This window comes from Actinoplanes sp. NPDC049668, from assembly GCF_044465445.1.
Taxonomy (GTDB): Bacteria; Actinomycetota; Actinomycetes; order Mycobacteriales; family Micromonosporaceae; genus Actinoplanes.
The window spans coordinates 485455-600797 of the sequence record NZ_JBITLR010000002.1 but is presented as its reverse complement, the minus strand read 5'-3'; the positions used below and the strand labels follow the sequence as shown (position 1 = coordinate 600797).

Genomic DNA, 115343 nt, shown 5'->3' with positions numbered 1-115343 from the left:
GATGAAGTCGACGGCGACCTCCAGGCTCTGCACCACCGAGGCCTCGTCGGAGCCGAGGTCGTCCTCGACGCCCTGGATGCCCTCGATCTCGCCCTCGACGTGCGCGCCGGCCGCGCGGGCCTCGGCCACCACCTCGGTGGTCTGCCGCAGGTTCTCCGCGACGTCGAGCTCGTGCGCGTCGAACAGCACCGAGTTCCAGCCGCCGCGCAGGCAGTCGGTGATGACCGAGCGCTTCGGGCAGTGGTCCAGGTGCAGGGTCACCGGGACCGACGCGTCGCGCGCCAGCGCCTGGAAGATGTCGTGCAGCCGGCGCCGGCCGTACATGTCGACGGTCTTCACCGACGTCTGCAGGATGACCGGTGCCCGCTCCTGCTCGGCGGCGGCGAGCACGGCCTCGATGGTGAGGTCGTTGACGATGTTGATGGCGGCGACGCCGTACCGCTCGGCCAGCGCGCGGTCGAGGATCTCCTTCATGGCGACGACGGGCATGCCGCCAGTCAAGACCTCCGAACGCGGTCGCCGGTATGGGGAAGGTTCCCCATCACAGCCAGTCGTTGCCCAGGGCGGTGACGACCGCGGCCGTACGGTTGGAGGCTCCGGTCTTGCGCATGATCGCGCCGACGTGCTTCTCCACGGTCTTCGTGGACAGCAGCAGCCGGCTCGCCATCTCGCGGTAGGTCAGCCCCTGCCGCAGCAGCTCCAGCACCTCGGCCTCCCGCGGGGTGAACGGCGGCGGCCCGGACCGGCCGTGCGGCGCACCCACCGAGTACGGCAGGTCGGCGCGCACCAGCACGCCCCAGCCGTGCACCTGCTCGACGGTGACGCCGCCGCCGGCCAGGCGCACCAGCTCGTCCCAGGTGCCGGTGCCCATGCCCAGCGGGTCCGCGCCGGAGGCCGCCACCGAGCCGGTCGTCTCGTCCTGCACCAGCACCCGCAGCCCGTGCGGGCGGTAGACGATCGCGACGTGCAGGCGCGGGTACGGCCGCCGCCGCGCCGCCGCCCGGCCCGCGCCGGCCACCAGGTCCGCGGCGACCCGGGCCACCTCCGGCGAGACCGGCCGGACCACGCCGGCCTCGGTGACCACCGCGTGCGCGGCCGGGCCGCCGGCCGCGGGGGCGAAGCGCCGCCGGATCAGCGCGGCCAGCGACGGGTCGCGCCGGCCGGACTCGACGATCGCCGCCGCCGCGGACTGGGTCAGCGCCTCCAGCTCGTCGACGCCGCGCGGCGAGAGCGTGCCGGCCGACGGCGCGAACGCGACGCTGACCGCGATCACCTCGCCGCGCCACCAGATCGGCACCGCGGCCGCCGGGCCGTTGCGCGCCGGGTGCGCCGCGGCCAGGTGGCCGGCCCGCAGCTGCCCGTAGTCCGGGATCACCACCGGGCGGCGGCTGCCGAACGCGCGCCCGGTCGCCCCCTCGTCCAGCGGGAACGAGTGGCCGAGCCGGCAGGAGACGCCGTACTCGGCGACCTTGACGTAGCAGCCCCGGTCGGCGTCGATGAGGGAGACGCTGCCCGCCGCCGAGCCGGTCAGCCGTCCGGTGTGCCGCAGCAGGCGCCGCAGCACGGGTGCCAGCCGCAGGTCGCCGTAGACGTCGGCCACCGCCTCGTCGAGGCGGAAGACCGGACGGGCCGCGTGCGGCGGCACGTCAACGGCTGTCGAAGAGTCGCAGCGGGATCGCGTCGGCCATCGCGGCCATGCCCGCGTCGTTGGGGTGCAGGTGGTCGCCGCTGTCGTAGCGCGCGAGCATGCGCGCCGGCTGCGCCGGATCCCGCACGGCCCGGTCGAAGTCGATGACGCCGTCGTACTCGCCGCTCGTGCGGATCCACCGGTTGGCCGCGACCCGCTTGGCCTCGCCGGCCTCGCTGTAGTAGCCGGGGATGGTGGTGTCCTGGAACGGCGTCATGGTGGCGCCGAAGATCAGCAGGCCGCGCTCGTGCGCGCGGGCGATCAGCTGCCGGTACCCGAAGATCAGGTCGTCGACGGTCACCGCCTCCGACGGCGGCGCGATCGAGCTCGGCTGCCCGATGTCGTTGATGCCGAGCAGCACGATCACGTAGCGGGCCCCGGGCTGGGCGAGCACGTCGCGGTCGAAGCGGCTGAGCGCGCTGTCACCGAAGATCGGCCCGAGGCCGGCGAACGGGCCGTCGGCGAGCGTGTTGCCGTCGTACAGCAGGCGGTTGCCGCCGATGCCCTTGTTGAGCACCCCGAGGCCCCGGCCGCCGAGACGGCCGGCCAGCAGGTCCGGCCAGCGGCGGTTGGCGTCGATCGTGGTGATCGCGCCGTCGGTGATGGAGTCGCCGAACGCGACGACGGAGGCCGCTCCGCGCGATGCGGCGACGCTGACGCCGGAGATGAAGTACCAGGACGTCGAGGTCGTGGCGCCGGTCAGGGTGCGCGCGCGGGTGACGTTGCCGGCGGCGAGGTAGTTGGTCTGGAAGGCGGACCCGTGCTGGGTCGCGGCGGCGGTCCGCCCCGGCAGGTAGACGCTCACCACCAGATCGGATCCGGCGGGTACGGCCAGCGTCACGGCATCGCTGAGCGCGGGCGCGCCGGGCGGGACGCGCACCGAGGAGCGCCCGCCGAAGGTGAGCGCGCGGTCCGTGCCGGCGACGGTCTCCGCACCGGCGGCGCGCCGGGCGACGCGCGCCTCGCCGATGACGAGCGGCTCGGTGCCGTACTCGTTGGAAAGGCGCACCCGCAGCGACCGGCCCGCGACGCTGACATGCACGATCTGGCGCAGGGTCTGGTCCTCGAACGTGACCGCCGGCACCGGCGGGGTCGCCGCGCCGGTCACCCCCGTGCTCCACGTGCCGGTCCAGGAGGCCGGCCGCTCGCCGGACGCGACGGCCGGGCCGGTGAGCGCGAGCAGCGCGGCGCCGAAGGCGGCGACGGCGGCGCTGAACAGCCGCCTCGATCTGGTGGTGGTGGTTGATGCAGCCATCGACGACCTCCGCGATCCGCTGGCGATTCCACCAGCCCAGCGCAGACCCGGCCGCCTGTCAAGAAATCGACGCGGGTCCTCCGGCTAGGGTCGGTCGGTGATCACCGAACCCGACCTGACCCACCGCGCCGAGGGCGGCCACGACATTCCGCTGCTGGTCTGGCGCCTGCCCGAGCCGGTGATCGCGATCTCGTCGGCGGTGCTCGGCGGCGGGATCGGGCCCTGCGGCTGGCTGGTCAACGCGAGCGTGCCGATGTCGTACGACCGGGGCGACCCGGCCGCGCACCTGCGCGAGATCGCCGCCGGGCTCGGGCTCTCCGGTCCCGGCGTCGGCCTGCTCACCGGCGTCGACGTCGCCGACGTGGTGGCGACCGGCGACGGCGAGGTGCGGCTCTGGGCCACTGTCGGCCTCGGCGCGCCGATCCAGGCCGCGGCCGCCGACGGCCCGCGCGCGCCGCACGCCGGCACGGTCAACATCGTGGCCTGGGTGCCGCGGCGGCTGAGCGACGGCGCCCTGGTGAACGCGGTCGCCACCCTCACCGAGGCCAAGACGCAGGCGATCCGCGAGCTGGGCCTGGCCGCCACCGGCACCGCCACCGACGCGGTCGCCGTGCTCTGCCCGCGCACCGGCCCGGCGGCGGACTACGCCGGCCCGCGCTCGCTGTGGGGAGAGCGGCTGGCCCGCGCCGCCCACCGGGCCGTCCTCGACGGCGGCGCGGTCAACCTGTCGGGCGTGCAGTCCTGGTCCGAGCGGCAGGCCACCGGCTGACGCCGGGATCGCGCAACTCGCCGCGCCGGACGCCGGCCCGGGATTAATCTTGGCCGGTGACTCTCTCCAGGCGTCTGGGCGCCGAGTTCATCGGCACCTTCTGGCTGGTGCTGGGTGGATGCGGCGCCGCGGTGCTGGCCGCGACGGTCCCCGGTGGCGGCATCGGGATGCTCGGCGTCGCGCTGGCCTTCGGCCTCACCGTGCTGACCATGGCGTACGCCTTCGGGCACATCTCCGGCGGGCACTTCAACCCGGCGGTCACGGTCGGGCTGTGGCTCGGCCGGCGCACGCCCGGGCGCGACGTGGTGCCGTACATCGTCACCCAGGTGGCGGCGGCGATCGTCGCGTCGGCCGTGCTGTGGGTGATCGCCTCCGGCCAGGCGGGCTTCAGCGCCTCGGAGAGCGGATTCGCCACCAACGGGTACGGCGAGCACTCGCCCGGCGGGTACACCCTGGCCTCCGCGGCCGTCGCCGAGCTGGTGATGACCGCGCTGTTCCTGATGGTCATCCTCGGCGCGACCGACCGGCGCGCGCCCAAGGGCATGGGCCCGCTCGCGATCGGCCTGTGCCTGACCCTCATCCACCTGGTCATCATTCCGGTCACCAACACCTCGGTGAACCCGGCGCGCTCGACCGGCCCGGCGTTGTTCGTCGGCGGCTGGGCGCTCGCCCAGCTCTGGCTGTTCTGGCTGGCCCCGATGGTGGGCGGCGTGGTCGCCGGGCTCGGCTACCGCTACGTGGCGGGCGAGGAGGGCGCCGAGGGGATCGCCGAGGAGGCGCAGGACACGGCGGCGGCCGAGACGTCCGTGGGAGACCTGCCCGGGCGGCACCCGGCCGCCGAGGAGCTCCGGCGGCGCAGGCAGGTCACTCGACGCGGATGAGGCGGGCTCCGGGCCCCTGCCGCGACGATGCAACGATGCAGGCAACTGAGACTTCGGCCCGAGGCGTCCTCATCGCCACCTGCCTGTCCACCCTGGTGGTCAACGCGAACACGTCCGCGGTCAGCATCCTGCTCCCGGCGATCAGCACCGACACCGGCATGTCGGTGACCACCCTGCAGTGGGCCGTGACCGGCTACTCGCTGGTCGGCGCCGCGACCATCGTGACCTCCGGCTCGCTCGGCGACGTCTTCGGCCGCCGGCGCATCTTCCAGTACGGCCTGCTGCTCTTCATCGCGTCCTGCGTGCTGATCGCGCTCTCCGACTCGGGCGGCATGGTCATCCTCGGCCGCGCGATACAGGGCGCCTCGGGCGCGACGATCCTGGCCTGCGGGCTCAGCCTGCTCTCGGTGGCCACCCGCGGCGCCGCGCAGCTGCGGGCCGTCTCGTACTGGGGCGCGGCCGCGGCGGTCGGCGCCGCCGCCGGCCCGCTGCTCGGCGGCGTCCTGGTCGAGCTGGCCAGCTGGCAGGCGCTGTTCTGGGTGGACGCCGGCGTCGCCGGGGTGTGCATGGCGCTGACGGCCGCCACCGTCGCCGAGTCGCGCGACCCCGGCCGGTCCCGCTCGATCGACATCGCCGGGAGCCTGCTGGTCGCGCTCACCCTCATGCCGTTCGTGCTCGCGCTGAGCAAGGGCGGCGACTGGGGCTGGACGTCGGTGGCCACCCTGGGCAGCCTGGCCCTGGCCGTCGCCGCAGGCTTCGCCTTCGTGGCCGTGGAGAGCCGGGTCGCCGTACCCATGCTCGACCTGTCGCTGCTGCGCAACCGGATCCTGGTCGCCTCCACCATCGCCATCCTCATCGGAGCCGGCACCATCAACGGCCTGATGTACCTGGTCAGCCTCTACTTCCAGGACCCGCAGACGCTCGGGTTCAGCCCGCTGCAGGCCGGCCTGGCAACCCTGCCGGCCACCGCCGGCCTCGTCGCGGTCGCCGCCTTCGTGCCGCGCCTCGCGGCCCGCTTCGGCGGCCGCCAGGTCGTCGCCGCCGGCTTCGCGATCACCGCCGCCGGCTTCGCGGCGATCGGCCTGGTCGAGTCCTCCTGGAAGTACGCGGCCTTCGTCCTGCCCCTGGTCGCCGTCGCCCTCGGCATGGGCCTCTCGAACGGCCCCGCCTCGTCCGCCGCGACGGCCTCGGTCGAGCCGGCCCAGGTCGGCGCTGCCTCGGGCGTCTCCAACATGGCCCGCTACGTCGGCGCGGCCGTGGCGACGGCACTCGCCGCGACGATCTACGGCACCGTGATCGCGGACCGCACCGCCCAGGGCGAACCGGGCGCCGACGCGCTCGCCGCGGGCCTGTCGGCCGCCGCCTGGACGATGGCGGCGATCAGCCTCCTCGGCGTCGCGATGGCCGTGGCCATGGGCCGGCACCGCGCCGCCCACGGCACCCTGGCCGACTCGGCGGCGGCCGCCGGCGCCCACGTACACACCCTCCCGACCTCGGCGACGCCCACCGGGCCGGCGCCCGCCACCCCGTGACCGGCTGCCGACCTGGCGCGGGGCCCGACGGGCCGCTGCTCGGCGGCGGCGGTTCCGGATTCCGGAGACCGGACGGCACGGTCATCGTGCAGGCCGGTGCCGCCCCGGGTGAGCTGGTCGTCGCGGACCTGCCAGGGTGAGGATGGCGCTCTGTCAGAGGTAGTTGACGCCGGTCAGTTCTCCGGCCGTTGTCCAGAGCCGTTCGCCGACGGCTGGATCGGCCGCCTCCCGGCTGATCCGGGCCTCGGCGACCTGGCCCCGGGTTTCCCAGAGCCGGGACGGGCCGAAGAACTGGCCGCCCCGCACACCGGGCTCGGTAGCGGCGCGCAACTGCGGTAGCGCGCCCTGCTCCACCGGCTGGGTGGCCAGCAGGCCGGCCAACCCGATCCACCGCCCGAGCCGGCCACGGTGCTCCCAGGCACGTGGAGTCAGGTTGGTGCGGGTGAGACCGGGGTGGGCCAGCGCGCTGACGATCGGCGAGCCGGCGGCGCGCAGGCGTCGGTCCAGTTCGATGCCGAAGATCGTGGTGGCGAGCTTGGACCGGCCGTAGGCGCGCGCCGCCCGGTAGTCACGCTCGAACATGACGTCGTCGAAATCGAGATGCGCGTTCCTGTGGGTGATCGAACTGAGACTGACCACCCGGGATTCCCGCGCCGCGGCCAGGTTGGCGAGCAGCAGGCCGGTCAGCGCGAAATGGCCCAGCATGTTGGTGGCGAGTTGCAGCTCGAAACCGTCGGTGGAGACGCGGCGCGGGCCGAGCAGCACCACGCCGGCGTTGTTGATCAGTACGTCGATCGCCGGGTGGTCGACGGCCAGCTTCGCCGCGAACGCGCGTACCGAGGCGAGCGAGGCCAGGTCCAGCTCGCGCACCTCGACGTCGCCGCCGATCCGGCGGGCGGCGTCCTCGCCGGCCGCGGTGTTGCGGACGGCGAGCACGACGCGGGCGCCGTGGCGGGCCAGTTCGGTGGCGGTGACCAGGCCGAGGCCCGAGTTCGCGCCGGTCACGACGGCGACCCGGCCCCGCTGGTCGGGGATGCGGTCGGCGGTCCATCCGGTCATCAGCTACTCCTGGCAGTGTCGGGGCGGTAAGACCGACGACGCTAGGAGCAACGCGAGCCGGTTCGGTCGTACCCGGTTGCCTAGGAATGTGGGACCTACCTCGGGTGCCCGGCGAGGCGGCACACTTGCGGAATGACCCATCCGTACGCCCGCGAGCTCGGTGACTTCCTGCGCGCCCGGCGCGGCCGGCTGCAGCCGCACGACGTCGGCCTGGAGCCGGGCGGCCGGCGCAAGGTCACCGGCCTGCGACGCGAGGAGCTGGCCCTGCTCGCCGGGCTGAGCACCGACTACTACCAGCGGATGGAGCAGGGCCGGGAGGTACGCCCGTCCGACGACGTCCTGGACGCGCTCGCCGCCGCGCTCGGCCTCGACGACGAGGAACGCCGGCACCTTTTCACCCTGGCTCACGCCGCCCGCCGGCCGATGCCCGCCCGGATGGGCCACGAGCCGGAACAGGTCCCCGACAGCACGCGGAGACTGCTGCGGGTGATGGACACCCCGGCGGTCGTGCTCGGCCGGCACCTCGACCTGCTCGACTGGAACCCGATGGCGCGGGCTCTGCTCGGCGACCCGGACGCCTACTCGCCCGACCGGCTCAACATGCTCCTGCTGATGTTCGATGACACGCGGACCGGTGAGCGAGGCTGCCCGGACTGGGAGCGCCAAGCCCTGGACTACATCGGCATGATGCGCACCGCCGTCGCCACCGACCCGACCCATCCTCGCGCCACCGCGATCGTCGGTGAGCTGAGCATCCGCAGCGCCGAGTTCCGTCGGCTGTGGTCCCGGCACGACGTACGCGTGTCGGTCAGCGGCACCAAGACCTTCCGGGTGCCCGAGATCGGCGACGTCGTCCTGGACTGGGACACCTATCCGTTGCCCGGCAACCCCGGCCCGGTAATGCTGGTCTTCACCGCCGAGCCGGGCAGCGCCGACGCGGACCGGCTGCAGCTCCTGGCGTCGTTGCACGCGACCCGCTTGATCAGCTGAAGACCTCTGCCGCTGTCATCGCGCGCCGTGGCCCACGCGGGGGAAGAACGAAGTGAATCGGGAGGAGCACGTCCACCGTCAGCCGGACTGGCAGATCCACCACACCGCGTTGCTCGACGCGGCAGAGGCAGACGCACTGGGAGACCGGTGAGCGGGCGGGCCCGCCCGGGCCCGCCCGCTGCTCGTCACCGGCAGCGCCACACGACCGCCTGGATCGTGCCCGTCGCGTCGTCCGACTGTCCGCCGATCGTGCGCCCGTCGTCGCTCACCGAGCTCGCGATGTTGCCCAGCCCGTTCGGCTCGTGTGCGGCCAGATCCGGCAGCACCACGGTCCGGTCGGCGACCAGCACCGCGCGACCCTGCCGGTCCGTGCCGACCTGCCAGCCGTGCGCGTTCACCGCGGTGGCGCCCATCGTCAGGTCGGCGAACACCCGCGCTTCGCCGGTGCGGACATTCCAGCGCACCGCGGCCGACACGGAGGCCTCGCCGGCCGCCTTGCTCCTGGCGTCACCCTTGGCACCGGCGCCGCCGGCGGCCACCCCGGTCGCCCAGCCGTTGCGGATGGCGAAGACGTGGCCGGTCGTGGCCGGCTTGCCGTCCAGGACCGGCATCGGCAGCTCGCGGTGGGTGCCGTCCGGGAACCAGACGTACGGCCGCCGGCCCACGCTGCCGGCCACCGTCCCGTCCTCGTCGATGTCGGCGGCGGTCGCCTCCGACGCGCCGGCGGGCACCGGCAGCCGCCTCGGCTCCGCCGTCGCCGACGGCCAGAGCAGCGCGGCCCGGTCGTCGTCGCCGACGATCACCCCGGCGTCGTTGATCGCGTACGCCGATCCGTGCGCCACCCCCGGCAGCTTCGACACCTCGCCGTCGCGGTAGACGAACGGGACCGGCCCGCCGGACGTGTAGCTCCAGCCGACGGCCGTGCCCGCCGAGTTGACGTCCGGCAGCGACTCCTCGAGGTCGCCGGGGAGCATCACCTTGCGGACCTTGCCGTCGTGCCAGATCACCGCCTGGTAGCCGCCGGCCTTCGGATACGTGCGCCCGACCAGGTACCGGCCGGTGTTGTCGCCGCCGGTGACCAGCGCCATCGGCTCCTTGTCCGGCACGGGCAGCCGGCCGAGGGTGCAGCCGGTCGGTGCGGCGGGCGCGACGCTGGGCGCCGCGCCGGTCGCCGGGTGTTCGGGGGCGTCGCGGCCGACCACCCCCGCCGCGAACGACGTGCCGGCGACGGCGATCGCGGTCACCGCCGCGGCGCCACCGTAGCCGGCGGCGCGTCGGGCGCGCAGCCTGCGCCGCCCGTCGGCGACGGCGCGCCGGACGTCCACCGTGGACGGCGTACGCGGCTCGTCGTCGAGCTGTCGCAGCAATTCGAATTCGGACGGCATCATCGGCTCCTCGATCCCTGATTGGTGAATCCCGCGAGCTCCGTCTCGCCCAGCAGGCGTCGCAGCGTGGCCAGCCCGCGGGAGGTCTGGCTCTTGACCGTGCCCGCGGAACAGCCGAGCGTCGCGGCCACCTCGTCGACCGGCAGGTCGTAGTAGAACCGCAGCACCAGCACGGCCTGCTGCCGGCGGGGCACCCGGGCCAGCGCCGCCCGCAGGACGTGACGGTCCTCGACGCCGGTGTCCCCGGCCCGCGCCGGCCGCTCGGGTGTCTCGCGCAGCAGCCGGACCCGGGCCCACGCCAGCCGCCGCTCGTCGAGATACGTGCGGACCAGCATGGTCCGCACGTATCCGTCGAGGTGGGTGGCGGTGCGCGCGCGCCGCCACTTCACGAACAGCGTGGTGATCGTCTGCTGCACCAGGTCGTCGGCGCGGTGCTCGTCCCCGGCCAGGAGGTATGCCAGCCGCCGCAGCGCGGGGATCCGCGCCGTGACGTACTCGACGTACTCCTCTTGCGAACCGTCCCGCATCCCGCCGCCGCCCTCCGTTGGGTCATCACCCCTCAGACGGGCCCGGCCGGCCGTCCGGTTGTCAACACCGGCGGATGTGACACGCCCGCGGTCTGTCTGCCGCGGCGTGGATCTGTCAGCCTGGACGGAGCGTGTGACTCCGGGGGTTGTGGTGTACCAGTACTCCGCTCGGCAGACCAGGCACGAGACCGCGTCCGAAGTGGAGGCGCGGCAGGAGAGCGACGTCCCGCCCGACCTCAGGGCCGAGCGGCCCGTTCCGCGGTCCGGCCTCGCCCGTTACCTGCTGTCCCGCGCCGAGGCGAAACGCCCGGCGGCGCCGGAGCGCACCCGAGCCCGCAGAGCCGGGGGGCCGGCAGCGTCCGCGGCCGAGGACCCGCGGATCTTCCTGCTGGAGCGGATGCTGCCGCCGGAGGTGTGGGCCGAGGCGGGCGCGAAGGGTGAGACCCGGCCCCGGCGGACCTACCCGATCCGCTGGCCCGGATCGTCGAGACCCGCCCGGGTACGGCCGGAGTTCCACGGCGTCGGCGTCCTGCAGGCCGCCACCCACGCGCACGGCCGGATCGACAGCCGGGGCCTCGGCCTGATGTTCCCGCCGCACACCGTGCACGCCCGCGACTCGACGTCGGTGGTGGTCGGCGACAACTGCGAGCTCACCCAGGTCGACCACGTGCACGTCCGGCAGGCGGTCGTGGCGCAGGACGACGCGCTGCGGTCCACCCGGGTCCGCGACATCGTCGCCCGGGCCGAACCCGGCCAGGACAACGCCCGGGTCGTGCGCGACCTGCGCGCGGCGCTGAACGACCTGGTGGAGCGCCCCGAGGAGGCCGGGCCGACGACGATGTCCCGGCGGATCCGCGCGGACTGCGTGGCGTCCATCCACCGGGCGGCGACGGTACAGCTCGGCGACGACGCCCTGACCCGCCTCGACTCCCGCTACGTGGTGGAGCGCACGGTCGTACCGGCGGGCGCGCTGCTCGCCGACAGCGAGGACCTGGCGCGCCGCTACGTCGACCTCTCGGCCGGCGCCCGCGACGATCCCGGCGTGATGGCCGCGTTCCTCGGCGACCTGGTCGGCGCCGCCGGCAACGCCACGGACGAGAACGTGCTCGGCTACGCCGACGGGCTGCCGGAGCAGCGCGCCTCCGTGCTCGGGCTGTTCGGGCTGGTCACGGTGGACCAGGCCACCAGCGTCATGATCGGCGTCGGCAACCGGCTGCACACCGAGCTGGACCTGCATCCCGCCGCGTTCAAGCCCGAGGAGGACATCAGGCGCGGCGTCGAGCGGCACCGCGCGCGCCGGCCGCCGCGGCCGGACCGCACCGACGGGGCGGAACCCGACCCGGCCTGGTGGTCCCGATGAGGTTCTGGCTGACCGCCGCCGGATGCGCCCTCGGATTCGTGCTCGCCGGCGTCTTCTTCGCCACGCGCGGTTCGCTCGGCGAGGCCGACCAGTACGCCAGCGTCGGCAGCTTCCTGCTGGCGCTGGCCACGCTCGCCGGGACCGCGCTGATCGCCGCGCGCCGGCGCGCGCCCGAGCGGTCCGAGGACGACCCGGGCGGCGGTGCCACCGGCAGCCGGATCCGGATCGGAAAGATCGAGAACGTGGGCCACCTCGCGGTCGGCGACCACAACACGACCCACGTCCACCAGGACGGCACCGGCGAAGTACCGCGCCGCAGGAGGTGAGCGCCTACAGCGCGCCGACGAACTCCTCCTGGTGGTGCCAGCTCGTCCGCAGCAGGTCGGCGGCCTCGGCGAGCGGGACGAACCGGCAGTGGATCCGCAGGCCGGTGTCCCAGGCGCCGTCGTCGCCGACCATCGTGTGTGTCCAGGCGTCGCGCGGCTCGTCGGTGGCCAGGTGGAAGTAGATGCTGATGCGCGGGTCGCCGGTGTTGTAGGTGCCCTGCTGCACGCCGACGACGCCGCGCAGCTCGAGGCCGCCCCGGATGCCGGTCTCCTCGACGGCCTCCCGCAGGGCGGCGGCGTCGGGCCGTTCGCCGGGCTCGACCCCGCCGCCGGGCAGGTGCGTGCCGGCGTCCGGCGCGGAGGGATAGTCGAACACCAGGAGTTCCCGCCCCCTCGGGCCGCTCCTGGTGATGTACGAGGCGGCTCGCACGCGCGCAACGGCAGTCATGCCGCACGATATCCCTCCGCGCCCGGCCGTCAGGGGCCGACGGTCGCCGCCGCGCGGGTGACGGCGGAGCGGGCGGCCGGCAGGGCGCGGTCCCGATCGGCCGGGACGAGGCCGATCCGGGTGCGCCGGTCGAGCAGGTCGTCCTCGTCGAGCGCGCCCTCCCGGAGCAGGCCCCACAGCAGCTCGGCCCCGGTCACCGCGACGCCGGCGGCGACGGGCTCGGCCAGCGCGGGGTCGTCGGCCGCCAGGGCCGCGACGTCCGGCGCCTCGGTGCCGTAGCGGGCGACCAGCCGGGCCGGCGCCGGAATCCGGGCCAGCCGCTCCGGCGGCGCGGCGCCGACCAGGGGCAGCCGGGCCGTGCGGCAGCGACCCACCGGCAGGCCGTTGGCGCTCAGCGCGGCGTCGACCGCGTCGCGGGCCATCCGCCGGTACGTGGTCAGCTTCCCGCCGACGATCGTGGTGACCCCGCCGGGCGAGGTGCGTACGGCGTGCCGGCGGGACAGGTCGGCGGTGCTGTCGGCCGCGCCGGCCAGCAGGGGGCGCAGCCCCGCGAACGCGCCGACCACGTCCGCCTCGGACGGTGCCGGGTCGACGGCGGTGGCGAGCACGTCGAGCAGGAAGCCGCGCTCGGCCGGGCTGGGCTCGGGCACGTCGGGCACCGGGCCGTCGACGGGCTCGTCGGTCAGCCCGAGGTAGACGCGGCCGTCGCTCTGGGGGAGCGCGAAGACGAACCGGCTGGTCTCGTCGGGTACCGGGATGGTGAGCGCGGCGGTCTGCGCGCCGAGGGCGCCCGGGCGCAGGACGAGGTGGGTGCCGCGGGACGGGCGCAGCCGTACGCCGGGATCGAGCTGGTCCGCCCACACGCCGGTGGCGTTGACGACGGCGCGGGCGCGGAGCCGGTGTTCCTGGCCGGTGCGGGTGTCGACGACGGTGGCGCCGCCGCCGTGCAGCTCGGTGACGCGGCACCGGGTGATGACGCGGGCGCCGTGCCCGGCGGCGGTGCGGGCGAGCGCGATCACGAGCCGCGCGTCGTCGATCAGCTGGCCGTCCCAGCCGATCAGGCCGCCGCGGAGCCCGGCGCGGCGCACGGCGGGCACCAGCCGGTGCACCTCGGTCGGGGTGATCCGGCGCGAGCGCGGCAGCCGGCGGGCGGGCGTGCCGGCGGCGGCGCGCAGCGCGTCGCCGGCCAGGAAGCCGGCGCGGGTCACGGCGGCCCGGGCGCCGGAGATCAGCGGGGTCAGCGGCAGAACCGAGGGCAGCGGGTTGACCAGGTGCGGTGCGACCCGGCGCAGCAGGATGTCGCGCTCGACCGCGCTCTCATACGCCAGCCCGACGTGCCCGCCGGCCAGGTAGCGCAGGCCGCCGTGCACCAGTTTGGAGCTCCACCGGGAGGTGCCGAAGGCGAGGTCGTGCGCGTCGACGGCGGCGACGGTGAGCCCGCGAGACGCGGCGTCGAGGGCGACGCCGGCCCCGGTGACGCCGAGCCCGACGACGAGCAGGTCGACGACGTCACCGGCGGCCATCGCGGCCAGCTCCCGGTCGCGGCGCGCGGCGTTGAGCGCGGTGCCGCTCATGCCATCACCTCCGCTGGCGCTCCGGCGATGACAAGAGCTCGGGACTGAGTTGATGATTCGCTCGCAAGCTCGCTCATGGCGCGAGGTAACGGTCGAGGAGCAGGCGCAGCTCGGCGTCGAGGTCGGCCTCGGTGATCCCGTCGGTCATCGTGGCGGCCGAGATGACGAAGCCGTGCAGGGCGAGCAGCACGGCGCGGCCGAGCAGTTCGGCGGGCCCGGCGCGCACCGAGCCGTCGGCGTGGCCCTCGCCGATGAGCTCCTCCAGCCCGGCGAGCATCCGGTCCTGGCTGGTGCCGCGCCGGTCCACCAGGTACGGCAGCAGCACCTCGGGGTCCAGCTCGACGATGCGGCGGAACACCGGGTGCTCGCGCAGCTGCCGGGCGCCGGTGGCCAGGCCGTCGACGAGCCGGTGCCGCGCGTGCTCGCCGTCGGCGTCGGCCTGGGCGCGCAGCGCGAGCTCGCTCCACTCGCGGGTCATCAGGTCGCCGACCAGCGACGCCATGTCGGGCCAGCGGCGGTACATGGTCATCCGGGAGACGCCGGCGCGGCGGGCGACGTCGGTGAGCGTGGTGCGCCGCAGCCCGACGGCGAGAACGCAGTCCCGGGCGGCGTCGAGCAGCGCATCTTCGGTCGTACGCCGCTCAGGGGTGTTACGACTGGACGTCATGTGTCACAGTGTAACCCATGAATGACCTGCATGACGTGGCCCGATGGGGCGACCCCGCCGACGCCCTGACGCTGCCGCCCGGCGTCGCCGCCCTGCTCGGCAACGCGCTGGGCGTCAAGGAGCCCCGGCCGGCCGCGCACGCCGCCGTGCTGCCCCGCGCCGCCCTCGACGCCGCGGTGCTGGACGACCTGCGCGCCGCCTGCCCGCGGGTGGACACCGACGACGCCGCCCGGCTGGCGCACGCCGCCGGCAAGTCCACCGAGGACCTGCTGCGGCTGCGCGCGGGCGACGCGCCCGGCGCGCCGGACGCGGTGGCCCGGCCCGGCGGCCACGACGAGGTCGCGGCGCTGCTCGCGGCCTGCGCGCGGCACCGCGTCGCGGTCGTGCCGTTCGGCGGCGGCACCTCGGTGGTCGGCGGCCTCGCCGCCGACCGCGCGGGCTACGCCGGCGTGCTCGCCCTCGACCTCGCCGGCCTCGGCCGGCTGCTGCGGCTCGACCCGGTCTCGCGCACCGCGACGTTCGAGGCCGGGGTGCGCGCGCCGGCCGCCGAGCGGCTGCTGGCCGCCGAGGGCCTCACGCTCGGCCACTTCCCGCAGTCCTTCGAGTACGCGAGCCTCGGCGGCTTCGCCGCCACCCGCTCCAGCGGCCAGGCCTCCGCCGGCTACGGCCGCTTCGACCGGATGGTGGTCGGGCTGCGCGCGGCCACTGCTATCGGCACCCTCGACGTCGGCCGGGCGCCGGAGTCCGCCGCCGGCCCCGACCTGCGGCAGCTGCTGCTCGGCTCCGAGGGCGTCTTCGGCGTCGTCACCGAGCTGACGCTGCGGGTGCGCCCGGCGCCGGCCGCGCGCCGCTACGCCGGCTGGACGTTCCCGTCCTTCGCCGACGGCGCCCGCGCGCTGCGGGCGCTGGCACAGGACGGCCCGCTGCCGACCGTCCTGCGGCTCTCCGACGAGACCGAGACCGCGATCAACGCGGCCACCGGAAGCGGCCCGGACGCCGACGGCGGCTGCCTGGCCGTCGTCGGATTCGAGGGTACGCAGGCAGACGTGTCCGACCGCGCCGACGCCGCGTACCGGCGGCTGACCGAGCTCGGCGGCACGTCGCTCGGCGAGGCGCCGGGCGAGCAGTGGCGCGCCGGGCGGTTCCGGGCGCCGTACCTGCGCGACGCGCTGCTCGACGCCGGCGCGCTCGCCGAGACGCTGGAGACCGCGACGTTCTGGGACCGGCTGCCCGAGACCTACGCCGCGGTGCGCGACGCGCTCGTCGAGACGCTCGCCGCCGCGGGGACGCCGCCGCTCGTGCTCTGCCACATCTCGCACGTCTACGAGACCGGCGCGTCGCTCTACTTCACCGTGGTCGCGGCGCAGGCGCCGGACCCGGTCGCGCAATGGCGCGCGGCGAAGGCGGCGGCGAGCGACGCGATCGCCGCCACCGGCGCGACGATCACCCACCATCACGGCGTCGGCCGCGACCACCGGCCCTGGTACGGCCGCGAGATCGGCCCGGTCGGCGCCGCCGCCCTGCGCGGGGTCAAGGCCGCGCTCGACCCGCAGGGGATCCTCAATCCCGGGATCCTGCTGCCGTGAGCCGCGAAGCCTTCACCGCGGTGGTGAACCCCGCGGCCGGGTCGGGTGCCGCGGCCGGCCGGATCACCCGCCTGGCCCGGGAGCTGCGCGAGGGCGGCGCCGCGGTGACGGTCCGGTACAGCCGCGGCCTGGCACACGCCACCGACCTGGCCGCCGAGGCCGCCGCCCTGGGCCACGCCGTGCTGGCCGCCGGCGGCGACGGACTGGCCGGTGCGGTCGCCGCCGGGCTGGCCGGCACCGGGGCCGAGCTGGCGGTCATCCCGGCCGGGCGCGGCAACGACCTGTCCCGCGCCGTGCCGCTGCCGAGCGACCCGGCCGAGGCCGCCGCCGCGCTGCGCACGCTGCCCAGCGCCCCGGTCGACGTGGCGGAGGCCGGCGGCCGGGTCGTCGTCGGCAGCGTCTACGCGGGCATCGACGCCGCCGCCAACGATCTCGCGAACCGCCGCCGGCTGCCCCGGCGCCCGGTCGCCTACCAGCTCGCCGCGCTCGCCGTCGCGGTCCGGTGGCGGCCGGTCGGCTACACGCTGACCGTCGACGGCGAGACCGTGCGGCTGTCCGGGCACACCGTCGTCGTCGCCAACGCGCCCTGGTACGGCGGCGGCCTGCGGGTCGCGCCGAACGCCCGCCTCGACGACGGCCTGCTCGACCTGGTCATCGTGGGTGCGCTGCCGCGGTACCGGATGGTGAGCGTGCTCGCCGCGCTGCGCCGCGGCGCACACGTCGGCCTGCCCGGCATCGAGACCCGGCGGGTCCGGCAGGTCACCGTCGCGGCCGACCGGCCGCTGCCCGTGTACGCCGACGGCGAGCCGCTCGGCCGCGCACCCGTCACCGTCCGGGTGCGACCGTCCGCCCTGCGGCTGATCGGCGTACCCCGGGCCGCCGCGTCGCCCTGACGGCGGGGGCAAGGAAACGGCCCGGCCGCCGGCACGGTAGGTGCCGGTGCCGGGCCGTCCTCAGGCCACGGGCGCGGTTACTGGGGAATCCACTGCTGCCAGGTGGTGCGGTGCGAGTCCAGCCAGCGCTTCGCGGCGGCGTCACGGGACAGCTTCTTGACCGTGATGTCGCGGGCGACCGCGTTCTGGTCGTCGTTGGTCCAGCGGAAGTTCTTGATCAGGTCGGCGGCCGGGCTGCCGGAGTCGACGAAGGCCTTCCGAGCGATCTTGTCGAGGTCGTACGGCTGGTAGTCGCAGGCCACCGTCTCCGGATCGGAGTCGCAGCCCGGCTTGTACAGCGGCAGCGGGATGTGCACCAGCTTGATCTCCGACAGCAGCCACTGCGGCGTGTAGAAGTAGCCGATCAACGGCTTCCGCTCGGCCTCGGCCTTCTTGAACTCGGCGATCAGCGCGTCCTCGCTGCCCGCGTAGACCACGGAGAAGTCGAGGTCCAGGTTCTTGATCAGGGAGGCGTCGTTGGTCACGAACGACGGGTCGCCGCCGAGCAGCTGGCCCTTGCCCTCGGACTTGTCCGTCTTGAACATGTCGGCGAAGTCGTTGAGGTTCTTCCACTTCGTGATGTTCGGGTACTCCTTGGCCATCCACGGCGGAACGTACCAGCCGATGACGCCCTTGTTGCCGGTCAGGCCCTGCTCGACGGCGACCTTCTTGTCGTCGATGTAGGTCTTCTTCAGGTCGTCGTGGCCCCAGTTCTCCAGGATGACGTCGATCTTGCCGCTGGCCAGGCCCTCCCACGACTCGTCCTCGGTCAGGTCCGTCTCCACCACCTTGCAGCCCAGCTCCTGCTTGAGCAGGTAGCTGACCACCGCGACGTTCGCCGCGTAGCCCACCCAGGGGTTGACGGCGATCTGGACGGTGCCGCAGGGCGCGCGCTCCACGCCGGGCGGCGCGGTGATGGCGGCCGACGAGTCACCGCAGGCGGCCAGCGCCACCACGCTCAGCAGCGCCGCCAGCCGGCGCGTTCCGTTCAGCATCGAAGTCCGTTTCTGCTTGGTTGCGCCTACCACGTGGGCACCGGCCGCTCGCGGCTCAGGCGCTTGGCCAGGACCTCCTCGGTCAGGGCGACCAGGATCTCCTTCACCGACTCGCGCTGTCGCGCGTCGCACTCCAGGATCGGCACGTCCGGTCCGATGCCCAGCGCGTCGCGGACCTCCTCGAGGTCGAAGCGCTGGCTGCGGTCGAACGTGTTGACCCCGATGAGGAATGGGATCTCATGTTCTTCGAAATAGTCGACAGCGGCGAAGCAGTCCTCGATCCGACGGGTGTCGAGCAGCACGATGGCGCCGAGCGCGCCGTCGACCAGGTCGTCCCAGAGGAAGGCGAAGCGGTCCTGGCCGGGCGTGCCGAACAGGTACAGCAGCAGCGCGTCGTCGAGGGTGATGCGGCCGAAGTCGAGCGCGACGGTCGTGGTGGTCTTGGAGGCCACCGCGGAGGTGTCGTCGATGCCGATCGACCGCTCGGTCATCTCGGCCTCGGTCACCAGCGGCTCGATCTCGGAGATCGCGCCGACGAAGGTGGTCTTGCCGACGCCGAAGCCGCCACTGATGACGATTTTGACCGCCACCGGCGGCAGGGGCGCCGGCACCGGTTCACTAGAGCGCCCGTACACGATCCCTGATCCTTTCGATCAATGCGATGGGAAGTTCACCGAGCTGCTCCTCGACCCGGACGTAGCCGTCGGTCACCAGGTCGGCGACGATCACCCTGATCACGCCGAGCGGCACGCCGATGGCGACGGCCAGGTCGGCGATCGACATCGGCGCCTGGCAGAGCTCGACGATCCGGCGCGACTCGAAGCGCAGCGGAGCCGACAGCGCCGCGGGGGAGGCGTGCAGCAGCGTCTCGATGCGCAGCCCGTCGTGCAGCGGGCGGGTCCGACCGCCGGTGAGCATGAACGGGCGAACCACGAGCTCGTCGCCGGGTTCCGCGTCGCGTGGCCGCCCCGGCGCCGGCGGCGTCCAGGCGGGCGGCGGCTGCGAACCGGTGTAGGGGCTCATGCGGGGGTCCGGGCCCCACTCCCGCCGGTGGCTCATCGGGGTAGGTACTGCCGGGACTCGGATATCAGCGCCGGGGTGAGCAGGGCGCCGAACCGGTCGGCCAACAGGGAGATCTCGTAGCCGACCAGGCCGACGTCGCTGTCACCGCCGGCCACCACCCCGAGGCAGCTGCCGCCCGCGATGACCGAGACCAGCAGGAAGCCGCGCCGCATCTCGATCATGATGAGCTTGAGGCCGTCGAAGTCGTAGCGACGCGACGCGCTGCGCGCGACGCTGGCCAGGCTGGAGACGATCGCCGCGAGGTGGTCGGCCTCGGCCCGGCTCAACCCGTCCGAACTGGCGATCAGCAGGCCGTCCGAGGACACCGCGACCGCGTCGCGGACCCCGTCTGTCTGGTGGACGAAGTTGCCCAGCAACCAATTGAACTGGTGCCGGTCGGCAGACGTGTCGACGCTCATGAGGCTTCTTTCGACCTAGGGGCGGGGTGGGGGGTCACGGTCGATCGGCGGGTTCGTTGCTGCCGCGCTGCACGCCACTGCGGAACGCGGTCAGCCGGGCACGAACCTCCTCGGGGGAGTCGCCGACGGGTGCCGGGCGCTCCGCGGTGCGGGTGGGTGCCGCCCCGCGGTCGGCGCCGGGCTTGCCGGCCTTGCGCGTACCGGGGGTGCGGCGGCGCAGGCCGTTGGGGGTTCGATCGGCGTCGTCGGGCGGCGGTGCGAAGGTGTACATGTCCATGTCCATGGCGAGGTTCGACGAGGCCATCGCCGCCTCGTACCGGGCGGACGAGGAGTTGCCGGCCGACTCGGCCGGCTGCGTCCGCACGGCGGGGCTGCCGGCGGCGGTGACGTACTCGATGGTCGTCGGCCGGATGCGGCCGTCGGAGGACGGCGCCGGCGGCTCGATGGGCGGCATCGTCAGCACCTGGGTGATCGCCGGGTCGGACGACTCGAGGGCACGCGGGCGCTCGGCGGCCTGCACCTGCTCCGGCGCCGGGGGAGACTGCCGGCTCGGCGCGGCCACCTGCTGCGGGTGGGCGAGCATCGACGGCGGCAGCACGATGCGTGCCGTCACGCCGGTCACCGGCGACGGCGCGAGCTGCACGTCGATGCCCATCTCGATGGCCAGCCGGCCGACCACGTAGTGGCCGAGGAAGCGGGTCGGCGCGGTGATGAAGTCGCCCTCGCCGCGCAGGCGCTGGTTGGCCAGCTCGAGATCGGCGTGGCTCATGCCGATGCCCTGGTCGGTGATGGCGATCAGGTAGTTCTCGCCGATGCGGCGGCCCTGGATCTCGACGTCGACGTCCGGCGGCGAGAAGGACAGGCCGTTCTCCACCAGCTCGGCGAGCATGTGCGCGATGCCGCTGACGACCGCGCCGGCGACCAGGGTCTCGTCGACCCGGCGCAGCTGGACGCGCCGGTACTCCTCGACCTCGGAGACGGCGGCGCGGATGACGTCGGCGATCGGCAGCGGCTCCGACCACTGCCGCGGGCTGGCCGCGCCGACCAGGACCAGCAGGCTCTCCGCGTTCCGGCGCATGCGGGTGGCGAGGTGGTCGAGCTCGAACAGGTTCGCCAGGCCCGTCGGGTCCGACTCCTCACGCTCGAGGCTGGTGATGAAGCCCAGCTGGCGGCGCAGCAGGTTCTGGTTGCGCCGGCCCAGGTTGGCCAGCGACTCGGTGGTGCTGCGCCGCAGCATCGCCTGCTCGGTCGCCAGTGAGTAGGCGGTGGCCTGCACCCGGTCGAGGGCGTCGGCGACGAGGCGGATCTCGTCGCTGGCGCCGGCCGGGATCCGGATGGGCGGCGGCGCGGCGTCGCCGTCGCCGGCGGTGGCCCGGCGGACCGCCTCCGGCAGCTGCTCGCCGGCCAGCCGGTTGGCCTCGCCGGCGAGGGTCGCCAGCGGCCGGGCGATCGAGCGGGATGCGACGGTGGCCAGGTAGACCGAGCCGGCGAAGCACAGGATCACGGTGGCGATCAGCAGGCCCATCCGGGTGCTGGCCTGGTCCTGCAGGGTCGCGGCGCGGGCCTGGATGACCGAGCCGACGTGCTGCTGCAGCTGTCGCAGGTCGTCCAGCACGGTGGTCTGCGAGGACCACCAGGACTGCGGGTTGACCTGCAGGTTGCGCCCGTCGCCGGAGTTCAGCGCGACCTCTTCGAAGTACGCGGCGGTCTGCGCGGCGCCGGTGTTGAAGACGTAGTCGCGGGCCTTGAGCTGGGTGTCCGTCGCGTAGCGGGCGAACGTGGCCAGGGCCGCGTCCTCGGCCGAGCGCATGGTGACGAACTGGAGGAACTCGTTGCCCTTGAAGCCGCTGGCGGAGAAGACGCCGTTGAGGAACGCGCGCTTCTGCGCGGTGCTCTCCTTGGCGTCCCCCAGCGCCTCGAGCGCCGAGACGCCGCGGCGCAGGTCCGGGTCGGCGGAGCTGTCGAGGCCGTAGTCGACGTTGCTCAGCTCGGCGATGCGGCCGGTGTAGAAGGTGAAGGTCGGCGCGCGGTCGGCGGCGCCCGCGTCGGTGCCGGCCCGGACGCCGGCCAGGCCGTCGAGCTGCCGTACGGCGGTGGCCACGCGATCCTGCGCGACGCCGCCGGAGGAGATCAGGTCCTCCACCTTGGCGCGCTGCTCGTCGACGCGCTTGCGCGCCGGCACGAGCTCGGCCTTGAAGCCGACGTTGCCGCCGAGCAGGCCGGCCGTGAGACCACGCTCGGTCTGCAGCTCCTGTACCAGGTCCTGCACGGCGAGCACGAGGGTGACGGCGCGCGCGGAGGCGGCGGCCGTGCGGTAGTTGTCGACCTCGATGACGGTGATGACACCGAGCAGGACGAGGACGGCGACGACGGGTAGCGTGAGGGTTCGTACGACGCGGCGGCGGATGGTGCCGCCGGTGCCGGCCGAAACGGGGCCGGTCGCGACGTTGCCGGTCGCGACGGCGCCGTCGTGGCCGGGGGTGCGGGGTCGGGGGATTCTCATCGGATTACCGCCGCCTTTGGAGTGGTGCGGCGGCGGTGGCGCCGGGTCCGAACCGGATGCCGATCTCGATCGGGCCTGCGGCCGGACGACTCCCTGCGGACACGCAAACTCTCCTTGGCCTTGGGGGCGGCTTGGCCTTGCCGTGGCTTTCCGGACCATATCGATGAGCGGACCGGTAGTCCACGATGTACTAGGAACCAAAGCAAAAACTACTCAGTTCGCGTAGCGACGCGGGGCGAACTGTCAGGTTTGTCGATGGCTGAGGCTTCATTTGATCATCGCCCGGGGGGATCATGCTGCCGCCGGAAGATTTCGATCAGATGTCGATTCCGGGGCGGATCCGAGATCGGCGTCCGGCCGGGAATTGTCAGGAAGGTGTGAAGTGGACGTCGACCATCGCACGACGCCCGAACGGGCGCCGCGCGATGATCTACGAAGGGTCTGTCAGGCGGCCGCGGGGATCCAGGGCTTCCAGGTGGCCTCGTGTTCCTTGACCCACTTCTCGCCGGCTGCTTCGGCGGTCATGCCCTGGTTGGTGATGTAGTCGGAGACCAGGTTCTGGTCCTCGTTGGTCCACTGGAAGTTCTTGACCAGCTGGTACGCCGTGCTGTTCGTGTCGGCGAACTTCTTGCTGGCGATCTTGTCGAGGGTGTAGTCGGGGTAGTCGCAGGCGACCTTCTTGGGGTCGGCGTCGCAGCCCGCGGTGTACGGCGGCAGCTTGACCCGCACGTACTTCTCCTTGGCGAACAGCCACTGCGGCTCGTAGAAGTAGAACAGCAGCGGCTTCTTCTGCGCGGTGGCCTGCTGTGCGGCCTTGATGATCGCGGCCTCGCTGCCGGAGAAGACCACCTCGTAGTTGAGCTTGAGGTTGCTCACCAGGGCGGCGTCGTTGGTGACGAACGAGGGGTCGCCGTCGAGGAGCTGGCCCTTGCCCTTGGACTCGGAGGTCTTGAACAGGTCCGCGTACTTGTTCAGGTTCTTGTAGTCGGTGATGTCCGGGTACTTGTCGACCATCCACTGGGGCACGTACCAGCCGATGACGCCCTTGTTGCCGGTCGGCCCGACCTCGACCGCGGTCTTCTTCTCCTGGACGTAGGTCTTCTTCAGGTCGTCGTGTCCCCAGTTCTCGAGGATGACGTCGACCTCACCGGTTTCGAAGCCCTGCCAGGAGATTTCCTCTTTGAGGTTCTTCTTGTCGACGGTGTAGCCGAGTTCGTGTTCGAGCAGGTATCCGACGACGGCCGCGTTGGCCTCGTAGCCGACCCAGGGGTTGACGGCGATTTTCACGGTGCCTTTGGAGCCGGCGGCGGGTTTGTCGTCGGTGCCGGCGTCTGAGGTGGCGCCGCTGCAACCGGCGATACTCAACGTCAGGGCGGCGACGGCCGCGGTAAGCCGATATTTCATGGGGTGGATCCCTCGCAGAGTGAAGCGGGCAGCGTGAAAGCTAGAGGTGGGGTGGGTCCGATGGCTGAGTACTCACAGCCGCCGAGTTGCCGCCATAGATTGGTTCTTATCGCCACAGTGGTCAATGCCGCGGCGAGAGTTTAACCAGAGTGCAATAAGTGTTAACGCGGCGTAGTCGGCGGCCCGATCGGGCCGGCGCCGGGGTGGAGCTGAGAGTTTCGCCTGCGCAGCGGCTCGGCGGCAACCTACGATTTCGGTGCAATGGGCAGATTGGTATGCCCCTGTCCGGCACGGACCGTTGCGTGTGGTGCGATCCACACGAGAAGGTCAGGGCCACGCCAACGGAGGTGCCTTGTGGATTCGCCCCGGACCCTGGCCGGACTCAGCGCACTGCTGCTCGCCACCGCACTCGTGCCGAACCCGGCGTCGGCCGTGCCCGCCGAACCCGCGCCGGCCGCGCACTCGACGAGAGACTTCGGCAACGGCGCCGAGCGCAACGAGGTCGCCGCGACCACCGCCGAGGCGAGCGCCGCCGCAGCGCGGTCCGCGCCGCTCGGCGCGCCGCCGGACAGCCGCTGGACGCCGCCGCCGCGCCGGGGCTACCCGCGGCAGACCGAGCTGCGCGTCTACCCCGACAACCCCGCCGACAAGTCGATCAAGCTCGGGCTCGTTCCGTACCATGGGATCGCGCCGAGGTTGAACGCGCTGCAGGCGGCCTCCGACCGGGTCTCCGCCGAGGTGATCGGGCACTCCGCCCTCGGCCGCGAGCTGTACCTGGTCACCGTGACCGCGCCGGAGTCCGCCGCCGAGGCCGCCCGGCAGGACCGCTGGCGCGCGCTGATCGAGGACGACCCGGGCGCCGCCCGGCGCGACCGGGCGCTGCGTCGCGGCTACAAGACGCCAGTGTGGATCAACGCGAACATCCACGGCGACGAGTGGGAGGGCACCGACGGCGCCCTGCGCGTCATCGAGCGGCTCGCCGGCGCGACCGACACCGCGACCCGGCGCCTGCTGGAGCGCACCCGGCTGTACGTGACCGTGACCAACAACCCCGACGGGCGGATCGCCGGCACCCGCGCCAACGGCGCCGGCTTCGACATCAACCGCGACCAGGCGACCAACTCGCAGCCGGAGTCGCGGGCCACGCGTGACGTCGTCATCGCGACCCAGCCGTTCGTGATGCTCGACGAGCACGGCTACACCGGCACCACCCTGATCGAGCCGGCGACGCCGCCGCACGGCCAGAACTACGAATACGACCTCTACATCAAGCACGCGCTGGCGAACGCCGAGGGCATGGAGGCCGCGATCCAGCGGCTCGGCCACCCCGAGACGGCGCGGGCCGACATCCCGTTCCGCGACTTCGAGCCGGGCGACTGGGACGACTGGCCGCCGGTCTTCACCCCGATGTACGCGATCTACCAGGGCGCCGTCGGGCACACGGTGGAGATTCCCCTCGCGGTCAACCACGGTGAGTACGACACGCTGCCGGTCGAGGAGCTGCGCCGCCGCGCGGGGGTCAACACCGACGTCGCCGCGGCGACCATCGAGGCCGCGATCGGCTACGCCGACGAGCACCGCGCGGCCCTGCTCGCCGACCAGATCGAGCAGTTCCGCCGGGGCTGGGCCGGTGCGCCGTCGCCGGAGATCCCGGACGGCTTCGTGCCCGGGTTCGGCCCCGAGGACCGCTTCTCGACCCGGTTCCCGCGCGCGTACGTCATCCCGGTCGGCGCCGCGCAGCGTTCCCCGGCCGCCGCGGCCCGGCTCGTCGACCACCTGGTCGCCAACGATGTGCGGGTGACGCGGGCCCGGCACGGCTTCGCCCTCGCCGGCCGGCACTACCGCGCCGGCTCCTACGTGGTCGACATGCACCAGCCCAAGCGCGGCCTGGCCAACGCCCTGCTCGAGGCCGGCCGCGACATCTCGGCGCTGGTGCCGCAGATGTACGACATCTCGGGCTGGAGCAACCGGCTGCTCTGGGGCGCCTCGGTCGACATCAGCGCGACGGCCGCGCCGCGGGTGGCCACCGCCCGCGTCACCGCGGCGTCGCCGACCGGCGCCGTCACCGCCGCGCGGGGCCGCGACCTGGCCCTGACCCTGCGCGACGGCGCCGACGTGCGCGCCGTCAACGCCCTGCTCGGCCTCGGCGTCGAGCTGCGCCGGACCGACGCGGCCACCGTCGTGGTCCCGGCCGGCGCGCGCCGCGAGGCCGAGGTCGTCGCTTTCCGGTACGGGGTACGCCTCACCGCCGCGCCGCGCGGAACCACGGGCACCCCGCTCACGGCCCCGGTGCTCGCCGCCGCGGTCTCGGCCGACGAGCTGTTCGCGCTGCGCGAGATGGGCTTCGAGGTCCGTCCCGTCTCGACGGCCCTGCTCAACGCGGGCGCGGAACTGTCCGACGCCGACACCCTCGTGGTCTCCTCCGGCCTGGTGTACGCCCAGCTCAACGCGGCCGCCAAGGCCGAGGTCGACGAGCTGCTCGCCCGCGGCGGCGTGGTGACCCGGGGCCGCACCGGCGCGGCCTTCAACGCGGCGGCCGGGCTGCTGCCGGCGACCGCGGTGACCGGCCGCACCGACGCCAACGGGGTGGTCGCGGTGCGCAACACCGGACCGGTCGTCGGCGTGGGCTCGCCGCCGCACTCCTTCGCCTTCTCGCCGCTCTGGTTCACCGGCACCGGCTTCACGGTCGAGCAGCGTTACGCCGCCGACCCGCTGGTCGCCGGGCACTGGCTGCCGACGTCGCCGGGCGCCGGCGGCCCGGAGCAGGCGGCGGGCCAGGCCGCGGTGATCTCGGGCGCGACGGCCCGGGGCGGCCGGGCGGTCATGTTCGGCACCGAACCGCTGTTCCGGGCGCATCCCAAGGGCCTCTACGCCGAGTTCGCCCGGGCCCTGTTCTGGACGGCCTCCTAGCCCCCGGTCGGGCACCCTGCGCGGGACGCTATTCTTCGAGCCCGCGCAGGGGGAGGAAACATCACCATGTATGAGCAGCAGCCCTTCGGCCAGCCGCAACAGCCCGGCTATCCGCCGCAGGGCGCCGGGGCCAGCGCGATCGCGCTCACGCTGAAGTATCACCCGATCACGTTCCTGCTCGGGCTCTTCAAGCCGCAGGTGCAGATCAACGGGCACCAGGTCCAGTCCGGCTGGAAGACCCGCACGGTTCTGCCCGTGCAGCCGGGCCAGTACCACCTGCACGTGCACGTGCCGTACCTGATCCCGTCCCGGATCGGCGTCGCGGACCTGGGCGTCAACGTGCTGCCCGGGCAGACCGTCGAGCTCGAGTACCGGGCGCCGATGATCGCCTTCATGAGCGGTGCGCTGGGCGCGCCGCCGCAGAAGTACCCCGGCATGGCCGTCTCGATCGTGTTGCTCGTGATCAGTCTGGTGATCCTGCTCTGCGTCTGCGGTGGCCTGCTCCTCGCGATTGTGAGCACCCCGAGCGACCCGTACGCCCTGCCCGCGCCGGGCGACCTCCCGGCCGTCGTGGCCGGGCTGATGTCGCTGCTGCGCTGACAGAGGCTCATCAGGCCCAGGTACCGTCGGCGAGGTCGCTGGTGCTCTCCAGGTAGGTGAGCAGCGCCAGCCGGTCGTCGAAGTCGAGGTCGGCGAAGGCGGCGTGCGCGGTCGCCCAGGACCGCTCGGTCGCGGCCGCGAGCAGGCCGATGATGGCGGCCCAGGCCAGCGAGACCAGGTGGAACATCCGGTCCTCGCGCAGCGACGGCAGGCGGCTCAGGTCGCCGAGCGCGTCGGTCGCGGCGTCGTCGGTCCGGGCCCGGCCGATCAGTTCGAGCACCGCCCGGCCGCGGTGCGGGTGGTTGCCGCAGGCCAGCGCCGTCAGCTCCGGCACGGACATGTCGTGCACCGGCGGCGCGGGCGTGCGGGCCACGGTGGCCCGGTCGCACCGGCGTGGGTGACGCGAGCCACGCGGGGCGCCGGTGCGTGCGGCGAACGAGCAGGCGGGGGGTCGCACTGTGAAGTTCATCGATCGTGCCTCACTTGGTGGTCGGTGGTTTTCTGGTCCGTGACGGCGCCCCGCACGGGGGTGGATCGCGCGGGGCGCCGTCGGTCCGGGTTCGCCGTCAGGCGAAGCGGGCGGCGATCCAGGCGGCGACCTGGCCGGTCGTCGCGAAGACGGATTGGTCGTGGTTCGCGCCGTCGACGCTCAGGAATTCCACGGGCTGGGTCTGGTACGCGGTGAGCTGCTCCAGCAGCGGTCCCGCGGTGAGGACGTAGGGCACGGCCTCGTCTTCGGTGCCGTGGACCAGCAGCACCGGCGCGGTCGGCGCGCTCTGTGCCGGGTCGTCGTAGGCGGCGAGCTGGTCGACCACCGGCTGCGGCAGCGCGCCGCCGACCAGCAGCTCCTCCGCCGTCAGGCTCTCGTACGCGGCGAGGATCTCGTAGAGGCAGCCGCTCTGCAGCACCGACGTCCGCTGCTTGGCCGGCGCCGCCAGCACGGAGTTCGGGTCGAAGGCCGGGTTGACGGCGTTCAGCCCGTACAGGCCCATCACCAGGTAGCCCTGGCCGCTTGTGCCGGGGACCAGCGGGGCGAAGATCGGCACGTTGGACACCGGCGCGATCGACGAGACGCCCTTGAGCACCAGGGCGCCGTCGTAGGCGGGTGCGATCTGCCCGGCGAACAGGGCGCCCTGCCCGCCCTGCGAGTGGCCGTCGACCGCGTACTGCGTGGTGAGCTTGTTGTCGAGATTGCGCGCCGCCTTGACGCTGTCGATCATCGCGCGGGCCTCGCTGAGCCCGATCAGGTAGGGGTGCGCACCCGGCGTGCCCAGGCCCGGGTAGTCCGGTGCCGTGACCGTCCAGCCCTTGGCCAGCAGGGCGGCGATCGCCGCACGCGCCTCGGGCCAGAACACGGCCTGGCTGGCCGACGGCGCGCACTTGTCGGCCAGCCCGGTCGTGCCGTGACCCCACACCACGGTCTTGTTCTTCCGGTTGCTCTTCGGCGTCATGACCAGGCCGGTCGCGGTGGCCGTCGCGCCGTTCAGGGCGGTGGTGGTGTACGCGATGCGCTTGCCGGTCGCCAGCGACGACAGCTCAGCGGGCAGCGTCGCCGTGCCGGAGACGATGACCGTGCCGGGGGCGATGGCCGCGCCGGCCGGGCCGCCGACGAAAAAGAGAATGGCGGCGCAGACGATCGCGACATTGACGGCGGCCACCCATTTGAGCAGGGCAGAGTTCACTATCGATCCCTTTCAGGGCTGGGTTTCTCGGGCACGGAGCAGCCCGGAATGAATTACGAAATGGTGTGAAAAAACAGCTCAGGCGAAATGATCGGCGATACGCCGCAGGGCGGTGATGGTCTCGAGGTCGCGAAGCTCGTCGTCCTGGGTGGGCCAGGCGCTGCACTTGACGATGACGATGTCGGCGCTCGGGTCGACGAAGAGGTACTGGCCGTGCACGCCGATGCCGGTGAAGGCCTGGAAGGCGCTGTCGCCCAGGGTCCACCACTGGTTGGCGTAGCCGTAGTGCGGGTAGCCGCTCGGGCCGAGCGACCCGACGGCGAGCTGGGGGAGGTCGCTGCCGCGGCTGCGGCGCACCCATTCGCGGGGCACGATCTGGATGCCGTCGGCGACCCCGTCGTTCGCCATGAGCAGGCCGAGGCGGGCGACGTCGCGCGGGGTGGCGTTGAACGAGCCGGCGCCGACGGCGGTGCGCGGGCGCGCCCGGGTGAGCCAGTAGTAGGCGTCGCGGTCGGCGCCGATGAAGCGCCACAGCCGCTTGGCCGCGTATTCGGCGAGGGTGGTCCCGGTCGCGGCCTCGAGCACCCAGCCGAGGATCTGCGCGTCGAACGACGAGTAGTTGAAGCGTTCGCTCGGCGCGGCCGTTCGAGGCGCCGAGCGGATCACTCCGGTGACGTCGCCGCCGCCCATGATGGCCTGCTCGAAGCGCTTGATGCCGCTGTCGGGCACGTCCCACAGCTCGGGCTCGCCGACGCCGCTGGTCATGTCGAGCAGCTCGGCCAGGGTGGTCTGGTCGTAGGCCGTGCCGAGGAAGTCGGGGCGGTAGTCGGTGACCCGGTCCTTGACGCTGCCGATGGCGCCGTCGGCCAGGGCGATGCCGACCAGCATCGACGTCACCGACTTGGAGACGCTGAACAGCTGCATGCGGGTGCGCGGCCCGGCGAAGGCGCCGGGGTAGGTCTCGTGCACGATCGCGCCGTGGTGCAGGACGATGAACGCCGTGGTGAAGGTGCGGCGATGCAGGTCGACCAGGGTGTGGTCGGCGTCGGCGAAGCGGTAGGTGAGGTCGAGCGGGTCGGGGCTCAGCGGCAGCGGGCGGTGCGGCCCGCTGCGGGCCACGCGCTCGGTCGGCATCAGCCAGTTCATGTGGGTGAACGTCCACTCGTTGAACGGCCGCCGCATGATCAGGTCGCCCTGCCGGTCCCACCAGGACGGTTCCCTGGTGGCCCGGATCGTGGCCCGGTCGGTCGTGCTCGTCATGTCGGCCCCCCGCAGTCGTCGTCCGTGCCGTCGTCCGCGCCGTAGGCCGGACGCACCCTGTCCGAGATGTCGCCGAAGGTCTCGCGCAGAGTCGTGCCGCTGGAGGCGCCCGCCGGCTCGAGGTAGCTGTTCAGGATGGCGAGGACGGCCATGCCGGCCAGGTTGTCCGCGGGGTCGTCGCCGACGACGCCGGCGCTGGGATCGCCGAGGTTGCGGATGGCGAAGCCCTCGGTGATCGCGGCGAGCATGTTGGTGAACTGGTCGAGCGTGATGCCCTCGCGCAGCTGGAAGCCGCGGGCGGCGATGGTGGACTCGTAGATCTTCTTCCACGGGTCCAGCGCGCCCTCGTAGTTGCTGGAGATCGCGTCGTGGATGCCGTCGTTGCGGTGTGCGGTGGCGACCATCAGCAGCTGCAGCCGGAACAGCGGCATGCGGCAGATGGTCTGCAGCTCATGGAAGGTGGCCCGGTCGACGACGTCGACGAAGCTGGAGTCGGTGCTCACCCAGCTGCCCCGGGTCTCGATCTCCGCGTTGTACTGCGGGTCGTAGTTCATGTCGTGGAAGATGAACGCCAGCAGGTCGTTGAGGTAGTCGTCGTGGCAGGCCCAGGTGGAGCGGTAGGGCCCGTCGCCCTTCTGGCGCAGGAAGGGCGGCTCGAGGTTCTCCATCTCGCGCGAGAGCGCGCGCTCGCTGAGGAAGCGGATGCCCGACCAGTACGGCTTGCGCCCGCTCTCCGCGTCGGCCGCGGCCGACGCCGGCGTGTCGCCGCCGAAGTGCTGCTCGATCAGGTTGGCGCCCGCCTTGAGGTACGAGGCCACCTTCGGCGAGTTGATGAGCGCGACCCGGGTCGCCTCCCGTACGCCCTTGACCCTCGTGACGATGCCAGAGAAGTCCTGATCGTAAGGGAAAGGCAGATCCTTCTTGCCGTAGGTCATGACTCGATTGTTGTCCGATTCGGCGACCAGACAAGTGCGCACGTGCGTAGTACTCGGAGTCTAGGCCTTTACGTATTCGCCGAGGGCGGAAATTATGACGTCGAGTGAGCAGGCAATGACAGAGAGATAACAATTATTCGAGCGAGGTGCGGGCGATCGCACTCTCGGTGAGGCTGCCGAGCCAGAGCGTGTTGCGGCTGGCGAACGCCGGTCGTCATCACGTACCGGCCGGCCGGGCCGTGCAGCGTGCGCAGCACGGTGCCCTCGCCGTCCACAAGGGCGGCGATGGTGTACGGCAGCGGCTGCGGCTGCAGGCGGGCGGGCAGCACCGCCGCGATCCGCCGCAGGTGCGGATGGGGCAGCAGCTTCTCGGCGATCGCGACCCGCGGGCTGGCCAGCGCGATCCAGTAGGTGCCGTCGCCGACCGACGACATGTTGTCCGGGTACGCGGGCAGGTCGCCCAGGTCCCGCACGGCGCCGTCGGGCAGCGAGATGCGCAGCAGCCGGTGCGACACCGTCTCGCAGACCAGCAGCGCGTCCTGCTCCGGGGTGAGCGCCACGCCGTTGGGGAAGTGGAAGCCCTCGGCGACCACGGCCGTGCGGCCGGTGCCCGGATCGTAGGCGAGGACGCGGCCGTTGGGCCGGTGTTCCAGCAGGTCGCGACGCCAGTGCGAGACCGGGAAGCGGTTGGAGCTGTCGGTGAAGTAGACGACCCCGTCCGCGGCGACGGCGGCGTTGTTGCACAGCAGGATGCGGCTGTCGCCGACCCGGTGCGCCAGGTCGGTGACCGTGCCGTCGCCGGTGATCCGCAGCAGCCCCCGGTAGGCGTCGCAGACGATCAGGCTGCCGTCGCGCGGATCGACCTCGATGCCCAGCGGCCGGCCGCCGGTGTCGGCGAGCGGCTCGGGCTCGGCGCCGGCGCGCGCGTCGGGCTGCCAGCGCCAGATCCGCCCGTCCTCCGTGCCGGAGTAGACGTGGCCCTCCGGGCCGACCGCGACGTCCTCCGGGCCGTGACCGGGCACCGTCAGCAGCTCGACGTCGTCCAGGCGGGTGTCCGCCGGCGCCCACGGCCCGGTCAGCGGCGGCGGGGTGGTGGCCGGCAGCTTCACGGGCCGGATGAGCCACGGCGCGGGCGGGCGCGGAATCGTCATCCGACCATTTTGTCCTCTCCCGCCCCGGCGTCAATGATCACGGCCGCTCCGGGGCAACACCGGGTAAACCCCGACCGCGATGTCGGGGCCGGTGGCCGGAATGTCCGGTGCCCCGCGCCGCCCGTGCCGGGTACGCGCGTTTTGCCGCTTGCCGCTGTCGCCTATCCGTCCGGGGCGCGCCGGCGGGGGATCAGGGGGTCACGCGGGTCCAGCCCGGATGTTCACAGCCCGCGCGCTGCCTACCTTCAGGTTCGACACAGAGACCCCGACCGTAGGAGGCCCGCGATGGGCAGGCGACCGGTGACCGTACGCGTGGCGAGATGGAGCGCCGAGCACCCGTGGCGCGCACTGGCGCTGTGGGTGGTCTTCGTCGCGGTGTGCTTCGTCGGCGGCAACGCCGCCGGCCTGAAGGAGGCCACCGCCGAGGACATGGCGGTCGGCGAGTCCGGCCGCGCCTCCGTGATGATCGAGAACGGCGCGTTCGGCGACGAGCCGGCGGTCGACAATGTACTGATCACCGCCCGCGGCGGCACCCTGGACACCGCGGCCGCGACCGCCGCGGCCAAGGACGCGGCAGCGAAGCTGCGCGGCGTGCCCGGGGTGGCCGAGGTCGGCGACCCGGTGCCGGCGCACGACGGCTCCGCGCTGCTGCTCCCGATCACCATGAGCGGCGACCCCGAGACCGCCTCCGACCGGGTCGAGCCGCTGCGCGCGGCCACCGCGCAGGTGCAGACCGCGCATCCCGCGCTGCGGGTCGAGCAGGTCGGCGGCCCGTCCATCGGCAAGGCCCTCGACGACACCCTCGGCGCCGACTTCGAGCGCGCCGAGCTGCTCAGCCTGCCCGTCACCCTGACCATCCTGATCATCGCGTTCGGCGCGCTGATCGCCGCCGGCGTGCCGCTGCTGCTGGCGCTCTCGTCGGTCGCCGCCGCCATGGGCCTGTCCACCCTGGCCTCGCACCTCGTGCCGGCCAGCGACTCGACCGGCAGCGTCATCCTGCTCATCGGCATGGCCGTCGGCATCGACTACTCGCTCTTCTACGTCCGGCGCGAGCGGGAGGAGCGTGCCAAGGGTCGCGGCCACGTCGACGCGGTGGAGATCGCGGCGGAGACCTCCGGCCACGCGGTCGTCGTCTCCGGCACGGCGGTCGTCATCGCGATGTCGGGCCTGTTCCTCGCCGGCGACGCCATCTTCTCGTCGCTCGCGGTCGGCTCGATCCTCGTCGTCGCCGTCGCGGTGATCGGCTCGCTGACGGTCCTGCCGGCGCTGCTCGCCAAGCTCGGGCGCTGGGTGGACCGGCCGCGCGTCCCGCTGCTGTGGCGCCTGACCGCCCGCCGCTCCGGCGCCGGCTGGTTCTGGCCGTTCGTGCTGCGTCCCGCCCTGCGCCGGCCGCTGCCCACGCTGATCGTGAGCGTCGGGCTGCTGCTCGCCCTCGCCGCGCCGGCCCTGGGCATGCAGCTCAAGTTCCCGGGCACCGAGGACCTGCCCCGGACCACCCCGGCGATGCAGGCCTACGACCGGCTGGCCGCCGCGTACCCGAGCAACGGCACCAGCCACCAGGTGGTCGTGCGGGCGAGCGCGGCGCAGGCCGGCGCCGTCAAGGCGGCGCTGACCTCGCTGGCCACCAGCGCCGGCGGCGACGCCCTGTTCGCACCCGTCGAGGAGTCCGGGCCGAAGATCGAGGTGTCGCCCGACGGGCGGGTGAGCGTGCTGTCGGTCGCCACGCCGTTCTCCTCGCGCAGCGACGAGGCCGGACGCTCCCTGCACCGGCTGCGCGACGACCTGGTCCCGGCCGCGCTGGCCGGCGTGCCGGGCGTCACCTACGCGGTCGGCGGCGACGTCGCCGGCAGCGAGGACTACGCGGCGCACATCTGGCGCAAGCTGCCGGTCGTCGTCCTCTTCGTCCTGGTGCTGACGTTCCTGGTGATGGCCTGGACGTTCCGGTCGGTGGTCGTCGCGCTGACCTCGATCCTGCTCAACCTGCTCTCCGCCGCCGCGGCGTACGGCCTGCTGGTCCTGGTCTTCCAGCACACCTGGGCCGAGGGGCTGCTCGGCTTCACCTCGATGGGCGCGATCGTCACCTGGCTGCCGCTGTTCCTGTTCGTGGTCCTGTTCGGCCTCTCCATGGACTACCACGTCTTCGTGGTGAGCCGGATCCGCGAGGCGGTGCGGCGGGGCGTGCCGAACCGGCAGGCCGTCGCCGAGGGCATCACCGGCTCGGCCGGCGTGGTGAGCAGCGCCGCGATCGTCATGGTGGCGGTCTTCTCGATCTTCGCGACGCTGAGCACCATCGACATGAAGCAGCTCGGCGTCGGCCTGGCCGCGGCGATCCTGCTCGACGCGACGATCATCCGGGCGGTGGTGCTGCCGTCGCTGATGACGCTGCTCGGCCCGGCGAACTGGTGGGCGCCGCGCTTCATGCGGAGCCGCGGCCGGCACGCCCTTTCCGGAACAGGCCAGGACCAGCCGGAGCCGGAGCTGGTCCGGGCCGGCTGAGCGGTGCGACCCCTCCGGCGGCTAGACGCGGCCGCCGGAGGGGTCGCCGGACAGGCGCTGGGCGATGGCGATCGGGATGATCGAGAGGATCACCAGGGCCGTCGCCACCACGTTCACGATCGGGGCCTGGTTCGGGCGGAACAGGTTGTCCATGATCCAGATCGGCAGCGTGGTGGTGGCCTGGCTCGCGGTGAAGCGGGTCACGATGATCTCGTCGAAGCTCAGCGCGAACGCCAGCAGGCCGCCCGCCAGCAGGGCCGTCCGCATCAGCGGGAAGGTGACCCGCCAGAACGTGGTGAAGCCGTCCGCGCCGAGGTCCATCGAGGCCTCCTCGAGGTCGCCGCCGAGGCGGCGCAGCCGGGCGATCACGTTGTTGAAGACCACCACGACGCAGAACGTCGCGTGCGCCACCACCAGGGTCAGCAGCGACAGCGGCACGCCGAGGATGGTCCGGAACGCGTTGTTCAGCGCGATGCCCGTGACGATGCCGGGCAGCGCGATCGGCAGGATCACCAGCAGCGACACCGCCTCGCGGCCGAAGAAGCGGTGCCGCTGCAGCGACATCGCCGCGAGGGTGCCCAGGATCAGGGCGACCGCCGTGGACAGCAGGCCGACCACGACCGAGGTGCGCAGCGCGTCGAGCAGCCCGGCGTTGTGCGCGGCCCGGTACCACCACTGCAGGGTGAAGCCCGCCGGCGGCCAGCCGAACGCGCGGTCGGAGTTGAACGAGTTGATCACCACGACGATCAGCGGCACGAAGCCGAGCGCCAGGATGACCGCCGTGGCGGTGCGCAGCGCGATCCGGGTGGCGCGGGTCAGGTACATCAGAGGTTCTCCAGGGCGCCGGCCCGCCGGGACAGGAACAGATACACGATCATGACGACCACGGGTACCAGGCCGACGGCCGCGGCGAGCGGCTGGTTGTTGGCCGCGCCGATGTTGTCGTAGACCAGGTTGCCCAGGAACTGGCTGGTGCCGCCGACGATCTCGACCGCCACGTAGTCGCCGAGGGAGAGCGAGAACGTGAAGATCGAGCCCGCGACCACCGCCGGGAAGGCGAGCGGCAGCACCACCGTGCGCAGGGTGCGGCCCGGCCGCGCGCCCAGGTCGCCGGACGCCTCCAGCAGGGAGTCCGGCAGGCGTTCCAGGCCGGCGAAGATCGGCAGCACCATGTACGGGAACCACAGGTACGCCAGCGTGCACACCGTCGCCGTCAGCCCGTACCCGGGCGAGCCGAGCCCGAACGGCGACCCGGCCCAGTCGATCAGCCCGCCGCCGCCGAACATGCTGCGCCAGGCGTACGCCTTGACCAGGTAGGACGCCCACAGCGGGAGCAGGATCGCGGCGACCAGCAGCGGCTGCCAGCGCGGCGAGGCGACCTTGGCCATGAAGAACGCCACCGGCGCGGCCAGCACCGCGTCGATCACCGTGACCAGCGCCGCCACCCCGACGGTCCGCAGCGTGACCGACCGGTACACCGAGTCGGTCACGACGATGCGCAGGTTGTCCAGGGTCCAGACGCGTTCGATGTCGCCGGTGAACGTGTTCGTCGTCCACAGGGCGGTGACCAGCAACGCCGCCAGGGCGCCCAGGTAGGCGAGCCCGAGCCAGAGCAGCGGCGCCGTCAGCAGCAGGGCCAGCCGGCTCCGCGGCGAGCGGGTGAGCCGCGCCGAGAGCCGCCTGCGCAGGCCGTCCCGCGGCAGCGCGACGTCGCCGGTCATCCGCGCCTAGCCCTTGATCTCGGTCCAGGCCCGGGTCCAGGCCGCGTAGTCGGTGCACTTCACGTCCGTGCGGCCGTCCAGGCACTGCGGGATCGGGGTGCTCCAGTACCAGACCTTCTCCGCGTACGCGGCGTCGTCGGCGTGGTAGGTCTCGCAGTGCGACTTGTCCGTGGTGAGCTCGCACGCCTTCTTGTTCGCGGGCGCCTCGCCGAAGTACTCGGCGACCTGCGCGTTCGCCGCCGGGCTGATGATCCAGTTGAGCCACTGGTACGCGCAGTTCGGGCGCTTGCTCCCGGCCGCGACCATCCACGTGTCGGACCAGCCGGTCGAGCCCTCGTCGGGCAGCACCGCCTTCACCGGCGTCTTCTCGGCGACGGCCGTGTTGACGATGACCTGCCACGTGGTGCCGATGACGGAGTTGCCGCTCTTGAAGGACTGCACCTCCTTGAGGTAGTCCGACCAGTACTCGCTGACGTGCGCCTTCTGCGCCTTCAGCAGGTCGACGGCGGCCGCGAGCTGCTTGTCGTCCAGCGCGTACGGGTTCTTGATGCCCAGCTCGGGCTTGGTGTTCATCAGGAACAGCGCCGCGTCGGCGATGTAGATCGGCGAGTCGTACGCGGTGACCTTGCCCGGGTACTTGCCCGCGTCGGTGAACACCGCGGACCAGGACGTCGGCGCCGGGTTCACCTTGTCGGTGCGGTACATCAGCAGGTTGGCGCCCCAGCCGTGCGGCACGCCGTACATCTGGCCGCCGACCGAGTTCCAGGCCTTGTCCTTGAGGAAGTCGATGACGTCCGGGTAGTTGGGCACCAGGGCGGTGTTCACCGGCGCGACGTCGCCCGCGGCGATCAGCCGCAGCGAGGCGTCGCCGGACGCCGACACCACGTCGTAGTCGCCGGTCTTCATCAGGGTCACCGCCTCGTCGGAGGTGCCGAACGTCTTCACCGAGGCCTTGCAGCCGGTCTGCTTCTCGAACGGCGTCACCCAGTCGACCTGGGGATCGTTGCTGCCGTTCTCCGCGTACCCGGGCCAGGCCAGGATCGAGACGGCGCCCTCACCGGCGCCGAGCTGCTCGAGCTGGGGGATCTTCGGTGGGGTGAAGCCGGAGGCGCCCGGCGCCGGAGCGCCGTCGCCGTCCCCGGACGACGTGCCGCAGGCCGCGGCGAGCAGGGTGACGGCGACCAGGGCCGTGCACCGGATCAGAAAGCTCTCGTGTCGCATGATCGGGCCCTTCCGACGAGGGTGGAGTCAGCGGGGTTGGTGGGTGCTCTCCAGGGCGACGACGTCGCCGGGTCGGATACTGACGAGGACCTGTTCGCCGCGGCGCGCCGTCGCGGCGTCGCCGGCCCCGGTGTTGGGCTCGCTCGCGGTGACCCGCGGCCCGGACTCGAGGTCGACCAGATATCGGGTGGTCGCGCCGAGGTAGACCACCTCGGCGATGGTGCCGGCCGCCTGCCCCGGCGCCGCCGCCGTTCCGCGGGCCAGCCGGACCCGCTCGGGGCGCACCACGAACGTGCCCGGCCGGCCGATGATGTCGACGGCGGCCTGCCCGGACAGGACGCTCGAGGTGCCGACGAAGCCGGCGACGAACTCGGTGCGCGGCTGCTCGTAGATCTGTGCCGCGGTGCCGACCTGTGCGATCCGGCCGTGGTTGAACACCGCGATCCGGTCGCTCATGGTGAGCGCCTCCTCCTGGTCGTGCGTGACGAAGACGAACGTGATGCCGGCGTCGCGCTGCAGCTGCTTGAGCTCGACCTGCATCTGCTGGCGCAGCTTGAGGTCGAGGGCGCCGAGCGGCTCGTCCAGCAGCAGCACCCGGGGCCGCACCACGAGCGCGCGGGCCAGGGCGACCCGCTGGCGCTGCCCGCCGGAGAGCTGGGCCGGCTTGCGGTCGCCGAGGCCGGCCATCCGCACCCCGGCCAGGGCCTGCTCGGCGCGCTCGCGGCGGTCGGCCCGGCCGACGCCGCGCACGGCCAGTCCGTACTCGACGTTCTGCCGGACGCTGAGGTGCGGGAAGAGGGCGTAGTCCTGGAAGACCGTCGTCACGTCGCGCTGGAAGGGCGCGGCGGCGGTGACGTCGGCGCCGGCCAGCTCGATGGAGCCGGCGGTCGGCCGCTCGAAGCCGGCGATCATCCGCAGCACCGTCGTCTTGCCCGAGCCGGACGGCCCCAGCATGGCGAAGAACTCGCCGTCGGCGATCTCGAGGTCGACGCCGTCGACCGCGACGGTGGGTCCGAAGCTCTTGCGCAGGCCGGTCAGCCTGATCGCCGGGGCAGTGTCCACGCAGGCCCCCGTCCGTACGGGAAATCCGGGTACTGTGGCGAAAACCTATGGCTTCATAGTTCAAAGCACAAGCCTCGAGGAGGGTCGATGCCGGGCCGGGTCGTACCGCACGCGCACCGTGCGGTCTTCGCCCCGCTCACCCAGCCGGGACGCGCCGAGGCGGTCACCCGCCGGCTGCGCGACGCCATCGTGCTGGGTGTGTTCCGCGACGGCGAGCAGCTGCCGTCCGAAGTCGACCTGGCCGAGTCGCTCGGCGTCGCGCCGGTCACCGCGCGGGAGTCCCTGCAGGCGCTGCGCGACCTGGGCCTGGTCACCACCCGGCGGGGCCGCGGCGGCGGCAGCTTCGTGCGCGCGCCCGCCAACCCGGACGCGGTGCTGGTCCGCACCCGGCTGGCCGAGCTGTCGCTGGTGGACATCCGCGACTTCGGCGACTTCTACCGGGCCATCGCCGGCGCGGCCGCGGCGCTCGCCGCCGAGCGCGCGGCCGAGGAGGACCTGGACCGGCTGCGCGAGGTCGGCGTCCGCCGGGCGATGGACCCGGGCGGCTCCCGCCGGGCCGAGGCGCAGTTCCACCTCGAGGTCGCGGCCGCGACCCAGTCCGCCCGGATGACGCAGGAGGAGCTGCGGCTGCAGGCCGAGTTCGGGCCGCTGCTCTGGCTGGCGATGGCCACCGAGGACGGCCGGGAGCGCTCCGAGGCCGACCACGCCGGGATCGTCGACGCGATCGCGTCCGGCGACCGGGCGCGGGCGCGGGACTTGACAGCGGAGCACGTCGGGCGTGCGATCAACGAGGTGGTCCGAGTGCGCCTGGAGTTGGTCGATGACTGAGGTCTACGTGCGTCCGGCCGCGGCACCGGCCGCGGCCGGGATCGCCGCCGAAGTCGAACGGCTCTGCGCGACGGTGTTCGCGCCGCTGCTGAGCCTGGCCGAGGCGGTGGCCGCGGCCATCCCGGCCGGCCGGGCGCCGCTGCTGGCCGACCTGGGCGTGGTGCGGGCGGCGGCGGTCGCGGAGCTGAACCGCGGCGACGCCCTGGTGGCCGGCTCCGGCCTGATCGCCGACCCGGCTCTGATCGCGGACGCGCCGTGGCACCTGGCCTGGTGGACGGTCGGCGCGGACCGGGAGATCACGCCGCTGCGGGTGGTGTCCGATCCGGCGCGCGACGGTTTCCGCGACTACACCGTGCTGGAGTGGTGGGCGGTGCCGCGGCGCACCGGGCTGCGGCACATCACCGGGCCGTACGTGGACTATCTCTGCACCGACGCGTACACGCTGACGTTCACCGTTCCGGTGCGCCGCGCCGACGGGTCGATGGCGGCCGTGGTCGGCTCGGACGTCTACGTGGCCCGGGCCGAGCGGCTGCTGCTGCCGGCGCTGCGGGCCTGCGGGCGCCCGGCCACGGTGGTCAACCGGGCCGGGCGGGTGGTGGTGTCGACGCTGCCCGAGCACGTGACGGGCTCGCTGGTCCGGTCGGTCCCGGCGGGCTGGGCCCGGCACGACTGCGGCGACGTGCCGTTCGCGGTGCTCGTGTCCGGCTGAGCCCTAGCCGGCGTCGAGCTGCACGTAGTCCAGGTCGCCGGCGTAGTAGTCGCAGCCGACCTCGATCTGGTCGCAGTCGGTCTTGCCGCCGATGGTGACCGGCCACGAGTTCGAGATCGCGCCGGTCCAGCCGGGCTTGCGCGCCACGACCCTGCCGTCCACCGTCATGGTCAGCCCGGTCCCGTTGCGGTTGCAGCGGACCGTGTGCCAGCGCCCGTCGTTGAGCCGGGTCGGCGAGCGCACCAGGATCGAGTCGGCCGAGCCGCGGAACAGGCACTCCGCGATGCCGCCGGGAATCTGCATCTTGAAGTTGCCGCCGCGGACCGTCGCCTGGCCTTTCTGGACGACGTTGCCGAACTTGTGCGTAGTGCGGAGCCGGACGGTCATGGTGAAGTCGCGCATGCCCGGGTCCAGGTTCGGCGAGTCGCCGACGATCACCAGGTGCCCGGGGTGCGTCGGCGGGGAGTCCGGCTCCAGCCGGTTGAAGCGGTAGCCGGTCGCGCCGGCCAGGCGCAGGCCCGTGCCGACCTCGGTGCCGATCCGGCCGTTGAGCCCGTTGCCGCTGCTGTCCACCATGGTCCGGGAACCGGACCACTCGTTCATGTTCCACACGGCCACCGGGCGGCTCCACGCCGACACCGGGCGGTTCCGGGCGGCATCAGCCGTCGGCGCCGTACCCACCAGCACGCTTACCGCCGCCATCGCGACGGTCACCGAGCGCCGACTCTTCACGGTTTCCCCATTCTTTGAAGCAGGTTAGATCATGCTAAGCAGCATCTTTCGGGCGAAAGCTCTAATGATTAACGAATCGCCCGGACGGGGCTGACGATTCGCGGCGATTGTTCGACGAATATGGATTGATGGGTGTTGCGGGACGCTCGCGGCCACTACTATCCGTGTCTGTTGTGTTGCTCATAGTCCGGTGGGAGTGTGGCGATGACAGACATCAGGCAGCCCGGCACGGCGCGGTCCTATCCGTTCAGCGCTCCCGACCGGCTCAACCTCGATCCGCTCTACGCCCACCTGCGCCGGCAGGAGCCGGTCACCCGGGTCCGGCTGCCGTTCGGTGAGGAGGCCTGGCTCGCCACTCGCTACGCCGACGTCCGGACGGTGCTCGGCGACCCCCGGTTCAGCCGCGCCGCGAGCATCGGGCGCGACGAGCCCCGCACCACCCCGCAGCAGATCGGCTCCGGCATCCTCGCGATGGACCCGCCCGACCACAGCCGGCTGCGGCGCCTGGTCGCCAAGGCCTTCACCGCGCGCCGGGTGGAGCTGCTGCGCCCGGCCACCGCCGAGATCGCGGACGAGCTGGCCGACGCGATGCTCGCGGCCGGGCCGCCGGCGGACCTGGTCGAGGCCTTCTCCACCCCGCTGCCGGTGCGGGTGATCTGCCGCCTGCTCGGCGTTCCCGTCGCCGACCAGGGCCTGTTCCGCACCTGGTCCGAGGCGGTCGTCTCGACCACGTCGCTGCCGCCCGAGCGGATCATGGAATACCTGGGCAACCTGCACGCCTACATGGCCGGGCTGGTCGCCGAGCGGCGCCGGGCGCCGGCCGACGACCTGATCGGCGCCCTGGTGCAGGCCCGCGACACCGGCGACGACCGGCTCAGCGAGCAGGAGATGGTCGAGCTCGCCGCCGGGCTGCTCGCCGCCGGCCACGAGACGACGGTCACCCAGATCTCCAACTTCGTCTACGTGCTGCTCACCAACCCCGAGCAGCTCGCGCTGCTGCGCTCGCGGCCCGACCTGGTGCCCGCGGCGGTGGAGGAGCTGCTGCGCTACGTGCCGCTCGGCGCGGCGTCCTCATTCGCCCGGTACGCCACCGAGGACCTGACGCTGGGCGGCGTGCGCATCCGCGCCGGCGACCCGGTGATCGGCTCGCTGTCCTCGGCGAACCGCGACGGCGAGGTCTTCGAGGACCCCGACGGGCTCGACATCACCCGCGGCGCCAACCCGCACCTCGGCTTCGGCCACGGCGTGCACCACTGCATCGGCGCGCAGCTCGCCCGGATGGAGCTCCAGGTAGCGCTGGGCACGCTGCTGCGCCGCGTGCCCGCGCTGGCGCTCGCGGTCGACGAGAAGGAGCTGGAGTGGAAGTCCGGCCTGCTGGTCCGGGGCCTGCGCGCCCTGCCGGTGACCTGGTGAGCGCGCCCGGCACCGCCTGGCGGCTGAGCGTCGACGCCGGTACCTGCATCGGCTCGGGCATGTGCGCCGCCCTCGCGCCCGCGCTGTTCACCCTGGTCGACGGGGTGTCGGTGGCGAGCCCGGCGCCGGTAGAGCCGGACCCGGCGGTGGTCGACGCCGCCGAGTCCTGCCCGGTCGAGGCGATCGCCGTACGCGACGCGGCCGACGGCCACCTGGTCGCGCCGGAGCCGTGACCGTCCATTGTGTAGGGACCTCGAAGGCGTGGCGTAAAGTCGGTGTCCCCCGATGCACCAGGTGACGAGGAGCCGGCACCCATGAACAGCACAGACGACTTCGACCAGGCCACGGCGGCGAAGATCGACCAGATGGTGCCGCACTCCGCCCGGGTGTGGAACTACTGGCTCGGGGGCAAGGACAACTTCCAGTCGGACCGCCAGGTCGGCGACCAGTTCGCCGGGCTGTACCCCGACATCACCGTGGTGGCCCGCAGCTCGCGCGGCTTCCTGACCCGGGCCGTCACCTACCTGGCCGCCGAGTGCGGCATCCGGCAGTTCCTCGACATCGGCACCGGCCTGCCCACGGTGGACAACACGCACCAGGTCGCCCAGGCGGCGGCCCCCGAGGCCCGGATCGTCTACGTCGACAACGACCCGATGGTCCTCGCGCACGCCCGGGCGCTGCTGACCGGCACCCCGCAGGGCGCCACCGAGTACCTCGACGCCGACCTGCACGAGCCCGAACGGATCCTCGAGCTGGCCGGGCGCACCACGCTCGACTTCACGCAGCCCGTCGGGCTGATCCTGATGAACATCCTCGGACACGTACCCGAGCTGGCGCAGGCACAGTCGATCGTGGCCCGCCTCGTCGACGCCCTGCCCTCCGGCAGCTACCTGGTCACCGCGGACGGCACCAACGTGCTCGACAAGGAGGCGTTCGAGGAGGCGATCGGGGTGTGGAACGCCAACGCGCCGCTCTCGTACCACCTGCGCACGCCCGAGGAGCTGTCGACCTACCTCACCGGCCTCGAGGTCGTCGAGCCGGGGCTGGTCCCGTGCGCCGCCTGGCGGCCCCGGGCCCACGCCGCACCGGAGGATCTGCGCGAAGTCGACGAGTTCGGCGCCGTCGCCCGTAAGCCTTAGGTCGCTCGCCTGGCGAACTTGAACCGATCGGCCGATTCTGCGTTTCCCGCCCCTGAACAGCCCTCGCGTATCGCCTGTTCAGGTTGGTAACATGCCGCGGATCGTGGCCAGGGCTCGGTGGGAAACGCCGGGCTGTCAGCAACATCGCCGGTGCATCCGTACGCCCATTTCTCGGCGGTGTGATCACCGCGGCGACCCGTACCAACGGAGGTCTCCTGTGACTGACAACCGGATGAAGGACCGTGTGAAAGTGATGCTGGGAACGTCGCCCGACGGGGCCACCTCGGAGCACGCGCTGGTCAACGGCGGACAGCTGCCCGCCCTGCCGAACCAGGCGCTGCAGGTGCTCACGATGGCGCAGCGCACCGCCGAGGAGCACGTCGCCACCGCGCACCAGCAGGCCGACAAGATTCGCACCGACGCGCTGGCCGCCGCCGAGCAGATCGCCCGGGACGCGCAGATCCACGCGCACAACGTGCGCCGCGAGGCGGACAAGGTGCTCTTCGACGCCCGCGCCGCCTCGGAGCAGAACGCGCGGGACGCCCGGGCCGCCGCCGAGGACGCCCAGCGGCACGCGGACAAGATCGTCGCCGAGGCGCAGGCGCGGGCCGACGGGATCGCCGCGGAGGCGCGGGCGAACTCCGAGCACCTGCGGGTGCAGGCGCAGCAGCGCTACGACGACGTCGTGGGCAGCCTGGGCAACAAGCGCGAGGCGCTGCAGGAGCAGATCGAGGCCCTCGAGCAGTTCGACCGCGAGTACCGCGGCCGGCTCACCTCGTTCATGCAGGGCCAGCTGCGGGCGCTCTGGGTGGACCAGCCCCAGGTCACCGGCGAGCTGGTTGACCCGGAGGAGTCCCGCCCCGGCCGGCACGGCGCGGTGACCACGGACGAGCCCGTTCCGGCGATGCGCCAGGAGGCGATGACCGAGCCCCGGCCCGAGGCGCAGGAGGAGGCCGAGGTGACCGAGGAGGCCGACGAGGAGTAGGTCACCGGGAGAGCAGCCGCTTCTGCACCTTGCCCATCGCGTTGCGGGGCAGCTCCGGCACGAAGCGGATCTCCCGGGGCCGCTTGTGCGCCGACAGGGTGCGCGCGACGAAGCCGATCAGCTCGTCCGCGCTCACCGCGTCGCCCACCACGTACGCGGTGACCTGCTCGCCGAGGTCGTCGTGCGGCGTGCCGATCACCGCGGCCTCCCGCACGCCCGGGTGGGCGAGCAGTGCGTCCTCGACCTCGCCGGCGCCGATCCGGTAGCCGCCGCTCTTGATCATGTCTGTCGAGCGGCGGCCGACGATCCGGTGCCGGCCGTCGGGCGCGACGGCGGCGATGTCGCCGGTGCGGAACCAGCCGTCCGCGCCGAGCGACCCGGCGGTGACCTCGGGCCGGCCCAGGTAGCCGTCGAACAGCATCGGGCCGCGTACCCACAGCTCGCCGATGGACTCGCCGTCGGCCGGTACCGCCCGGCCCTCGTCGTCGACCACGCGGGTGGCGGCGCCCGCGACGGGCGTGCCGACCTGCCCGGGGCGCCGATCGGGGTCGTCGGCCCGGTTGCTCACGGTTATCAGGGTCTCGGTCATGCCGTACCGCTCAACGGGGCGGTGACCCGTGAGGTCACGCATCCGCTCGAACACCGGCGCCGGCAGGGCCGCGCTGCCGGACACCAGCAGCCGCGCGCCGGCCAGCCGGGCGGCGGCGCCGGGCTGTGCGCAGAGCCGGGACCAGACCGTGGGTACGCCGAAGTAGAGGCTCCCGCCGGCCGCCGCGTACGCCTCGGGGCCGGGCCGCCCGGTGTGATGCAGCCGCCCGCCGATCCGCAGCGCGCCGAACACGCCCAGCACCAGCCCGTGCACGTGGAACAGGGGCAGGCCGTGCACCAGCAGATCGTCGGGGTGCCAGGCGACGGCGTCCGCGAACGCGTCGAGCCCGGCCTCGACGGCCCGGTGTGAGAGCACCGCGCCCTTGGGCGCCCCGGTGGTCCCGCTGGTGTACATGATCAGCGCGGTCGCCTCCGGCGGCGGCGCCGGGTAGCCGGCGGCGGAGGTCCGCCGCAGGTCGACCGGCACCGTGCGCGGCCCGGCCGGCGGGTGCGCGGCGCCGGCGAGCAGCAGCTCGGCGCCGGAGTCGCGCAGGATGTGCGCCGCCTCCGTCTCGCCGGAGTCGGGCGGCAGCGGCACGACGGCGGCGCCGGAGAGCAGGGCGCCGACCATCGCCACCACGGTCTCGGCGGTCGCGGTCGCGTGCACCGCGACGACCCGCGCGCCCGCCACGTCGTCGGCGACCGCCGTCGCGGCGGCCAGCAGCCGCTCCGCGGAGAGCGCCCGCCCGCCGACCCGGACCGCCTCGCCGCCGGACATCGTTGGCCGGGTCAGACCGGCGATCAGTCGCATGCCGCGAGGCTACGCCCGGCGCGTGACCGACCGGGCCCGACGGCACCGCGTCGCCGCCCGAACCAAGCCCGCCCGAACCAAGCCCGCCCGAACCAAGCCCGCCCGGGCGGGGCGGCCACGGCGAACCAAGCCCGGGCGGCGCACGTCGAGCGGTGTCCGCCTACTCCGACCCGGGCAGGTGTCCCGGCGGGGTGAAGCGGTCGCCGTACAGCTTGGCCAGCTCGCTCGCGCGGGCCGCGAAGCCCGCCGGCCCGCCCGGGTACTGCCGCACGTAGCGCAGCACCCCGCCGGTCCAGGCGGGGAACCCGATGCCGAGCAGCGAGCCGATGTCGCCGTCGGTCTCCGAGCGCAGCACGCCCTCGTCGAGGCAGCGCAGCGCGTCCAGCGACTCGGCGAACAGCAGCCGCTCCTGCAGGTCGGCCAGCGGGATCGCGCGCCCCTCGGCGGTCGCCATCGGTGCCAGGCCGCTCCAGAGCCGGCCGCGCCGGCCGTTCTCGTAGTCGTAGAAGCCCTGGCCGGCCGCCCGGCCCGCCCGGCCGAGGCCGTCCAGCAGGTCGACGACGCCGTGCGACGGCATGGCGGCGAAGTCGTCGCCCTGCGCCGCCTCGAACTGGCGGCGGATGCGCCGCATCAGGGTCAGCGACACCTCGTCGGCCAGCGCGAGCGGGCCGGTCGGGTAGCCGGCCTGCAGCGCCGCCTGCTCGATCGACGGCGCCGGAACGCCCTCGGCCAGCATGCCGATCGCCTCGTCCAGGAAGCGGCCGATCACCCGGCTGGTGAAGAACCCGCGGCCGTCGTTGACCACGATCGGGGTCTTGCCGAGCCGCCGGCCCAGGTCGAAGGCGCGGGCCAGGGCCGCGTCGCCGGTCTGCTCGCCGACCACGATCTCCAGCAGCGGCATCTTGTCGACGGGGGAGAAGAAGTGCATGCCGATGAAGTCCGCCGGCCGGGCGACGCCCGCCGCCAGGCCGGTGATCGGCAGCGTCGAGGTGTTGGACGCGAGCAGGGCGCCGGGCGCGAGCACCTGCTCGACCTCGGCGAACACCGTGCGCTTGAGCTCGGGGTCCTCGAAGACCGCCTCGATGACCGCGTCGCAGCCGGCCAGCGCGGCGACGTCGGAGGTGGCGGTGATCCGCGCCAGGATCGCGGCGGCCTTCTCCGCGGGCAGCCGGCTCACCAGCTTCTCCGCGTGTGCCCGGCCGCGCGCGGCGGCCTCCTCGGTGACGTCCTTGAGCACCACGTCGATGCCGGCCCGGGCGCACGCGTACGCGATCCCGGCGCCCATCATCCCCGCCCCGAGCACCGCGACCCGGGTCGTCGGCGCGACCTCGACTGTCGGCCGGCCCGCGCCGCCGTTGACGGTCTTCAGGTCGAAGAAGAACGCCCCGATCATGTTCTTGGCGACCTGGCCGGTCAGCAGCGTGACCAGGTGCCGGGTCTCGACGGTGAGCGCGGTGTCGAGGTCGACCTGCGCGCCCTCGACCGCGGCGGCCAGGATCGCCTCGGGCGCCGGCATCCGGTTGCCCTTGAGCTGCTTGCGCAGGTTCGCGGGGAACGCCGGCAGCTGGGCCGCCAGCGACGGGCTCGACGGCGTGCCGCCGGGCATCCGGTAGCCGGGCCGGTCCCACGGCTGCGCCGCGTCGGGGTGCGCCGCGATCCAGGCCCGGGCCCCGGCGATCAGCTCCTCGGGGGTCGCCACGACCGCGTCGACGAGCCCGGCCGCGAGCGCGTCGGCCGGCCGGAACTGCCGCCCGGTCAGCAGGACGGTGGTCAGGGCCGTGGCCAGACCCAGCATCCGTACGGTCCGGGTGACGCCGCCGCCGCCGGGCAGCAGGCCGAGGGTGACCTCGGGCAGGCCCAGCCGCGAGCCGGCGGCGTCCAGCGCGATGCGGTGGTGGCAGGCCAGCGCGATCTCCAGGCCGCCGCCGAGCGCGGAGCCGTTGATCGCGGCGACCACCGGGCGGCCCAGGGTCTCCAGCCGGCGCAGGTCGCCCTTGATGGTGGCGAGCAGCGCGGTGACCGCGGGTGCGTCCTCGGGCGTCACTTTGATCATCTCGGGCAGGTCGCCGCCGGCGAAGAACGTCTGCTTCGCGCTCGTGACGATGACACCGGTGACGGCGTCCTTCTCGGCCACCAGCCGGTCGACGACCGCGGTCATCGAGGCCGCGTACGCGCGGTTCATGGTGTTCGCGGACTGGCCCGGGTCGTCCAGGGTGAGCGTGACGACGCCGTCGGGGTCGCGGTGGTACGCGATCGTGGCGGTCATCGCGGAGCCTCTGTGTTGCTGCAGGTCACGGTGGGTTCCTCTGTCTGGTGTCTGGCCGGTGCCGATGGCTACAGGCGCTCGATGATGGTCGCGACGCCCATGCCGCCGCCGATGCAGAGCGTCACCAGGGCCCGGCGCGCGTCGCGACGCTCGAGCTCGTCCAGGACGGTGCCGACGAGCATGGCGCCGGTGGCGCCGAGCGGGTGGCCGAGCGCGATCGCCCCGCCGTTGACGTTGACCTGCTCCGGGTCGAGGCCGAGGTCGCGGGTGTACTTGAGCACCACCGCGGCGAACGCCTCGTTGATCTCGAAGAGGTCGATGTCGGCGACGGTGAGCCCGGCGGTCGCCAGGGCCTTGTGCGTGGCCGGGATCGGGCCGGTGAGCATGATCGTCGGGTCGGTGCCGCTGACCGCGGCCGAGACGATCCGGCCGCGCGGGGTGAGCCCGAGGTCGCGGCCGACGGTGTCGGAGCCGATCAGCACCAGCGACGCGCCGTCCACGATGCCCGAGGAGTTGCCGGCGTGGTGCACGTGCTCGATCGACTCGACCCAGTGGTACTTCTGCAGCGCCACCGCGTCGAAGCCGCCGGCGTCGCCGATGCCCGCGAAGGACGGCTTGAGCTTGCCGAGGCCGGCCCGGGTGGTGTCCGGGCGCATGTGCTCGTCGGTCGCGAGGATCACGCCGCCGGTGCGGTCGCGCACCGGCACCACCGAGCGCGCGAAGTACCCGCCGGCCCAGGCCTTGGCGGCCCGCTCCTGCGAGGTGATCGCGTACCCGTCGACGTCGTCGCGGCCGAAGCCCTCCAGGGTGGCGATCAGGTCCGCGCTGATGCCCTGCGGCACGAACGAGGTGGCCAGGGCGGTCTCCGGGTCCATCGCCCAGGCGCCGCCGTCGGAGCCCATCGGCACCCGCGACATCGCCTCGACGCCGCCGGCCAGGATCAGGCTGTCCCAGCCCGAGCGCACCCGCGCCGCGGCGGTGTTGACCGCCTCCAGCCCGGAGGCGCAGAAGCGGTTCAGCTGCACGCCGCCGACGTGGTCGGGCAGGCCGGCCAGCAGCGCCGCGGCGCGGGGCAGGTCGCCGCCCTGCTCGCCGACCGGCGAGACGATACCCATCACGAGGTCGTCGAGCCGGTCCGTGTCGAGCTCCGGCAGCCGCTCGCGCAGCGCGTCGATCAGGCCGGTGACCAGCGAGATCGGCTTGACGCCGTGCAGCGAACCGGTGTCGCGGCCGCGGCCGCGCGGGGTGCGGACGGCGTCGTAGACATACGCCTGGCCGTCAGAGGGCACGGGCGATCAGCTCCTTCATGATTTCGTTGGTGCCGCCGTAGATCTTCTGAGCGCGGGCGTCGGTGTACATCTGGGCGATCGGGAACTCGGTGGTGTAGCCGTAGCCGCCGAACAGCTGCAGGCAGCGGTCGATGACCTCGCACTGGCCGTCGGTGAGCCAGTATTTCGCCATCGCGGCGGTCGCGACGTCGAGTTCGCCGCGCACGTGCCGGACGATGCAGTCGTCCAGGAAGACCCGGCTCGCGCGCGCCCGGGTGGCGCACTCGGCGAGGACCATCCGGGTGTTCTGGTGGCCGATCAGCGGCTTGCCGAACGCGGTGCGCTCCTTGGCGTACGCGACGGTCAGCTCGACGGCGCGCTCCATCGCGGCGACCGCGCCGATGCCGATCACCAGGCGCTCCTGCGGGAGCTGGCTCATCAGCTGGATGAAGCCGAGGCCCTCGGCCTCGCCGAGCAGGTTGGCGGCGGGCACCCGCAGGCCGTCGAAGAAGAGCTCCGCGGTGTCGTTGCCGCGCAGGCCGATCTTGGAGATGAGCCGCCCGCGCCGGAAGCCCGGCCGCTCGTCGCCGCCGGTCTCGCAGACCAGCAGGGAGACGCCGGCGGCGCCCTGCGACGGGTCGGTCTTGGCGGCCAGGATGACGATGTCGGCCAGGCCGCCGTTGCTGATGAAGGTCTTCGCGCCGGTGACCACGTAGTCGTCGCCGTCGCGGACCGCCCGGGTCCGCATCGCCTGCAGGTCGGAGCCGCCGTCCGGCTCGGTCATCGCGATGGCGCCGATCAGCTCGCCCGAGCAGAGTCCGGGCAGCCAGCGCCGCTTCTGCTCCTCGTTGCCGTACGTCTCGAGATAGCCGGTGACGATGCCGCTGTGCACCGCGAGCCCGAGGCTGTTGTCGCCCGAGCGGGCCTGCTCGTGCAGCATCACGGCCTCGTGGGTGAAGTCGCCGTCTCCGCCGCCGTACTCCGCGGAGACCGAGAGGCCGAGCAGTCCGAGTTCGCCGGCGCGGCGGTAGTGCTCGCGGTCGGGATGGCCCTGCGCGAGCACCCGGTCGGCGTGCGGCAGCACCTCCTTGGCGAAGAACGTGCGGACCAGGTCGGCGAGCTCGTCGTGCTCGGGCTCGCGCCACGAGGTGGGTCCCGGGTTTGGCATGGTTCCACCTTGGTGAGTTATTGGCGGACTGTCAATAGTTCGGCGCAGCGCTCGGGGTCGTCCGCGAACGGCAGGTGGCCGCAGCCCGGCAGCAGCACGTGCCGGGCGTCCGGAAGCTCCTCGACCGCCCGGCGCGCCTGGCTGCGGTACGGCAGCACCAGGTCGCGATCGCCCCAGGCGATCGTCACCGGGATGGCGGAGAGTCCGGCGGGGTCCGCGCCGACCGGCAGCCGCCAGACGCCGAACGCCCGGCGGGCCGCGGCGAAGCCCGGCGCGGCGGACAGCGCCCGCGCGGAGTCGAGGGTGTCCACGGCGGACGGCCGGCCCGGCCGGCCGTAGAAGATCGAGCAGAGCGCGGTCCGGCCCGGCCGGGTGGCGACGATGCGGGGCAGTGCGGGGGACAGGACCGTGCTCAGGGCCCGGGAGCCGCCGAGCACCGCCTGGCACCAGCGCCGGCCGGCCGGTCCCCAGAAGCCGATCGGCGCGAACGCGGTCACCGACCGGGCCAGCCCGCGCCGGCCGAGCTCCAGCGCGATGCCGCCGCCCAGCGAGCTGCCCGCCAGCTCGGGCGACTCGACGCCGAGGCCGGCGAGGAAGTCCGCGACCAGGTCGGCGAGGTGGTCCACCGATCCGGGCACCACTCCCGGGCGCGGCGGCTCCCAGGCCGGCGACTCGCCGAAGCCCGGCAGGTCGAGCGCGATGACCTCGCGGTGCCGGGCCAGGGCGCCGACGATCGGCTCCCACACCTGACGGCGGCTGCCGAGGCCGTGGATGAGCACCAGTACGGGTCCGCTACCGCGTCGTTCGTGGGCCAGCATCGCCCCACCCCTTTGTTGACAGGCCGACAACAAGGGGCCACGGTAGCTCATGGCGTACGACTACGACGTGCTGATCATCGGCTCCGGCTTCGGCGGCGGTGTCAGCGCGCTACGACTTACCGAGAAGGGCTACCGGGTCGGCGTGCTCGAGGCCGGCCGCAGGTTCACCGACGAGCAGTTCGCCAGGACCTCCTGGCGGCTGCGCGACTACCTGTACGCGCCCGCGCTCGGCTGCTACGGAATCCTGCGGCTGACCCTGCTGCACGACGTCATGGTGATGTCCGGCGCCGGGGTCGGCGGCGGATCGCTCGGCTATGCCAACACCCTCTACGAGCCGCCGGACGCGTTCTTCGCCGATCCGCAGTGGGCGTCGATCACGGACTGGAAGACGGAGCTGGGCCCGTACTACGACCAGGCGAGCCGGATGCTCGGCGTGGTGACCAACCCGCTCGAGACCGTGGCCGACGGCGCGCTGCGCGCCGTCGCCGACGACCTCGGCGTCGGGCACACCTTCCGGCGTACGCCGGTGGGCGTGCTCTTCGGCGACGCGCCCGGCGCCGAGGTCCCGGACCCGTTCTTCGGCGGCGCCGGTCCGGCCCGGCGGGCCTGCACGGCGTGCGGCGCCTGCATGACCGGCTGCCGGGTCGGCGCGAAGAACACCGTCGTGAAGAACTACCTGTACCTGGCCGAGGCGGCCGGCGCCGTCGTGCACCCGCTGACCACGGTGACCTCGGTGGCGCCGCTGGCCGGTGGCGGGTACGCGGTCGACACCCGGGCCACCGGCGGCCTGCGCCGCCGGCGCCGCTTCACCGCCGGGCAGGTGATCTTCTCGGCCGGCGCGCTCGGCACCCAGCGGCTGCTGCACCGGATGCGCGACCGGGGCACGCTGCCCGCCGTCTCGCCGCGGCTCGGCGAGCTGAGCCGGACCAACTCCGAGTCCATCCTGGGCGCGCGGACCCGGCGGCGCGACGTCGACGTCAGCAAGGGCATCGCCATCACCTCGTCCATCCACCCCGATCCCGTCACCCACGTGGAGCCGGTGCGGTACGGCCGCGGCAGCAACCTGCTCGCCCTGCTGGCCACCGTGCTCGTCGACGACACCGGCGGCCGGCGGCGCTGGGTGGCGGGCCTGCGCGAGCTGGCCCGCAACTGGCGTGACCTGCGGCTGCTCGCCTCGCCGCGGCGCTGGTCGGAGCAGACCATCGTGCTGCTGGCGATGCAGCCCCTGGACAACTCCGTCACCGTCTACACCAGGCGCGGGCGGCTGACCACCCGCCCGGGCGTCGGCGAGCCGAACCCGGAGTGGGTGCCCTCCGCGCACGACGTGGCCCGCCGCGTCGCCGAGAAGATCGACGGGGTGCCGCTCGGCTCGGTCACCGAGCTGGTCGGGCGGCCGGTGACCGGCCACTTCATCGGCGGCTGCGCGATCGGCACCGACCCGGACACCGGCGTCGTCGACGCGTACCACCGGCTGTACGGCCATCCCGGCCTGCACGTGATCGACGGCTCGGTGGTCGCCGCGAATCTCGGGGTCAACCCGTCGCTGACCATCACCGCGCTCGCCGAACGGGCGGTCGCGCTCTGGCCCAACGCCGGCGAGGCGGATCCGCGCCCGGCGCCCGGCGCGCCGTACGCCCGGGTCGCGCCGGTGCCGCCCCGGCATCCGGCGGTGCCGTCCGCCGCCGTCGGCGCCCTGCGGCTCGGCGGCGGCTAGCGCCTGTTCGGATAGGGGGTCGAGGTGAGGCGAGGTCCAGGTGTTGTCTGGGTGTGCGCCGGGATTGCCCGGATACCGGTGTTGTATCCGGGTGATCCCGGCGTGCGGCCAGGCGGCAGCTGGGGCCGCCGTAGCCCGGTCCCCTATCCGAACAGGCGCTAGGGTCGTTGCGTGATTGTCGAGGCGGCGCAGGCGCGCAGACGGCTGGAGCCGGACGTCCGGCGCGGGCAGATCCTGACCTGCGCGGTGCGGTTGTTCGGCGAGCGCCCGTACGCCGAGGTGTCGACCACCGACATCGCCCGCGCGGCCGGGGTGGCCCGCGGGCTGATCAACCACTACTTCGGCACCAAGAAGGACCTCTACCTCGAGGTCATCCGGGTGATGCTGACCATCCCGGAGGTGGCCGTCGAGCGGCTGCCCGCCGGTGACCTGCGCACCCGGGTGGACGCCAGCGTGTCCTGGTTCCTCGACGTGGTGTCCCGGCACAGCACGTCCTGGCTGGCCGCGGTGAACGCGGGCGGGATGGGCCGCGACGCCGACGTGGAGCGGGTGCTGGCGCAGGCCGAGGACGCCGCGGCCGACAGCGTGCTGGTCGCCGTCGGGCTCGCCGAGGTGGCCGAGCACCGCGAGGAGCTGCGCGGGATGATCCGCGCCTACGTCGGCCTGGCCACCGCCACCGCCAAGGAGTGGCTCAACCGCTCCGCGCTGACCCGGGCGCAGGTGCACCTGCTGCTCGCGACGACGCTGCTGGCCATCGTGGAGCAGGTCATCCCGACCATCGTCGCGCCGGCTCGCTGAGCCTATTGGCAACCTGTCAACAGGTTGCTAACGTTCGGCACCATGACGTTCTGCGAGCGGGCATGACGGCCCGGCCGCGGGTGGCGATCATCGGCGCCGGCTTCGGCGGGGTCGCGGCCGCCGTCGGGCTGCGCCGCGCCGGGTTCACCGACGTGGTGCTGCTGGAGAAGGCGGACCGGGTCGGCGGCGTGTGGCGCGACAACGCCTATCCCGGGTGTGCCTGCGACGTGCCGGCGCCGCTGTACTCGTACTCCTTCGCGCCGAATCCCGGCTGGTCGCGCCGGTTCCCGCCGCACGAGGAGATCCTCGCCTACCTCAACGACTGCGTGACCCGCTTCGGGCTGCGGGACAGCCTGCGGCTGGGCACCGAGGTGACGGACGCGACCTGGGACGAGGAGCGGCGCGAGTGGCGGCTGCGCACCGCGGCCGGCGAGGAGATCGTCGCCGACGTGCTGGTGCCCGCCGTCGGGCAGCTCTCCCGGCCGACCATCCCCGAGCTGCCGGGCGCCGAGCTGTTCCGCGGCCCGGCGCTGCACACCGCGCGGTGGGACCCGGAACTGCGGGTCGAGGGCAGAAGGGTCGCGGTCGTCGGCACCGGCGCCAGCGCCATCCAGCTCGTGCCGGCGATCGCCGGGCGCGCCGAGCGGGTGATCGTCTTCCAGCGCAGCGCGCCGTGGACGCTGCCCAAGCCCGACCGCCGGTACGGCCGGCTGCGCCAGGCCGCGTACCGGCGGCTGCCCGCCCTGATGGCGGCGTCCCGCGGCGGCACCTGGGCGATGACGATCTTCACCGGCGCCGCCGTGCTGGGCAACCGGGCGGCGGGCGCGTTCCTGCGCCTCGCCTCGCGGACCCAGCGCCGGTGGCAGGTCCGCGATCCGCTGCTGCGGGCCCGGGTCACGCCCGACGAGCCGATGGGCTGCAAGCGGGTGCTGTTCACCAGCGCGTGGCTGCCCACGCTCGCCCGCGCCGACGTCGACCTGGTCACCGAGAAGATCGTCGCCGTGACCCCGGACGGCATCCGCACCGCGGACGGCGTCGAGCACCGCTGCGACGTGCTCGTCTACGGCACCGGCTTCGCCGCGACCGAGTTCCTGGTGCCGATGCGGGTGACGGGCCGCGCGGGCGAGCGGCTCGACCGGGTGTGGCGCGACGGCGCGTACGCGTACCTGGGCATGACCGTGCCCGCGTTCCCGAACATGTTCCTGGTCTACGGGCCCAACACGAACACCGGCAACACCTCGGTCATCTACTTCCACGAGGCGCAGGCGCGCTACATCGTCGAGGCGGTGCGGATGCTCGCGGCCGGCGCCGCGCCGCTCGAGGTGCGCCCGGAGGTGACCGCCGCGTACGACGCGGAGGTGCAGGGCCGCCTCGCCGGCAGCGTCTGGACCGCCTGCCAGAGCTGGTACCGCAACACGAGCGGCCGGGTCGTCACCAACTGGCCCGGCATGGCGGGGGAGTACCGCCGCCGGACCGCGCGGCCGCGCCCCGCCGACTTCCGCTGAGATGCGGGCGTCAGGACGAGGCGGCGGCGGCCGGCGCGGGCACCCCGAAGCGCAGCGTGAAGTCGGCCAGGGTGACGGTCAGCAGGGGCCGCCGCCCGGCGAGGTAACCCAGCGGCCCGTCCGCCTCTACCCGCCAGCTGGAGCCGCCGAGCCGCAGCCCGGCCCGCCCGCGCACGGTCGTGCGCTTGACCGCGCCGTCGAGCGCCTGGGCCACCGACATCGGCGCCGGCCAGCGGCCGGGCAGCCGCAGCCCGGCGCCGAACGACGCCGCGGCGATCCGGCCGCCCGCGATGGTCGCGGACCCCTCGGTCCGGCCGTCCGGCCCGGTGCGCACGTCCAGCTCGGCCAGGTCCTTGGGGATGCCCCAGAGTTCGCGGCCGCCGTCGCGGGACTCCGCGCTGTCCACCCAGATCTCGGTGATGCTGACCCGGGGCCGCCGCCCCTCGCGCACCAGGACCGCCGACAGCAGCTCCCGGTACTGCAGGATCCCGCCCGGCTCGTAGCGCACCCACGCGGCGCCGACGAGCGCACGCCGCCCGAACGGCAGCGGACGCACCGCCGCGGCGAGAGGATCGGGCAGCGTGGGCAGGTCGCCGCGCGGCACGGCGAAGACCGAGAGGTACAGCTGACCGCGCAGGTCCCAGGGTTCCGGCGGATACATGGTCGGAATCCTATTCGCATTTCCACCTAGGAGGCAGATGTGTCAGGTGATCAAGGTCCGCTCCGCGGCCTGAAAGTGATCGAGCTGGCGGGTATCGGCCCGGCGCCGTTCGCCGGGATGCTGCTGGCCGACCTCGGCGCCGACGTGGTGCGGGTGGACCGGGTCGGCCCCGGCTCGCCGCTGTCCGGCGACCCCCGGTACGACCTGCTCAACCGCGGCAAGCGCTCGATCGCCGCCGACCTCAAGAGCGACGCCGACCGCGAGCTCGTGCTGTCCCTGGCCGAGCGGGCCGCCGTGCTCATCGAGGGCTACCGGCCCGGCGTCGCCGAGCGGCTAGGCGTCGGCCCGGAAGCGGCGCTCGCCCGCAACCCGGCCCTGGTCTACGCGCGGATGACCGGCTGGGGGCAGGACGGTCCGCTCGCCGCCAGTGCCGGGCACGACATCACCTACCTGGCGATCACCGGGGCCCTGCACGCGATCGGCCGCGCCGGCGGCCCGCCGCAGGTGCCGGCGAACCTGCTCGGCGACTTCGGCGGCGGCTCCCTCTACCTGGTGGTCGGCGTGCTCGCCGCGCTGCGCGAGGCCGAGCGCACCGGCCGGGGCCAGGTGGTCGACGCGGCGATCACCGACGGCGCCGCCCACCTGACCACCCTGCTGTACGGGCTGAGCGCCGAGGGCCGCTGGCGCGACGAGCGGGGCGTGAACATCCTCGACACCGGCGCGCCGTTCTACGACGTCTACCCGGCGGCGGACGGCGGCTACCTCGCGGTCGGCGCGCTGGAGCCACAGTTCTACGCCGAGTTCATCCGGCTGCTCGCGCCCGGCGACGACCTGCCCGCGCAGTACGACATCGCCCGCTGGCCGGAGCTGCGCGCCCGGATCGCGGCCGCCTTCGAGACCCGCACCCGGCAGGAGTGGGCCGCGGTCTTCGAGGGCACCGAGGCGTGCGTCGCGCCGGTGCTGTCGCTCTCCGAGGCCGCCCGCCATCCGCACCTGGAGGAGCGCGGCACGTTCGAGAGCCCCGGCGGGGTGCGGCAGCCGGCCGCGGCGCCCCGGTTCTCGCTGACCCCGCCCGGGCCGGTCGGCCGGCCCGCGCTGCCCGGCGAGCACACCCGCGAGGTCCTCGCCGACTGGAAGGTGACCGGCACCGAACCGGCGTGAGCCGGATTGTCGCTTTTGACCTTGGTGGAGCAGGTTTGGTGGGGGCCGGCGGCGGACATGTCAATGGTGCCGGGTCTTTCGCGGCACGCCCTTCGACCCGGTCACCCGTCAGAAGGGGAGCACGCGATGAGCACCCTCACCGATCAGGAGTTCGGCCTCGCCCCACAGCCCGACGGCTGGGAGGCGCAGCTGCTGGTGCCGGGTCCCACCGGCCACCGCTGCATCACGCACGGCCGCACCATCCGTACCTCCCGCGCGGGCTTCGGCGCGCGGGCCGGGCCGGCCAAGGCCGGGCAGGCGCCGTTCCTGTGGACGACCGGCAGCCCCGCCGGCCTTCCCGGCGAGGCGTTCGACGAGCAGTGCGCCGCCTCGCTGGCCGACGGCTCGCGGGGCCACCCGGATGTCGCCGGCGGCCCCTTCGGCGCGGACTGCGCCGGCACCGCGCCGGAGGGCCCAGAGCATGAGGGCGCCGACCCGCCGGTCCTGTCGCACGCCTGAGTCACGCTCAGAGCCGGCGGAACGGGCTGCGGCGCATGGTTCTGCGCTTCAGCAGCCCGGCCAGCACTTCCCGGGGTGAGCAGGAGGCGTGACTCGGGTGGGACATCCCGACGCCGGGACCCGCGGGTTGGTCCTGCTCCTCCGCGCGTCGGGCGGCGATGCCGATGATCCAGCCGGCCACGTCCGTACCCGGGGCGGTGTGCAGGTCGGCGGAGTGCCAGGCCTCCAGGAAGGTGGCGGCGGCGACCTCGTTGACGCGGTCGTCGCCGAGCGTGGCGTGCACGATCGCGTGAACGTCCGGCGAGAGCGCGTGGTAGAGCCGGGTGAAGGCGTCCCGGTCGTCCGCCGCCGAGCGCCGGAGCAGCATGAGTAACCGGGTGGGTTCCCTGCGGTACTCGGTCAGGAACACCACCTCGGTCATCATCGCCGCCCAGGACGTGCGTGTCTGCGGCGGTGACGTCGTGGCGAAGGTCCGATCATGATCCCTCTTCCCCGGTACGGATGAAGCGTACTGCCCGGACGGCCTACGGGGTCCGTTGCGCGTGCTGGAAGGTGGCGATCAGCGCCAGGGTGGACTCCGCGCCCTGATTGAGGTTCGGGCCGAGCGGCGTCAGCCCGTCGTAGGCTCCGCCGGTCGCCGGGTCCCACATCACCGCGCCGCGGTCGTTGTCGCCGAGGAACCAGCCGATCGCCTGCCGGACGCCGTCGTGCCAGCCGTCGTCCCCGGTCGCCGCGGCCGCGGTGGCGCAGGCGTCGGCCAGCGCGGCGACCTCGATCGGCTGCTGGTCGTAACGCTGCCGCGGTTCGCCGCGCCGCCAGCCGGCCGCCGGCAGCACCGACAGCCGCCCGTCGACGAGCTGGCTGTCGCGCAGCCAGGCCAGCATGCGCAGGCCGGCCGCCAGCAGCGCGACGTCCTGCTGGAACCGGCCGGCGGCGATGACGACCTCGGCCAGCGCGGCGCTCGCGTAGGAGAGGTGAGGCCCGGGCCAGGACCACTCCGGATCGGATGCCGGCCAGCCGACGGCCTTGGCGGCGTCGGCGAGCAGGGCCGCCGCCGTGGCGTTGCCCGGCTCCCGGCGCAGCACCTCGGCGGCGCCTAGCCCGGCGAAGGCCATGGCGTGCGGCGCCGGCGAGCGGCGTGCGGCGCCCAGGTTGAAGGCGACCATGGCCTCCCGCCGGATCCAGGGCGCGGTACTCCGGGCGGCGGCCGTGCCCAGACCCCACAGCGCCCGGCCCCACCAGTCGCCCAGCCCCGGCTCGTCGGTCCAGCGCCGGTCGTAGCCGAGCCGGTTGTGGAAGGCGCCGCTGTCGTGCTGCGCGTGCGTCAGGAAGCTCAGGTAGACCTCGGCCAGCCGTTGCACCGCCGGCGACGGCTCGGCCTCGCGGCTGGTGACGACCAGTCCGCGGGCCACGTCGTCGGTGCAGTAGCCGTGCGCCCGCCGGGCCACGGCGTGCCGGGCGTGCTCCAGCAGCCCGGTGTCGTCGGTCAGCCGGCGGAGATGGGCGAAGCTGGGCGCCGTCGCGCCCAGGACGGCGGTCACGCCGGCGTGGGGGCGGTGCGGGTGGCGATGAGCCGGTCGGCCAGCCTGTCGTAGCGGGCCGCGACCTGCGGCCAGCCCATCGCGGCGACGTCGCCGGCGGCCGTGACGCTGGCGGGCCGGGTGAGCACCTTGCGGACGGCGGCGGCCAGCGCCCGCGGATTGCGGTGCGGCACGAGCAGCCCCGGCCCGTCGGTGAGCAGTTCCACGGCGTGCGGGAAGGCGGTGGCGACCACCGGGACGCCGGCGGCGACCGCCTCGACCAACACGCCGGAGGTGACCTGCTCGACGGAGTCGTACGGCAGGACGACGACGTCGGCGGAGCGGATGAGGCCGCCCAGCTCGGCGTCGTCGAGATAGCCGGCCCGGTAGGTCACCGCGTGGGCGACGCCGAGCTCGGCGCCGAGCTGATGCAGGCCGGTCCGGTACGCCTCGCCGTGCCGCTCGATCACCTTGGGGTGGGTCCGGCCGGCCACGGTGTAGACGGGGTCGAGCCGGCGCAGATGGGCCAGGGCGCGGATGGCCCACTCGATGCCCTTGCCGGGTCCGAGCAGGCCCCAGGTGAGCAGGTGCGGCCGCGGCCCGCGGGCCACCGGAGCGCCGGCGGGTACGGCGGCGCCGTGCGGGATGACGGAGATCTTCGCGGGGTCGACGTCGTAGCCGACCACGAGCCGGTCGTGTGCGGTGCCGGTCATGGTGACCACGGCCCCGGCCGTGGCCACGATCTGCTCCAGCACCGACTTCTGCCGGGGCGTCGGCCAGGCGAGCACGGTGTGCAGGACGACGATGCTGGGCACCGTCAGCCGCCGCATCAGCCGCAGCACGTCCGCTCCGTCGGCGCCGGGGTAGATGCCGTACTCGTGCTGGACGATCGCGACCTCGTGGTCGTTGAGGGCGTCGGCGGCGGCCCGCCACCCGCCGGCCTCCTGTGCCTGCCAGGTGTGCACGACGTCGGGTCCCGGCGGTCCCTCGGCGGCGCCTGTCGTGACGCGGACCACACCGCCGGGGCCGGCGCCGGCGGTGAGGCTCGCGGCGAGGGCGGCGTTGAAGGTGGCGAGGCCGCAATGGGTCGGCGGGTGAGTGCTGAGGAAGCCGTACCTGGTGGCCACGGGGCCTGCTTTCGTAGTGGACGCGTCGATCCGCGCGGGCACACCCGGTAGCCCCCGAGGGGTCGGGGGCTGAGGCCGTGCGTCGAATCGGTGGTGCCGAGAAGCCTGACTGGCGACAGTCCGGCCGGATGAGGAACCCGGGCGACGAACCAGGGCGGCGGTCACCTCGAGGGTCCTGCCAGCCTACGCGCCATTCGGGTGCGCGCACGCTGACGGCTTCGTCACGTCCCCCCGCGCGGCGACATTTCATCGATACATGTGCACGCCTCTTTACGTCATCGTCATCACTTGGTAACTTCTGAAACAACTTGCAAGGTCTTGCAGGGCGTGGGCAGGCGCAGGCCCCGGTGCAGGGCTGTCATTCGCAAGACGTTCCAATCATGACCCCCTGGTGCCCCCGCCACGGGGGCTTGTTTGCACCCCTGAGGAGCCCTCGGTGAAGGTGAGCATCAGAAAACGTCTCGGCCTGGCCATGGCATCGGTCCTGGCCGTCGCGACGTTCGGCTTCGTCGCCGCCGCGTCCGCCGCGAGCAGCGTGACCGTCTACTACCAGCGCCCGTCCGGCTGGACCACGGTCAACATCCACTACGCACCGTACGGCGGCAGCTGGACGGCCGTGCCGGGCGTGCCGATGCAGACGGCCTGCACCGGCTGGCTGTCGCGCACCATCGACCTCGGCGACGCCACCGGCCTGCAGGTCGTGTTCAACAACGGCAGCGGCGTCTGGGACAACAACAACGGCGCCAACTACAGCCTCGGCACCGGCGACGTCACGGTGGCCGCCGGCCGCCCGGGCACCGGAAATCCCTGCGCGACCTCCTCGCCGACGCCCACGGCCGGCACCTCGCCGACGGCGACACCCACGCCGACGGCCACCCCGACCTCGACGCCCGGCACCCCGACCGGGACCCCGCTCGGCGGCGACCCGCGCGAGGACAGCATCTACTTCGTCATGACCGCCCGCTTCAACGACGGCGACAGCGCCAACAACCGCGGCGGCAGCCAGCACGTGAAGTCCGGCAACGCGGCGAACAGCGACCCGATGTTCCGCGGCGACTTCAAGGGCCTGATCGACAAGCTCGACTACATCAAGGGCCTCGGCTTCTCGGCCATCTGGATCACCCCGGTGGTGCTCAACCGCTCGGACTACGACTACCACGGCTACCACGGCTGGGACTTCTACCGCGTCGACGGTCGCCTGGAGACCGCCGGCAACACCTACCAGGACCTGATCGACAAGGCGCACGGCAAGGGCATCAAGATCTACCAGGACGTGGTCTACAACCACAGCTCCCGCTGGGGCGCCAAGGGCCTCTTCACACCGACCGTCTACGGCACCCGGGACTCCCAGTGGAGCTGGTACTACGACCAGAAGAACGCGGGCTTCGCCTACGACGGCCTGACCGTCGAGCCGACCTCGGGCAAGTCGTACTACAACGGCGACATCTGGTCGACGACCGAGCCGGTCGGCAACACCTGCCTCAACTGGGGTAAGCCGACCGGAGGCAAGAGCGCCGAGGGCTACACGCTGTACCACTGCCAGTGGCCCAGCCCGACCTCCGGCATGTTCCCCGCCGAGTACTACCACCGCTGCTGGATCGGCAACTGGGAGGGCGAGGACGCCCGCAGCTGCTGGATCCACGAGGACCTGGCCGACTTCAACACCGAGAGCACGGTCGTACAGAACTACCTGATCGACGTCTACAACCGCTACATCGACATGGGCGTCGACGGCTTCCGAGTCGACACCGCCGTGCACATCCCGCGCAACACCTGGAACCGGCGCTTCCTGCCGGCCATCCAGGCGCACGCGGTCGCCACCCACGGCGAGAAGGGCCGGGACTTCTACGTCTTCGGCGAGGTCGCCGCGTTCGTGCACGACAAGTGGAACCGGGGCTCGGTCAACCACTCCGCGCAGTTCTTCACCTGGAAGGAGCGCAAGGAGTACAGCGCCGACGACATCCGCGCGGCCGCGGAGCAGTTCGAGTACGAGAACCTGATGGGCACGGGAAACCAGCCGACCAGCACCAACGCGTTCCTCAACGGCAACACGTACCACGCGCCGGACCACAGCAGGTTCTCCGGCATGAACGTGATCGACATGCGCATGCACATGAACTTCGGCGAGGCGAGCAACGCCTTCTACAACGGCAAGGACTCCGACGACAGCTACAACGACGCCACCTACAACGCCGTGTACGTCGACAGCCACGACTACGGCCCGAACAAGTCCTCGGTCCGCTACGCCGGCGGCACCGACGCCTGGGCCGAGAACATGAGCCTGATGTGGACGTTCCGCGGCATCCCGACGCTCTACTACGGCTCGGAGATCGAGTTCCAGGCCGGCAAGCCGATCGACTGCGGGCCGACCTGCCCGCTGGCGACGACCGGCCGCGCGTACTACGGCGACCACCTGGCCGGCTCGGTCACCGCCGCGGACTTCGGCGTCGTGTCGAGCGCCTCCGGCGCGGTGGCGACGACCCTGGCCCAGCCGCTGGTCAAGCACGTGCAGCGGCTCAACCAGATCCGCCGGGCGATCCCCGCGCTGCAGAAGGGCCAGTACTCCACCGAGGGCATCTCCGGAACCATGGCGTTCAAGCGCCGCTTCACCTCCGGCGGCGTCGACAGCTTCGCGCTGGTCGCCCTCTCCGGCACGGCCACCTTCACCGGCATCCCGAACGGCACCTACGTCGACGCGGTCACCGGTGACACCCGGACCGTCGGCAACGGCACGCTGACCGCGGCCGCCTCCGGCAAGGGCAACCTCCGGGTGTACGTGCTGAGCCTGCCGGGCAACCCCGCGCCCGGCAAGATCGGTACCGCGGGTCCCTACCTCAAGTAATCGCTACCGAGCGACCGCCGGCCTTCTCGCAAATGGAGCCGGCGGTCTGCCATTTCCGGGCGGCCCCGGCGTAGCATCGGGCACACCATGGACCTGCAATGGTGGTCGATCGAGGTCTTCGACGGCGCGGCGCTATCGGCGGCGCGCTGGCAGGACGCGCACGGCAACGCGCTCACCGAGGCCGCCGTGACCAACGGCGCGTACGAGTGGCACTGGCACCGGCACAGCTGGGGCGTGCTGTTCGAGATCGGTTTCCGCGGCGACGAGCAGTGGCCGGTGTTCCGGGACCTGCCGGCCGTGCGCGCCGCCCTGGACGCGGTGCCCGACCCGGTCAACGGCCTGATGGTCTACCCGGGCCGCGGCGGCAGCTCGGGCCGGGTGCGGCCGCGCCGGCCACGACCGGTGTCAGGCGCGGGCGCGGCCGAGCTGCCGGTCGAGCCCGAGACGATCTCGGCCGTCCTCGCCGAGTCCCGGCCACCCGTGACCGCCGCAGGCGTCCTCGCCGCCTGACGGCGTTCTTTTTCGGGATGGCGCAGAGAGCGCTCTCCCACTACCGTGCGGGAACCATGGAGAGCATCACCAAGAACCGCCAGTCGCCCGAGACCCTGCGCGCGATGATCGGCCGCGCCTACGGCGTCGACCAGGTGCCGAACCCCGGTGACCAGGACTGGGTCAGCGAGCTCGGGCACGGCTGGTTCAACGTGGCCTACCTCATCCGGCTGGCGGACGGCCGCCGGGTCGTCTGCAAGATCGCCCCGCCGCCGCAGATCGAGGTCATGACCTACGAGCACGGCGCCATGGGCATCGAACTCGCCGCGCTGGAACTGATCAGGACGAACAGCGACGTGCCCGTCCCCCCGGTCGACTACGCCGACCGCAGTCGCGAGCTGTGCGACGCCGACTACTTCTTCATGCCCTTCATCGACGCGGACAACCTCGGCATCGTCCGGGACACCCTCACCCCGGACCAGCTCGACGCGTACAACGAGGCGATCGGCGCGGCCACCCGCGGCATCAACGGCATCCGCGGTACCGCGTTCGGGCCCCTCGCCGGCCCCGGCGACCCGACCTGGCGGGCCTGCTTCACCCGCATGATCGGCGACGTGCTCGCCGACGGGGAGCGCCGCGCCGTCGACCTGGGCTACGACTACGCCCTCATCCGGAAGATCATCGCCGGGCGCGCCGGCCACCTGGACGAGGTCACCGAACCCCACCTGGTCGAGTGGGACCTGTGGGACAGCAACGTCATGGTGCGCGACGGCGAGATCGTCTGCATCATCGACCACGAACGGGCCTTCTACGGCGACCCGCTCATCGAGGCCGGCTTCACCGCGATCGACCTGCCCGCCGTCGGCGACCCCGCCGCCTTCCTGCGCGGCTACGGCCATCCCGGGCTCAGCGACTCCGAACGCGAGCGCCGCAGGCTGTACACGCTGTACCTGGTCCTCATCATGATCATCGAGACGGACTACCGCGGCCACACCGACACCAAGCAGTACGACTGGGCCCGTGAGCGCCTGCGCGAGGTCATGGTCCTGTTCGGCGAGGCCGCGCACTGAAAGGCCCGGTCGACGGCACGCAGGCGCTGGGCAGCCGCGGCATCGGGCGGCTGCTGTGGCACACCTGCTCGCAGACCACCCTGTCGGTAAGCGCCTATGGCGTCTACGCCCTGACCAACGCATGGTTCGTCGCCCGCGGCGTCGGCACCGACGCCATGGCCGCGGTCAACCTCGCCGCGCCCGTCCTGCTCATTCTCGGCGCCGTGTCGACCACGGTCGGCGCGGGCGGCGCCTCCCTGGTCTCGCGGCACCTCGGCGCGGACGACCCGGCCGGCGCGGCCCGCGCGACCGGCAACGCCTTCCTGCTCTTCTGGGCCTGCGCCGCGGCCACCACCGTGGGCGGGCTGATCGCCCTCGAACCGCTGCTCACCGTGCTCGGCGCGCAGGACACCACCCGCGGCCTGACCCGCGAATACGCCGTGATCCTGCTGTGCGGCGCGCTCGTCTCCACCGGCTTCTCCAGCCTCATCCGCGCCGAGGGCCGCCTGCGATACGCCACCATGATCTGGTTGATCCCGATCCTCGTGCAGATGGCCCTCGACCCCTTGCTGATCTTCGGCCTCGGCCTGGGCGTGCGCGGTGCGGCCCTCGGTACCGTCGGCGGCCAGGCCGTTTCCGCCGGCATGAGCCTGTGGTTCTTCTTCGTCCAGCGTGGACGCCCCTACCGCGTCACGGCCCGGGACCTGCGCCCGCACGGCCCGACCGTCCGGGCGCTGATCGCCATCGGGGCCCCGTCGTTCCTCGCCGGATTCGGCGCCACCCTGCTCGCCGTGCTCGTCAACAACGTGCTCGCCGCCACCGCCGCGGGCGCCACCGCGTTGGCCGCATACGCCGTCTGCGCCCGCATACAGACCTTCGCCGCCATGCCGCAGATCGGCATCAGCCAAGGGCTGCAACCCGTCGTCGGCTACAACGCGGGTCGCGGCCTGAATGAGCGGGTCCACCGGGCCCGTACCCTGGCCTTGCGGGCCACCATCGGCTACAGCACCTTCGCGGCCCTCGCCATCGGCCTGGCCGCCGAGCCCCTCATCGCCGTGTTCACGCACGACCCCGCCGTCACCCCGGCGGCCGTGCACGCCTTACGCATCCTCGCGATCGGCCTCGCCTTCGGCGGCATCACTCCGCTGGTCTCGGCGTACTTCCAATCCCTCGGCCGCGCGCGGCCGGCATACCTGCTCTCCGCCGGCGGCCTGCTCCTGGTGAAGATCCCCCTCGTTCTCGCCGCCGGCCACACCACGATCACCGGCATCTGGCTCGCCATCTCCGCGGGGGACATGCTCTGCGCCCTCGTCGCGCTGCTCGTCCTGCACCACGCGCCCGGGAACGCAGGAGGTTCCCGGGCGCCGAGCCGTCAGCGGGTACAGGTGCGCCGGTACGGGAGCTCGGGAATGTAGCGGGCCCATTCCTCGGCGTCGAGGCCCCGGCCGGTCGCGGTGCAGGCGTATTCGGCCGGGTCGGCGAGGATGCCGTGCAGCTTCGCGTAGCTCCACAGCGTGACGCTCGCGCGATTCATGTCGGCGGTGTTGTTTCTTTCGTTGGCGTTGACGGTGACGGCCAGGGTGCGCCCGTCGCGCTTGAACAGAATCCCCCGCACCGCGTCGTCGCCGGGGCCGCGCATGGAGATGAGCCGGATCGGTGCGGCCGGGTTCGTGGTGTCCCACAGGACCAGTTCGTACTCGTTGTCTCCGGTTGCCAGGGTGCGCCCGTCCGGGCTGAAAGCCAGCGCGGTCACCGCGTGGTCGTGGTCGGCCAGCGAGGCGATCCGGCGCGGACGGGCCGGTTCGCTGACATTCCACAGCATCGCCGTGGCGTCCCTGCTGCCGGTCGCCACGGTGCGCCCGTCCGGGCTGAAGGCCAACGACTCCACCCTGTCGGTGTGGCCGGCCAGCGTGCCGAGCTTGGCGGGGGCGGAGCGGTTGGTCATGTCCCACAGTGTCAGGATCCGGTCGGCGCCGGTGACCAGAGTGTGTCCGTCCGGGCTGAAGGCCGCCACCGACCCTCCCCAGGGGACGACATTGTTCAGCGTGGCCAGCAGGGCGGGACGGGTACGGTCGGTCACGTCCCACAGCACCAGGTGGGGCCAGGTGGCGAAGGCGAGGGTGCGCCCGTCCGGGCTGAACGCGAACGCGGTCCCTGTCCCGGACCCGACCGCGAACGGGACCGGGAGCGCCACCGGCTGTTGCGGGCGGGTCACGTCCGTCAGCGTCACCAGCCCGTCAAACCTCCCGACGGCCGCCGCCGTGCGGCCGTCGGGGCTGAACGCCGCCGCCCCGATCTCTCCACCGCGAAGGGCCAGGTCGGCACCGCGGACCGGCCGCGCAGGGTCGGTGACCGTCCAGGAGTTGGCCTTGCCGTCGGAGCGGGCGGCGACCAGATTGCGTCCGTCCGTCCTCAGCGCCGTCGCCCGAATCGGCCCTTCCGGGACGTTGAGCGCGGCGAGCCGGTCCGGACTCGTGAGGGGCACGGTGTTCCACACGGTCGTCGTCGCCGAGGTGTCACCGGTGACCAGCTTTCGCCCCTTCGGGTCGAAGGAGACCGTGTTGATCGCGCCGTTGGCCCGCACGGTGTTGACCAGCATGGGCCTCCGCATCTCGGTCAGGTCCCACACCATCGCCGTGCCCTGCTTGCCGCCGGCGGCAAGATAGCGCCCGTCGGGGCTGTATGCGATCGCGCGAAGATCGGTCGGACCGGACACCGGCCAGTACGACTGGTCGTCCGGGTGGTCGGCGGGGTCCGGCTCCTCCGGGGGGATCGTCGGCGGCACCGGTTGGTTGCCCGGGCCGTCGGCGGGGTCCACGTCGTCGGTGGGCATCGTCGGCGGCTCAACCTGACCTTTCACGACCCGGGCGGTGGCCGGACGTCTCATGTCGTACACGGTCAGCACGCCGTCGACCTGCGCCAGCACCAGGGTTGCTCCGGTTGGATCGAACGCCATCGTGCTTCCGGGCACGCCGGGAAACGTGCGGACCACGAAGGGATCGAACGGATCGGTCACGTCCAGGATGTACGTGGACAGGCCCTCGTCCACGACCAAGCTGCGTCCGTCCGGGCTGAACGCAAGGCCATCCACGTCGAAACTCATGCCGGGTCCGTGGTAGTAGTACGTGCCGAGTTCCTGGGGCCGGGATCGGTCGGCCAGGTCCCACAGTGTCGTTGCCGAACTTTGGTAGCCCGTGGCGAGCGTGGTCCCGTCCCTGCTGAACGCCATCGCCGTCACGGTGCCCGGCAGCGTGGCGAGCCGGACCGGACGCGACCGGTCGGCCACGCTCCACAGGACCGCCGCGCCCTGCGGGTCGACAACGGCCAAGGTCCGCCCGTCCGGGCTGAACGTCAGGTCGGTGTCGGCCGCGACGGGATCGCTGAGCGTGGCGATCCGGACCGGGTTCTTCGGGTCGGTCGTCTTCCACAGCGACACCTTGAGGTCGATGTCGAGGACCGCCAGGACGCCGTCGGGTCCGTAGGCGGCCGCTGTCGCGTCCGTGATCCTGCCGGCGAAACTCGTCGCGGTGACGACGCCGGTGACCTCCCTGCGGGTCTCGATGTCGGGCAGGACCGCCTGGGCGGCCGCCCCCAGCATCAGGGCCGACTTCGGATCGCTGACGATCGCCGCCCGGGCCTGAGTGGTCAGCCGCCGGCTGATCGCGAGCCGCTGCTGGTGGTCCGCCTTGGCCTGCTGCCGGGCGGCCTCCTTGGCGGCCTCCTCGGCCGCCCGCCGGTTCTCCTCGGCGATCTTCGCCAGCCGTTGCGCCTCGGCCTCCAGCCGCTTCGCCTCGGCCTCCAGCCGCTGCGCCTTCTGCTCCAGCTGCTGCGCCCGCTGGGCGGCCTCCTTCGCCAGCCGCTGCTGTTCCCGGGTCCGCTTCGCCGCCTGATCCGCGATCCGCTGCTGCCGCCGTGCCTCGGCCGCCGCCTCGTCCGCCGCGGCCGCCGCCTCGTCCGCCACGGCCGCCGCCTCGTCCGCCAGCCGCTGCTGTTCCTGCGCCAACCGCTCCGAGCGCTCGGCCTCGGCCGCGGCTTCCGCCGCCCGAAGCTGCTGCTGCTGCGCCACCTCCTGCTGCCGGCTCGCCTCCTCCGCGGACCGCTCGGCGCTGCTGCGCTGCGTCTGCGCCTCCTGCTGCTGCCGCAACGCCTCGGCCGCCGCGGCCGTCGCCCGGTCCGAGTTACGTACCGCTGACACGCTGGTCAGCCCCGCCAGCAAGGTCAGCACCACCAGCGAAGCCACCGCACCGGAGCGCAGCCGCCGCGCCCGGCGATGCTGCCGGACGTCCTCACCCTCCAGTTCGTCCTTGCTCACCCCGTGCATCGGGGCGGCCAGCTGGGCGATCGCGTCCCGGAAACGGGAGTGTTGCAGGCTGAGATGCTCGCTGCCGCGCGCCCACCGCAGGTCCAGGAACAGTGGCTCCTCGGTGAACACCCCCCGCAACGCCTCCGGCACCGCCGTCGAGTCCTCGGTGAAGTCGTGACGCTCCCGGTCCCATGCCCACTCGCCGTCGGTGACCACGGGCAGGATCCGATCCGGCGACTTCGTGGCGATCCAGTGTTCGATCTCCTTGTTCACCCAGTGCGACTGGGCGGCCTCGGGGCAGGAGAGCAACACGAAGTACTCCGAGCCGTCCAACGCCGTCTGGATGGACGACCACAGCCCGGGGGTCACCGCCAGACCGGTCTGATCTCGGAAGATCCACAGCGCACGCCGGCGATGCCAAGGCTTGGCCAGCCGGTGCAGACCCCGCTGCACGGCGGGAGCCAGCCGCCCGTCCGCGGCATGGCTGTACGAAATAAACCCATTGAAGGTCATTACCGGTTCCCCCGAGGATCGGCACGATCGGCGACCACAGATTGTCGCCTGTCACTGCCCCGATGGGAAGCCGGGCTACTCATCCAAGGCGCACTGCCCTTCCTGTACCGCTACCGCGCGGTGCCCGGGAACGCATCGGTTCCCGGGCACCGTCGCGAGCGGCGAGCCGTCAGCCGGCGCAGGTAGGCCGGTACGGGATCTCGGGAATGTAGCGGGCCCATTCGCCGGCGTTCAGGCCGCGGCCGGCGCTGACGCAGGCGTATGCGGCCGGGTCGGCGCGAAGCCGGTTCAGCTTCGTGTAGTTCCACAGCGTGACGGCCGGGGGCCGACGGCCGGACCGGGCGGCGACGGCCAGGGTGCGCCCGTCGCGCTTGAACAGCACCGCCTGCGGACCGCCGCCGAGGCCATGCAGCGTGACGAGCCGCATCGGCCCGGTCGGGTTGGCGATGTCCCACAGGAATGCGGAGCCCTGATCCCCGGTCACCAGGGTGCCGCCGTCCGGGCTGAAGGCCACCGGGCTCACGGCGCCGTAGTGGCCGGTCAGCGTGGCCAGCCGGTGGGGGCGGGCCCGGTCGGTGACGTCCCACAGCATCGCGATGGCGTCGGAGCCGCCGCTCGCCACGGTGCGCCCGTCCGGGCTGAAGGCCACCGAGCTCGCGGGTTGGTTGTGGCCGGCCAACGTGCCGAGCCGTGCGGGTGCGGAGCGGTCGGTCACATCCCACAGCGTCAGGGCCCGATCGCCGCCGCCGGTGGCCAGGGAGCGTCCGTCCGGACTGAAGGCCACCGCGGCCCCGAAGGTGACGCCGCCGCTCAGCGTGGCCAGCAGGGCGGGGCGGGCCCGGTCGGCCACGTTCCACAGCAGCAACCTGGTGGGGCCGGCGACGACGGCGAGGGTGCGCCCGTCCGGGCTGAACACCATCGCGTTCGTCTCTGCCGCGGCCTGGGTCGAGGTGGGGAGCACCACCGGCTGTGCCGGGCGGGTCAGATCCGTCAGCGTCAGCAGGCCGTCCTGCTTCCCGACGGCCGCCGCCGTGCGGCCGTCGGGGCTGAACGCCACCGACCTGACCTCCCCGCCGCGGATGGTCAGGTCGGCACCCCGGACCGGCCGGGCGGGATCGGTCACATTCCAGGAGTTCGCTGTGCCGTTCGAGCCGGCGGCGACCAGGGAACGTCCGTCCGGCCGGAACGCCGCCGCCTGAACCTGCGCACCCTGGACGGTGAGCGCGGCGAGCAGGTCCGGAGCACCGAGGGGGTGCGCGTTCCAGAAGGTCGCCGTCGTCGAGCTGTCAACGGTGACCAGCGTTTCCCCGTCCGGGTCGAAGGAGACCGACCGGATCCCGCCGCCGGCCTGCACGGTGACGACCGGCCTGTATACCTGGCCCGACGTCTTGAGGTCCCACACCATAGCCACGCCCTGATCGCTGCCGGCGGCCAGATAGTGCCCGTCCGCGCTGAAAGCGACCGCCGTGACATCACCGGGGAGGCCGCTCACCGCACAGACGGGGATGGGTCGCTCCGCTATGTCATCCATGTTGCAGTTGTCCTCATCGAAGGCCTCGGGAGGGAGGTCCGGCGGCACGATCGGACCGTCGTCCGGCTCCTCGGCGGGCATGTCCGGCGGCTCAATCTGACTTTGCATTCCCCGGGCGGTTTCCGTACGCCTCAGGTCAAACAAACTCACTCTGCCGTTGCTATCCGCGGCGGCCAGGGTTGATCCGGTCGGATCGAACATCATCGGCTGGGACAACCAGAGGGTGACCGCGAAGCGGAACGCGGCGGGATCGGTCCGATCGGTCACGTCGAATGCCGTGGCACGCTCGTACACGTCCACGATCAAGGTTCGGCCGTCCGGGCTGAACGCGAGACCATTCACCGCAGTGAATCGTCCCCCTCCTGGGGGAGCGGGTTGTCCGGGTTCGAGGTCGGGAGGGGACCAGGCGTCCCACGTGAAGAGTCGCCGGGGCCGGGAGCGGTCGGCAATGTCCCATAGCGTCGTGGTCCCGTCACGGTCGCCCGTGGCGAAGGTGATCCCGTCTCCACTGAACGCAATCGAGGTCAACTTGTCGTCGGTCGACAGCGTGATGAGCCGGACCGGACGGGACCGGTCGGCCACGTCCAACAGGACCGCGGCGCCCTGGTCGACAAAGGCCAGGGTTCGCCCGTCCGGGCTGAACGTCAGATCGGCGTCGGCCGAGACAGGATCGCTGAGCGTGGCGATCCGGACCGGATTTGTCCGGTCGGTCGCGTTCCACAGCGACACCTTGCCGTCAGTGCCGAGGGCTGCCAGGACGCCGTCCGGCCCGTAGGCGGCCGATGTCACATCACCGATCGTGCCGGCGTAGCGCGTCGCTGCGACGACGCCGGTGACCTCGCTGAGGGTCCCGGCGTCAGGCATGACCGCCTGGGCGGCCGCTCCCAGCTTCAGGGCGGTCTCCGGTTCGTTGACGATCGCCGCCTTGGCCTGGGTGGTCAGCCGGCGGCTGACCGCGACCTTCTGCTGGTGGTCCGCTTTGGCCTGTTGCCGGGCGGCTTCCTTGGCGGCTTCGTCGGCCAGGCGCCGGTTCTCCGCGGCGATCTTCTCCAGCCGCCGCGCTTCCTCCTCCTGCCGCTGCGCCTCCCGCTGCAGTTCCTGTGCCCGCTCGGCGGCCTTCTTCGCCAGCCGCTGCTGTTCCCGGGTCCGCCTGGCCGCCTGATCGGCGATCCGCTGCTGCCGGTCGGCCTCGGCCGCCGCCTGATCCGCCAGCTTCTGCTGTTCCTGCGCCAACCGCTCCGACCGGTCCGCCTCGGCCGCCGCTGCCGCCGCTGCCTCCTGCTGCTGCCGCGCCGCCTCCTGCTGGCGGGCCGCCTCCTCCGCGGACCGCTCGGCGCTGCTGCGCTGCGCCTGGGCCTCCTGCTGCTGACGCAACGCCTCGGCCGCCGCGGCCGTCGCCCGGTCCGCGTTACGCACCGCCGACACGCTGGTCAGCCCCGCCAGCAGGGTCAGCACCGCCAGCGACGCCACCGCACCGGACCGCAGCCGGCGCGCCCGGCGATGCTGCCGGACGTCCTCACCCACCAGCTCGTCCTTGCTCACCCCGTGCATAGGGGCGGCCAGCTGGGCGATTGCGTCCCGGAATTGGGGGTGTTGCAGGCTGAGGTGCTCGCTGCCGCGCGCCCACCGCAGGTCCAGGAACAACGGCTCCTCCGTGAACACCCCCCGCAGCGCGTCGGGTACCGCCGTCGAGTCCTCGGTGAAATCGTGACGCTCGTAATCCCACGCCCACTGCCCGTCGGTCACCACGGGCAGGATCCGATCCGCCGACTTCGTGGCGATCCAGTGCTCGATCTCCTTGTTCACCCAATGCGACTGCGCCGCCTCGGGACAGGAGAGCAACACGAAATACTCCGAGCCGTCCAACGCCGTCTGGATCGACGACCACAACCCTGGCGTCACCGCCAAACCGGTCTGATCTCGGAAGATCCACAGCGCGCGCCGACGATGCCAAGGCTTTGCCAACCGGTGTAGACCCCGCTGCACGGCAGGGGCCAGCCGGCCGTCCGCGGCATGGCTGTACGAAATGAACCCATTGAAGGTCATTGCAAGTCCCCCGTGGTCGGCGCGTACGGCGACGACAGATTGTGCCCTGTCACTGCCCCCATCAGGAAGGCGGGAGACCGTATCGTCATGGTGCGCTCGAGCTGGACGAGCCCTGGTACGGAGGTCGATGTGCGATTCGGTGTCACCGGTCATCGAATTCTCCCGCCGGCCATCGTCGACCACGTGGTGGACCATTGGCGCCGGGTGCTGCCCGCCGGCGCCCGGCCGCACGGGGTGTCCAACCTCGCCGACGGCGCTGACCAGCTGTTCGCCGCGCAGATCCTGGCGGCCGGCGGCACCCTCGAGGTGGTGCTGCCGTGCGAGGGCTACGCCGGCACCTTGATCGCGGACGACAGCCGGGCGCGGTTCGAGGAGCTCAGGCGGGCGGCGGCGACGGTCGTCACCATGCCCTACCCGGAGCCCAGCGAGCACGCCTTCCTCGCCGCCGGTCAGGCTCTGGTGGAGCGCTGCGACCATCTCTTCGCCGTCTGGGACGGCCGTCCGGCCCGCGGACTGGGCGGCACCGCGGACATAGTCGCGTACGCCCGGGCCCGCGGACTCCCGGTCACCGTGCTCTGGGTGGACGGCGTGCTCAGGGCCTAAGGTTCGACGCGCGGCGCGGCGGGCACCGCGAGGTCGGCGAAGATGCGCCGGGCCAGGTCAAGGTGTGGCCCGCCGCCGCACGTGGTGGAGATTCCGTCGTGGGCGCGGGCCTGCTCGTACCGGTCGCCGATCTCCCGGGCCAGGACCAGCGCCTGGTCGTGCTGGGCGCGGGCGTCGGCCGCGTCGCCCGCGGCGCGCAGGACCTGGCCGAGGTCGTTGAGCGCCTCGGCCTCGCTGGCCCGGTCCCCGATCTGCCGGTGCAGGACCAGGGCCTGACGCAGGTGACCGGCCGCGTCGGCGAGCCGGCCGCCGCGGGCGTATATCGCGGCGAGATCGGTCAGCGCGTACGCCTCCGCGGTGCGGTCGCCGGCCTGCCGGACCGCGGCGAGGCTCTGTTCGAGGTGGCGGGCGGCCCGTTCGAGCTGAGCCGGCTCGCGGGACAGCCGGGCGAGCAGGGAGAGCACGTACGCCTCGCTGAACCGGTCGCCGAGCCGCGCGGAGAGTTCGAGGGCCGCCCGCAGCCGCTCGGTCGCCTGCTCCTCGTCGCCGAGCCGGGCGTCGACCAGCCCGAGCTGGACCAGGGCGTCGGCCTGCCCGGCCTCGTCGCCGAGCCGCCGGTGGTGTGTCCAGGCCCGCTGATAATGCTCCGCGGCCTGCCGGTAGTCGCCGAGTCGCCAGTGGACGCTGCCCAGGTTGCGCAGCGCCACCGCCTCGGCGGCGCGCTCGCCGAGGTCGGCGTAGAGGGCCAGGGCCTGCCGGTAGATCGCGGCCGCCTCGTCGAGGCGTCCCTGCCGCCGGTGCAGCCGGCCCAGATCGGACAGCGCCCGGGCCTGTGCCGCCCGGTCGCCGGCGGCACGGGCGGCCGAGACGGCGGACGCGGTGACGGTGACCGCCTCGGCGACCGGGCCGCCGGCGTCGAGATAGCGGAACAGGGTTCCCGCGAGGTCGATGGCGTGCCGGTGCCAGCCGTGTGCGGCGCCGTGGAGGCAGGCGGCGGCCAGGTTGGGCCGCTCGGCCTCGATCCAGTTCCGGGCCGCGTCCGGGTCGCCGCCGGCCGCGGACTGCTCCGGGTAGAGCGCGTTCATCGCCGCGACGGAACCGGCCAGGTAGTGATCGAACAGGCGGGTCAGCGCGGCCTTGCGGTCCGGCGCGGGGTCGTGCGCCGTCGCGAGTTCCGCCGCGTACGCCCGCAGCAGATCGTGCATGCCGTACCGGCCGCCGCGTCCGATGTGGATCAGGCTGGCGCGGACCAGCACGCCGAGCAGCCGCCGGGCCTCGCCGACGTCGGCGCCGGTCAGCGCCGCGACGGCATCGACGTGCACGCTGTCGCCCGGATGCAGGCCGAGCAGCCGGAACGCCCGGGCCGCGTCGGCCGGCAGGTGCTGGTACGACCAGGAGAAGACGGCGCGGACCGCGGCGCGCGGGTCGCCGCCCGCGTCGAGCAGGTCCAGCCGCAGCCGGTGGTCGCCCAGCTCGGCGACCAGTTCGGCCAGCGAGACGTCGGTGCGCGCCGCGGCCAGCTCGGCGGCGATCCGCAGCGCCAGGGGCAGCCGGGCGCACGCCGCGGCCAGGTCCGCGGCGACCGACGGCTCGTGGTCCACCCGGGTGCCGATCAGGCGGCGCAGCAGGCCGACCGCGTCGGCCGGCGGAAGCAGGTCCAGGCCGACCCGTTCGGCGCCGTGCACGGCCACCATGGCGGGCAACGAGTCCCGGCTGGTGATCAGCACCAGGCAGGAGCCGGTGCCGGGCAGCAGCGGCCGGACCTGCTCCACCGAGGAGGCGTTGTCGAGCAGCACGAGCATCCGCCGGCCGGTCAGCTCGGACCGGTAGCGGCCGGCGCGCTCGTCGACCCCCGGCGGGATCTCCGGCCCCCGTACGCCGAGCGCGGTCAGGAACCCGGCCAGCGCGTCGGCGACCGCGACGGGCTGTTCGGCGTCGTAGCCGCGCAGGTTCACGTACAGCTGTCCGTCGGGGAACGCCTCCCGGACGCGGTGCGCCCAGCGGACGGCCAGGGCGGACTTGCCGACGCCGGCCGTGCCGGAGAGCAGGGCGACGGTCAGCGGCGGCTCGTCGCCCTCGGGCGGCGCGAGCAGCCGGTCCAGCGCGGCGAGTTCCCCGGTACGCCCGGTGAAGGCGCGCACGTCCGCCGGCAGTTGCGCCGGCACCGTCGGGGGAGCGGCGAGCTGGACGCCCGGGGCGCGGGCGTCACCGGCCGGGATGCCCAGGGTGGGGTCGGCGGCGAGGATCCGTTCGTGCAGCCGGCGTAGCGCGGCGCCGGGGTCGCTGCCGAGCTCGTCGGCGAGGCCGCGGCGGATCCGCCGGTACCGCTCGTCGGCGTCGGCCTGGCGGCCGCACCGGTAGAGGGCGAGCATCGACTGCTCGGCGAGTCGTTCGTCGAGCGGATGCTCGTCGGTGGCGGCGGCCAGCGCGGGCAACAGCTCGCCGTGCCGGCCCAGCCGGAGCAGCACGTCGTTGTGGTCCAGTTCGGCGGCGAACCGCTCGCTGAGCAGCAGCCGCCGCGTCGCGGCCAGCCACGGGGTGTCCAGGCCGGCGAACGGTTCGCCACGCCACAGGGCCAGCGCCCGGGTCGTCAGTTCAGTGGCCGACTGGTCCGACTCCGCCGCCCGCGCCTGCGTGATCAGCAGGCGGAAGCGGTGGAGGTCCACCGTCTGCGGGTCGACGGCCAGGACGTACCCGCTGGGCCGGCGCTCGATCGCCACCTCGGCGGCGAGGGCACCCCGCAACCGGGACAGGTAGCTGTAGAGCGCGCCGGCGGCCCGCTGCGGGGCGTCCTCGCCCCACACCCGGTCGATCAGCTGGTCGACCGTGACCGGGTGGCCGGCCTCGACCAGTAGCACGCCGAGAACGGAGCGTTGCCGAGCGTGTCCGATGACGATCGATTGGCCGCCGATCCGGGCCTCCACCGCGCCGAGCACCCCGAACTCCGCCGCCAACTGACCTCAGCACACCCTTCGCAAGACGCTCCCCACCAGGAGATTCAAGATATCTACAAGGATCGCGTCCAGTATCCCATGCTTCGTACAAGGTCCGTCGACGAGTATTGATCTCGTTGAAGGGGAATGGTCGCCCTCGCCCGGTTACGCGGAGCGTTACGGGGGAATCGGGACGTCAAGGTGAGGCCAAGCGCGACGGGCGACCTACCCTTCGACAAGACTTTCGCGCCGGCCGGCAACCGTGCGGGTTGGGGGAAGCGCACGGTCGCCGGCCGGACGGATCAGGCGAGCGGCGTGGTGACGGTGAAGGACGCGTCCGCCCGCAGCGTCGCGCTGCCGTCGTTGCGGTCGATGCGCAGCTCGTAGTTGTAGTGCCGGATGTAGAAGCCCGGGTAGTTGTACGACTCGAACGACGTCGTACCGGTGCCGGACAGGCCGGCGCGGCCGCAGAAGGTGGCGTCGTTGCGGAACGTCGCCGTGCCGTCGTTGGTCGCCAGCACCAGGCGGTTGTTGTAGTGACGCAGGTAGCGCCCGGCCGGATTGACCGACTGCAGCGAGTAGCAGTTGCCGTTGGCCAGCCCGGCGCCCACGGTGAACGTCGCGGACTGCCGGTCGGCGGCGCTGCTCGCCGCGCTCAGCGGGTCGAGGTAGCCCAGGTTGTCGCGGTGCCGCACGTACCGGTCGGTGAAGTTGGCCGAGCGCAGCGACCGGTTGCCGGTCGGCACGGCGGTGCTGTCGCCGACGTTCTCGCGCAGCACGGTGAAGTGCCGGACGGTGCCGGAGAGCCCGGGTAGCTCGGTCTTGGCCGACCAGGTGTTCAGGTTGGTGCTGTCGGCGTAGTAGTAGCGGCCCGCGCCGTACTGGTCGAAGTAGAGCCGCCAGGCGCCCGACGGGAGCTGCACCAGCGCCGGGCCCTCGAGCCCGGAGCCCCAGCCTGCCCAGTTGCCCGTACCGGTGAAGGTCCACGGCCCGGTGAGCGACGATGCCGTCGCGTGCTCGATGTACTTGGTGGTCTCGTTCTTGACGAACGCGTGGTAGGTGCCGCCGGAGCGCACGACGAAGGTGTCGATGTGGTTCGCCGGGATGCCGATCGCCGCGCGTGCGCTCCAGGTGGAGAGGTCGGCGCTGGTCGCGGTGATCCGGTACGGCTGGAACTGCCCCGCCGTCCCCGCGGTCGACGCGGAGAAGATGACGTGGATGCTGCCGTCGGTGTCCTTGAACCACTCCGGCGCCCAGGTGCTGCCGGTCGAGCCGTTGAGCCCGACGGTGACGTTGCGCAGGAACGTCCAGTTCACGTGGTCGGCGCTGCGGGCGAAGCCGATCGTGTTCCCGGTCCAGTTGGTGGTGTAGACGATGTAGTAGTAGCCGTCGGTGTGCCGCATGACGCTGGGGTCGCGGATCAGCCCGGACGGCGGGGTGAACGCGTTCGCCCGGATCAGGCTGTAGTCGGTGGCGTTGGACGAGTCGTAGACGTACATGTTGGACTCGCTGGAGTTGGTGAACGCGGTCATCAGGTAGTGCGGTGCCGGGCCCGCCGCGGCGGCGGTATTCGCGGGAACCACGGCGAGGGCGGCGCCGCACAGCAGGCCGCCCAGCGCGGCGGCCAGGATTCGTCGGTGCACGGCTCCTCCAATTGTGACCGGTAACAATCGATGGCGTTCATCTCAGCGCAATACATCGACTCTCGTCAAGATGTCGTCAGGGTCGGACCGTCCAGTCCTGCACGTCGATCTGGCTGCCGCCGTAGCGCGGGGCGAAGATGCTCAGCACGCCGAGGGTGCGCAGCCGCTCGTGGTCGATCAGCGGGTCGGAGTAGTAGATCGCCGCCGAGGTGTACCGCAGCGTCCAGTCCGACCAGCCGGAGGCCTTCGACGCGGTCTCGATGTGCAGCTTGCGGGTCGAGGAGTCCCCGCTGGCGACGTAGAGGTTGTCGCCGGAGTCGACGCCGATGTCACCGCGGCTGGACCGCTCCAGGAACGGCGTGTAGGTCTGGTGCCAGACCTTCGACGCCTTGTCCCGCCAGTAGTGCACCAGCACGGCGCTCTCCCGGGCGGCGGTGAAGTCCGAATTGGAGGGCGCCGCCGCGGGCAGGTGCGACGCCAGCACGTGCACGATGCCGGCCTTGTCGACGACCTGGGACTCCTGGTTGATCAGGCCGCGGTTCTGGCCGATCGACCAGACCCGCAGCCCGGCCGAGTCGGAGATCAGCGGCGTGCTGCCGGTCGTCGCGACGACCGACCCGGCGTTGTTGCGCCAGCTGCGCCCGTCGTCCCGGCTGTACGCGTAGAACAGGTCGTGATTGGTGCTCGCGTTCGAGGTCTCGCGGACCGTCCAGGTGGCGTGCAGCAGGCCCGTCGAGTCGTACTCGAGGCCGAACAGGTAGGCGTTGTTGTCGGCCGTCGTGCCGTCGATGAACTCGCCGACCAGGATCCACGCCCCGGACGCGTACTCGTAGAGCACCTCGTCGCCGGCGCCGCTGGTGCCGGTCCGCAGGGCGAGCTGCAGCTTGCCGGCCGGGGTGGTGAGGAACTGCGGGTAGGTCAGCGCCGGCATGGCCGCCCCGGTCAGGGTCGTCCGCACCGCGCCGAAGCTGCTCGCCTGCCAGGCCGCGGTGTCCGGCGAGGTGGTCAGCCCGGCGACCGACCTGCGGTAGCGCAGCGCCGAGGAGTGCATGTCGAAGGCGAGGTGCAGCGTGCCGTCCTGGCGGGAGACGCCGATGCTGATGGTGTTGTGCGAGTCGGTCGAGGTGGTCGCGTAGTCGGTGAGCCGCAGGTTCTGCCAGGCGCCGGCGGGCAGCTTGCGCCGGGACAGGTTGACGTAGCCGCTCTGGTCCCAGAACGCCGTGTACTGCCAGCCGGCGACCGTGGTGATGCCGTCCTGCTGGAAGGACTCGCCGTTCATGTAGCCGGTGTAGGTCAGCGCGGTCCGGCCCGTCGTGGTGAGCACGGTGACCGAGGTCTGTGTCACGGACGGCGCCGCCGCCAGCGCGGGCGCGCCCGCCAGGAGGGTGGCGAGCAGCAGGACCGCGGCGAGCATGAAACGTTTCATCGATCGACCTCGAATGGCTTCGACGGTGCGCGGAAGGTTTCCGAGACGTTAAGCCGCCGGATCGAAGACAGTCAAGTGCATCAATGCGATGCGAGGCTGACCCGGTTGCGGCCGCCGTGCTTGGCGGCGTACAGGGCGCGGTCGGCCCGGGCCAGCACCGGCGACGGATCGCTGCCCAGCGCGGCGCTCGCCACACCCAGGCTGACCGTCACCGGAAGGTCGCCGGTCAGCGGTGCCCAGTCGTGCTCGGCCACCGCGCGCCGCAGCTCCTCGAGCCGGGTGGCCAGGTCGGCGTCGTCCGGGCCGGCGAGCACGATCAGGAACTCCTCGCCGCCGAGCCGGGCCGCGAAGCCCGGCGCCGCGGTGGCCGCGTGCAGCAGCTCGGCGACCGCGACCAGCACCCGGTCGCCGATCTGGTGTGAGCACTGGTCGTTGATCCGCTTGAAGTGGTCCAGGTCGGCGATCGCCACGACCGCCGGCGTCCGGGACAGCAGCGCCGGCAGCTGCTCGTCGACGTAGCGGCGGTTGTGCAGGCCGGTCAGCGGGTCCCGCCGGGCCTGCTCGCGGAACCGCTCGGCCTCGCGCCGGGCCTCCGCGGTCTCGAACATCGCGTGCCGGGTGCGGGCCTGCGCCGCCCGCTCCCGCGACACCAGGCGCTGCTCGGCCGCGTGGTACTCCTTGTGCGTGGCGAAGGCGCGGGCGAACTCGCCGCGCGCGCCGTGCAGCTCCGCCTGCTCCTGCAGCACCCGCACGCCGATGCCGGCGAGGTCGCGCTCCCGGCACAGGGCGGCGCACTCGTCGAGGCTGTCCTGCGCCGCCGCGGTCTCGCCCAGGTGGCGCTGCGCCACCGCGAGGGTGAGCAGGAACTCGGCCATCGAGTCGTTGTCGTCCCCGCCGCCGGCCGCGTGCTCCGCCACGTTCGCGGCCGCGGTCCGGGCCGCGTCGGCGTGCCGGCCCAGGGCGATCTCGATGCGCGCGAGGGTGTCCATGGCGTCCGGGGTGAGCCGCTGCCCGGCCCGGTCGGTGGTCTCGCGCAGCCGCGCCATCGCGGCCCAGGCCCGCTCGAAGTCGCCGGCGAGGTACTCCGCGTACGCGAGGTTGTTGAGCACCGTCACCAGCATGGCGATGTCCGCCAGACCGAGCGCGATCTCCTCGGCCTGCCGGTACCGCTCGCGGGCGGCGTCCGGTGACCCGGCCATGGCCAGGTCGTCGGCCAGCTTCACCAGCATCACGGCGCGCAGCCGCGGCGGGGTGTCGTCGTCGAGGAACTCGACGGCGCGCAGCGCGTGCTCGAGCCCGGTCGCGGTGTCGCCGAGGTTGTCGTAGACCGCCGACAGCATCTGGTGGCTGCGGGCCAGCAGCGGCCGGTGCGCGCGCTCGTCGGCCCAGCTGTTGGCCTCCCAGCACATCCGGGCGGCCCGGGCCACGTCGCCGGCGCGCCGGTGCATGTTGGCCTGCAGCAGCCGGGCGCGGACCTGCACCGCCTCGTCCGCGAGCGCGCCGGCGGCCAGCTCGATCTGCTCCGAGCGGGCCAGCACGGTCTCGATGTCCGCCCCGAAGCGGTCCTCCAGCGCGGTCAGTTCCGCGTCCAGGTCGCGCGCGGCGATCGAGGCCTCACTCACAGCGTTCATTATCGGTCGCTGCCGCCCGATCCGGAACCTTCCGGCCCGGCCCGGCCCCGCGCGGCGCGCCGCGCGGGGTGTGACCGTCCGTCAGGCGAACACGTCCAGGGTGGCGCTCTTCTCCTGCCGCTCCGCCAGCACCTTCAGGTCGGTCTTGACGATCGCCTCCTTGTCCGCGGCGGCTACCTTCTCGGCAGCCTTCTCGGCGAGGTCCGTGGCGATCTTGTGCTGGAACCGCTGGAACTCGATGCGCGGGGCGGAACCGGTCGAGTTCGCCGGGCCGATGCCTTCTACCGCCATGCCGTACTCCCGTCAGATGATCTACTTCTCGGCCCTTCCATCGGCCGGCCGATCGCCATCTGCACCTTTATTCGGCGAATTCCTAAAGACGGGCGCGTTCCAGCCGGTCGAGCAGGGCGGTCGCGTGCCGGGCCGAGTTGATGCCGAGCCAGCGCAGCGGCTCCGGTTCCCAGCGCGGGGACCGGTGGCCGACCCAGGGCAGCCCGGTCAGCTCGCTGTCGGTGCCGGTGATCAGGTCGGCGAGCGTCCGGCCGGCCAGGTTGGCCGCCGCGACGCCGTCGCCGACGTAGCCGCCGGCCCAGGCCAGGCCGTCGCGCAGCCCTGCCGAGGGCATCCAGTCCCGGGGGATGCCGAGCGGCCCGCCCCACCGGTACGCGACCGGCACGTCGACGCCGAACAGGTCGGCCAGGGACCGGCGCAGCGCGTCGAAGACCGCCGGCTCCCGGTCGTAGGCCGGGCGCACCCGCGATCCGAAGTGGTACGGCGCGCCCCGGCCGCCGAACGCGAGCCGGTCGTCCGCGGTGCGCTGGCCGTAGACGATCATGTGCCGGTGGTCGGTGAACGTCTCCCGCCGGGCCAGCCCGATCCGCTCCCACGCCGACGGCGGCAGCGGCTCGGTGGCGATCATCAGCGAGTACACCGGCGCCAGCTCCCGGGCGTGCCCGGCCAGCCCCGCGGTGTAGCCCTCCAGGGCGCGGACCACGACGTCCGCGCGTACCGTGCCGTGGTCGGTGGCCACCGACCCGCGGGAGAGCCGCAGCGCCCGGGTGCCCTCGTAGATCGCGACGCCAGCACGCTCGACCGTCGCGGCCAGGCCGCGGACCAGGGTGGCGGGCTGCAGCGAGGCGCAGTCCGGGCTGAACGTGGCGCCGCGGACGCCGGACGCGCCGCAGATCCGCGCCGCCGCCGCGGCGTCCAGCAGCCGCAGGTCCAGGCCGTACTCCTCGGCCTCGCGCGCCTCGGCCTCGGCCCGGCGCAGCTGGGCGGCCGAGCGGGCGAGCGCCACCGTCCCGCCCTTGGCGAAGGAGCAGTCGATGCCCTCCGCCGCGGCGGCCCGGCCCACCTCGTCCACGCTCGCGGCCAGCGCGCGGTGCATGGCGACTGCCGCGTCGCGGCCGTGCCGGCGGGCCAGCGCGCGCACCGGCACCGGGAACAGCCCGGAGCACCAGCCGCCGTTGCGGCCCGACGCGCCGAAGCCGGCGTACTCGGCCTCCAACACCGCGATCCGCAGGCCGGGGTCCGCCCGCGCCAGGTAGTACGCGGTCCACAGCCCGGTGTACCCGCCGCCGACGATCGCGACGTCGACGTCGCGATCGCCGGGCAGCGGCGCCCGGGCGGCCGCCGGCTCGTGCGCGGCGGCCAGCCAGTACGACGCGCTCAGAGGTGGGTCCAGGCCTCGGTGAGCACCGAGCGCAGCGCCTGCTCGATCTCGGCGAAGTGCCGCTCCTCGCAGATCAGCGGGGGAGCGAGCTGGATGACCGGGTCGCCGCGGTCGTCGGCGCGGCAGTACAGCCCGCTCTCGAACAGCGCGCGGGACAGGAAGCCGCGCAGCAGCCGCTCGGACTCGGCGGCGTCGAACGTGGCCTTGGTGGCCTTGTCCTTGACCAGCTCGATGCCGAAGAAGTAGCCGTCGCCGCGGACGTCGCCGACGATCGGCAGGTCGGTCAGCCGATCCAGGTAGGACCGGAACAGCGCCGAGTTCGCCCGGACGTGGCCGTTGAGGTCCTCGCGCTCGAAGATGTCGAGGTTGGCCAGGGCGACCGCGGACGCCACCGGGTGCCCGCCGAACGTGATGCCGTGCGAGAACGAGTTCGCACCGCTCAGGAACGGCTCGATCAGGCGCTCGGACGCGATCATCGCGCCCAGCGGGACGTACCCGGAGGTCAGGCCCTTGGCGCAGGTGATGATGTCGGGGGTGTAGCCGTAGCGGGCGGAGCCGAAGTACTCGCCGAGCCGGCCGAACGCGCAGATCACCTCGTCGGAGACGAGCAGCACGTCGTAGCGGTCGCAGATCTCGCGGACCCGCTGGAAGTAGCCGGGCGGCGGCGGGAAGCAGCCGCCGGCGTTCTGCACCGGCTCCAGGAACACGCAGGCCACCGTGTCCGGGCCCTCGAACTCGATGGCCTCGGCGATGCGGTCCGCGGCCCAGATGCCGAACTGCTCCTCGCTCATCGACTCGTCGGGGCGCCGGTAGTAGTTGGTGTTCGGCACCTTCAGCGCGCCCGGCACCAGCGGCTCGAACTCCTGCTTGATCAGCGGCAGGCCGGTCAGCGACAGCGCGCCCATGGTGGTGCCGTGGTACGCGATGGTCCGCGAGATCGCCTTGGTCTTCATCGGCTTGCCGGTCAGCTTGAAGTAGCTGCGGGCCAGCTTCCACGCGCTCTCGACGGCCTCGGAGCCGCCGGTGGTGAAGAAGACCCGGTTCAGGTCGCCGGGCGCCAGCCCGGCGAGCCGCTCGGCCAGCTCGACCGCGGTCGGGTGCGCGTAGGACCAGAGCGGGAAGTAGGCGAGCTCGGAGGCCTGCTTGGACGCCGCCTCGGCCAGCTCGCTGCGGCCGTGCCCGGCCTGCACCACGAACAGGCCGGAGAGCCCGTCCAGGTAGCGGCGGCCCTGCTGGTCCCAGATGTACGGCCCGGAACCGCGCACGATGACCGGCACCTCGCCGGCGCCGGCGCCGGTGTACGAGGACATCCGGGTGAAGTGCATCCACAGATGGTCCCGGGCGGCGGCGGAGAGTTCTTCGGTCATCGGGTCCCCCACGCGTAGGTCTGCTTGGCGAGCTTCAGGTACATGTAAGTCTCGGTGCCGGTGACGCCCGGCACCGCACGGATGGAGTCGTTGAGCAGCGTCAGCAGATGCTCGTCGTCGGTGCAGACGAGCTCGACGAGCAGGTCGTAGCCGCCGGCGCAGTAGACGACGTAGTCGACCTCGGGTATCTGGGCGAGGGCCTCGGCCACCGGGCGCAGGTCGCCGGTCACCTTGACGCCGACCATCGCCTGCCGGGCGAAGCCCAGCATCAGCGGGTCGGTGACCGCGACGATCTGCATCATGCCTCCGTCGAGCAGGCGCTGTACGCGCTGCCGGACGGCGGCCTCCGACAACCCGATGATCTTGGCGAGCCCGGCGTAGGACATCCGTCCGTCGCGCTGCAGGTGCTCGATGATCTGCTTGTTGACATCGTCCAGGGCCAGGTCCGTCACGCAGCGATTCTGGCCTGAGCCGGGGTGAATCGCAACGGAATCCGTTGGCGAGTTCCGGTCAGTCCCGTGATTCCGTCGCGCTGGCTCCCCGAGCGTGGTGCCGGTGCTTCGGCGGGTCGCGTGCAGGTCTCACAACTGCGTTTATCGCAGATTTTTGGCCCATTGACAAGCGTTTCCGTCGCGCTAACGTGCTCGTAACACGTTTTCGGTGCTTGTTACGCGGAGGAGCGTTGTCATGCGTGTACTGCTCGTGGGCGCCGGCGGCGTGGGCGCCGCCGCCGTCGGCATCGCCGCGCGCCGCGACTTCTACGAGCACTTCGTGGTCGCCGACTACGACCTCTCCCGCGCGCGGGCGGCCGTCGCCGGCCACCGGGCGCGGGGCTTCGTCGCCGCCCAGCTCGATGCCTCGTCGGCGGCGGCCGTCGCCGCCCTCTGCCGCGAGCACGGCATCACCCACGTGCTCAACGCCGTCGACCCGCGCTTCGTCATGCCGATCTTCGACGGCGCGTACGAGGCCGGCGCCGACTACCTCGACATGGCCATGTCGCTGTCGCGCCCGCACGCCGAGCGGCCGTACACCGACACGGGCGTCAAGCTGGGCGACGAGCAGTTCGCCGCGGCCGGCCGCTGGCTGGACGCGGGCCGGCTCGCCCTGGTCGGCATGGGCGTCGAGCCGGGCCTGTCGGATGTCTTCGCGCGGTACGCCGCCGACCACCTCTTCTCCCGGATCGACGAGATCGGCATCCGCGACGGCGGCAACCTGGTCGTCGCCGGCTACGACTTCGCGCCCTCGTTCTCGGTGTGGACCACGATCGAGGAGTGCCTCAACCCGCCGGTGATCTGGGAGGCGGACCGCGGCTGGTTCACCACCGAGCCGCTGAGCGAGCCGGAGGTCTTCGACTTCCCCGGCGGCATCGGCGAGGTCGAGTGCGTGCACGTCGAGCACGAGGAGGTGCTGCTCATCCCGCGCTGGGTGCCCGCGCGGCGGGTCACCTTCAAGTACGGCCTGGGCAAGGAGTTCATCGACGTGCTGAAGACCCTGCGCAAGCTGGGGCTGGACCGCACGGCGCCGGTCCGGGTCGGCGGGGTGTCGGTGTCGCCGCGTGACGTGGTGGCGGCCTGCCTGCCCGACCCGGCGGCGCTCGGGCACCGGATGACCGGCAGCACCTGCGCGGGCACGCTGGTCACCGGCGCGGACACCGACGGCGATCCGCTGACGGTGTACCTCTACCACGTCGTCGACAACGAATGGTCCATGCGGGAGTACGGGTCGCAGGCCGTCGTCTGGCAGACGGCCGTCAACCCGGTGATCGCCCTGGAGCTGCTCGCCGCCGGGGTGTGGCGGGGCGCCGGCGTCCTGGGCCCGGAGGCCTTCGACGCCGTGCCCTTCCTCGACAAGCTCGTCGAGTACGGCTCACCCTGGCAGCTGCGAAAGCAGTGACCCGGCGAGGATGTCCAGGCCCCGGGTGACTTGCTCCTCGGAGATCACCAGCGGGGGCAGGAAGCGCAGCACGTTGCCGTAGGTGCCGCAGGTCAGCGCCAGCAGCCCGGCGTCGTGGCAGGCCCGGGCCACCGCCGCGGTGCGTGCCGGGTCCGGCTCGGTCGAACCGGGCCGGACCAGCTCGATCGCCAGCATCGCGCCGCGGCCGCGCACCTCGCCGATGCCCGCGTCGGCCGCCGCGAGGGCGTCCAGGCGCGGCCGGAACCACGTCTCGATCCGCGCCGCCGCCGCGTTCAGGTCGAGCTCGCGCATCGTCTCGATGGCCGCGAGCGCCGCCGCGCAGGCGATCGGATTGCCGCCGTACGTGCCGCCCAGCCCGCCGGGGTGCACCGCGTCCATCAGCTCGGCGCGGCCGACCACCCCCGCCAGCGGCAGCCCGCCGGCCATGCCCTTCGCCGTCGTCACCAGGTCGGGCTCGACGCCCTCGTGCTCGCAGGCGAACCACGAGCCGGTGCGGCAGAAGCCGGTCTGGATCTCGTCGGCGATGAACACCGCGCCGGCCGAGGAGGACCAGGCCGCCAGCGCCGGCAGGAAGCCGGGCGCCGGCACCACGAAGCCGCCCTCGCCCTGGATCGGCTCGATCAGCACCGCCGCCACGTTGGCGGCGCCGACCTGCTTCTCGATCACGTCGATCGCCCGCGCCGCCGCCTGCGAGCCTGCGAGGCCGCCGTCGCGCAGCGGGTACGACATCGGCGCCCGGTACACCTCCGGCGCGAACGGGCCGAACCGGTGCTTGTACGGCATCGACTTGGCGGTCAGCGCCATCGTCAGGTTGGTCCGCCCGTGGTACGCGTGGTCGAACACCACCACGGCCTGCCGCCCGGTCGCGTGCCGGGCGATCTTGACCGCGTTCTCCACCGCCTCGGCGCCGGAGTTGAACAGCGCGGCACGCTTGTCGAAGGCGCCCGGCGTCAGCTCGGCGAGCTGCTCGCAGACCGCGACGTACGACTCGTAGGGCGCGACCATGAAGCAGGTGTGGGTGAACCGCTCGACCTGCTCGCGCACGGCGGCGACGACCCGGGGCGCCGAGTTGCCGACGCTGGTCACCGCGATGCCGGAGCCGAAGTCGATCCACTCCCGGCCGTCGACGTCGTGCAGGCTGCCGCCGGACGCGTGGTCGACGTAGGACGGGATCACCGAGGTGACCCCGCGCGCGACGGCGGCGCCGCGGCGCTTGTGCAGCTCCCCGGAGTTCATCCTCAGCCCTCGAGACTGTGCATGACGTGCTTGATGCGGGTGTAGTCCTCCAGGCCGTACACGGAGAGGTCCTTGCCGTGCCCGGAGTGCTTGAACCCGCCGTGCGGCATCTCCGCCACCAAGGGTATGTGGCAGTTGACCCAGACGCAGCCGAAGTCGAGCCGCCGGGTCATCCGCATCGCCCGGCCGTGGTCGGTGGTCCAGACCGAGGAGGCCAGGCCGTACTCGACGCCGTTGGCCCAGCGCACCGCCTCGTCCTCGTCGGTGAAGCGCTGGACGGTGATGACCGGGCCGAACACCTCGTCCTGGATGATCTCGTCGTCCTGCCGCAGCCCGGACACCACGGTCGGCGAGTAGAAGTAGCCCCGCTCGCCGACCCGGGCGCCGCCCGCGTCGAGGCTGGCGTGCCCGGGCAGCCGGTCGATGAAGCCGCCGACCCGGTCCAGCTGCCGGGCGTTGTTGAGCGGGCCGTAGAGCACGTCCGCGTCGCTGGGCGGGCCGGTCCGGGTGCCGCGGGCCTGCTCGCTCAGCGCCGCGACGAAGTCGGTGTACACGCCCGGCGCGGCCAGCACCCGGGTGGCGGCGGTGCAGTCCTGGCCGGCGTTGAAGTAGCCGGCCTCGGCGATGGCCGCGGCGGCCGCCTCGACGTCGGCGTCGTCGAAGATCACCACCGGGGCCTTGCCGCCCAGCTCGAGGTGGGTGCGCTTGAGGTCGGCGGCGGCCGCCGAGGCGACCTCCCGGCCGGCCCGGACCGACCCGGTGATCGACACCATCGCCGGGGTCCGGTGCGACACCAGCGCCCGGCCGGTGTCGCGGTCGCCGGCCACGACGTTGAGCACGCCCGGCGGCAGGAACTCGGCGGCGATCTCGGCCAGCATCAGCGTGGTGACCGGCGTGGTGTCGGACGGCTTGAGCACCACCGAGTTGCCGGCCGCGATCGCGGGCGCCAGCTTCCACACCGCCATCATCAGCGGATAGTTCCAGGGCGTGACCTGCGCGCACACGCCGACCGGCTCGCGCCGCACGTAGCTGGTGTAGCCGGACAGGTACTCGCCGGCGGAGCGGCCCTCGAGCAGCCGCGCCGCGCCCGCGAAGAACCGGATCTGGTCGATCGCCGGCGGCAGCTCCTCGCTGGCGGTCAGGCCGAGCGGCTTGCCGGTGTTGCGCGACTCGGCGGCGACCAGCTCGTCGGTGCGGCTCTCCAGCGCGTCGGCGAAGCGCAGCAGGGCGCGCTGGCGCTCGGCGGGCGTGGTGTCCCGCCACTTCTCGAACGCGGCCGCGGCCGCCGCCATCGCGTTGTCCACGTCGGCCTGCCCGGAGACGGGCGCGGCGGCGAACACCTCGCCGGTCGACGGGTCGATCAGGTCCTCGTAGCGCCCCTCGACCGGCTCGACCGCGGCCCCGCCGATGAAGTTGGTCAGCACGCTCTTGGTGGTCATCCGGCCTCCCGCAGTGATATCACGCCTCGCGGAGACATCTTTCCACCGGATCCGCAGCAGACAAGACCCTAAGACCACTGTTTCCGTCGCGGTTGGCTATCTTGCGACCGGCGTGCAAGCGTGGGTGACAGTAGCGCGCGCCGGGCGAAAGGAGCAGTCATGACGGAGATCCCTGGAGACCGGCTGGGGCAGGGTTCGCCGGGCACGCCGGCGACCGGGCGGGGGCCCGGCCGCGGCGGCGACTTCTCCCGGCGCGACGACGACCACCCGTCGGCCGGCTGGGGCGCCACCCGCAGCGTCGGCCGGATCATCGCCGCCGCCCGGGAGCCGCTCGCCGCCCCGCACGCGATCCTCAAGATGAACCAGCTCAAGCTCGCCCCGGGCAAGGACGGCTTCGACTGCCCCGGCTGCGCCTGGCCGGACGACCGCAAGGGCCTGCACCTGGACGTCTGCGAGAACGGCATCAAGCACGTCACGTGGGAGATGACCCGCAAGAAGGTCGACGCCGCGTTCTTCGCCGAGCACACGGTCGCGGAGCTCAACGGCTGGAACGACTTCGACCTGGAGAACCAGGGCCGGCTCACCGAGCCGCTGAGCTACGACCCGGCGACCGACCGGTACCTGCCGATCTCCTGGGACGACGCGTACGCCCTGGTCGGCGACGCCCTGCGCGGCCTGGCCGGCCCGGACGAGGCGGCGTTCTACACCTCCGGGCGGCTCAGCAACGAGGCGACGTTCCTCTACCAGCTCATGGTGCGCGAGTTCGGCACCAACAACATGCCCGACTGCTCCAACATGTGCCACGAGGCGAGCGGCCGGGCGCTGAACGCGGCGATCGGCACCGGCAAGGGCACCTGCGACCTCGACGACTGGGAGTCGACGGACCTGCTGATCCTGATGGCGGTCAACGCCGCCTCGAACGCGCCCCGGATGCTCACCTCGCTGGCCGCGGCGGCCCGGCGCGGCGCCGAGATCGTGCACGTCAACCCGCTGATCGAGGCGGCGAGCAAGCGCACCATCGTGCCGCACGACTTCACCTCGATGGCCACCATGCGTTCCACCAAGACCGGCACCATGAACGTCCAGCCACGCATCGGCGGTGACTTGGCCCTGCTGCGCGGCCTGGCCAAGGTGGTGCTCGAGCAGGACGCCGTCGACCAGGAGTTCATCGAGGCGCACACCGACTCCTACGAGGCGTACCGCAAGCTGGTCGACGACACCGGCTGGGACGACATCGTGCACCAGTCCGGGGTCGCCGAGGAGGTCATCCGGGACCTGGCCGGCAGGTACATCGCGTCGCGGCGCACGATCATCGCCTGGTGCCTGGGCCTGACCCAGCAGGAGCACAGCGTCGACACGATGCGCGAGATCATCAACCTGCTCCTGCTGCGCGGCAACATCGGCCGCCGCGGCGCCGGGCCGTCGCCGATCCGCGGGCACAGCAACGTGCAGGGCAACCGGACGTGCGGCGTCAACCACCACCCGACCGAGGAGTGGCTGGCCAAGCACGACGCGGCGACCGGCATCGTCTCGCCGCGCGAGCACGGGCTCGGCACGGTCGCCACCATCGAGGCGATGGCGGCCGGCCGGGTGAAGGTCTTCGTCAGCCTCGGCGGCAACTTCGCCCTGGCGGCGCCGGACACCGCGGCCACGTTCGCGGCCCTGCGCAACACCGACCTGACCGTGCAGGTGAGCACCAAGCTCAACCGCAGCCACCTGGTGCACGGGCGCCGCGCGCTGATCCTGCCCTGCCTGGGCCGCACGGAGAAGGACGTGCGGGCGACCGGCGAGCAGGGGATCACGGTCGAGGACTCGATGAGCTACGTGCACCTGTCGTACGGCAAGCGCAAGCCCGCGTCGCCGCACCTGCGCTCGGAGTGCGCGATCCTGTGCGGCATGGCCCGGGCCACGCTCCCGGACTCCGCGACGCCGTGGGAGCTGTACGCCGAGGACTACGACCGGATCCGCGACGTGATGTCCCGGGCCCTGACCGGCTTCGAGGACTTCAACCGCCGGGCCCGCGAGCCGCTCGGCTTCCGGCTGGCCCAGCCCGCCCGCGAGCGGGTCTGGCTGACCGCCTCGGGCAAGGCGGAGTTCAACCCGGCGCCGATGCCGGACGTGGTGCCGCCGGCGGGGCGGCTGATGCTGTCGACGGTCCGCTCGCACGACCAGTGGAACACCACGATCTACTCCGACAACGACCGCTACCGGGGCGTCAAGAACCTGCGCACCCTGCTCTTCATGAACCGCGAGGACATGGCCGAGCGCGGGCTGGGCGAGTTCGACCTGATCGACATCACCAGCCACGCCCGCGACGGCAGCACCCGGACGGTCTGGGGCTACCGGGCGGTCGGCTACGACACCCCGCGGGGCTGCGTCACCGGCTACATGCCGGAGCTGAACGTGCTGTGCGCGCTAACCGACAACAGCCCGCAGAGCGACCAGCCGCTGACCAAGCACCTGATCGTCGAGGTCACAGCGTCCGCGCCGTAGCCGGCCCTACTGCCCGGAGCTGGTGCGGTCGCCGAGATGCTCGAGGACGGCCGGGTCGGCCGTGAGCAGCCGGTCGACCTCCTCGCCCGCGTCGCAGGTGAGCAGGGCCAGTTCGACCGCGTCCGGGGTGCGCACGAGGACCCGCCAGTTCCCGCCGGACTCCTCCCACCGCAGCAGCCGGGTAAGCGCCTCGCTCAATTCCCCACCTCCGTCAGCGGCACGTCCGGGTCGGCCAGCCGGGCCGGGTCGACCCGCTCGCCGCGCAGGCCCGCCCGGACCAGGTCCTGTATCTGGTCGGTCACATCCCACACATTAACGTTCATGCCGGCCGCGACCCGGCCGTCGACGGTCCAGAACGCGATGAACTCCCCGCCCCGCTCGTCGCCGCGGACCACCACCTCGGCGGCGGCGCCGGGCGGCACCCAGCCGGCGTACTCCATGCCCAGGTCGTACTGGTCGGTGAAGAAGTACGGCAGGTGGTCCCACCGGACGTCCTGGCCGAGCATCGCGCGGGCCGCCACCGGGCCGGTGTTCAGCGCCGTCGCCCAGTGCTCGACCCGGATCCGCGCGCCGAGCAGCGGATGGTCGATGTTGGCGACGTCGCCGGCGGCGAAGATGTCCGGGTCGGCGGTGCGCAGCCGGGCGTCGACGAGCACGCCGTTGTCGACCGGGAGCCGGGCCTGGTCGGCGAGGCCCGTGTTCGGGGTGACGCCGATCGCCACCAGCACGGCGTCGGCGGGGATGACGGTGCCGTCGGTGAGCACGACCTGCGACACGTCGGCGTCGCCGCGCAGCTCGCCGACCTGCGTGCCGAGGCGGAAGTCGACGCCCTGGTCGCGGTGCAGCCGCAGGAACACCTGCGCCATGCGGTCGCCGAGGACGTTGCGCAGCGGCAGCGCGTCGGGCGTCACCACGGTCACCTCGGCGCCGCGGCCGCGGGCGGCCGCGGCCACCTCGAGGCCGATCCAGCCGGATCCCACGATGACCAGCCGGGTGCCCCCGCGCACGGCGGCGGAGATCCGGTCCGAGTCGGCGAGCGTACGCAGGGTGAGCACGCCGCCCAGCCCGACGCCGGGCACCGCGAGGGGCCGGGGCGAGGCGCCGGTGGAGAGCAGCAGCCGGTCGTAGGTGAGCTCGTCGCCGTCGGAGAGGCGCACCCGGCGCTTCTCGGGGTCGATGGCGCCCACGGTGGTGCCGGTGCGCAGCTCGACGTCGTGCTCGCCGTACCAGGCGGCGTCGTGTACGTAGGCGTCGGCGCGCTCGGCCGTGCCGAGCAGCAGCCCCTTGGACAGCGGCGGCCGTTCGTACGGCCGCTCGTCCTCGGTGCCGATCAGCAGGATCCGGCCGGTGCAGCCCTCGGCGCGCAGGGTCTCGGCGGCCTTCGCGCCGGCGAGCCCGGCGCCGGCGATGACGAACGTGCGGTCGACGGTCATGGCACCCTCCTATCCGGACACCATGCCACGACTCCGGCGATCCCGTCGGGGGTCGCACCCGATGTGCCCGGATGATGCCGCACGGGGCGCCCGGCGCGGGTGGTGTCGTAAGGGTAGCCTTACCCGGACCGACACCAGTAGGGGAAGTGTTCTATGGCGAACAGGCCAGTCCGGGCGGCGAGGTTCGGGGAGGTCACCCGGGTCGAGCAGCTCACGCCGCACATGGTCCGCGTCGTGGTCGGCGGGACCGGCCTGGCCGGGATGAGCGCCGGCGAGTTCACCGACCACTACGTCAAGCTGCTGTTCCCGCCGCCGGGCGTCACCTACCCGGAGCCGTTCGACCCGGCCGTGATCCGCGAGACGATGCCGCGCGAGCAGCACCCGGTGGTGCGGACGTACACGGTCCGCCGCTGGCTGCCCGAGGTGCCGGAGCTGTGGATCGACTTCGTGGTGCACGGCGACGCCGGCATCGCCGGCCCGTGGGCGGCCCGCGCGCGGCCCGGCGACCCGGTCCGCTTCATGGGCCCGGGCGGCGGCTACGCGCCCGACCCGGACGCCGCCTGGCACCTGCTGGCCGGCGACGAGAGCGCGCTGCCGGCGATCGCCGTCGCGCTGGAGGCCATGCCGGCCGGGACCCGGGTCCGGGCGTTCATCGAGGTCGAGGACCCGGCGGAGGAGCAGAAGCTGGAGACGGCCGCGGACGCCGAGATCACCTGGCTGCACCGCGGCGACCGGCCGCACGGCGAGCTGCTGGTGCCGGCGGTGCGCGGGCTGGACTTCCCGGAGGGGCGGGTGCACGCGTTCGTGCACGGCGAGGCGACGTTCGTGAAGGACCTGCGCGCCCTGCTGCGGGTCGAGCTCGGCCTGCCGATGTCCCAGCTGTCGATCTCCGGGTACTGGCGCCGCGGCCTGAACGAGGACGGCTGGCAGTCCACCAAGCGCGAGTGGAACCAGCAGATCGAGCGCGAGCAGGAGGCCGCGCCGGCCTAGGCCGGCGCCTGCGCGACGATGACCTCGGTGCCGGCGCGACCTGCTCGTTCACCATGAGCGCGTTCACGCCGCAGGAGCACCGCCGCACGCGGCTCATGGGCACGCACGGCTACCTGGACGGCGACGGCGCGCGGCTGCGGTACGTCGACTTCCGTACCGGTGCCGAGGAGGTCCTCGAGGTCGCCGACGCAAAGTCTTGCCACGCACCGGGTGGTCTGGGCCGCGGAGCGGGCCCGGCTCGAGGGGCGAGTGGTGCGGCTGCGGCCGGACGGTGCGGCCGGCTGAGGCCCCTATGTCCATATTGTTACTGCGGCGATGCGATGTAATTACGCGACAGTTACTGCAAGGTCTTGCAAGGGCCATCCGTCGAGGGTTAGCGTGCGTCCGTCGCCACCCATCGGAAGGCCTCAATGTGGAAATCCTGCTGCTCAGACGTCGTCTGAGCTTCGTCGTCATGCTGGTCCTCGCCGTGCTGCTCCCGGTGGCCTCCGCCGTGCCCGCGCGCGCGGCGAGCGGCGCCGAGCCGACCGCGGCCGCGCTCGCGAGCTGGGGCTTCGACCAGCGGCCCGGGCCGTCCGAGCAGTTCTACTTCGTCCTGCCGGACCGGTTCGCCAACGGCAACCCGGCCAACGACGACGGCGGGCTGCCCGGCGACCGGCTCTCGACCGGCTACGACCCCGCCGACAAGGGCTTCTACCACGGTGGCGACCTGCAGGGCATCATCGACCGGCTGGACTACATCCACGGGCTGGGCACCACCGCCATCTGGCTCGCGCCGGTCTTCAAGAACCGGCCCGTGCAGGGCCGCGGCGCCGACATCTCGGCCGGGTACCACGGCTACTGGATCACCGACTTCACCCAGGTCGACCCGCACTTCGGCACGAACGCCGACCTCGAGCGGCTGGTCAAGCTCGCGCACAAGCGCGGGATGAAGATCTTCCTCGACATCATCGTCAACCACACCGCGGACGTCATCAAGTACGCCGAGGACAAGTACAGCTACATCGACAAGCCGACCTCGCCGTACACCGACGCGCAGGGCCGGCCGTTCGAGGACCGCAACTACGCCGACGGCACCCGGGCCTTCCCGAAGCTCAACGACGCGTCGTACCCGTACACCCCGGTGATCGAGGCGAAGGACGCGCGGGTCAAGTCGCCGTCCTGGCTCAACGACCCGGCGATGTACCACAACCGCGGCGACTCGACCTTCGTCGGCGAGGACAGCGAGTACGGCGACTTCTTCGGCCTCGACGACCTGTTCACCGAGCGCCCCGAGGTCGTCAAGGGCATGACGAAGATCTACGGCGACTGGATCGCGAAGACCGGCATCGACGGCTACCGCCTCGACACGGTCAAGCACACCAACCTGGACTTCTGGCCGCAGTTCGCGGACGGCATCGACGCCGCCGCCCGCAAGGCCGGTAAGAAGGACTTCTTCATGTTCGGCGAGGTGTACAGCGCCGACCAGGAGATCCAGTCGACCTACGTGCGCCGCGGCGGCCTGCCGGCGACCCTCGACTTCTCCTTCCAGGCGGCCGCGAAGTCGTTCACCGCGGACGGCGGCTCGGCGAAGGCGCTCTCCGGCCTCTACGAGGCGGACGACCTCTACACCGCGCCCGACACCGGCGCCGACCGGCTGCCGACCTTCCTCGGCAACCACGACATAGGCCGGATCGGCTCGTTCATCCAGGGCGGCTCCGCCGACCCCGCCACCTACCTGCGCCGCGACCAGCTCGCGCACGAGCTGATGTTCCTGACCCGCGGCCAGCCGGTCGTCTACTCCGGCGACGAGCAGGGCTTCACCGGCCCCGGCGGCGACAAGGACGCCCGGCAGGACATGTTCGCGTCCAAGACGGCCGAGTACCTCGACGACGACCTGATCGGCACCGACCGCACCCACGCGAGCGCCAACTACGAGAGCAACCACCCGATCTACCGGACCATCCGCTCGCTCGCCGACGTGCGCAAGCTGCACCCGGCGCTGGTCGACGGCGTGCAGGTCACCCGGTACGCGGCCGACGGCCCCGGCGTCTTCGCCGCCTCGCGGATCGACCGCCGCACCAACACCGAGTACGTGGTCGCCGCCAACAACGCGACCACCGCGCAGACCGTCACGCTCGACACCTGGACGCCGAACGCCTCCTTCGCGGGCGTCTACGGCGGCGCGGCGCCGGCCGCCACCGGCGCCGACGGCAAGCTGACCGTCCGGGTACCCGCGCTGTCGACCGTGGTGGTCAAGGCCGCGAAGCCGATCGCCGCGGCGGCGGCCGCGCCGACCGTGAAGTTCACCGCGCCCGCGGCCGGCGCGCTCGTGCCGACCCGCGCCGCGCTCACCGCCGAGACCACCGGCGACCCGCTCTCCACGGTCACCTTCGCCGCGCAGGTCGGCAACGGGCCGTGGCGGCCGCTCGGCACCGCCGACCGCGCGCCGTACCGGGTCTACCACGACCTGACCGGCCTGGCCGGCGGCACCGCGGTCAGGTACAAGGCGGTCGTGCGGGACAGCAAGGGCCGCCTCGCGACCACCACGACGCAGATCAAGGTCGGCACGCCGGCGGTCACCGCCGGGCCCGACTACGCGATCGTGCACTACCAGCGTCCCGACGGCGACTACGACGACTGGGGGCTGTACACCTTCGGCGACATCGACCCGTCGGCCGCCACCGAGTGGCCCGCCGGGCAGCCGTTCGACGGCGTGGACGCGTACGGGCGCTTCGCCTGGGTGAAGTTGAAGCCCGGAGCCAAGAACGTCGGGTTCATCGTGGTCGACAAGAACGGCGTGAAGGACGTCGGGCAGGACCGCTTCCTCGACCCCGGGAAGAACCCCGAGATCTGGCTCAAGCAGGGCGACCCGGCGATCGTCACCACCGGGCCGGCCGTCGAGCAGGACCCGAACACGGCGGTCATCCACTACCGGCGCGCCGACAACGACTACGCCGGCTGGGGCATGCACGTCTGGTCCGGCGCGGCGAGCCCGACCGACTGGTCCGCGCCGCTGGCGCCCGCCGCGACCGACGACTACGGCGTGACGTTCCGGGTGCCGCTGGCGGCCGGGGCGACCGGGCTGAACTACATCATTCACAAGGGCGACACCAAGGACCTCCCCGACGACCAGCGGCTCGACTTCTCCGCCGCCGGGCGCGAGACCTGGCTGCTCGCCGGCGTACCGGACCGGCTGCTGCCCGTGGTGCGCAAGGCCGGCGGCGGCGTCGCCGACCTGAGCAAGTCGAACGCCGTCTGGATCGACCGGCAGACGATCGCCTGGAAGACCGGCACCGGCACCACGCTCGAGCCGGTCGGGGCGGGCACCGACGGCCGCGTGTACGACCTGGTCTGGGCGCCCGAAGGTGGCCTGAGCATCCTCGACGGCGAGCTGGCCGGCCCGCACGAGAGCGTCCGGCTCACCGCCCGGCGCAACGGCCTCACCGAGGCGCAGCGCGCGAAGAACCCGCACCTGTGGCAGTACCCGGCGTTCCGCACCGGCGACCTGCCCGGGCTCAAGAACGTGCTGCGCGGCCAGGTCGCGGTCACCGAGCGCGACGCCGAGGGCAAGCTGCTCTCCGCCACCGGCGTGCAGACCGCGGGTGTCCTCGACGACGTCTACGCCGATGCGGCCGGCGAGGACCTCGGCCCGACCTTCGACGGCAAGCGGCCGACGCTCGCCGTCTGGGCGCCCACCGCCCGTACCGTCGCGCTCGAGCTCTTCGACGACCCGGCGGCGACCGCGAAGCAGGTGCCGATGACCCGCGACGCCGACACCGGCGTCTGGTCGGCGACCGGCACCAAGGACTGGAAGGGCAAGTACTACCGGTACCGGGTCACCGCCTGGCAGCCGGCCGCGGGCAAGGTCGTGACGGCGTCGGTGACCGACCCGTACTCGGTCGACCTGTCGGCCGACTCGACGCACAGCCGGATCACCGACCTGACCGACCCGGCGCTCGCCCCGGCGGGCTGGTCCGGGCTGCGCAAGCCGGAGTACACCCCCGCCCGGATCCAGATCTCGGAGCTCAGCGTCCGCGACTTCTCCATCGCCGACGAGACGGTGCCCGCGGCGCAACGCGGCACCTACGGCGCCTTCACCGACCCGCGGACCGCGGGCATGAAGCAGCTGAAGTCCCTCGCCACGGCCGGCACCACCCACGTGCACCTGCTGCCGGTGTTCGACTTCGCCACCATCCCCGAGCGGCGCGCCGACCAGAAGCAGCCGGCCTGCGACCTGGCGAAGCTGCCGCCGGACTCCGACGAGCAGCAGAAGTGCGTCGCGGCGGTCGCCGCGCAGGACGGCTTCAACTGGGGTTACGACCCGCTGCACTACACGACGCCGGAGGGCGGCTACGCCGTCGACCCGGCCGCGCGGACCAAGGAGTTCCGGCAGATGGTCGCCGGGCTCAACGGCACCGGCCTGCGGGCGGTCATGGACGTCGTCTACAACCACACGTCGGCGGCCGGCACCGACCCGCACTCGGTGCTCGACCAGATCGTCCCCGGCTACTACCAGCGCCTGCTGGAGGACGGCACGGTGGCGAACTCGACCTGCTGCGCCAACACCGCGCCGGAGAACACGATGATGGGCAAGCTCGTCGTCGACTCGATCGTCACCTGGGCGAAGGCGTACAAGGTCGACGGCTTCCGCTTCGACCTGATGGGCCACCACCCGAAGGCGAACATCCTGGCCGTGCGGGCCGCGCTCGACAAGCTCACGCTCTCCCGCGACGGCGTCGACGGCAAGAAGATCTACCTGTACGGCGAGGGCTGGAACTTCGGCGAGATCGCGAACGACGCGCGGTTCGAGCAGGCCACCCAGGCCAACATGGCCGGCACCGGCATCGGCACGTTCAACGACCGGCTCCGCGACGCCGTGCGCGGCGGCGGACCGTTCGACGGCAACCCGCGGATTCAGGGCTTCGCGTCCGGCCTGTTCACCGCGCCCAACGGCGACCCGATCAACGGCACGCCCGAGGAGCAGAAGGCCCGGCTGCTGCGCTACCAGGACCAGATCAAGGTGGGCCTGAGCGGCAACCTGGCGGCGTACCGGTTCGTCGGCAGCGCGGGCAAGCCGGTCACCGGCGCGCAGATCGACTACAACGGGTCCCCGGCGGGCTACAACGCCGCGCCGGGCGAGGCGATCACCTACGTCGACGCGCACGACAACGAGATCCTGTACGACGCGTTCGCGTACAAGCTGCCGCAGGCGACGCCGGCGCTGGACCGCGCCAAGCTGCAGTCCGTCGCCCTGGCGACGACGGCGCTCGGCCAGGGCGTTGGCTTCGTCACCGCGGGCAGCGAGCGGCTGCGCTCGAAGTCGCTCGACCGCAACTCGTTCAACTCCGGTGACTGGTTCAACCAGATCCAGTGGGACTGCACCAAGGGCAACGGCTTCGGCCGCGGCCTGCCCCCGGCCGCCGACAACGAGCCCAAGTGGCAGTACGCCAAGCCGCTGCTGGCCGACCCGAAGCTGGTGCCGGGCTGTGACGCGGTGAACCTCGCCGACGCCCGCTACCGGGAGCTGCTGGAGATCCGCAAGTCGTCGCCGGTCTTCGGGCTGCCGACGGCGGCCGAGGTGCAGAAGCGCCTGTCGTTCCCGCTCTCCGGCACGGCCGAGACCCCCGGTGTGATCACGATGCACCTGGACGGCCGCGGCCTGGACCGCCGCTGGAAGTCCGTGACGGTGGTCTTCAACGCCACCCCGGCCGAGGTCGGCCAGACGGTCCCGGCGCTCGCGGGCGCCTCGATCGGCCTGCACCCGGCCCAGCACGAGCCGGCCGGCTTCGACCGGGCCACCGGCACCTTCAGGGTGCCGGCCCGTACGACGGCGGTGTTCGTGCAGAACTGACGGGCCCGCAACGGCCTGCCGGTGGTCACCTCCCGCCCCGATGGTGACCACCGGCAGGCGTACCGTCGTCTGATGCCACAAAGATCTGATCGCCGGCACCGCGTGGTGGTCGTCGGAGCCGGCTTCGGTGGGCTCTTCGCCACGAAGTCCCTGCGCCGCGCACCGGTCGACGTCACCCTGATCAACAGCACCGCCTACCACCTGTTCCAGCCGCTGCTCTACCAGGTGGCGACCGGCATCCTCTCCGAGGGCGAGATCGCCCCGCCGATCCGGGAGATCCTGCGCCGCCAGGACAACGTCGACGTCAAGCTCGGCACGGTCACCGACATCGACGTCGCGGCCAAGACCCTGGCGGTCGAGGCGCCCGGCATCGACTACACCGTCGGCTACGACACCCTGATCGTCGCCGCCGGCGCGTCACAGTCCTACTTCGGCAACGACGCCTACGCCGACCACGCGCCCGGCATGAAGAGCATCGACGACGCGCTGGAGCTGCGCGCCCGCATCTTCGGCGCGTTCGAACTGGCGGACCTGCAGCCCGACCCCGCCGCCGCGGAACGCTGGCTGACCTTCGTCGTCGTCGGCGCCGGCCCGACCGGCGTCGAGATGGCCGGCCAGATCGCCGAACTGGCCCACCGCAACCTGCCCGGCCAGTACCGCCACATCGACCCGCGCCGCGCCCGGATCATCCTGGTCGACGCCCTTCCCGCGGTGCTCAACACCTTCGGCGACCAGCTGTCCACCCGCGCCCTGCGCCGGCTGCACCTGCTCGGCGTCGAGGTCGAGCTGGAGACCCGCGTGGTCGGCGTCGACGCCACCGGCATCGAGGTGGAGACGAAGCGCGGCCGCCTGCGCATCGAATCCATGACCAAGATGTGGGCCGCCGGCGTCGCCGCACCCCCGCTGGCCGCCCGCCTCGCCGAGGCGACCGGCACCGGCACGGACCGCGCGGGCCGCCTGCGGGTGAACCCGGACTGCTCGCTGCCCGGACACCCGGAGATCTTCGCGGTCGGCGACATGATGTCCCTCGACGCCCTGCCCGGCGTCGCCCAGGTCGCGATCCAGAGCGGCCGCTACGTCGCCGACCAGGTCAAACGCCGCCTGGGCGGCCGCGAGCCCGGGCCGGCGTTCAAGTACTTCGACAAGGGCAGCATGGCGACGATCTCCCGCTTCTCGGCGGTGGCGAGCGTCGGCCGGCTGCGGGTGTCGGGCTTCCTCGGCTGGCTGATGTGGCTCGCCGTGCACCTGCTCTACCTGGTCGGCTTCAAGAACCGGGTCACGGCGGTGCTGCACTGGGCGGTCAGCTTCCTGGGCCGGGGGCGCTCGGAACGCGTCTCCACGTTCCAGCAGGCCTTCGCCCGAACCGCGGTCCGCGAATACGGCGACCCCTTCGACCGCCACGCCGCGAACCGGTCCGCCGACCCGTCCTGACCCCCGCGTTGCGGGCGCGGTCCCGTCCGGTTGCCGCCGGGTAGCCGCTCACACGTTCAGCCCGCCGTGACCGGGATCCGGGCTAACGGCGCCCGATCCGGTGCCGATGGTGCCTGCGTACGGGCAGTACGCCGACGTCAAACGGGGGATGGTCGAATGCGGGTTCGGGTAGGCGCGGCATCGGTGCTGATGGCGGCGACGGGGACCGGGATGGTGAGCCTCGCGGCGCCGGCCTCGGCGGCGGCCAAGGACGAAGCCCTGACGCTGATGGTGCCGACCCTGGCCACGATGCTTCCCGGCCAGCAGGGCTGGGTCAGCACCATGTGGCGGGCCGACCAGGACGTCTGCGACGTCCAGGTGACCCTCACCGGCAAGGGGCCGACGGTCGGCTACCCGGCCAGCACCGGTGACTTCTCGTCGTTCTACACCGCCGACACGCTCGCCGCGGGGAACCTGGACTACACCGCGTTCCGCGTCACGGCACCCGCCGCGGCCGCACCCGTCGCGCTGACGCTGAACGTGGACTATCGCGTACTCCCGCCCGGGCAGATCAAGAAGGACGACGACCTCAAGGACAAGAAGGTCGTCTGCAGCGGGCCCAAGGGCAGCGTGAGCCTGCCCGTGACCCTGCCCGTGACGCCGAGCACAGACCCGGCAGTGGTCCTGAAGACGGCACCCGTCCTGATCAAGAAGGACACCCCGACCTGGACCACGATCACCTTCCGGGGCAACAGGCCGAACCTGGACAACTTCCGCGTCACCCTCACCCCGCCGGCCGGGCTGAGCGTCGTCTACCCCGGCGACCGCGACTCCGCGGGCCTCGACGGCGGCTCCACCCTGCCGGTCGGCCAGGACGACTTCGTCCGCGTCCGCCTCGACGCCACCGCCTGGAACCAGCCCGCCGACACCACCGTCCGCGTCCCGGTCAAGGCCACCTACGACGGCGGCAGCTTCACCGGCTCGATCCTGCTCGGCGCCGTCTGACCACCCTGCCCGCCACCCGAACGGAGCCGACCATGCGAGCACGCGCCACCCTCACCCGCACCTTGACCCTCGCCGCGGCCGGCGCCGCGGCGGCGACAGCCCTGCTCGGACTCACCGGCTGCGGCGCACAGACCGAAACCACCGCCGCGGCCCAGGTCGCCCCGGCCCAGGCGGAGGCGACCGCAGAGGCCGCACCGGCCGGCGGACCACAGACGGCCGAGGACACCTTCATCACCGCGACCGCCGCGCACCTGTGCTCCGTGCAGTCCACCGTGTACGACGACCCCGCCGAGATGGCCAAGGCCTACGCGGCCACCCCGGCATACCCGGGGCTCACCAAGACCCAGGTCACCCAGCTGCGGCAGCGCCTCACCGATGACGCCACCTTCGCCGACCGGGTCAGCACCAACCTCCAGACCACCTGCAAGCCCTGATCCACCACCGCCCGCTGTCGCCGGCTCTCCGCCGCCAGGGCGGCGTAGCAGCCGTCGGGGTCGGCCGGCTGATGTGGCTCGCCAGCCGGTACCGCTTCGGGCTGCCCGGATCGGGTTCCTGGCGCAGACGTAACACGATGTCGTCGGCCCATTGGTGCGCCCACGGGATCAGTCCGGCGAGATCCTCGCGGCTCAGGCCGTAGTCGGGGAACCGAGTGTCACGGAGTTCGATCGAGGTAAGGCGGCTTGCCAGGTCGGCGAGGGCAAGCGCGGCTTGGTGGCCTGCTCCGGCACGGTTGGGCTTGGAGTGCATGCGGGCAGTCGGCCAGGTCCTGCCACCCGTGGTCCGGCACCGAGCGCGACCGCAGGCAGAGGAACTCGCGGACCGGAGGGGATTTGAACCCCTGGTGGGGCATGGCACGCCAGCGGCCCCACGCGCCTTCGAGTCGCCCGTGCGTGCCCGGCCAACGACTCTGAGCGATGCATTAACCCGGCTCTGCCACCGGTCCGAACTCAGTATGTCTCAGGCAGGCACACTGAGCAGCCGTATTCTCGACGCCATGAGAGGGTCGGCCTGTTAAGCATTTATTGTGGCGCTCATCTAAACACGCGGCCATTTCATGATCCGTATTCGCCGACGATAAAGTTGGCATGATCGAAAGCGGGTAGGAAAGGAAAAGCGTCAGCCGTTCCGGGACAATGAATACATGCGGACGCGGCAGCTTCAGTTCTTCACCAGCAGCGAGTTGGCCGCCATGCGTGACCGCACCGCATCCCGAAATCACTCCGCCGAGCGCGACGAGTTCCGCCGCGAGCACGAGCGGCACCGCGCATGGGGCTTGACCCAACGCCATGCCCGGCGCCTGCGGCAGCTGCGCGGCCGACACGGTGAACACCCTGCGGCAGGCCCGGCGGGGCGGCGCCCGGAGAGCCCGCAGCCGACCCACCGAGCCGGACCCGTCCACGTCGAACCGACCCGACGCCCGGCGCCGGACCGCACCACCCCGACCCATCGGGATCCGTCGCGGCACCGCAGCCTGCCCGCCGTCGACAACCCCGAACCCCCGGCAAGACCGACCCCACCGAGGCGCACCGGCTCACCGGCCTCGCCGACCAGGCAAAACCTGCGCGGGACGTCTCCGCCGAGCGGAACCGCGCACGTGGCGGGATCTGCACGGGCGTCTCCGTCGGGTGGGATCGTGCACCTGGTGGATCCTGCGCGGACGGCTCCGTCGGGTGAAACCGCGCGCCCTGGTGGAACCTGTGCGGACGTTTCCACCGGACGGGATCACCGATCCGGTGGAACCGACCAAAGTGCATCCGCCGAACGGGGTCGCCGGTCAAATGGAGATCGGACAGGCGCGCTTGCCGGGCGAAACCTCAGGCCAGGTGGGATCAGCCAAGACCTGCCCGCTCGGCGAGACCGATCATCGGATCGGCCTCGCTGGGAGACGCCGACCCCGATTCCCCGGCCTGTCAGACCCACCCGGCCAGGTGGGCCGACTGGGACGGCATGGGCGAGCCGGTGCCGGGATCGCGACCCGAACCGCATTCGGCGACCACCCCCGGAGGAACGCGCCGGCGAAGGGCAGCGGGCCGCCGCCACGCCCACCCGCACCGCACTGGCGAACCGTGGCCGCCCGCGCCGACCTCATCCGCACCAGGATCATCGCGACTGGGTCGGCATCCACGCGCGAACAACAAGCAGCACCCACCGCGAATTGAATCGCGACAACCAACGGCAGAATGCAAGACCTCCGCCAGCCCAGTAATTTCGAACCTGGGATATCGCGGCGAATAGGATGCTCGCTGCATCAGGCATTTCCGGCGGCCCGGCGGATGTGTCATCATCGGCAGGTCCGCACACATTTCGCTCTATTTTGCGGTGGGAGTGGAATTCGCGCGGAGTGACCTGTCGTGTCAGCGTCGGTGGCACTGAAAGCGCGTCGTGATCCGCAAGGGGTGCCGAATCCGGGTGGGCCGGCGAGCACGTGAAGGAGGCCGGCAACGGTGGAAGCCGGGCTCCCCAGCCGGGACAGGCTCGACACCCGGTCGGGGCCGCGGAGTGCCTCCTGATGGTCGAGGTTCGGGTCTGTACAGCGGCACCTACACAGCCCGCCTGCTGCTGTTGGCGATCACGACCGCCCGGTGGCGCGTCCGTGTGCGGCAGCTGCTGTCCAGGCGCTGCACTGCGGGCGCACCTCGGAGGCCGTCATCCGGAAGCCGGGGGAGTAGCCCCGGAAATGCCGACGGTCCCCGTCCGACCCAGGAGGCCGACGGGCGGGGCTATTTCCACGAGTTACCGACGTGGATCGCCGTTCAAGTGGCTTGGGCGGTGGGGTTGTCGCTGGTCGCGTGGTCGGGGTGGTGCGGCGAGCACGGTGATCACCCAGGCGGTGGTTGTCGCTGGTCGCGCGGTCTGGGCGGTGGGGTTGTCGCTGGTCGCGTGGCCGGGGCGGTGCGGCGAGCACGGTGATCACCCAGGCGGTGGTTGTCGCAGGTCGCGCGGCCTGGGTGGTGTGGTTCCGCTGGTTATGCGGCCGGGGTGGCGGCTGCGGCCGGGCATGTGGCCTGGGTGGTGTGGTTCCGCTGGCCACGCGGCCTGGGGTCGAGGCTGCGGCTGCGGCTGCGGCTGCGGCTGCGGCTGCGGCTGCGGCTGCGGGTGTGGGCTGGGTGGTGTGGGTGCTGCCGGTCAGGCGGCCAGTGCGGCGTAGTTGCCGCCGGCCGAGAGGAGGGTGGCGTGGTCGCCGGACTCGAGGACGCGGCCGTGCTCGACCACCGCGATCTGGTCGGCGTCGCGGATTGTGGAGAGGCGGTGGGCGATGGTGACCGTGGTGCGGCCGCGGGAGAGTTCGTCGAAGGCGTGCTGGACGGCGCGTTCGGTCACGGTGTCGAGGGCGCTGGTGGCCTCGTCCAGGACCAGGATCCGCGGGTCGCGCAGCAGGGTTCGGGCGATCGCGATGCGTTGTTTCTCGCCGCCGGAGAAGCGGTGTCCGCGGGAGCCGACGACCGTGTCGTAGCCCTCGGGCAGGGCCGCGATCAGGTCGTGGATGTGTGCGGCCCGCGCGGCCTGTTCGATCTGTTCGTCGGTCGCGTCGGGGCGGGCGTAGCGCAGGTTCTCCCGGACCGTCGTGTGCAGCAGGTAGGTCTCCTGGCTGACCACGCCGACGATGTCGGCCAGGTCGGCCAGGCGCAGGTCGCGGATGTCGATTCCGTCGACGGTGATGCGGCCGGCGGCCGGGTCGTACAGGCGGGCGATCAGGGCGGCGATGGTGCTCTTGCCGGAGCCGGTCGCGCCGACCAGGGCGAGCGAGGTGCCGGCCGGGACGTCCAGGGTGACGCCGGTGACCGCGGCGGTGGCGCTGCCGGGGTACGCGAACGTGACGTCCTCGAAGCGCAGGTGGCCGCGGACCGGCCGGTCCAGGCGTACCGGCTCGGCGGGGTCGTCCACCTCGACCGGCAGGTCCAGGTATTCGAAGATGCGCGCGAACAGGGCGAGCGAGCTGGTCAGCGACACGCCGACGCCCAGCAGGCCCATCAGCGGCCGGAACAGGCCGGCCTGCAGGCCGGTGAACGCGACCAGGGTGCCGATGCTGAGCGTGCCGGCGGTCATCGGCAGGCCGGCGCTGAGGTAGATGAGCGCGGGGATGGCGGCGAAGATGATGCTCATCGCGGCCATCCGCCAGCGGCCGGCCAGCTCGGAGCGCAGCTCCAGGTCGATGAGCCGGGTCGACGATGCGGTGAAGCGTTCGACCAGCGCGGGGCCGGTGCCCATGGTCTTGCTCAGCTGCACGCCGCTGATCGACAGTCCCTCCTCGACGATCACGTTGAGGTCGGCGAGCTCGCGCTGGCGCCGCGCGGTGATCTCCCGGCGCATCCGCGCGACGCGGCGGGTCAGGTGGATCGCCGGCGGGAGCACGATCAGCGAGACGAGGGAGAGCTGCCAGGACAGGGCGGCCATGGCGACCGCGGTGGCGACGGCGGTGGTGAGGTTGGCGGCGATCGAGGTCGCGGTCGAGGTGACCACCGACTGCATGCCGCCGATGTCGTTGGTGATCCGCGACTGGACCTCGCCGGTCCGGGTCCGGGTGAAGAACGCCACGGACTGGCGGTGCAGGTGCGCGAAGACCTCGGTGCGCAGCCGGTGCATGACCCGCTGGCCGACGGTGGTGGAGATCCAGGTCTGCACGACGCCGAGCGCGGAGGTCACGGCGGCGACGGCGACCATGCCGGCGACCAGCCAGGCCAGCAGCGTCAGGTCCTGCGTGGGCAGCGCGCGGTCGATGATCTCGCGGAGCAGGAACGGCGCGGCCATGGCGAGCACGGAGGAGGCCACGATGATCGCGGTGACGAGTGCGAGCTGCGGGCGGTGCGCGGCGAAGAGCCCGCCGATGCGGCGCAGCGAGACCTCGCCGGCCTGCTTCCTCTCGGCGGCGGTGACGGTGTGTGCGCGGCCGCGGCGGCCGCCTTCCGCGGGTGGTGATTCCAAGAGCGACTACCTTCTTCCGGTACGGTGATTAGCTGAGGTTACCTCAACATGAGGGAACAACCGCAATCGCTGGTACGGTATTCCGGTGGACCGAACCGCCGACGACGACAGCCTGTCCGAGCTGTTCTGGTCCGTCGCCCGAAACCTGCGCCATCTCAACCGCGAGACCCTCGGCCCGCTGAACGTCTCGCCGTCGCACGGCCGGGCGCTCAGCGTCCTGTGGCGCCACGGCCCGATGCGCCCGGGCGCGCTCGCCGAGCACCTGCGGATCGCGCCCCGCTCGGCCACCGAGGTCGTCGACGACCTGCAGGAGCGCGGCCTGGTCGTCCGCGCGCCCGACCCGGCCGACCGGCGCGCGACCCTGCTGACCCTCACCGAGGCGGGCACCGCCACCGGCGCGGCGATCAAGGCGGCCCGGCAGGCCGCGGCGGAGCGCTTCTTCGCCGGCCTCAGCGGCGGCGACCGCACCGAGCTGGCCCGCATCCTGCGCGAACTGCGCGACTAGACGCCGCCCGGCGATCACGGAAAGTAGTCGCCAAGCGGCTTCGTGGGTGGTATGGCCAGTTATGACCATCGGAATCGCTATTCAACGATTTGATGACTAATTGTGACGCTATAACTGCGTTCGGCATGGATGAAACGGCACCTGTGTCGCGTGAAGCGGCGGCTGTTACGGGAGAAGCTCATGTTTGGACGTCATCAAGTCCGCCGCCGGGCGGCCTGGGTCGGGGCCGTGTTGCTGGCGGTCACGAGCGCGGCCGCGGCCGCGGTCGGAGCACCCGCCCCCGCACTGGCCGCGACTGAACCGTGGACCTGTGACCAGTTCGGTTACCTGTTCCAGAGCCCGAACGGGACGACCAGCACCCCGCACCACGTCCAGCAGGTCAACCTCGCCACCGGCGCCGTCGCCACCGGTTCAGGTAAGACGACGCGCGCCGTGAACGGAGTCGGCTACAACACCCTCGACGACTACTTCTACGGCTGGGACCAGCAGACCGACCAGCTGACGCGGATCCACAAAGACGGAACCATGTTCGGGCTGGGCCGGCCCACCGGTTTCCCGGTCACCGCCATCAACGTCGGCGACTTCGACCCGTCCGGGCACCTGTGGCAGATGAACTCCAATGCCACCCCGGCGCTGTGGTTCGAGGTCGACCTGGCACCCGGGGCGTCCACCCCTCCCGCGTTGGTCGCCAAGGGCACGATCGCCCGCCTGCCCGGGCTGTACCTGCCCTCGGACTGGTCCTACGTCGCCGGCGCGCTGTTCGGGGTCGCCGAGACCACCTCGGGCAGCGGCAACGCCCACCTGCTCCGCTTCGACCGGACCTCGCATGTCATGTCGGACCTGGGTGCGATCGCCGGCGTGCCGTCGGAGGTGAAGAACCAGAGGTCCGCGTACGGCGCCACCTACGCCGACGCCAGCGGCTTCCTGTACGCCTCGAACAACGAGAGCGGCTTCATCTACCGCATCGACCCGGGTACCCGCGCCGCGATCCTGGTCTCCAAGGGACCCACCTCGTCCGGCAACGACGGCGCGCGGTGCTTCCTGGACCGGATTCCCACGGTCACGCTCACCAAGTCGGTGCCCGCGCGCCTGCGGGCGAGTGACCAGTTCACCGTGAGCCTGCTCGACAGCGGCGGCGACCCCGTCACCTCGGCCACCACCGCGGGCGGCGCCACCACGGCGAGCACCACCAACTGGCCGGTCGACGACAACGGCACCTACACCATCACCGACGCGATGGCCGAAGGTTCGGCGTCGGACCTGGCCGACTACGACTCCACGATCACGTGCACCGACACCACCACCGGCGCCCCGGTCACCCCCGGCGGCGGCGCCGGGAGCTGGACGCTGCCGATCACCACCACCCATGACTACGCCTGCACGGTGACCAACACCGCGATGGCGCAGCCGGCGATCACGATCAAGAAGTCCGCCGCACCGTTGGGTCAGTCGACCTTCGTCGACGGCCAGACCATCACGTACACCTTCGTGGCGACCAACTCCGGGAACGTCCCGCTGACCAACGTCGGCATCCGCGAAACGGACTTCACCGGTTCGGGCGCCATCTCCGCCATCGCCTGCGACGCGAAGGCCGCCCTGCTCGCACCCACGGAGCAGACCGTGTGCACCGCCACGTACACCCTCACGGGCGCCGACGTGGGCAAACTCTCCGTCGAGAACACGGCCGTCGCGACCGGCACCCCGCCGGATTCGCTGGTCCCGGTGGAATCGCCGCCCTCCACCGTGGTCATTCCGAGCCTGAGGGTGGCCCGCCTGTCGCTGGAGAAGAGCGCGGATCCGGTCCTGATCACCGCCGCCGGGCAGCAGGTCGCCTACTCCTACGCGGTCACCAACACCGGCAACGTACCCGTCAGCGGGGTGAACATCTCCGAGACCGGCTTCGACGGCGCCGGAGACCTGTCGTCGATCAGGTGCCCGGCCGAGGCCGCCTCGCTGGCGCCCGGCATCACCGTGACCTGCACCGCGACGTACACGGTGACCCAGGCCGACATGGACGACCCGCAGCCGATCATCACCAACGAGGCCCGGGCCGCCGGCACCGATCCCGGTGGTCTGCCCGTGACCTCCAACGAGGACTCCGCCCCGGTCGACCTCAGCCAGGAGCCGTCGCTGGAGCTGACCAAGACGGTCACACCCGCCACGGTCGACGCGGCCGGGCAGACCGTGACCTACACCTTCACGGCCGTCAACAGCGGCAACGTGACCCTGACCGGCGCCGCCGTGCGGGACGTCGAGTTCAGCGGCACCGGCACCTTGGCGAACCCGCCCTGCGCGCTGAGCCCGACGACGCTCGCGCCGGGCGCCAGGGCCACCTGCACCGCCAGGTACGCGGTCACCCAGGCCGACATCAACGCCGGTCATGTGTCCAACGTGGCCACCGCCACCGGCATCGCGCCGGACGGGTCGACGACCACCTCTCCCGAGGCCCCGGCGACCGTCGGCGTCACCACCCGCCTGGCCCTCGCCCTGGTCAAGGACGCCGATCCGGATGTCTACGACACCGCCGGCGACCGGATCACCTACACCTTCCAGATCACCAACAACAGCAGCGTGGCGGTGACCCTCTCCTCGATCGACGAGACCACGTTCACCGGCACCGGCAGGCTCTCCACGCCGACCTGCCGGCCCACCGCGCTCACCGCGCCGCTGGCACCGTCGGAGTCCATCACCTGCACCGCGACGTACACGGTGACCCAGGCCGACGTGGACCGCGAAACCATCCGGAACACCGCGGTCGCGGTCGGCACGGCGGCCGACGGTGGCGGCAGCGTCGTCTCCAACCCGGCGTCCGCCGTCGTGACGGTCCCGGGCGTGACACCCACCGGGTTGCCCCACCTGGACCTGACCAAGAGCGTCGCCCCCGACGCCGTGGACACGGTCGGGGAGCGGATCACCTACACGTACCTCATCGACAACACCGGCGGCGTCCCACTGTCCGACCTGACCCTGGACGAGACGTCCTTCACCGGGACCGGCACGCTCGGCGCGCCGAGCTGCGCACCCGTGGCGCTCGCCGGACCGCTGGCCCCCGGCACCGCGACGACCTGCACCGTCACCTACGACGTGACCCAGGAGGACCTCGACCGGGGCGTGATCAGCAACGTCGCGACGGCGAGCGGAAAGACCCCCGGCGGCGGCACGGTCACGTCGCCACCCAGCGACACCGAGGTGATCACCAACAGCGGGGGCGCCGCGGGCACGCCCGCCATCGAGGTGGTCAAGAGCGGCTCACCGACCTCTCCCGCACGGTTCGTCGAGGGCCAGACGGTGACCTTCACCTATCTGGTGACGAACGTGGGTGATGTCACCCTCACCGACGTCGCCGTCCGCGAGACGGTGTTCACCGGCTCCGGTCCGGTGCCGGTGGTGAGCTGCCCGCCCGCGGCCGCGTCGCTGGAGCCCGGTGCCGAGGTCAGCTGCACCGCCACGTACCGGCTCACCGCGGCCGACGTCCGCGCGGGCAGGCTCAAGGACACCGCGGTCGCGATCGGGACTCCGGAGGACGGGGACACGCCGATCACCTCGGCGCCGTCCACCCTGACCATCCCGGGTGCCCCCGACGGCCCGGTGAAACAGGGCCTGCCGGTGACCGGAGACGACCTGTCGGTCAGCCTGCTCGTCGGCCAGGCCCTGATCCTCGGCGGGCTCGGCCTGATCGTGGCGACCCGCCGGCGGCGACTGCGCCGGGCGTGAGAGACGTGCCGTCATGCGGCCGCATCGGTGATGCGGCCGCCTGGCGCCGGCCGTCTCGCCGATCGGTCGTCATTCTCGAACTGCTCAAGCCCTGCCGCGGTACGCCGATGTCTTCCTCGTATCTTCACGAGGGGGTCTGCGCATGCGGCGAGCACGTCGGTACGTCCGGGGTGCGCTGTGGGTCGCCGCGGTCGTCGGCGTGCTGGCCTCGTTGGCCCGCCCGCACGGCGTCCGGAGTCCGCAGGAGGCGCTGGCGGACTATCTGGTCGTCCTGGCGCCCGGCACGGACCCGGCCGAGGTGCCCACCACGGCTGACGCGCTGGCCCGGCGGTTCGGCGGGGTCGTGCACGAGATGTACACCAGCGGCCTGCTCGGCTTCGCCACCCGGATGTCGCCGTCCGCGGCCGCCCGGCTCGGCACCGACCCTGCCGTGGCGTACGTCACCGACGACGGGGAGGTGTCCGCGTCGACCACCGCCAGGACGCCTCCGTCGTGGGGGCTGGACCGCGTCGACCAGCGCGGAAAGCGCCTGTCCGGCGCCTACACCTATCCCTCCACCGGCGGCGCCGGGGTGACCGTCTACGTGCTGGACAGCGGCATCCGCATCGGCCACAGCGACTTCGGCGCCAGGGCCAGGTACGGCTGGGACTTCATCGGCGGTGACGCGAAGGCCGACGACTGCAACGGCCACGGCACCCACGTCGCCGGCACGGTCGGCGGCACCCGGTACGGCGTGGCCAGGCGGGTCCGGCTCGTCGCCGTGCGGGTGCTGGACTGCAAGGGCAAGGGCAGCTACGCCAAGATGATCGCCGGGATCGACTGGATCATCGCGCACGCGGCCGGCCCGGCCGTGGTGAACATGAGCATCGACGGCCCGCCGTCCCGGGTGCTCGATGACGCGGTGAAGCGGGCGGTCGCCGCCGGTATCACCTTCGTGGTCGCCGCCGGGAACAAGTCCCGCGACGCCTGCGACTTCTCGCCGGCCCGCGAGCCGTCCGCCCTGACCGTCGCCGCCACCGACCGCGGCGACCGGCGCGCCGGGTTCTCCAACTACGGCCGGTGCGTGGACCTGTTCGCGCCGGGCCTCGCGATCACCTCGGACTGGAAGTCGAGCGACAAGGCCCACCAGGTGATGTCCGGTACCTCGATGGCGGCACCGCACGTGGCCGGCGCGGCCGCGCTGCTGCTGGCAGCACACCGCACCTGGAAGCCGAGTTCGGTGCGGGTGGCGCTGCTGCGCGCCGCCTCCCACGGCAAGGTCACCTCGGCCGGCCGTGGGTCGCCGAACCTGATCGTGTGCACCTGCCGCTGACGCCCGCCGCCCGGCGCGGCGGCCCGCCGCGGGAGTTGTCTCCGTCACTTTCCTGACCGATCGGACAGGATCTGACCGATCGGTCAGGCATGCTGAAGCGCATGCCCCGCAGGAGTACCCGTGACGAGATCCTCGTCGTCGCCGCCGCGCAGTTCGCCCACGTCGGGTTCAAGGGCGCCTCGCTGCAGGAGATCGCCGCCGAGGTCGGCTGCTCCAAGGCCACGCTGCTCTACCACTTCGCCGGCAAGGACGCGATCCTCGCCGCCCTGATCGGCCCGGCCGCGCAGGAACTCGCCGCCCTCGACGCGCGGCTCGCCGCCCTCGACGGACCCGAGCTCCAGGTGGCGGCCATCGAGGGCTTCGTGGACCTGGTGCTGCGATACCGCCAGGAGGCGGCCCTCATCTACGGCGACGCGGCGCGGTTCCTGCGGGAGCCCGCGTTCGCGTTCCTGCGCCCGCACATCGACAACCTGTGCGCCGCGCTCGCCGGCCGGTCGCCGGAACCGGCGGACTGTCTCGCCGCGGAGGTGCTGCTCGGCGGCATCGCCGGAGTCGTCATCGACAAGGCCGGGGAGGACCTGCGCGAGGCGCTCGTCGCCGTGGCCAAGCGTGCCCTGATCACCCCTCACGACAAGGACTGAGAATGGCAACCCTGCTGTACCGACTCGGCCGGGCCTCGTTCCGGCGACGCAAGCTCGTGGTCGTCCTGTGGCTGGTGCTGCTGGCCGCGCTCGGCGGCGCGGCGCTGGCCTTCAAGGGCCCGACGGCGAGCAACTTCACCATGCCCGGCACCGAGTCGCAGCGCGCCATCGACGCCCTGCAGCGGGAGTTCCCGGAGGCCAGCGGCGCGACCGGCACCATCGTCGTGGCCGCGCCGCAGGGCGCGACGCTCGCCGACCCGAAGCTCACGGCGGCGGTGCAGGGCCTGGTCAAGGAGGCCTCGGGGCTGCCGGGCGCGCTCGGCGCCGTCGACCCGTACGCGGTGAAGGCCCTGTCCCAGGACGGCCGGCACGCGCTGATCCAGGTGCAGTTCGCCGAGCGCGCGGACGCCGTCACCAAGGAGCAGCGCGCCGCGTACGAGGCGAGCGGCGCCGCCGCGGAGGCGGCCGGCCTGCGGGTGGAGCACGGCGGCGAGGTGATGAACTCCGAGCCCGAGGTCGGCGGCACCGAGGGCATCGGCGTCCTCATCGCCCTGGTCGTCCTGGTCGTCACGTTCGGCTCGCTGGTGGCCGCGGGGATGACCATGCTCAACGCGCTGATCGGCGTCGGCGCCGGCATGGCCGGCCTCTTCGCGCTCAGCGGCGTCGTCGACCTCACCAGCACCGCTCCGGTGCTGGCGCTGATGCTCGGCCTCGCGGTCGGCATCGACTACTCGCTGTTCATCACGTCGCGGCACCGGCAGAACCTGCTCGACGGCCTCGAGCCGCAGGAGGCGGCGGCCCGCGCGGTCGGCACGGCGGGTTCCGCGGTCGTCTTCGCGGGCGTCACCGTCGTCATCGCCCTCGCCGGGCTCGCCGTGGTCGGCATCCCGTTCCTCACCGTCATGGGCCTGGCCGCGGCCGGCACCGTGGCGGTCGCGGTGCTGGTCGCGATCACGCTGCTGCCCGCGTTCCTCGGCTTCGCCGGCGCGCTGGTGCTGCCGCGCAAGCTGCGCTCGAGCGCGGACCGGCCGGCGCCGGACGCCGCGGGGGAGACCTTCGGCTTCCGCTGGGCGCGGATCGTGACCCGGCTGCGGGTACCGGTGATCCTGGTCGGTGTCCTGACCCTCGGCGCCCTGGCGTTGCCGGCCGCGGACATGCGGGTGGCGCTGCCGGACGCGACCGCGGCGCCGGCCGGCACGGCGGCCCGCGAGGCCGCCGACCTGATCACCTCGGGCTTCGGCCCGGGCTTCAACGGCCGTCTCGCGCTGGTCGTCTCGAGCGACTCGCCGGAGCGGACCGGCGCGGCCGTCCAGCAGGTCACCCAGGTGCTGCAGGGCACCCCGAACCTGCTCGCGGTCACCCCGCCGAACCTGAGCCGCGACAAGCTCACGGCCCTGCTGGCGGTCATCCCGACCACCGGACCGCTCGACGCGGCCACCGAGGACCTGGTGCACGAGGTGCGCCACCGGGTGGCCGGGGTGAGCGGCGCGGACGTGGCCCTGACCGGGCAGACCGCGGTCGGCATCGACGTGTCGGAGAAGCTGTCCGACGCGATGCCGGTCTACCTGCTGCTGGTGGTCGGGCTCTCGGTGCTGCTGCTGATGCTGGTGTTCCGCTCGGTGCTGGTGCCGGTCAAGGCCGCGCTCGGCTTCCTGCTGACCGTCGGCGCGACCTTCGGGATCACGGTGCTGGTGTTCCAGCAGGGGCACCTGAGCGAGCTGGTCGGCCTGGACACCCCGGGCCCGCTGATCAGCTTCCTGCCGATCCTGCTGATCGGCATCCTGTTCGGCCTCGCGATGGACTACGAGGTGTTCCTGGTGTCGCGGATGCGCGAGGACTTCGTGCACGGCGCGGACGCGCAGGAGGCCACGATCAGCGGCATGGGCCACGGCGCCCGGGTGGTCACCGCCGCCGCGCTGATCATGACGTCGGTCTTCGCCGGCTTCATCCTGCTCGACGACCCGGTGATCAAGTCGATGGGCTTCGCGCTGGCGGTCGGCGTCGCGATCGACGCGTTTGTTGTCCGCATGACAATAGTCCCGGCGGTCATCTCACTGCTCGGGAAGGCGGCCTGGTGGCTGCCGCGGTGGCTGAACCGGGCCCTGCCGAACGTCGACATCGAGGGCGAGCGGCTCCGCGATCAACTGGATGACCAGCGGGAACGCGAACCAGCGGCGGTCTGAACCCAGAGCAGAACCACCCGAGCCGGGGGGGGGGGGGGGGCCCCCCCCCCCGGGGGGGGGGGGGGGGGCCCGGCCCGGGGTGCAAAAAAAAAAAGGAAAAAAAAAAGCCACGAGCGTGGGGGCGTCGGGGACAACAACAAAAAAAAGCCACGAACC

Annotated in this window: 88 protein-coding genes and 1 pseudogene (1 of these 89 running past the window's edge); 39 read left to right on the top strand and 50 right to left on the bottom strand. The window is 72.7% G+C overall.

All coding sequences use genetic code 11. From position 1 onward, the window contains the following. The 3 genes in view from ACIBSW_RS09695 to ACIBSW_RS09685 are tightly spaced (at most 52 nt apart) and all read right to left on the bottom strand, a layout consistent with a single transcriptional unit that may run on beyond the window. On the bottom strand, positions 1-489 hold the 5' portion of the coding sequence (locus tag ACIBSW_RS09695) for a class II fructose-bisphosphate aldolase (protein WP_354722727.1). 372 nt of this gene lie to the left of the window's left edge; 489 of the gene's 861 nt are visible here — the first part of the coding sequence; the start codon lies at positions 487-489; its stop codon lies beyond the left edge, outside the window. Positions 490-541: 52 nt separating this feature from the next. After that, complete coding sequence (locus ACIBSW_RS09690; protein WP_354722729.1) at positions 542-1645, bottom strand: LuxR C-terminal-related transcriptional regulator; 1104 nt, start codon at positions 1643-1645, stop codon at positions 542-544. A gap of 1 nt (position 1646) precedes the next feature. Next, entirely contained in the window at positions 1647-2942 is a 1296-nt protein-coding gene (locus tag ACIBSW_RS09685) for an SGNH/GDSL hydrolase family protein (protein WP_354722730.1), read from the bottom strand. Between the two features lie 97 nt (positions 2943-3039). On the opposite strand from ACIBSW_RS09685, the gene ACIBSW_RS09680 reads away from it, so the two are divergent. The 3 genes from ACIBSW_RS09680 to ACIBSW_RS09670 are packed head-to-tail and all read left to right on the top strand — an operon-like array spanning position 3040 to position 6124. Further along, complete coding sequence (locus ACIBSW_RS09680; RefSeq protein WP_354722732.1) at positions 3040-3711, top strand: adenosylcobinamide amidohydrolase; 672 nt, start codon at positions 3040-3042, stop codon at positions 3709-3711. A 56-nt stretch (positions 3712-3767) separates the two neighbouring features. Beyond that, positions 3768-4592: an aquaporin Z gene (gene aqpZ, locus ACIBSW_RS09675; RefSeq protein ID WP_354722734.1), complete on the top strand. Its 825-nt coding sequence runs from the start codon at positions 3768-3770 to the stop codon at positions 4590-4592. Positions 4593-4627: 35 nt separating this feature from the next. Next, complete coding sequence (locus tag ACIBSW_RS09670) at positions 4628-6124, top strand: MFS transporter (protein WP_354722736.1); 1497 nt, start codon at positions 4628-4630, stop codon at positions 6122-6124. A gap of 153 nt (positions 6125-6277) precedes the next feature. On the opposite strand, the gene ACIBSW_RS09665 is transcribed toward ACIBSW_RS09670, so the two are convergent. Beyond that, positions 6278-7183 (bottom strand): oxidoreductase, encoded by a 906-nt coding sequence (locus ACIBSW_RS09665; protein ID WP_354722738.1) that lies wholly within the window; start codon positions 7181-7183, stop codon positions 6278-6280. 132 nt (positions 7184-7315) lie between these two features. Between ACIBSW_RS09665 and ACIBSW_RS09660 the strand changes: the two genes are divergently transcribed. Then, positions 7316-8173, top strand: coding sequence for a helix-turn-helix transcriptional regulator (locus ACIBSW_RS09660; protein WP_354722740.1), 858 nt, complete (start codon positions 7316-7318; stop codon positions 8171-8173). A gap of 185 nt (positions 8174-8358) precedes the next feature. On the opposite strand, the gene ACIBSW_RS09655 is transcribed toward ACIBSW_RS09660, so the two are convergent. Beyond that, a complete protein-coding gene (locus ACIBSW_RS09655; RefSeq protein ID WP_354722742.1) occupies positions 8359-9558 on the bottom strand; it encodes a hypothetical protein in 1200 nt (399 codons plus the stop codon). Then, positions 9558-10085 carry a SigE family RNA polymerase sigma factor gene (locus tag ACIBSW_RS09650; RefSeq protein ID WP_354722744.1) on the bottom strand — a complete coding sequence of 176 codons (528 nt, stop codon included), beginning with the start codon at positions 10083-10085 and terminating at the stop codon, positions 9558-9560. The genes ACIBSW_RS09655 and ACIBSW_RS09650 overlap by 1 nt, the downstream gene beginning before the upstream one ends. Before the next feature lie 133 nt (positions 10086-10218). On the opposite strand from ACIBSW_RS09650, the gene ACIBSW_RS09645 reads away from it, so the two are divergent. Beyond that, on the top strand, positions 10219-11445 hold the full coding sequence (locus tag ACIBSW_RS09645) for a hypothetical protein (RefSeq protein WP_354722746.1): 1227 nt from the start codon (positions 10219-10221) through the stop codon (positions 11443-11445). Continuing rightward, positions 11442-11771, top strand: a complete 330-nt coding sequence (locus ACIBSW_RS09640) for a hypothetical protein (protein WP_354722748.1) — start codon at positions 11442-11444, stop codon at positions 11769-11771. Before ACIBSW_RS09645 ends, ACIBSW_RS09640 begins: the two co-directional genes overlap by 4 nt. 4 nt (positions 11772-11775) lie before the next feature. On the opposite strand, the gene ACIBSW_RS09635 is transcribed toward ACIBSW_RS09640, so the two are convergent. The 3 genes from ACIBSW_RS09635 to ACIBSW_RS09625 form a co-directional block, all read right to left on the bottom strand. Next, complete coding sequence (locus ACIBSW_RS09635; RefSeq protein ID WP_354722750.1) at positions 11776-12219, bottom strand: NUDIX domain-containing protein; 444 nt, start codon at positions 12217-12219, stop codon at positions 11776-11778. A gap of 29 nt (positions 12220-12248) precedes the next feature. Further along, positions 12249-13793, bottom strand: coding sequence for a glycerol-3-phosphate dehydrogenase/oxidase (locus tag ACIBSW_RS09630; protein ID WP_354722751.1), 1545 nt, complete (start codon positions 13791-13793; stop codon positions 12249-12251). Between the two features lie 73 nt (positions 13794-13866). Next, on the bottom strand, positions 13867-14460 hold the full coding sequence (locus ACIBSW_RS09625) for a TetR/AcrR family transcriptional regulator (RefSeq protein WP_354722753.1): 594 nt from the start codon (positions 14458-14460) through the stop codon (positions 13867-13869). A 17-nt stretch (positions 14461-14477) separates the two neighbouring features. Here ACIBSW_RS09625 and ACIBSW_RS09620 point away from each other — a divergent pair, with 17 nt between their 5' ends. Continuing rightward, entirely contained in the window at positions 14478-16046 is a 1569-nt protein-coding gene (locus ACIBSW_RS09620; RefSeq protein WP_354722755.1) for an FAD-binding oxidoreductase, read from the top strand. Beyond that, the gene (locus ACIBSW_RS09615) at positions 16043-16939 is read left to right on the top strand and encodes a diacylglycerol kinase family protein (protein ID WP_354722756.1); all 897 of its coding nucleotides are present in this window, start codon (positions 16043-16045) and stop codon (positions 16937-16939) included. The genes ACIBSW_RS09620 and ACIBSW_RS09615 overlap by 4 nt, the downstream gene beginning before the upstream one ends. A gap of 77 nt (positions 16940-17016) precedes the next feature. Here ACIBSW_RS09615 and ACIBSW_RS09610 read toward each other — a convergent pair whose 3' ends face one another. The 6 genes from ACIBSW_RS09610 to ACIBSW_RS09585 form a co-directional block, all read right to left on the bottom strand. After that, on the bottom strand, positions 17017-17973 hold the full coding sequence (locus ACIBSW_RS09610; protein ID WP_354722758.1) for an ABC transporter substrate-binding protein: 957 nt from the start codon (positions 17971-17973) through the stop codon (positions 17017-17019). Between the two features lie 26 nt (positions 17974-17999). Then, complete coding sequence (locus ACIBSW_RS09605; RefSeq protein WP_354722760.1) at positions 18000-18584, bottom strand: ATP/GTP-binding protein; 585 nt, start codon at positions 18582-18584, stop codon at positions 18000-18002. A gap of 7 nt (positions 18585-18591) precedes the next feature. Further along, on the bottom strand, positions 18592-18996 hold the full coding sequence (locus tag ACIBSW_RS09600) for a DUF742 domain-containing protein (RefSeq protein WP_354722762.1): 405 nt from the start codon (positions 18994-18996) through the stop codon (positions 18592-18594). Positions 18997-19028: 32 nt separating this feature from the next. Beyond that, positions 19029-19454, bottom strand: a complete 426-nt coding sequence (locus ACIBSW_RS09595; RefSeq protein ID WP_184992928.1) for a roadblock/LC7 domain-containing protein — start codon at positions 19452-19454, stop codon at positions 19029-19031. 34 nt (positions 19455-19488) lie between these two features. Next, on the bottom strand, positions 19489-21957 hold the full coding sequence (locus tag ACIBSW_RS09590; protein WP_354722764.1) for a nitrate- and nitrite sensing domain-containing protein: 2469 nt from the start codon (positions 21955-21957) through the stop codon (positions 19489-19491). A gap of 444 nt (positions 21958-22401) precedes the next feature. Next, complete coding sequence (locus ACIBSW_RS09585; RefSeq protein WP_354722766.1) at positions 22402-23361, bottom strand: ABC transporter substrate-binding protein; 960 nt, start codon at positions 23359-23361, stop codon at positions 22402-22404. Between the two features lie 354 nt (positions 23362-23715). Here ACIBSW_RS09585 and ACIBSW_RS09580 point away from each other — a divergent pair, with 354 nt between their 5' ends. Together ACIBSW_RS09580 and ACIBSW_RS09575 are read left to right on the top strand one after the other, a co-directional pair. Next, on the top strand, positions 23716-26271 hold the full coding sequence (locus tag ACIBSW_RS09580; RefSeq protein WP_354722768.1) for a M14 family zinc carboxypeptidase: 2556 nt from the start codon (positions 23716-23718) through the stop codon (positions 26269-26271). 66 nt (positions 26272-26337) lie between these two features. Continuing rightward, the gene (locus tag ACIBSW_RS09575) at positions 26338-26871 is read left to right on the top strand and encodes a hypothetical protein (protein ID WP_354722770.1); all 534 of its coding nucleotides are present in this window, start codon (positions 26338-26340) and stop codon (positions 26869-26871) included. 10 nt (positions 26872-26881) lie between these two features. Here the strand turns inward: ACIBSW_RS09575 and ACIBSW_RS09570 are convergent, their stop codons facing one another. The 5 genes from ACIBSW_RS09570 to ACIBSW_RS09550 all read right to left on the bottom strand — a co-directional run bounded on the left by ACIBSW_RS09570 (position 26882) and on the right by ACIBSW_RS09550 (position 31899). Beyond that, entirely contained in the window at positions 26882-27244 is a 363-nt protein-coding gene (locus ACIBSW_RS09570; protein ID WP_354722772.1) for a hypothetical protein, read from the bottom strand. A 193-nt stretch (positions 27245-27437) separates the two neighbouring features. Then, positions 27438-28553 (bottom strand): alpha/beta fold hydrolase, encoded by a 1116-nt coding sequence (locus tag ACIBSW_RS09565; RefSeq protein WP_354722776.1) that lies wholly within the window; start codon positions 28551-28553, stop codon positions 27438-27440. Between the two features lie 78 nt (positions 28554-28631). Continuing rightward, entirely contained in the window at positions 28632-29813 is a 1182-nt protein-coding gene (locus ACIBSW_RS09560) for a serine hydrolase (RefSeq protein WP_354722778.1), read from the bottom strand. Beyond that, entirely contained in the window at positions 29810-30748 is a 939-nt protein-coding gene (locus ACIBSW_RS09555) for a hypothetical protein (RefSeq protein ID WP_354722780.1), read from the bottom strand. Before ACIBSW_RS09555 ends, ACIBSW_RS09560 begins: the two co-directional genes overlap by 4 nt. 92 nt (positions 30749-30840) lie before the next feature. After that, positions 30841-31899, bottom strand: a complete 1059-nt coding sequence (locus ACIBSW_RS09550; RefSeq protein ID WP_354722782.1) for an SMP-30/gluconolactonase/LRE family protein — start codon at positions 31897-31899, stop codon at positions 30841-30843. 285 nt (positions 31900-32184) lie between these two features. On the opposite strand from ACIBSW_RS09550, the gene ACIBSW_RS09545 reads away from it, so the two are divergent. Then, positions 32185-34395, top strand: a complete 2211-nt coding sequence (locus ACIBSW_RS09545) for an MMPL family transporter (protein WP_354722784.1) — start codon at positions 32185-32187, stop codon at positions 34393-34395. 21 nt (positions 34396-34416) lie between these two features. On the opposite strand, the gene ACIBSW_RS09540 is transcribed toward ACIBSW_RS09545, so the two are convergent. The 4 genes from ACIBSW_RS09540 to ACIBSW_RS09525 are packed head-to-tail and all read right to left on the bottom strand — an operon-like array spanning position 34417 to position 38399. Next, positions 34417-35220: an ABC transporter permease gene (locus ACIBSW_RS09540; protein WP_354722786.1), complete on the bottom strand. Its 804-nt coding sequence runs from the start codon at positions 35218-35220 to the stop codon at positions 34417-34419. Beyond that, positions 35220-36116: an ABC transporter permease gene (locus ACIBSW_RS09535; RefSeq protein WP_354722788.1), complete on the bottom strand. Its 897-nt coding sequence runs from the start codon at positions 36114-36116 to the stop codon at positions 35220-35222. The genes ACIBSW_RS09540 and ACIBSW_RS09535 overlap by 1 nt, the downstream gene beginning before the upstream one ends. 6 nt (positions 36117-36122) lie before the next feature. Beyond that, positions 36123-37337, bottom strand: coding sequence for an ABC transporter substrate-binding protein (locus ACIBSW_RS09530; protein ID WP_354722790.1), 1215 nt, complete (start codon positions 37335-37337; stop codon positions 36123-36125). A 27-nt stretch (positions 37338-37364) separates the two neighbouring features. Continuing rightward, positions 37365-38399 (bottom strand): ABC transporter ATP-binding protein, encoded by a 1035-nt coding sequence (locus tag ACIBSW_RS09525; RefSeq protein ID WP_354722792.1) that lies wholly within the window; start codon positions 38397-38399, stop codon positions 37365-37367. Between the two features lie 87 nt (positions 38400-38486). On the opposite strand from ACIBSW_RS09525, the gene ACIBSW_RS09520 reads away from it, so the two are divergent. Together ACIBSW_RS09520 and ACIBSW_RS09515 are read left to right on the top strand one after the other, a co-directional pair. Continuing rightward, a complete protein-coding gene (locus ACIBSW_RS09520) occupies positions 38487-39227 on the top strand; it encodes an FCD domain-containing protein (RefSeq protein ID WP_354722794.1) in 741 nt (246 codons plus the stop codon). Next, positions 39220-39936, top strand: coding sequence for a hypothetical protein (locus tag ACIBSW_RS09515; RefSeq protein WP_354722796.1), 717 nt, complete (start codon positions 39220-39222; stop codon positions 39934-39936). The genes ACIBSW_RS09520 and ACIBSW_RS09515 overlap by 8 nt, the downstream gene beginning before the upstream one ends. Before the next feature lie 3 nt (positions 39937-39939). On the opposite strand, the gene ACIBSW_RS09510 is transcribed toward ACIBSW_RS09515, so the two are convergent. Next, a complete protein-coding gene (locus tag ACIBSW_RS09510) occupies positions 39940-40668 on the bottom strand; it encodes a laminin G domain-containing protein (protein ID WP_354722798.1) in 729 nt (242 codons plus the stop codon). Between the two features lie 204 nt (positions 40669-40872). Between ACIBSW_RS09510 and ACIBSW_RS09505 the strand changes: the two genes are divergently transcribed. The 4 genes from ACIBSW_RS09505 (at position 40873) to ACIBSW_RS09490 (ending at position 44205) form a co-directional block, all read left to right on the top strand. Next, positions 40873-42081 (top strand): cytochrome P450, encoded by a 1209-nt coding sequence (locus ACIBSW_RS09505; RefSeq protein WP_354722800.1) that lies wholly within the window; start codon positions 40873-40875, stop codon positions 42079-42081. Then, positions 42078-42314, top strand: a complete 237-nt coding sequence (locus ACIBSW_RS09500) for a ferredoxin (RefSeq protein WP_354722802.1) — start codon at positions 42078-42080, stop codon at positions 42312-42314. Before ACIBSW_RS09505 ends, ACIBSW_RS09500 begins: the two co-directional genes overlap by 4 nt. 81 nt (positions 42315-42395) lie before the next feature. Then, positions 42396-43220, top strand: a complete 825-nt coding sequence (locus ACIBSW_RS09495) for an SAM-dependent methyltransferase (RefSeq protein ID WP_354722804.1) — start codon at positions 42396-42398, stop codon at positions 43218-43220. Between the two features lie 253 nt (positions 43221-43473). Continuing rightward, complete coding sequence (locus ACIBSW_RS09490) at positions 43474-44205, top strand: hypothetical protein (RefSeq protein ID WP_354722838.1); 732 nt, start codon at positions 43474-43476, stop codon at positions 44203-44205. Between the two features lies 1 nt (position 44206). Here the strand turns inward: ACIBSW_RS09490 and ACIBSW_RS09485 are convergent, their stop codons facing one another. The 5 genes from ACIBSW_RS09485 to ACIBSW_RS09465 form a co-directional block, all read right to left on the bottom strand. Continuing rightward, entirely contained in the window at positions 44207-45604 is a 1398-nt protein-coding gene (locus ACIBSW_RS09485) for an acyl-CoA synthetase (RefSeq protein WP_354722806.1), read from the bottom strand. A gap of 160 nt (positions 45605-45764) precedes the next feature. Beyond that, positions 45765-47870, bottom strand: coding sequence for a 3-hydroxyacyl-CoA dehydrogenase NAD-binding domain-containing protein (locus ACIBSW_RS09480; protein WP_354722808.1), 2106 nt, complete (start codon positions 47868-47870; stop codon positions 45765-45767). A gap of 68 nt (positions 47871-47938) precedes the next feature. Beyond that, the gene (locus ACIBSW_RS09475; RefSeq protein WP_354722809.1) at positions 47939-49159 is read right to left on the bottom strand and encodes an acetyl-CoA C-acetyltransferase; all 1221 of its coding nucleotides are present in this window, start codon (positions 49157-49159) and stop codon (positions 47939-47941) included. Further along, complete coding sequence (locus ACIBSW_RS09470) at positions 49149-50306, bottom strand: acyl-CoA dehydrogenase family protein (RefSeq protein WP_354722811.1); 1158 nt, start codon at positions 50304-50306, stop codon at positions 49149-49151. Before ACIBSW_RS09470 ends, ACIBSW_RS09475 begins: the two co-directional genes overlap by 11 nt. 17 nt (positions 50307-50323) lie before the next feature. Beyond that, positions 50324-51124, bottom strand: a complete 801-nt coding sequence (locus tag ACIBSW_RS09465) for an alpha/beta fold hydrolase (protein WP_354722813.1) — start codon at positions 51122-51124, stop codon at positions 50324-50326. 49 nt (positions 51125-51173) lie between these two features. Here ACIBSW_RS09465 and ACIBSW_RS09460 point away from each other — a divergent pair, with 49 nt between their 5' ends. The 3 genes from ACIBSW_RS09460 (at position 51174) to ACIBSW_RS09450 (ending at position 55141) form a co-directional block, all read left to right on the top strand. Beyond that, on the top strand, positions 51174-52838 hold the full coding sequence (locus tag ACIBSW_RS09460) for a GMC family oxidoreductase (protein ID WP_354722815.1): 1665 nt from the start codon (positions 51174-51176) through the stop codon (positions 52836-52838). A gap of 171 nt (positions 52839-53009) precedes the next feature. After that, positions 53010-53636 (top strand): helix-turn-helix domain-containing protein, encoded by a 627-nt coding sequence (locus tag ACIBSW_RS09455; RefSeq protein WP_354722817.1) that lies wholly within the window; start codon positions 53010-53012, stop codon positions 53634-53636. A 62-nt stretch (positions 53637-53698) separates the two neighbouring features. Continuing rightward, positions 53699-55141 carry an NAD(P)/FAD-dependent oxidoreductase gene (locus ACIBSW_RS09450; RefSeq protein ID WP_354722819.1) on the top strand — a complete coding sequence of 481 codons (1443 nt, stop codon included), beginning with the start codon at positions 53699-53701 and terminating at the stop codon, positions 55139-55141. A 10-nt stretch (positions 55142-55151) separates the two neighbouring features. Here the strand turns inward: ACIBSW_RS09450 and ACIBSW_RS09445 are convergent, their stop codons facing one another. Continuing rightward, positions 55152-55802, bottom strand: a complete 651-nt coding sequence (locus ACIBSW_RS09445) for an acetoacetate decarboxylase family protein (RefSeq protein WP_354722821.1) — start codon at positions 55800-55802, stop codon at positions 55152-55154. A 39-nt stretch (positions 55803-55841) separates the two neighbouring features. Between ACIBSW_RS09445 and ACIBSW_RS09440 the strand changes: the two genes are divergently transcribed. After that, positions 55842-56963, top strand: coding sequence for a CaiB/BaiF CoA-transferase family protein (locus ACIBSW_RS09440; RefSeq protein WP_354722823.1), 1122 nt, complete (start codon positions 55842-55844; stop codon positions 56961-56963). A 126-nt stretch (positions 56964-57089) separates the two neighbouring features. Beyond that, positions 57090-57461 (top strand): hypothetical protein, encoded by a 372-nt coding sequence (locus ACIBSW_RS09435; protein WP_354722825.1) that lies wholly within the window; start codon positions 57090-57092, stop codon positions 57459-57461. Positions 57462-57468: 7 nt separating this feature from the next. On the opposite strand, the gene ACIBSW_RS09430 is transcribed toward ACIBSW_RS09435, so the two are convergent. The 3 genes from ACIBSW_RS09430 to ACIBSW_RS09420 all read right to left on the bottom strand — a co-directional run bounded on the left by ACIBSW_RS09430 (position 57469) and on the right by ACIBSW_RS09420 (position 60108). Beyond that, positions 57469-57882, bottom strand: a complete 414-nt coding sequence (locus ACIBSW_RS09430; RefSeq protein ID WP_354722827.1) for a hypothetical protein — start codon at positions 57880-57882, stop codon at positions 57469-57471. 103 nt (positions 57883-57985) lie between these two features. Beyond that, positions 57986-59002: a glycosyltransferase gene (locus ACIBSW_RS09425; protein ID WP_354722829.1), complete on the bottom strand. Its 1017-nt coding sequence runs from the start codon at positions 59000-59002 to the stop codon at positions 57986-57988. Continuing rightward, a complete protein-coding gene (locus ACIBSW_RS09420) occupies positions 58999-60108 on the bottom strand; it encodes a glycosyltransferase (protein ID WP_354722830.1) in 1110 nt (369 codons plus the stop codon). Before ACIBSW_RS09420 ends, ACIBSW_RS09425 begins: the two co-directional genes overlap by 4 nt. A 436-nt stretch (positions 60109-60544) precedes the next feature. Between ACIBSW_RS09420 and ACIBSW_RS09415 the strand changes: the two genes are divergently transcribed. The 4 genes from ACIBSW_RS09415 to ACIBSW_RS09400 all read left to right on the top strand — a co-directional run bounded on the left by ACIBSW_RS09415 (position 60545) and on the right by ACIBSW_RS09400 (position 65903). Next, positions 60545-62950 (top strand): alpha-amylase family glycosyl hydrolase, encoded by a 2406-nt coding sequence (locus tag ACIBSW_RS09415; protein WP_354722832.1) that lies wholly within the window; start codon positions 60545-60547, stop codon positions 62948-62950. A gap of 87 nt (positions 62951-63037) precedes the next feature. Next, positions 63038-63460, top strand: coding sequence for a hypothetical protein (locus ACIBSW_RS09410; RefSeq protein WP_354722834.1), 423 nt, complete (start codon positions 63038-63040; stop codon positions 63458-63460). A gap of 56 nt (positions 63461-63516) precedes the next feature. Continuing rightward, positions 63517-64509, top strand: coding sequence for an aminoglycoside phosphotransferase family protein (locus ACIBSW_RS09405; RefSeq protein ID WP_354722836.1), 993 nt, complete (start codon positions 63517-63519; stop codon positions 64507-64509). Then, entirely contained in the window at positions 64506-65903 is a 1398-nt protein-coding gene (locus tag ACIBSW_RS09400; RefSeq protein WP_404799316.1) for an MATE family efflux transporter, read from the top strand. Before ACIBSW_RS09405 ends, ACIBSW_RS09400 begins: the two co-directional genes overlap by 4 nt. Here the strand turns inward: ACIBSW_RS09400 and ACIBSW_RS09395 are convergent. Both ACIBSW_RS09395 and ACIBSW_RS09390 read right to left on the bottom strand, forming a co-directional pair. Next, positions 65861-69304, bottom strand: a complete 3444-nt coding sequence (locus tag ACIBSW_RS09395) for a hypothetical protein (protein WP_404799287.1) — start codon at positions 69302-69304, stop codon at positions 65861-65863. The genes ACIBSW_RS09400 and ACIBSW_RS09395 overlap by 43 nt on opposite strands. Before the next feature lie 169 nt (positions 69305-69473). Further along, entirely contained in the window at positions 69474-72881 is a 3408-nt protein-coding gene (locus tag ACIBSW_RS09390) for a hypothetical protein (RefSeq protein ID WP_354729648.1), read from the bottom strand. A 129-nt stretch (positions 72882-73010) separates the two neighbouring features. Here ACIBSW_RS09390 and ACIBSW_RS09385 point away from each other — a divergent pair, with 129 nt between their 5' ends. After that, positions 73011-73484: a hypothetical protein gene (locus tag ACIBSW_RS09385; RefSeq protein WP_354729647.1), complete on the top strand. Its 474-nt coding sequence runs from the start codon at positions 73011-73013 to the stop codon at positions 73482-73484. On the opposite strand, the gene ACIBSW_RS09380 is transcribed toward ACIBSW_RS09385, so the two are convergent. The 8 genes from ACIBSW_RS09380 to ACIBSW_RS09345 all read right to left on the bottom strand — a co-directional run bounded on the left by ACIBSW_RS09380 (position 73481) and on the right by ACIBSW_RS09345 (position 84593). Further along, positions 73481-76438: a BTAD domain-containing putative transcriptional regulator gene (locus ACIBSW_RS09380; RefSeq protein WP_354729645.1), complete on the bottom strand. Its 2958-nt coding sequence runs from the start codon at positions 76436-76438 to the stop codon at positions 73481-73483. The genes ACIBSW_RS09385 and ACIBSW_RS09380 overlap by 4 nt on opposite strands. Before the next feature lie 281 nt (positions 76439-76719). Continuing rightward, positions 76720-78060, bottom strand: a complete 1341-nt coding sequence (locus ACIBSW_RS09375; RefSeq protein ID WP_354729643.1) for a glycoside hydrolase family 43 protein — start codon at positions 78058-78060, stop codon at positions 76720-76722. 76 nt (positions 78061-78136) lie between these two features. Beyond that, on the bottom strand, positions 78137-79486 hold the full coding sequence (locus tag ACIBSW_RS09370; RefSeq protein WP_354729641.1) for a BNR repeat-containing protein: 1350 nt from the start codon (positions 79484-79486) through the stop codon (positions 78137-78139). A gap of 80 nt (positions 79487-79566) precedes the next feature. Next, complete coding sequence (locus tag ACIBSW_RS09365; protein WP_404799286.1) at positions 79567-81117, bottom strand: diguanylate cyclase; 1551 nt, start codon at positions 81115-81117, stop codon at positions 79567-79569. Between the two features lie 81 nt (positions 81118-81198). Next, the gene (locus tag ACIBSW_RS09360) at positions 81199-81408 is read right to left on the bottom strand and encodes a hypothetical protein (RefSeq protein WP_354730825.1); all 210 of its coding nucleotides are present in this window, start codon (positions 81406-81408) and stop codon (positions 81199-81201) included. 82 nt (positions 81409-81490) lie between these two features. Next, positions 81491-82789 (bottom strand): NAD(P)/FAD-dependent oxidoreductase, encoded by a 1299-nt coding sequence (locus ACIBSW_RS09355; protein WP_404799315.1) that lies wholly within the window; start codon positions 82787-82789, stop codon positions 81491-81493. Next, positions 82786-84156: an aspartate aminotransferase family protein gene (locus tag ACIBSW_RS09350; RefSeq protein ID WP_354727202.1), complete on the bottom strand. Its 1371-nt coding sequence runs from the start codon at positions 84154-84156 to the stop codon at positions 82786-82788. The genes ACIBSW_RS09355 and ACIBSW_RS09350 overlap by 4 nt, the downstream gene beginning before the upstream one ends. Further along, positions 84153-84593 (bottom strand): Lrp/AsnC family transcriptional regulator, encoded by a 441-nt coding sequence (locus ACIBSW_RS09345; RefSeq protein ID WP_404799314.1) that lies wholly within the window; start codon positions 84591-84593, stop codon positions 84153-84155. The genes ACIBSW_RS09350 and ACIBSW_RS09345 overlap by 4 nt, the downstream gene beginning before the upstream one ends. Positions 84594-84843: 250 nt before the next feature. On the opposite strand from ACIBSW_RS09345, the gene ACIBSW_RS09340 reads away from it, so the two are divergent. Next, on the top strand, positions 84844-86049 hold the full coding sequence (locus ACIBSW_RS09340) for a saccharopine dehydrogenase C-terminal domain-containing protein (protein ID WP_354727206.1): 1206 nt from the start codon (positions 84844-84846) through the stop codon (positions 86047-86049). Here the strand turns inward: ACIBSW_RS09340 and gabT are convergent. Together gabT and ACIBSW_RS09330 are read right to left on the bottom strand one after the other, a co-directional pair. Next, a complete protein-coding gene (gene gabT / locus ACIBSW_RS09335) occupies positions 86023-87306 on the bottom strand; it encodes a 4-aminobutyrate--2-oxoglutarate transaminase (protein ID WP_354727208.1) in 1284 nt (427 codons plus the stop codon). The two genes, ACIBSW_RS09340 and gabT, sit on opposite strands and share 27 nt — an antisense overlap. A gap of 2 nt (positions 87307-87308) precedes the next feature. Further along, complete coding sequence (locus ACIBSW_RS09330; protein WP_354727210.1) at positions 87309-88745, bottom strand: gamma-aminobutyraldehyde dehydrogenase; 1437 nt, start codon at positions 88743-88745, stop codon at positions 87309-87311. 159 nt (positions 88746-88904) lie between these two features. Here ACIBSW_RS09330 and ACIBSW_RS09325 point away from each other — a divergent pair, with 159 nt between their 5' ends. Further along, a complete protein-coding gene (locus ACIBSW_RS09325) occupies positions 88905-91238 on the top strand; it encodes an FdhF/YdeP family oxidoreductase (protein WP_354727212.1) in 2334 nt (777 codons plus the stop codon). 6 nt (positions 91239-91244) lie between these two features. Here ACIBSW_RS09325 and ACIBSW_RS09320 read toward each other — a convergent pair whose 3' ends face one another. Further along, positions 91245-91436, bottom strand: a complete 192-nt coding sequence (locus ACIBSW_RS09320; protein WP_354727214.1) for a hypothetical protein — start codon at positions 91434-91436, stop codon at positions 91245-91247. Continuing rightward, positions 91433-92671, bottom strand: a complete 1239-nt coding sequence (locus tag ACIBSW_RS09315; RefSeq protein ID WP_354727216.1) for an FAD-dependent oxidoreductase — start codon at positions 92669-92671, stop codon at positions 91433-91435. Before ACIBSW_RS09315 ends, ACIBSW_RS09320 begins: the two co-directional genes overlap by 4 nt. A 153-nt stretch (positions 92672-92824) precedes the next feature. On the opposite strand from ACIBSW_RS09315, the gene ACIBSW_RS09310 reads away from it, so the two are divergent. From ACIBSW_RS09310 to ACIBSW_RS09290, 5 genes are all read left to right on the top strand, one after another. Then, positions 92825-93661: a siderophore-interacting protein gene (locus tag ACIBSW_RS09310; RefSeq protein WP_354727218.1), complete on the top strand. Its 837-nt coding sequence runs from the start codon at positions 92825-92827 to the stop codon at positions 93659-93661. 454 nt (positions 93662-94115) lie between these two features. Further along, complete coding sequence (gene pulA / locus ACIBSW_RS09305) at positions 94116-99494, top strand: pullulanase-type alpha-1,6-glucosidase (RefSeq protein WP_354727237.1); 5379 nt, start codon at positions 94116-94118, stop codon at positions 99492-99494. A 72-nt stretch (positions 99495-99566) separates the two neighbouring features. Then, entirely contained in the window at positions 99567-100925 is a 1359-nt protein-coding gene (locus ACIBSW_RS09300; RefSeq protein ID WP_354727220.1) for an NAD(P)/FAD-dependent oxidoreductase, read from the top strand. A gap of 156 nt (positions 100926-101081) precedes the next feature. Beyond that, positions 101082-101909: a hypothetical protein gene (locus tag ACIBSW_RS09295; RefSeq protein ID WP_354727222.1), complete on the top strand. Its 828-nt coding sequence runs from the start codon at positions 101082-101084 to the stop codon at positions 101907-101909. A gap of 32 nt (positions 101910-101941) precedes the next feature. Continuing rightward, positions 101942-102343 carry a hypothetical protein gene (locus tag ACIBSW_RS09290; protein WP_354727224.1) on the top strand — a complete coding sequence of 134 codons (402 nt, stop codon included), beginning with the start codon at positions 101942-101944 and terminating at the stop codon, positions 102341-102343. A gap of 381 nt (positions 102344-102724) precedes the next feature. Here the strand turns inward: ACIBSW_RS09290 and ACIBSW_RS09285 are convergent. Further along, positions 102725-102852, bottom strand: a pseudogene (locus tag ACIBSW_RS09285). Between the two features lie 2183 nt (positions 102853-105035). Beyond that, positions 105036-106832: an ABC transporter ATP-binding protein gene (locus tag ACIBSW_RS09280; RefSeq protein ID WP_354727226.1), complete on the bottom strand. Its 1797-nt coding sequence runs from the start codon at positions 106830-106832 to the stop codon at positions 105036-105038. A gap of 85 nt (positions 106833-106917) precedes the next feature. On the opposite strand from ACIBSW_RS09280, the gene ACIBSW_RS09275 reads away from it, so the two are divergent. The 5 genes from ACIBSW_RS09275 (at position 106918) to ACIBSW_RS09255 (ending at position 115187) form a co-directional block, all read left to right on the top strand. Continuing rightward, on the top strand, positions 106918-107337 hold the full coding sequence (locus ACIBSW_RS09275) for a MarR family transcriptional regulator (RefSeq protein ID WP_354727228.1): 420 nt from the start codon (positions 106918-106920) through the stop codon (positions 107335-107337). Positions 107338-107565: 228 nt separating this feature from the next. Then, a complete protein-coding gene (locus ACIBSW_RS09270) occupies positions 107566-111051 on the top strand; it encodes a DUF6923 family protein (RefSeq protein WP_354727230.1) in 3486 nt (1161 codons plus the stop codon). 142 nt (positions 111052-111193) lie between these two features. Next, on the top strand, positions 111194-112363 hold the full coding sequence (locus ACIBSW_RS09265) for a S8 family serine peptidase (RefSeq protein ID WP_354727232.1): 1170 nt from the start codon (positions 111194-111196) through the stop codon (positions 112361-112363). A 101-nt stretch (positions 112364-112464) separates the two neighbouring features. Continuing rightward, the gene (locus tag ACIBSW_RS09260) at positions 112465-113004 is read left to right on the top strand and encodes a TetR/AcrR family transcriptional regulator (RefSeq protein WP_354727234.1); all 540 of its coding nucleotides are present in this window, start codon (positions 112465-112467) and stop codon (positions 113002-113004) included. A 2-nt stretch (positions 113005-113006) separates the two neighbouring features. Continuing rightward, entirely contained in the window at positions 113007-115187 is a 2181-nt protein-coding gene (locus ACIBSW_RS09255) for an MMPL family transporter (RefSeq protein ID WP_354727236.1), read from the top strand. Positions 115188-115343 lie beyond the last annotated feature (156 nt).

Excerpts from the sequence above, each read along its gene's own strand:
- ACIBSW_RS09665 (WP_354722738.1), bottom strand. The coding sequence starts at position 7,183 with ATGACCGGATGGACCGCCGACCGCATCCCCGACCAGCGGGGCCGGGTC.
- ACIBSW_RS09395 (WP_404799287.1), bottom strand. The coding sequence starts at position 69,304 with ATGACCTTCAATGGGTTTATTTCGTACAGCCATGCCGCGGACGGGCGG.
- ACIBSW_RS09625 (WP_354722753.1), bottom strand. The coding sequence starts at position 14,460 with ATGACGTCCAGTCGTAACACCCCTGAGCGGCGTACGACCGAAGATGCG.
- gabT (WP_354727208.1), bottom strand. The coding sequence starts at position 87,306 with ATGAACTCCGGGGAGCTGCACAAGCGCCGCGGCGCCGCCGTCGCGCGC.
- ACIBSW_RS09590 (WP_354722764.1), bottom strand. The coding sequence starts at position 21,957 with ATGAGAATCCCCCGACCCCGCACCCCCGGCCACGACGGCGCCGTCGCG.
- ACIBSW_RS09670 (WP_354722736.1), top strand. The coding sequence starts at position 4,628 with ATGCAGGCAACTGAGACTTCGGCCCGAGGCGTCCTCATCGCCACCTGC.
- ACIBSW_RS09300 (WP_354727220.1), top strand. The coding sequence starts at position 99,567 with ATGCCACAAAGATCTGATCGCCGGCACCGCGTGGTGGTCGTCGGAGCC.
- ACIBSW_RS09640 (WP_354722748.1), top strand. The coding sequence starts at position 11,442 with ATGAGGTTCTGGCTGACCGCCGCCGGATGCGCCCTCGGATTCGTGCTC.
- ACIBSW_RS09295 (WP_354727222.1), top strand. The coding sequence starts at position 101,082 with ATGCGGGTTCGGGTAGGCGCGGCATCGGTGCTGATGGCGGCGACGGGG.
- ACIBSW_RS09405 (WP_354722836.1), top strand. The coding sequence starts at position 63,517 with ATGGAGAGCATCACCAAGAACCGCCAGTCGCCCGAGACCCTGCGCGCG.
- ACIBSW_RS09260 (WP_354727234.1), top strand. The coding sequence starts at position 112,465 with ATGCCCCGCAGGAGTACCCGTGACGAGATCCTCGTCGTCGCCGCCGCG.
- pulA (WP_354727237.1), top strand. The coding sequence starts at position 94,116 with ATGCTGGTCCTCGCCGTGCTGCTCCCGGTGGCCTCCGCCGTGCCCGCG.
- ACIBSW_RS09485 (WP_354722806.1), bottom strand. The coding sequence starts at position 45,604 with ATGCGACTGATCGCCGGTCTGACCCGGCCAACGATGTCCGGCGGCGAG.
- ACIBSW_RS09610 (WP_354722758.1), bottom strand. The coding sequence starts at position 17,973 with ATGCTGAACGGAACGCGCCGGCTGGCGGCGCTGCTGAGCGTGGTGGCG.
- ACIBSW_RS09515 (WP_354722796.1), top strand. The coding sequence starts at position 39,220 with ATGACTGAGGTCTACGTGCGTCCGGCCGCGGCACCGGCCGCGGCCGGG.
- ACIBSW_RS09325 (WP_354727212.1), top strand. The coding sequence starts at position 88,905 with ATGACGGAGATCCCTGGAGACCGGCTGGGGCAGGGTTCGCCGGGCACG.
- ACIBSW_RS09540 (WP_354722786.1), bottom strand. The coding sequence starts at position 35,220 with ATGTACCTGACCCGCGCCACCCGGATCGCGCTGCGCACCGCCACGGCG.
- ACIBSW_RS09350 (WP_354727202.1), bottom strand. The coding sequence starts at position 84,156 with ATGACCGAAGAACTCTCCGCCGCCGCCCGGGACCATCTGTGGATGCAC.
- ACIBSW_RS09365 (WP_404799286.1), bottom strand. The coding sequence starts at position 81,117 with ATGAACGCTGTGAGTGAGGCCTCGATCGCCGCGCGCGACCTGGACGCG.
- ACIBSW_RS09265 (WP_354727232.1), top strand. The coding sequence starts at position 111,194 with ATGCGGCGAGCACGTCGGTACGTCCGGGGTGCGCTGTGGGTCGCCGCG.
- ACIBSW_RS09685 (WP_354722730.1), bottom strand. The coding sequence starts at position 2,942 with ATGGCTGCATCAACCACCACCACCAGATCGAGGCGGCTGTTCAGCGCC.
- ACIBSW_RS09650 (WP_354722744.1), bottom strand. The coding sequence starts at position 10,085 with ATGCGGGACGGTTCGCAAGAGGAGTACGTCGAGTACGTCACGGCGCGG.
- ACIBSW_RS09535 (WP_354722788.1), bottom strand. The coding sequence starts at position 36,116 with ATGACCGGCGACGTCGCGCTGCCGCGGGACGGCCTGCGCAGGCGGCTC.
- ACIBSW_RS09520 (WP_354722794.1), top strand. The coding sequence starts at position 38,487 with ATGCCGGGCCGGGTCGTACCGCACGCGCACCGTGCGGTCTTCGCCCCG.
- ACIBSW_RS09340 (WP_354727206.1), top strand. The coding sequence starts at position 84,844 with ATGCGTGTACTGCTCGTGGGCGCCGGCGGCGTGGGCGCCGCCGCCGTC.
- ACIBSW_RS09575 (WP_354722770.1), top strand. The coding sequence starts at position 26,338 with ATGTATGAGCAGCAGCCCTTCGGCCAGCCGCAACAGCCCGGCTATCCG.
- ACIBSW_RS09555 (WP_354722780.1), bottom strand. The coding sequence starts at position 30,748 with ATGACCTACGGCAAGAAGGATCTGCCTTTCCCTTACGATCAGGACTTC.
- ACIBSW_RS09370 (WP_354729641.1), bottom strand. The coding sequence starts at position 79,486 with ATGAAACGTTTCATGCTCGCCGCGGTCCTGCTGCTCGCCACCCTCCTG.
- ACIBSW_RS09470 (WP_354722811.1), bottom strand. The coding sequence starts at position 50,306 with ATGCCAAACCCGGGACCCACCTCGTGGCGCGAGCCCGAGCACGACGAG.
- ACIBSW_RS09585 (WP_354722766.1), bottom strand. The coding sequence starts at position 23,361 with ATGAAATATCGGCTTACCGCGGCCGTCGCCGCCCTGACGTTGAGTATC.
- ACIBSW_RS09600 (WP_354722762.1), bottom strand. The coding sequence starts at position 18,996 with ATGAGCCCCTACACCGGTTCGCAGCCGCCGCCCGCCTGGACGCCGCCG.
- ACIBSW_RS09550 (WP_354722782.1), bottom strand. The coding sequence starts at position 31,899 with ATGACGATTCCGCGCCCGCCCGCGCCGTGGCTCATCCGGCCCGTGAAG.
- ACIBSW_RS09480 (WP_354722808.1), bottom strand. The coding sequence starts at position 47,870 with ATGACCGCCACGATCGCGTACCACCGCGACCCCGACGGCGTCGTCACG.
- ACIBSW_RS09505 (WP_354722800.1), top strand. The coding sequence starts at position 40,873 with ATGACAGACATCAGGCAGCCCGGCACGGCGCGGTCCTATCCGTTCAGC.
- ACIBSW_RS09435 (WP_354722825.1), top strand. The coding sequence starts at position 57,090 with ATGAGCACCCTCACCGATCAGGAGTTCGGCCTCGCCCCACAGCCCGAC.
- ACIBSW_RS09290 (WP_354727224.1), top strand. The coding sequence starts at position 101,942 with ATGCGAGCACGCGCCACCCTCACCCGCACCTTGACCCTCGCCGCGGCC.
- ACIBSW_RS09620 (WP_354722755.1), top strand. The coding sequence starts at position 14,478 with ATGAATGACCTGCATGACGTGGCCCGATGGGGCGACCCCGCCGACGCC.
- ACIBSW_RS09315 (WP_354727216.1), bottom strand. The coding sequence starts at position 92,671 with ATGACCGTCGACCGCACGTTCGTCATCGCCGGCGCCGGGCTCGCCGGC.
- ACIBSW_RS09635 (WP_354722750.1), bottom strand. The coding sequence starts at position 12,219 with ATGACTGCCGTTGCGCGCGTGCGAGCCGCCTCGTACATCACCAGGAGC.
- ACIBSW_RS09445 (WP_354722821.1), bottom strand. The coding sequence starts at position 55,802 with ATGTATCCGCCGGAACCCTGGGACCTGCGCGGTCAGCTGTACCTCTCG.
- ACIBSW_RS09545 (WP_354722784.1), top strand. The coding sequence starts at position 32,185 with ATGGGCAGGCGACCGGTGACCGTACGCGTGGCGAGATGGAGCGCCGAG.
- ACIBSW_RS09655 (WP_354722742.1), bottom strand. The coding sequence starts at position 9,558 with ATGCCGTCCGAATTCGAATTGCTGCGACAGCTCGACGACGAGCCGCGT.
- ACIBSW_RS09465 (WP_354722813.1), bottom strand. The coding sequence starts at position 51,124 with ATGCTGGCCCACGAACGACGCGGTAGCGGACCCGTACTGGTGCTCATC.
- ACIBSW_RS09560 (WP_354722778.1), bottom strand. The coding sequence starts at position 29,813 with ATGACGAGCACGACCGACCGGGCCACGATCCGGGCCACCAGGGAACCG.
- ACIBSW_RS09410 (WP_354722834.1), top strand. The coding sequence starts at position 63,038 with ATGGACCTGCAATGGTGGTCGATCGAGGTCTTCGACGGCGCGGCGCTA.
- ACIBSW_RS09495 (WP_354722804.1), top strand. The coding sequence starts at position 42,396 with ATGAACAGCACAGACGACTTCGACCAGGCCACGGCGGCGAAGATCGAC.
- ACIBSW_RS09330 (WP_354727210.1), bottom strand. The coding sequence starts at position 88,745 with ATGACCACCAAGAGCGTGCTGACCAACTTCATCGGCGGGGCCGCGGTC.
- ACIBSW_RS09255 (WP_354727236.1), top strand. The coding sequence starts at position 113,007 with ATGGCAACCCTGCTGTACCGACTCGGCCGGGCCTCGTTCCGGCGACGC.
- ACIBSW_RS09460 (WP_354722815.1), top strand. The coding sequence starts at position 51,174 with ATGGCGTACGACTACGACGTGCTGATCATCGGCTCCGGCTTCGGCGGC.
- ACIBSW_RS09630 (WP_354722751.1), bottom strand. The coding sequence starts at position 13,793 with ATGAGCGGCACCGCGCTCAACGCCGCGCGCCGCGACCGGGAGCTGGCC.
- ACIBSW_RS09430 (WP_354722827.1), bottom strand. The coding sequence starts at position 57,882 with ATGACCGAGGTGGTGTTCCTGACCGAGTACCGCAGGGAACCCACCCGG.
- ACIBSW_RS09660 (WP_354722740.1), top strand. The coding sequence starts at position 7,316 with ATGACCCATCCGTACGCCCGCGAGCTCGGTGACTTCCTGCGCGCCCGG.
- ACIBSW_RS09450 (WP_354722819.1), top strand. The coding sequence starts at position 53,699 with ATGACGGCCCGGCCGCGGGTGGCGATCATCGGCGCCGGCTTCGGCGGG.
- ACIBSW_RS09360 (WP_354730825.1), bottom strand. The coding sequence starts at position 81,408 with ATGGCGGTAGAAGGCATCGGCCCGGCGAACTCGACCGGTTCCGCCCCG.
- ACIBSW_RS09310 (WP_354727218.1), top strand. The coding sequence starts at position 92,825 with ATGGCGAACAGGCCAGTCCGGGCGGCGAGGTTCGGGGAGGTCACCCGG.
- ACIBSW_RS09390 (WP_354729648.1), bottom strand. The coding sequence starts at position 72,881 with ATGACCTTCAATGGGTTCATTTCGTACAGCCATGCCGCGGACGGCCGG.
- ACIBSW_RS09595 (WP_184992928.1), bottom strand. The coding sequence starts at position 19,454 with ATGAGCGTCGACACGTCTGCCGACCGGCACCAGTTCAATTGGTTGCTG.
- ACIBSW_RS09490 (WP_354722838.1), top strand. The coding sequence starts at position 43,474 with ATGCTGGGAACGTCGCCCGACGGGGCCACCTCGGAGCACGCGCTGGTC.
- ACIBSW_RS09530 (WP_354722790.1), bottom strand. The coding sequence starts at position 37,337 with ATGCGACACGAGAGCTTTCTGATCCGGTGCACGGCCCTGGTCGCCGTC.